This window comes from Micromonospora sp. LZ34 (genome assembly GCF_052981855.1).
The window spans coordinates 223,707-324,832 of sequence record NZ_JBRIQN010000004.1; the positions used below are offsets into that span (position 1 = coordinate 223,707).

General features: G+C 73.6%; 91 protein-coding genes, 1 tRNA gene and 2 pseudogenes (1 of these 94 only partly in view). 58 read left to right on the forward strand and 36 right to left on the reverse strand.

From position 1 onward, the window contains the following. The 7 genes from ACVCAH_RS07190 to ACVCAH_RS07220 form a co-directional block, all read left to right on the forward strand. Window positions 1-156 carry the end of a uracil-DNA glycosylase gene (locus tag ACVCAH_RS07190; RefSeq protein ID WP_447135345.1) on the forward strand. Its footprint begins 558 nt before the window's first position, so only the last 156 of its 714 coding nucleotides appear in the window; the start codon falls outside the window, past its left edge; its stop codon occupies window positions 154-156. A 74-nt stretch (window positions 157-230) separates the two neighbouring features. Next, window positions 231-974, forward strand: a complete 744-nt coding sequence (locus ACVCAH_RS07195; RefSeq protein WP_447135246.1) for a DUF4129 domain-containing protein — start codon at window positions 231-233, stop codon at window positions 972-974. Between the two features lie 55 nt (window positions 975-1,029). Continuing rightward, on the forward strand, window positions 1,030-1,614 hold the full coding sequence (locus ACVCAH_RS07200; protein WP_447135247.1) for a hypothetical protein: 585 nt from the start codon (window positions 1,030-1,032) through the stop codon (window positions 1,612-1,614). Further along, window positions 1,614-2,621, forward strand: coding sequence for an AAA family ATPase (locus ACVCAH_RS07205; RefSeq protein WP_447135248.1), 1,008 nt, complete (start codon window positions 1,614-1,616; stop codon window positions 2,619-2,621). The genes ACVCAH_RS07200 and ACVCAH_RS07205 overlap by 1 nt, the downstream gene beginning before the upstream one ends. Next, complete coding sequence (locus ACVCAH_RS07210; protein WP_447135249.1) at window positions 2,621-4,024, forward strand: DUF58 domain-containing protein; 1,404 nt, start codon at window positions 2,621-2,623, stop codon at window positions 4,022-4,024. The genes ACVCAH_RS07205 and ACVCAH_RS07210 overlap by 1 nt, the downstream gene beginning before the upstream one ends. Window positions 4,025-4,124: 100 nt before the next feature. Further along, window positions 4,125-4,688, forward strand: coding sequence for a hypothetical protein (locus ACVCAH_RS07215; protein ID WP_447135250.1), 564 nt, complete (start codon window positions 4,125-4,127; stop codon window positions 4,686-4,688). 138 nt (window positions 4,689-4,826) lie between these two features. After that, window positions 4,827-6,158: an NAD(P)/FAD-dependent oxidoreductase gene (locus ACVCAH_RS07220; RefSeq protein ID WP_447135251.1), complete on the forward strand. Its 1,332-nt coding sequence runs from the start codon at window positions 4,827-4,829 to the stop codon at window positions 6,156-6,158. Window positions 6,159-6,220: 62 nt separating this feature from the next. On the opposite strand, the gene ACVCAH_RS07225 is transcribed toward ACVCAH_RS07220, so the two are convergent. Then, window positions 6,221-8,080, reverse strand: coding sequence for a hypothetical protein (locus ACVCAH_RS07225; protein ID WP_447135252.1), 1,860 nt, complete (start codon window positions 8,078-8,080; stop codon window positions 6,221-6,223). A 101-nt stretch (window positions 8,081-8,181) separates the two neighbouring features. Here ACVCAH_RS07225 and ACVCAH_RS07230 point away from each other — a divergent pair. From ACVCAH_RS07230 to ACVCAH_RS07245, 4 genes are all read left to right on the forward strand, one after another. Continuing rightward, a tRNA-Leu gene (locus ACVCAH_RS07230) sits at window positions 8,182-8,262 on the forward strand. A gap of 111 nt (window positions 8,263-8,373) precedes the next feature. Then, window positions 8,374-9,189, forward strand: a complete 816-nt coding sequence (locus ACVCAH_RS07235) for a Bax inhibitor-1/YccA family protein (RefSeq protein WP_447135253.1) — start codon at window positions 8,374-8,376, stop codon at window positions 9,187-9,189. 145 nt (window positions 9,190-9,334) lie between these two features. Beyond that, a complete protein-coding gene (locus ACVCAH_RS07240; RefSeq protein WP_447135254.1) occupies window positions 9,335-10,093 on the forward strand; it encodes a Bax inhibitor-1/YccA family protein in 759 nt (252 codons plus the stop codon). A gap of 106 nt (window positions 10,094-10,199) precedes the next feature. Then, complete coding sequence (locus ACVCAH_RS07245) at window positions 10,200-10,520, forward strand: hypothetical protein (protein WP_447135255.1); 321 nt, start codon at window positions 10,200-10,202, stop codon at window positions 10,518-10,520. A gap of 58 nt (window positions 10,521-10,578) precedes the next feature. Here the strand turns inward: ACVCAH_RS07245 and ACVCAH_RS07250 are convergent, their stop codons facing one another. From ACVCAH_RS07250 to ACVCAH_RS07260, 3 genes are all read right to left on the reverse strand, one after another. Next, window positions 10,579-11,841, reverse strand: a complete 1,263-nt coding sequence (locus ACVCAH_RS07250) for an acetyl-CoA C-acetyltransferase (RefSeq protein WP_447135256.1) — start codon at window positions 11,839-11,841, stop codon at window positions 10,579-10,581. A gap of 101 nt (window positions 11,842-11,942) precedes the next feature. Then, entirely contained in the window at window positions 11,943-12,746 is an 804-nt protein-coding gene (locus ACVCAH_RS07255; RefSeq protein WP_447135257.1) for an SGNH/GDSL hydrolase family protein, read from the reverse strand. Further along, window positions 12,743-13,795: an SGNH/GDSL hydrolase family protein gene (locus tag ACVCAH_RS07260; RefSeq protein WP_447135258.1), complete on the reverse strand. Its 1,053-nt coding sequence runs from the start codon at window positions 13,793-13,795 to the stop codon at window positions 12,743-12,745. The genes ACVCAH_RS07255 and ACVCAH_RS07260 overlap by 4 nt, the downstream gene beginning before the upstream one ends. A gap of 168 nt (window positions 13,796-13,963) precedes the next feature. On the opposite strand from ACVCAH_RS07260, the gene ACVCAH_RS07265 reads away from it, so the two are divergent. Both ACVCAH_RS07265 and ACVCAH_RS07270 read left to right on the forward strand, forming a co-directional pair. Next, entirely contained in the window at window positions 13,964-14,320 is a 357-nt protein-coding gene (locus tag ACVCAH_RS07265; RefSeq protein ID WP_447135259.1) for a YkvA family protein, read from the forward strand. An 83-nt stretch (window positions 14,321-14,403) separates the two neighbouring features. Next, on the forward strand, window positions 14,404-15,774 hold the full coding sequence (locus ACVCAH_RS07270; protein ID WP_447135260.1) for a cystathionine beta-synthase: 1,371 nt from the start codon (window positions 14,404-14,406) through the stop codon (window positions 15,772-15,774). A gap of 106 nt (window positions 15,775-15,880) precedes the next feature. Here the strand turns inward: ACVCAH_RS07270 and ACVCAH_RS07275 are convergent, their stop codons facing one another. The 9 genes from ACVCAH_RS07275 to ACVCAH_RS07315 all read right to left on the reverse strand — a co-directional run bounded on the left by ACVCAH_RS07275 (window position 15,881) and on the right by ACVCAH_RS07315 (window position 25,953). Beyond that, a complete protein-coding gene (locus ACVCAH_RS07275) occupies window positions 15,881-16,837 on the reverse strand; it encodes a S1C family serine protease (protein WP_447135261.1) in 957 nt (318 codons plus the stop codon). A 61-nt stretch (window positions 16,838-16,898) separates the two neighbouring features. Then, window positions 16,899-17,408 carry an N-acetyltransferase family protein gene (locus ACVCAH_RS07280; RefSeq protein WP_447135262.1) on the reverse strand — a complete coding sequence of 170 codons (510 nt, stop codon included), beginning with the start codon at window positions 17,406-17,408 and terminating at the stop codon, window positions 16,899-16,901. Beyond that, complete coding sequence (locus ACVCAH_RS07285) at window positions 17,405-18,334, reverse strand: ribonuclease Z (RefSeq protein WP_447135263.1); 930 nt, start codon at window positions 18,332-18,334, stop codon at window positions 17,405-17,407. The genes ACVCAH_RS07280 and ACVCAH_RS07285 overlap by 4 nt, the downstream gene beginning before the upstream one ends. A 350-nt stretch (window positions 18,335-18,684) precedes the next feature. Then, window positions 18,685-19,869: an osmoprotectant NAGGN system M42 family peptidase gene (locus tag ACVCAH_RS07290; RefSeq protein WP_447135264.1), complete on the reverse strand. Its 1,185-nt coding sequence runs from the start codon at window positions 19,867-19,869 to the stop codon at window positions 18,685-18,687. Next, on the reverse strand, window positions 19,866-21,686 hold the full coding sequence (gene ngg, locus ACVCAH_RS07295; protein ID WP_447135265.1) for an N-acetylglutaminylglutamine synthetase: 1,821 nt from the start codon (window positions 21,684-21,686) through the stop codon (window positions 19,866-19,868). Before ngg ends, ACVCAH_RS07290 begins: the two co-directional genes overlap by 4 nt. 2 nt (window positions 21,687-21,688) lie before the next feature. Beyond that, window positions 21,689-23,473 carry an N-acetylglutaminylglutamine amidotransferase gene (locus tag ACVCAH_RS07300; RefSeq protein ID WP_447135266.1) on the reverse strand — a complete coding sequence of 595 codons (1,785 nt, stop codon included), beginning with the start codon at window positions 23,471-23,473 and terminating at the stop codon, window positions 21,689-21,691. 203 nt (window positions 23,474-23,676) lie between these two features. Then, window positions 23,677-24,339, reverse strand: a complete 663-nt coding sequence (gene msrA, locus ACVCAH_RS07305; RefSeq protein ID WP_447135267.1) for a peptide-methionine (S)-S-oxide reductase MsrA — start codon at window positions 24,337-24,339, stop codon at window positions 23,677-23,679. Between the two features lie 72 nt (window positions 24,340-24,411). Continuing rightward, window positions 24,412-25,374 carry a Fic family protein gene (locus ACVCAH_RS07310; RefSeq protein ID WP_447135268.1) on the reverse strand — a complete coding sequence of 321 codons (963 nt, stop codon included), beginning with the start codon at window positions 25,372-25,374 and terminating at the stop codon, window positions 24,412-24,414. Between the two features lie 159 nt (window positions 25,375-25,533). Beyond that, window positions 25,534-25,953, reverse strand: coding sequence for an HIT family protein (locus ACVCAH_RS07315; protein WP_447135269.1), 420 nt, complete (start codon window positions 25,951-25,953; stop codon window positions 25,534-25,536). A gap of 85 nt (window positions 25,954-26,038) precedes the next feature. On the opposite strand from ACVCAH_RS07315, the gene ACVCAH_RS07320 reads away from it, so the two are divergent. From ACVCAH_RS07320 to ilvA, 3 genes are all read left to right on the forward strand, one after another. Then, window positions 26,039-27,181 (forward strand): cystathionine gamma-synthase, encoded by a 1,143-nt coding sequence (locus ACVCAH_RS07320; protein ID WP_447135270.1) that lies wholly within the window; start codon window positions 26,039-26,041, stop codon window positions 27,179-27,181. 16 nt (window positions 27,182-27,197) lie between these two features. Continuing rightward, window positions 27,198-28,598 (forward strand): amidase, encoded by a 1,401-nt coding sequence (locus ACVCAH_RS07325; protein ID WP_447135271.1) that lies wholly within the window; start codon window positions 27,198-27,200, stop codon window positions 28,596-28,598. A gap of 139 nt (window positions 28,599-28,737) precedes the next feature. Next, window positions 28,738-29,958, forward strand: a complete 1,221-nt coding sequence (ilvA, locus tag ACVCAH_RS07330) for a threonine ammonia-lyase (protein WP_447135272.1) — start codon at window positions 28,738-28,740, stop codon at window positions 29,956-29,958. Window positions 29,959-30,021: 63 nt separating this feature from the next. Here the strand turns inward: ilvA and greA are convergent, their stop codons facing one another. Both greA and ACVCAH_RS07340 read right to left on the reverse strand, forming a co-directional pair. Beyond that, window positions 30,022-30,519, reverse strand: coding sequence for a transcription elongation factor GreA (gene greA / locus ACVCAH_RS07335; RefSeq protein WP_447135273.1), 498 nt, complete (start codon window positions 30,517-30,519; stop codon window positions 30,022-30,024). Between the two features lie 126 nt (window positions 30,520-30,645). After that, a complete protein-coding gene (locus tag ACVCAH_RS07340) occupies window positions 30,646-31,080 on the reverse strand; it encodes a DUF4307 domain-containing protein (protein WP_447135274.1) in 435 nt (144 codons plus the stop codon). Window positions 31,081-31,265: 185 nt separating this feature from the next. Here ACVCAH_RS07340 and mca point away from each other — a divergent pair, with 185 nt between their 5' ends. The 7 genes and pseudogenes from mca to purE all read left to right on the forward strand — a co-directional run bounded on the left by mca (window position 31,266) and on the right by purE (window position 38,939). Next, window positions 31,266-32,147, forward strand: a complete 882-nt coding sequence (mca, locus tag ACVCAH_RS07345) for a mycothiol conjugate amidase Mca (RefSeq protein WP_447135275.1) — start codon at window positions 31,266-31,268, stop codon at window positions 32,145-32,147. Window positions 32,148-32,195: 48 nt separating this feature from the next. Next, on the forward strand, window positions 32,196-32,489 hold the full coding sequence (locus tag ACVCAH_RS07350) for a hypothetical protein (RefSeq protein WP_447135276.1): 294 nt from the start codon (window positions 32,196-32,198) through the stop codon (window positions 32,487-32,489). Window positions 32,490-32,707: 218 nt separating this feature from the next. Beyond that, complete coding sequence (locus ACVCAH_RS07355) at window positions 32,708-35,197, forward strand: EAL domain-containing protein (protein WP_447135346.1); 2,490 nt, start codon at window positions 32,708-32,710, stop codon at window positions 35,195-35,197. Window positions 35,198-35,237: 40 nt separating this feature from the next. Then, window positions 35,238-36,468 (forward strand): annotated as a pseudogene (locus ACVCAH_RS07360) (thioredoxin domain-containing protein); the annotation flags it as partial. Window positions 36,469-36,521: 53 nt separating this feature from the next. Next, window positions 36,522-37,232, forward strand: a pseudogene (locus tag ACVCAH_RS07365) (hypothetical protein); the annotation flags it as partial. Window positions 37,233-37,269: 37 nt separating this feature from the next. Next, entirely contained in the window at window positions 37,270-38,451 is a 1,182-nt protein-coding gene (locus ACVCAH_RS07370; protein ID WP_447135277.1) for a 5-(carboxyamino)imidazole ribonucleotide synthase, read from the forward strand. Then, window positions 38,448-38,939: a 5-(carboxyamino)imidazole ribonucleotide mutase gene (purE, locus tag ACVCAH_RS07375; RefSeq protein WP_447135278.1), complete on the forward strand. Its 492-nt coding sequence runs from the start codon at window positions 38,448-38,450 to the stop codon at window positions 38,937-38,939. The genes ACVCAH_RS07370 and purE overlap by 4 nt, the downstream gene beginning before the upstream one ends. An 84-nt stretch (window positions 38,940-39,023) precedes the next feature. On the opposite strand, the gene ACVCAH_RS07380 is transcribed toward purE, so the two are convergent. From ACVCAH_RS07380 to ACVCAH_RS07395, 4 genes are all read right to left on the reverse strand, one after another. Then, a complete protein-coding gene (locus tag ACVCAH_RS07380) occupies window positions 39,024-39,368 on the reverse strand; it encodes a cupin domain-containing protein (RefSeq protein ID WP_447135279.1) in 345 nt (114 codons plus the stop codon). Window positions 39,369-39,392: 24 nt separating this feature from the next. Further along, on the reverse strand, window positions 39,393-40,775 hold the full coding sequence (locus ACVCAH_RS07385; RefSeq protein ID WP_447135280.1) for an RNA-guided endonuclease InsQ/TnpB family protein: 1,383 nt from the start codon (window positions 40,773-40,775) through the stop codon (window positions 39,393-39,395). Window positions 40,776-41,217: 442 nt separating this feature from the next. Then, window positions 41,218-46,158, reverse strand: a complete 4,941-nt coding sequence (locus tag ACVCAH_RS07390) for an SCO7613 C-terminal domain-containing membrane protein (RefSeq protein WP_447135281.1) — start codon at window positions 46,156-46,158, stop codon at window positions 41,218-41,220. Between the two features lie 158 nt (window positions 46,159-46,316). Then, window positions 46,317-47,744, reverse strand: coding sequence for a UDP-glucose dehydrogenase family protein (locus ACVCAH_RS07395; RefSeq protein ID WP_447135282.1), 1,428 nt, complete (start codon window positions 47,742-47,744; stop codon window positions 46,317-46,319). A 250-nt stretch (window positions 47,745-47,994) separates the two neighbouring features. On the opposite strand from ACVCAH_RS07395, the gene ACVCAH_RS07400 reads away from it, so the two are divergent. After that, window positions 47,995-49,164 (forward strand): acyl-CoA dehydrogenase family protein, encoded by a 1,170-nt coding sequence (locus tag ACVCAH_RS07400; RefSeq protein WP_447135283.1) that lies wholly within the window; start codon window positions 47,995-47,997, stop codon window positions 49,162-49,164. An 81-nt stretch (window positions 49,165-49,245) separates the two neighbouring features. Here ACVCAH_RS07400 and ACVCAH_RS07405 read toward each other — a convergent pair whose 3' ends face one another. After that, complete coding sequence (locus ACVCAH_RS07405) at window positions 49,246-49,893, reverse strand: hypothetical protein (protein WP_447135284.1); 648 nt, start codon at window positions 49,891-49,893, stop codon at window positions 49,246-49,248. Between the two features lie 23 nt (window positions 49,894-49,916). Here ACVCAH_RS07405 and ACVCAH_RS07410 point away from each other — a divergent pair, with 23 nt between their 5' ends. Together ACVCAH_RS07410 and ACVCAH_RS07415 are read left to right on the forward strand one after the other, a co-directional pair. Next, window positions 49,917-50,435 carry an acyl-CoA thioesterase gene (locus tag ACVCAH_RS07410; RefSeq protein ID WP_447135285.1) on the forward strand — a complete coding sequence of 173 codons (519 nt, stop codon included), beginning with the start codon at window positions 49,917-49,919 and terminating at the stop codon, window positions 50,433-50,435. 188 nt (window positions 50,436-50,623) lie between these two features. Next, window positions 50,624-52,612 carry an acetoacetate--CoA ligase gene (locus tag ACVCAH_RS07415; RefSeq protein WP_447135286.1) on the forward strand — a complete coding sequence of 663 codons (1,989 nt, stop codon included), beginning with the start codon at window positions 50,624-50,626 and terminating at the stop codon, window positions 52,610-52,612. Window positions 52,613-52,622: 10 nt separating this feature from the next. On the opposite strand, the gene ACVCAH_RS07420 is transcribed toward ACVCAH_RS07415, so the two are convergent. Beyond that, a complete protein-coding gene (locus ACVCAH_RS07420) occupies window positions 52,623-53,312 on the reverse strand; it encodes a TIGR03089 family protein (RefSeq protein ID WP_447135287.1) in 690 nt (229 codons plus the stop codon). A 151-nt stretch (window positions 53,313-53,463) separates the two neighbouring features. On the opposite strand from ACVCAH_RS07420, the gene ACVCAH_RS07425 reads away from it, so the two are divergent. Together ACVCAH_RS07425 and ACVCAH_RS07430 are read left to right on the forward strand one after the other, a co-directional pair. Then, window positions 53,464-54,609, forward strand: a complete 1,146-nt coding sequence (locus tag ACVCAH_RS07425; protein ID WP_447135288.1) for a glycosyltransferase family 4 protein — start codon at window positions 53,464-53,466, stop codon at window positions 54,607-54,609. 61 nt (window positions 54,610-54,670) lie between these two features. Beyond that, window positions 54,671-55,759 (forward strand): mannose-1-phosphate guanylyltransferase, encoded by a 1,089-nt coding sequence (locus ACVCAH_RS07430; RefSeq protein ID WP_447135289.1) that lies wholly within the window; start codon window positions 54,671-54,673, stop codon window positions 55,757-55,759. Here the strand turns inward: ACVCAH_RS07430 and ACVCAH_RS07435 are convergent. After that, complete coding sequence (locus ACVCAH_RS07435) at window positions 55,728-56,336, reverse strand: NUDIX hydrolase (protein WP_447135290.1); 609 nt, start codon at window positions 56,334-56,336, stop codon at window positions 55,728-55,730. The two genes, ACVCAH_RS07430 and ACVCAH_RS07435, sit on opposite strands and share 32 nt — an antisense overlap. Before the next feature lie 39 nt (window positions 56,337-56,375). Between ACVCAH_RS07435 and ACVCAH_RS07440 the strand changes: the two genes are divergently transcribed. Both ACVCAH_RS07440 and ACVCAH_RS07445 read left to right on the forward strand, forming a co-directional pair. Next, entirely contained in the window at window positions 56,376-57,410 is a 1,035-nt protein-coding gene (locus tag ACVCAH_RS07440; RefSeq protein WP_447135291.1) for a hypothetical protein, read from the forward strand. Between the two features lie 270 nt (window positions 57,411-57,680). Then, entirely contained in the window at window positions 57,681-58,667 is a 987-nt protein-coding gene (locus ACVCAH_RS07445; protein ID WP_447135292.1) for a winged helix-turn-helix domain-containing protein, read from the forward strand. A 12-nt stretch (window positions 58,668-58,679) separates the two neighbouring features. Here the strand turns inward: ACVCAH_RS07445 and ACVCAH_RS07450 are convergent, their stop codons facing one another. Both ACVCAH_RS07450 and cofD read right to left on the reverse strand, forming a co-directional pair. Continuing rightward, window positions 58,680-59,768, reverse strand: coding sequence for a coenzyme F420-0:L-glutamate ligase (locus ACVCAH_RS07450; RefSeq protein WP_447135293.1), 1,089 nt, complete (start codon window positions 59,766-59,768; stop codon window positions 58,680-58,682). Next, window positions 59,765-60,712, reverse strand: coding sequence for a 2-phospho-L-lactate transferase (gene cofD / locus ACVCAH_RS07455; RefSeq protein WP_447135294.1), 948 nt, complete (start codon window positions 60,710-60,712; stop codon window positions 59,765-59,767). The genes ACVCAH_RS07450 and cofD overlap by 4 nt, the downstream gene beginning before the upstream one ends. A 100-nt stretch (window positions 60,713-60,812) precedes the next feature. Between cofD and ACVCAH_RS07460 the strand changes: the two genes are divergently transcribed. The 6 genes from ACVCAH_RS07460 to ACVCAH_RS07485 all read left to right on the forward strand — a co-directional run bounded on the left by ACVCAH_RS07460 (window position 60,813) and on the right by ACVCAH_RS07485 (window position 67,602). Next, the gene (locus ACVCAH_RS07460) at window positions 60,813-61,769 is read left to right on the forward strand and encodes a hypothetical protein (protein ID WP_447135295.1); all 957 of its coding nucleotides are present in this window, start codon (window positions 60,813-60,815) and stop codon (window positions 61,767-61,769) included. 260 nt (window positions 61,770-62,029) lie between these two features. Beyond that, window positions 62,030-64,543 (forward strand): bifunctional FO biosynthesis protein CofGH, encoded by a 2,514-nt coding sequence (locus ACVCAH_RS07465; RefSeq protein WP_447135296.1) that lies wholly within the window; start codon window positions 62,030-62,032, stop codon window positions 64,541-64,543. Between the two features lie 171 nt (window positions 64,544-64,714). Beyond that, window positions 64,715-64,996, forward strand: coding sequence for a hypothetical protein (locus ACVCAH_RS07470; RefSeq protein WP_447135297.1), 282 nt, complete (start codon window positions 64,715-64,717; stop codon window positions 64,994-64,996). A 142-nt stretch (window positions 64,997-65,138) separates the two neighbouring features. Then, window positions 65,139-66,533, forward strand: a complete 1,395-nt coding sequence (locus tag ACVCAH_RS07475; RefSeq protein WP_447135298.1) for a DUF4331 domain-containing protein — start codon at window positions 65,139-65,141, stop codon at window positions 66,531-66,533. A 10-nt stretch (window positions 66,534-66,543) separates the two neighbouring features. After that, a complete protein-coding gene (locus ACVCAH_RS07480; protein WP_447135299.1) occupies window positions 66,544-66,873 on the forward strand; it encodes a phospholipase in 330 nt (109 codons plus the stop codon). A gap of 471 nt (window positions 66,874-67,344) precedes the next feature. Next, entirely contained in the window at window positions 67,345-67,602 is a 258-nt protein-coding gene (locus tag ACVCAH_RS07485; protein WP_007455784.1) for a WhiB family transcriptional regulator, read from the forward strand. 108 nt (window positions 67,603-67,710) lie between these two features. Here ACVCAH_RS07485 and ACVCAH_RS07490 read toward each other — a convergent pair whose 3' ends face one another. Further along, window positions 67,711-68,160, reverse strand: a complete 450-nt coding sequence (locus ACVCAH_RS07490) for a metallopeptidase family protein (RefSeq protein ID WP_088995923.1) — start codon at window positions 68,158-68,160, stop codon at window positions 67,711-67,713. Between the two features lie 153 nt (window positions 68,161-68,313). On the opposite strand from ACVCAH_RS07490, the gene ACVCAH_RS07495 reads away from it, so the two are divergent. Beyond that, the gene (locus ACVCAH_RS07495; protein WP_088995922.1) at window positions 68,314-68,679 is read left to right on the forward strand and encodes a DUF3499 domain-containing protein; all 366 of its coding nucleotides are present in this window, start codon (window positions 68,314-68,316) and stop codon (window positions 68,677-68,679) included. Between the two features lie 113 nt (window positions 68,680-68,792). Here ACVCAH_RS07495 and ACVCAH_RS07500 read toward each other — a convergent pair whose 3' ends face one another. The 4 genes from ACVCAH_RS07500 to ACVCAH_RS07515 all read right to left on the reverse strand — a co-directional run bounded on the left by ACVCAH_RS07500 (window position 68,793) and on the right by ACVCAH_RS07515 (window position 73,095). Then, on the reverse strand, window positions 68,793-70,169 hold the full coding sequence (locus tag ACVCAH_RS07500) for an NAD(P)/FAD-dependent oxidoreductase (RefSeq protein WP_447135300.1): 1,377 nt from the start codon (window positions 70,167-70,169) through the stop codon (window positions 68,793-68,795). Beyond that, window positions 70,169-70,858 (reverse strand): pyridoxamine 5'-phosphate oxidase family protein, encoded by a 690-nt coding sequence (locus tag ACVCAH_RS07505; protein ID WP_447135301.1) that lies wholly within the window; start codon window positions 70,856-70,858, stop codon window positions 70,169-70,171. The genes ACVCAH_RS07500 and ACVCAH_RS07505 overlap by 1 nt, the downstream gene beginning before the upstream one ends. Then, window positions 70,843-72,189 carry an aspartate aminotransferase family protein gene (locus ACVCAH_RS07510; RefSeq protein ID WP_447135302.1) on the reverse strand — a complete coding sequence of 449 codons (1,347 nt, stop codon included), beginning with the start codon at window positions 72,187-72,189 and terminating at the stop codon, window positions 70,843-70,845. Before ACVCAH_RS07510 ends, ACVCAH_RS07505 begins: the two co-directional genes overlap by 16 nt. Window positions 72,190-72,582: 393 nt before the next feature. After that, window positions 72,583-73,095, reverse strand: coding sequence for an Lrp/AsnC family transcriptional regulator (locus ACVCAH_RS07515; RefSeq protein WP_447135303.1), 513 nt, complete (start codon window positions 73,093-73,095; stop codon window positions 72,583-72,585). Between the two features lie 204 nt (window positions 73,096-73,299). On the opposite strand from ACVCAH_RS07515, the gene ACVCAH_RS07520 reads away from it, so the two are divergent. The 10 genes from ACVCAH_RS07520 to ACVCAH_RS07565 all read left to right on the forward strand — a co-directional run bounded on the left by ACVCAH_RS07520 (window position 73,300) and on the right by ACVCAH_RS07565 (window position 82,136). Further along, window positions 73,300-74,484 (forward strand): extracellular solute-binding protein, encoded by a 1,185-nt coding sequence (locus ACVCAH_RS07520; RefSeq protein ID WP_447135304.1) that lies wholly within the window; start codon window positions 73,300-73,302, stop codon window positions 74,482-74,484. Window positions 74,485-74,495: 11 nt separating this feature from the next. After that, window positions 74,496-75,656: an ABC transporter ATP-binding protein gene (locus ACVCAH_RS07525; RefSeq protein WP_447135305.1), complete on the forward strand. Its 1,161-nt coding sequence runs from the start codon at window positions 74,496-74,498 to the stop codon at window positions 75,654-75,656. Beyond that, the gene (locus ACVCAH_RS07530; protein ID WP_447135306.1) at window positions 75,653-76,567 is read left to right on the forward strand and encodes an ABC transporter permease; all 915 of its coding nucleotides are present in this window, start codon (window positions 75,653-75,655) and stop codon (window positions 76,565-76,567) included. The genes ACVCAH_RS07525 and ACVCAH_RS07530 overlap by 4 nt, the downstream gene beginning before the upstream one ends. Continuing rightward, window positions 76,564-77,418, forward strand: a complete 855-nt coding sequence (locus tag ACVCAH_RS07535) for an ABC transporter permease (RefSeq protein ID WP_447135307.1) — start codon at window positions 76,564-76,566, stop codon at window positions 77,416-77,418. Before ACVCAH_RS07530 ends, ACVCAH_RS07535 begins: the two co-directional genes overlap by 4 nt. Beyond that, window positions 77,415-78,836, forward strand: coding sequence for an NAD(P)/FAD-dependent oxidoreductase (locus tag ACVCAH_RS07540; protein WP_447135308.1), 1,422 nt, complete (start codon window positions 77,415-77,417; stop codon window positions 78,834-78,836). Before ACVCAH_RS07535 ends, ACVCAH_RS07540 begins: the two co-directional genes overlap by 4 nt. After that, window positions 78,836-80,038: a saccharopine dehydrogenase family protein gene (locus ACVCAH_RS07545; RefSeq protein ID WP_447135309.1), complete on the forward strand. Its 1,203-nt coding sequence runs from the start codon at window positions 78,836-78,838 to the stop codon at window positions 80,036-80,038. The genes ACVCAH_RS07540 and ACVCAH_RS07545 overlap by 1 nt, the downstream gene beginning before the upstream one ends. Beyond that, window positions 80,035-81,048, forward strand: coding sequence for an agmatinase (speB, locus tag ACVCAH_RS07550; protein ID WP_447135310.1), 1,014 nt, complete (start codon window positions 80,035-80,037; stop codon window positions 81,046-81,048). The genes ACVCAH_RS07545 and speB overlap by 4 nt, the downstream gene beginning before the upstream one ends. A gap of 208 nt (window positions 81,049-81,256) precedes the next feature. After that, window positions 81,257-81,493, forward strand: coding sequence for a type II toxin-antitoxin system RelE/ParE family toxin (locus ACVCAH_RS07555; protein WP_447135311.1), 237 nt, complete (start codon window positions 81,257-81,259; stop codon window positions 81,491-81,493). After that, entirely contained in the window at window positions 81,490-81,801 is a 312-nt protein-coding gene (locus ACVCAH_RS07560) for a transcriptional regulator (protein WP_393112688.1), read from the forward strand. The genes ACVCAH_RS07555 and ACVCAH_RS07560 overlap by 4 nt, the downstream gene beginning before the upstream one ends. After that, window positions 81,798-82,136, forward strand: coding sequence for a hypothetical protein (locus tag ACVCAH_RS07565; protein WP_447135312.1), 339 nt, complete (start codon window positions 81,798-81,800; stop codon window positions 82,134-82,136). Before ACVCAH_RS07560 ends, ACVCAH_RS07565 begins: the two co-directional genes overlap by 4 nt. 154 nt (window positions 82,137-82,290) lie before the next feature. Here ACVCAH_RS07565 and ACVCAH_RS07570 read toward each other — a convergent pair whose 3' ends face one another. The 3 genes from ACVCAH_RS07570 to ACVCAH_RS07580 are packed head-to-tail and all read right to left on the reverse strand — an operon-like array spanning window position 82,291 to window position 85,483. After that, window positions 82,291-82,638, reverse strand: a complete 348-nt coding sequence (locus ACVCAH_RS07570) for a DUF779 domain-containing protein (protein WP_447135313.1) — start codon at window positions 82,636-82,638, stop codon at window positions 82,291-82,293. Then, window positions 82,638-84,143, reverse strand: coding sequence for an aldehyde dehydrogenase (adh, locus tag ACVCAH_RS07575; RefSeq protein ID WP_447135314.1), 1,506 nt, complete (start codon window positions 84,141-84,143; stop codon window positions 82,638-82,640). Before adh ends, ACVCAH_RS07570 begins: the two co-directional genes overlap by 1 nt. A gap of 38 nt (window positions 84,144-84,181) precedes the next feature. Further along, window positions 84,182-85,483, reverse strand: a complete 1,302-nt coding sequence (locus tag ACVCAH_RS07580; protein ID WP_447135315.1) for a GAF domain-containing protein — start codon at window positions 85,481-85,483, stop codon at window positions 84,182-84,184. Between the two features lie 238 nt (window positions 85,484-85,721). Here ACVCAH_RS07580 and ACVCAH_RS07585 point away from each other — a divergent pair, with 238 nt between their 5' ends. The 3 genes from ACVCAH_RS07585 (at window position 85,722) to ACVCAH_RS07595 (ending at window position 88,607) form a co-directional block, all read left to right on the forward strand. After that, window positions 85,722-86,387 carry a response regulator transcription factor gene (locus ACVCAH_RS07585; protein ID WP_447135316.1) on the forward strand — a complete coding sequence of 222 codons (666 nt, stop codon included), beginning with the start codon at window positions 85,722-85,724 and terminating at the stop codon, window positions 86,385-86,387. After that, complete coding sequence (locus ACVCAH_RS07590) at window positions 86,384-87,436, forward strand: sensor histidine kinase (protein ID WP_447135317.1); 1,053 nt, start codon at window positions 86,384-86,386, stop codon at window positions 87,434-87,436. The genes ACVCAH_RS07585 and ACVCAH_RS07590 overlap by 4 nt, the downstream gene beginning before the upstream one ends. A gap of 145 nt (window positions 87,437-87,581) precedes the next feature. After that, window positions 87,582-88,607, forward strand: coding sequence for a threonine ammonia-lyase (locus tag ACVCAH_RS07595; protein WP_447135318.1), 1,026 nt, complete (start codon window positions 87,582-87,584; stop codon window positions 88,605-88,607). An 8-nt stretch (window positions 88,608-88,615) separates the two neighbouring features. Here the strand turns inward: ACVCAH_RS07595 and ACVCAH_RS07600 are convergent, their stop codons facing one another. Next, complete coding sequence (locus ACVCAH_RS07600; RefSeq protein WP_447135319.1) at window positions 88,616-89,818, reverse strand: IS110 family transposase; 1,203 nt, start codon at window positions 89,816-89,818, stop codon at window positions 88,616-88,618. Window positions 89,819-90,042: 224 nt separating this feature from the next. Here ACVCAH_RS07600 and ACVCAH_RS07605 point away from each other — a divergent pair, with 224 nt between their 5' ends. Both ACVCAH_RS07605 and ACVCAH_RS07610 read left to right on the forward strand, forming a co-directional pair. Beyond that, complete coding sequence (locus tag ACVCAH_RS07605; protein WP_447135320.1) at window positions 90,043-91,182, forward strand: D-alanine--D-alanine ligase family protein; 1,140 nt, start codon at window positions 90,043-90,045, stop codon at window positions 91,180-91,182. Next, a complete protein-coding gene (locus ACVCAH_RS07610; RefSeq protein ID WP_447135321.1) occupies window positions 91,179-91,814 on the forward strand; it encodes a M15 family metallopeptidase in 636 nt (211 codons plus the stop codon). Before ACVCAH_RS07605 ends, ACVCAH_RS07610 begins: the two co-directional genes overlap by 4 nt. 19 nt (window positions 91,815-91,833) lie before the next feature. On the opposite strand, the gene ACVCAH_RS07615 is transcribed toward ACVCAH_RS07610, so the two are convergent. Continuing rightward, window positions 91,834-92,655, reverse strand: coding sequence for an NmrA family NAD(P)-binding protein (locus ACVCAH_RS07615; protein WP_447135322.1), 822 nt, complete (start codon window positions 92,653-92,655; stop codon window positions 91,834-91,836). Between the two features lie 141 nt (window positions 92,656-92,796). Here ACVCAH_RS07615 and ACVCAH_RS07620 point away from each other — a divergent pair, with 141 nt between their 5' ends. Beyond that, window positions 92,797-93,447, forward strand: a complete 651-nt coding sequence (locus ACVCAH_RS07620) for a hypothetical protein (RefSeq protein ID WP_447135323.1) — start codon at window positions 92,797-92,799, stop codon at window positions 93,445-93,447. Window positions 93,448-93,512: 65 nt separating this feature from the next. Here the strand turns inward: ACVCAH_RS07620 and gabT are convergent, their stop codons facing one another. Further along, entirely contained in the window at window positions 93,513-94,787 is a 1,275-nt protein-coding gene (gene gabT / locus ACVCAH_RS07625; protein ID WP_447135324.1) for a 4-aminobutyrate--2-oxoglutarate transaminase, read from the reverse strand. 63 nt (window positions 94,788-94,850) lie between these two features. Beyond that, window positions 94,851-96,287 carry a gamma-aminobutyraldehyde dehydrogenase gene (locus ACVCAH_RS07630; protein WP_447135325.1) on the reverse strand — a complete coding sequence of 479 codons (1,437 nt, stop codon included), beginning with the start codon at window positions 96,285-96,287 and terminating at the stop codon, window positions 94,851-94,853. Window positions 96,288-96,432: 145 nt separating this feature from the next. Here ACVCAH_RS07630 and ACVCAH_RS07635 point away from each other — a divergent pair, with 145 nt between their 5' ends. The 5 genes from ACVCAH_RS07635 to ACVCAH_RS07655 all read left to right on the forward strand — a co-directional run bounded on the left by ACVCAH_RS07635 (window position 96,433) and on the right by ACVCAH_RS07655 (window position 101,028). Continuing rightward, entirely contained in the window at window positions 96,433-97,872 is a 1,440-nt protein-coding gene (locus tag ACVCAH_RS07635) for an aldehyde dehydrogenase family protein (protein ID WP_447135326.1), read from the forward strand. A gap of 1,237 nt (window positions 97,873-99,109) precedes the next feature. Further along, a complete protein-coding gene (locus tag ACVCAH_RS07640; protein ID WP_447135327.1) occupies window positions 99,110-99,328 on the forward strand; it encodes a hypothetical protein in 219 nt (72 codons plus the stop codon). Next, a complete protein-coding gene (locus ACVCAH_RS07645) occupies window positions 99,325-99,495 on the forward strand; it encodes a hypothetical protein (RefSeq protein WP_447135328.1) in 171 nt (56 codons plus the stop codon). Before ACVCAH_RS07640 ends, ACVCAH_RS07645 begins: the two co-directional genes overlap by 4 nt. 50 nt (window positions 99,496-99,545) lie before the next feature. After that, window positions 99,546-100,136, forward strand: coding sequence for a DinB family protein (locus ACVCAH_RS07650; protein ID WP_447135329.1), 591 nt, complete (start codon window positions 99,546-99,548; stop codon window positions 100,134-100,136). A 220-nt stretch (window positions 100,137-100,356) separates the two neighbouring features. Further along, window positions 100,357-101,028 carry an endonuclease V gene (locus ACVCAH_RS07655; RefSeq protein WP_447135330.1) on the forward strand — a complete coding sequence of 224 codons (672 nt, stop codon included), beginning with the start codon at window positions 100,357-100,359 and terminating at the stop codon, window positions 101,026-101,028. The last annotated feature ends 98 nt before the right edge of the window (window positions 101,029-101,126 follow it).

Here is a 101,126-nt window from a genome sequence, read left to right on the forward strand (position 1 = left end):
GCGTTCGCGCATGGGGCACACTGGTCCGGCGCGGCCGCACCGGAGCTGCTCGGCTGCTACCACGTCAGCCAGCAGAACACCTTCACGGGACGGCTGACACCAGGGATGCTGGACGATGTGTTCGCCCGGGCGAAGCGGTCGGCCGGGGTGGACTGAAACGGCGGGGCGGTGGCGATGACGGACGGAACGTGCCGTTGCCGTACGCGCCGGTGGTCCGGAGGTGGTCCCGGATGGATCTGAGCGTGCTGCGCAGGTGGTGGCCAGTGGCCGCGGTGGCCGTTCTGCTCGCCGTCGCCGCGACGGCGGCCGCGCACTCGTCGATCGGCGCGAGCCGGATCCCGCCCGCCGCGGACAACATTCCCTACGTTCCGGAGTATCCGACGGTGGCACCGAGCCCGTCGATCCCGATCGAGCCACGCGACGCGGGGGAGGCCACCCAGGCGCAGATCCCGCAGTGGATCGCCACCGCGGCGATGGTGCTGCTCGGGCTGGCCCTGCTGGTCGCGTTCGGCTACCTGACCTGGACGCTGATCCGGGGCGCGATCCGCCGGACCACCCGGGCGCTGCCGGCGCGGTCGGCCCGGCGTACCGCCGAGGGCACCGCCCGCGAGGTGGTCGCCGCCCTTGACGCGGGCCTGGTCGACCTGGACGACCAGGCCACCGACCCGCGGACCGCGGTGATCGCCTGCTGGGTCCGGCTGGAGGAGGCCGCCGCGGCGGCCGGCGTGCCCCGGCTGCCCGGGGACACCCCCACCGACCTGGTCACCCGCCTGCTGCGCGGGGATCCGGCCGCCGGCGTGCCGGCGATCGTCAGCGCCGACGTGCTGGCCGAGTTCGCCCACGTCTACCGGGAGGCGCGGTACGCCACCCATCCGGTCGACGAGCGCACCCGGGACCAGGCCCGGGCCGCGTTGCGCCGGCTGCGCGGTGAGCTCACCGCGGTGGTGGCCGGCGGTGCGGAGGTGGCATCGTGAGCGCGAGGAGTGAGCCGGGTTTGCGAGCCCCGCAGTCGCGAGCTGAGGTGGCGACGTGAGCAGCACCAGCATCGATGACCTGCTCAGCTTCGAGGAGGAGCGGCCCCGGCCCGACGAGCGGGAGCGCGGCAGCCGGATCGGGCAGGTGCTGCGCGCCGTGGCCGGGATGGCGGCGGTGGTGGTCGTGCTGGTCGCCGGGCTGCGCCTGGTCGGCCTGCGGGTGTCGCTGCTGATCCTGGTCGCCGGGGTGGTCGCGCTGTTCGCGGTGCGCCGGGTCGTCGCCGCGCTGGCGCCCCCGCCGCCGCCCCCGGCCGGGTCCCGGGCCGCCTACGTCGACGACGACGGCACCTGGAACTGGAACGCCCGGGATGCGCTGCGCACCGCGATCAACGGCTGGGAGTGGCCGTTGGACTGGTCGACCACCCGGCCGGAACGGTTCACCGGGGTGATCCTGCCCCGGCTCGGCGAGCTGGCCGACGAGCGGCTGCGCCAGCGGCACGGCGTGACCCGCGAGTCCGACCCGGTCCGCGCCCGCGCCCTGCTGGGTGAGCGGCTGTGGACCTTCCTGGAGACCCCGCCCCGCCGCACCCCGTCGCCGCGCGACCTCGCGGCGATCGTCGCCGAACTGGAGAAACTGTGATGAACGACGTCGACCGGACGATCCCCGCCACCGAGGTCGGCCACCTCGCCCGGGCGGTGCTGGACGCGGTCGGCCAGGTCGTCGTCGGCAAGCGGGACGCGCTGGAGCTGGTCCTCGCCGGGATCCTGGCCGGCGGCCACGTGCTGCTGGAGGACCTGCCCGGGCTGGGCAAGACGCTGACCGCCCGCTCCTTCGCCCAGGCGCTCGGGTTGGACTTCCGCCGGCTCCAGTTCACCCCCGACCTGCTGCCGGCCGACGTCACCGGCTCGTTCCTCTACGACCAGCGCAGCGGCGACTTCGCCTTCCGGGCCGGCCCGGTCTTCACCAACCTGCTGCTCGCCGACGAGATCAACCGGACCCCGCCGAAGACCCAGTCGGCCCTGCTCGAGGCGATGCAGGAGAAGCAGGTCTCGGTGGAGGGCGTGACGTACCGGCTGGACGAGCCGTTCCACGTGCTGGCCACCGCCAACCCGATCGAGTACGAGGGCACCTACCCGCTGCCCGAGGCGCAGCTCGACCGGTTCCTGCTGCGGGTGTCCTTCGGCTACCCGGACCACGACGAGGAGTGGGAGGTGCTGCGCCGCCGGATGGGCCGCCGCCGCGAGGAGGCCGACATCAAGCCGGTGGTCGACGCCGCCACGTTGCGGGCCATGCAGGCCGCGCTGGAGGACGTGGTGGTGGAGGACTCGGTCGGCCACTACATCGTCGCGCTGACCGCGGCCACCCGGGAACACCCCTCGGTGCTGGTCGGCGCCTCGCCCCGGGGGTCGCTGGCGCTGCTGCTGCTGGCCCGGGTGCGGGCGGTCCTCGCCGGCCGGGACTACGTGGTGCCGGAGGACGTCAAGGAGGTCGCGGTCCCGGCGCTGGCGCACCGGATCACGCTGCGGCCGGAGATGTGGCTGCGCCGGGTCGATCCGTCCTTCGTGGTCGGCGAGGTGCTCTCCGGCACGCCGGCCCCGGCCAGCGGCGCGCTGCCCAGCTACGCCGCCGGCCGGCCCGGGCTCTGATGGCCGGATCCACGGTGTCGCAGGTCGAGACCGGCGAGCCGGCACCGTCGCCCGGCTGGATACCCAGCTGGGCGCTCGGCCGGGCGGTGCTGCTGACCGGCCTGCTGCTGATCGCGGCGGTGCTGCTCGGCCGGGTCGACCTGGTCGTGCTGGCCGCCCCGATCGCGTTGGGCACGGCGTACGCGTTGCGCCGCCGGCCGACCGCGCTGCCCCAGGTCTGGATCGCCACCGAGGACGCGCACGTGGTCGAGGGGGGCGAGGTCGCCGGCACGGTCACGCTCGGCAACCCGGACACGGTGGACTACGACGTGGCGGTGGTCCGGACCCGGGTCTCGCCCTGGCTGCGGATCGAGCGGGCGAGCATCGCCGGCACCGCGATGGCGTCCGGCGCCGGGCCGGGTGCCGCGGCCGTGGCCGACCGGCCGTTCGTCACCTCCCTCGCCACCGCCACCGCCGTCGACCTGGAACTGGCCGGCCGGGCGCTGCGCTGGGGCCGGCACCCGGTGGGCCCGGCCGGGGCACGCGTCGTCGCCGCGCAAGGCCTGCTCGTCTCCCGCGCGGTGATCACCGAGCCGGTCCGCACCCGGGTCTACCCGAAGACCGAGCCGTTCGAGGCGGTCGAGGCGATGCCCCGGGCCGCCGGCCTGGTCGGCGCGCACCGCTCGCGCCGACCAGGCGAGGGCGGGGAGCTGGCCGGGGTACGCGTCTTCGCGCCCGGCGACCGGCTGCGCCGGATCGACTGGCGGGTCTCGCTGCGGGCCCGGCAACTGCACGTGGCGGCCACCCTGTCCGACCGGGACGCCGAGGTGGTGGTGCTGCTCGACGTGCTCGCCGAGGCGGGCCGCTCCGGTGGGGTCGGCGGTGCCGCCTCGGTGCTGGACACGACGGTCCGGGCCGCAGCCGCGATCGCCGAGCACTACCTGCACCGGGGTGACCGGGTGGCCCTGCTCGAGTACGGCCCGAGCGCCCGCCGGCTGCGCCCGGCCACCGGTCGCCGGCAGTACCTGACCGTGCTGGAGTGGCTGCTCGACGTGCACGCCGAGCACTCCCCGCACGAGCCGTACGACCAGGTGTTCGGGCCGCAGCTGCTCGCCGCGGACGCGCTGGTGGTGGTCCTCACCCCGCTGCTGGACGAGCGTTCGGCGCAGATGCTGGCCCGGCTGGCCCGCTCCGGGCGGTTCGTGGTGGCGGTGGACACCCTGCCGGCCGACCTGCCGGCACCGAAGGACCGCGGTTGGGCGGAGGTGGCGTACCGGCTGTGGCGACTCGACCGGGACACGATGATCGGGCAGCTGCGCGAGCACGGCGTGCCGGTGGTGCGCTGGGCCGGCGCGGGCAGCCTGGACCAGGTGCTGCGCGACGTGGCCCGGCTGGCCACCGCCCCCCGGGTCGGTGCCCGGTGAGCGCGAGGAGTGAGCCGCTTCTGCGAGCCCCGCAGTCGCGAACGAAAGGTGGTCCGGTGAGCGCGCGGCGGCCGGCGGTCCCGGGCGGGGGTGGGCGGGGATGATCGACGCGGTCACCGAACGGGTCCGGGCGGTCCGGCGGGCGGCCGGCCGGGTCAGCCTCACGCCGCTGCTGGTCCGCGCCGGCATCTTCCTCACCGTGCTGGTCGGCTTCGTGCTGGCGTACCCCGCGGAGGTGCTGCTCGGGCGGCCGCTCGGCGCGCTGGTCGTGGTCGCCCTGCTGCCCGCGGTTGCGCCGCGCCGGGTCTGGCCGACCTTCGCGGCGCTGGTCACCGTCGGCGGGTGGCTGCTGGCCACCGACGGGTACGGCCGGCCGATCGCGCTCTGGCGGCTGTTCGCGGTGGCAGCGATGCTGTACCTCACGCACACCCTCTGCGCGCTGGCCGCGGTGCTGCCCTACGACGCGGTGGTCGACCCCGACGTGATCGTGCGGTGGCTGCTCCGGGCCGGCGCGGTGGTGCTCGCCGCCGCGGCGCTCGGGGTGCTGCTGGTGGAGGTCGCCGGTGCCGGCGGCGACCGCGGATTCCAGGCCGTGACGGTGGCCGGTCTGCTGGTCGCGGCCGCGGTGGCCGGGTTGCTGGGCTGGCTGCTGCGACGCGGGTGACGGGTGTGGCGGTCGCGGCGCCACTGCCGCAGCTGACCCGGTCGCCTGACACGTTGCGCAGGTCACAGGGGTTGTGCTCGGTCACAGAAGGGGGGCGCGAGCGGGATTAGCCGAGCCGCGCGGGGAAAGATAGATGACGTGAACCCGAAGCGGATCCTTGTGGTGGGTGCCGGGCACGTCGGTCTCTACGCGGCCCTGCGCCTGTCGAAGAAGCTCAGCTCCCGTGAGGCTGAGGTCATCGTGGTGGACCCGCAGCCCCACATGACCTACCAGCCGTTCCTGCCCGAGGCGGCGGCCGGCAACATCTCCCCCCGGCACTCGGTGGTGCCGCTGCGGCGGGAGTTGCGCCGGTGCAAGGTGGTGGCGGGTGCGGTGACGCGGATCGACCACGACCGCAGGACCGCCGTGGTGCAGCCGATCAGCGGCCCGACCCGGGAGATCCGGTACGACCACGTGGTGGTGGCGCCCGGTTCGGTCTCCCGGACCCTGCCGATCCCCGGCCTGCACGAGCACGGCATCGGGTTCAAAACCATCGGCGAAGCAATCTACCTGCGCAACCACGTGCTGGACCGGCTCGACGTGGCCGCCGCCACGCCCGACCCGGAGGTCCGCCGCAGCGCGCTGACCTTCGTCTTCGTCGGCGGCGGGTACGCCGGCATCGAGGCGCTCGCCGAGATGGAGGACATGGCCCGCGACGCGCTGCGGTACTACCCGGAGCTGAAGCCGGCGGACATGCGCTGGGTGCTGGTCGAGGCGACCCAGCGGGTGCTGCCCGAGGTCGACCGGGACATGGGCGCCTACACCGTCCAGCAGCTGCTCAAGCGGGACATGGACATCCGGCTGGACACCCGGCTGGAGTCCTGCGTCGACGGCGTGGTGAAGCTCTCCGACGGTGACAGCTTCAAGGCGGACACCATCGTCTGGACGGCCGGCGTCAAGCCGTCGCCGCTGCTGGACGCGACCGACTTCCCGCGCGACGAGCGGCGCCGGGTCACCTGCCTGCCGACCCTGCAGGTGGTCGACGGCGACCGGGTGGTCGAGGGCGCCTGGAGCGCGGGCGACTGCGCGGCCGTGCCCGACCTGACCGGCCCGCCCGGGGCGTACTGCTCGCCGAGCGCGCAGCACGCGGTGCGCCAGGCCGCCCGGATGGCCGACAACATCGTCAACGTCGTCCGCGGCCGGGAGCCGGTGGAGTACAAGCACAAGCACGCCGGCAGCGTGGCCAGCCTGGGCCTGCACAAGGGCGTCGCCCAGGTGTACGGCATCAAGATGAAGGGCTGGCCGGCCTGGTTCATGCACCGGACGTACCACATGAGCCGGATCCCGTCGTTCAACCGCAAGGTCCGGGTCGTGGTCGACTGGTCGCTGGCGTTCTTCCTGAAGCGCGAGGTGGTCGCCCTCGGCCAGCTGCACGACCCGCGCGAGGAGTTCGCCGAGGCGTCCCAGCCGGTCGGCGCACCACGCGGCTGACCCGCTACCACGGACCGAGCCCTTCCGCCCTCGCGGAGGGGCTCGTTCCGTTCCGGGATCGGTCAGACCCGCCAGGTCCAGGCGTCGGCGATCCGGGTGGCCGGGCCGTAGAGCTGCTCCAGCGTGCCGCGCAGGCTCTCCGCGTGCGGGGTGTCGACGGCCAGCGCCACGCAGGAGGCGCCCCAGAAGTCGGCGTCCTTCGCCGCCTGCTGGCGCTGCTCGTCCCCGAGGGCGGGCTGCAGGCCACGCTTGGCGACCTCGGCCAGCAGGGCGGAGGTGGGCTGCTTGTAGGTGCCCATGGCGGCGGTGCCGCCGCGGCCGTACGGGCCGATGAAGAAGCCCTCCGGGATCGCGAACCCGGCGTCGGCGGCGGCCGCCCAGCGCATCGGCCAGGGATCCTTCGGGGTGGGCAGCGGCACCGGGACCAGCACCCCGCCGGGGCGTACGCACTGCCGCCAATGGCCGGCGGTGATGAACTCCGGCACCGGCGGGCGTTCGGCGGTCGGCAGCGGCGTCGGCACCAGGGGCAGCAGCGCCGCGCCGACCAGAATCGGGACCACCCGGCGGACCCGGCCGGTGTCGCGCAGCGCTCGGTCCACCGCCAGCACCAGCAGCGTGGCGGTCAGCGGCAGCACCGCGAGGGCGAACCGCATCGGCAGCGCGCCGTCCACCACCGGCAGTCCGGCGATCAGCGCGTACGGGCCGGGCAGGGCGGTGCGGTCGCCGTCGAGCACCAGCTGGGGGCCGAGCGAGAGCGCGCCCATGGCGAGCGCGCCGACCACACAGGCGACGACCAGCGGGCGGCGGCCCAACCAGAGCGCGCAGCCGGCGGTGACCGCCAGCAGCGGCCAGCCGAGGAAGGTGTTGTACTCGGCCGGGCCGGTGGTGAGCCGGGCTCCCTCCGCGCCGCCGGCGACGGAGAGCGGGGAGATCGTCCACCAGCTGCGCAGGTCGGCCGAGAAGTAGTTCGGGCTGAACATCCCGTCGGCGACGCCCTGCGGCCCGGCGAACTGGAACCACAGCGGCCCGGCGAGCGCGAGCAGGGCCAGCCCGGCGGCGAGCGTCATCCCGCCGGCGAAGCCGGGCAGCGCGCGGCGGGCCAGGTCCCGGTCCACCACCGCGTAGGTGATCGCCATGACCAGCAGCGTGACGGCGCAGAGGAAGAGCACCTCCTCGCCGATGAAGACCTGCGCGGTGACTGCGGCGGCGAGGCCGATCGCGGAGGTGGTCAGCCGGCGCCGGTCGAAGCCGTCGCCGCCCGCGCCGGCCCGGCCGCCGCCCGGCGCGGTAGGGCCGGGGTCGGCGGCGCGCAGCAGCCGGATGACCAGCCAGACGATCACCGGCACCAGCCACTGGGCGGTCATGTGCAGGTGGCTGTTGGTCTGCGAGACCATGCCCGGGCCGAAGCCGCAGAGCGCGGCGCCCAGTCCGGCGGCGAGCCGGCGGGCCCGCAGGGTCCGGGTGAACAGCAGGTACCAGGCGACCGCGGTGCCGGCCAGGTTCGCCGCCGCCAGCAGCGCGAAGGTCACCGGCGCGCCGAGCAGCAGGGTGACCGGGGCGAGCAGCACCCCGAGCGCGATGACCGAGGTGTTGGTCATCAGGTTCACCCCGTCCGGCGCGTTGAGCCGGTCGGTGAGCAGGCCGAAGTCGCCGAGCAGGGCCCGCGAGTCCACCGCGAGGAACCACTCGTAGAGGGTCTGGTCCTCCGGGTTGAGCGCCAGCGTCCGGCCGGACGGGTCGGGCCAGAGACCGTGGGTGAGCCAGCCGGCGAGTGCCACGAAGAGCAGGCCGACGAGCAGGTCCGTACGGTGCCGGGTGGCGGCCGCCAGCAGGCGCGCGAGCCGTGGCCGGGGTATCGCTTCGGTGGAGTGGACAGCCTGGTCAGGGACGGCGTCGGGGGCCGTTGGGACTGCGCTGCTCACGGTCTCGACCCTAGTGTGGGCCAGGCGTCGGGGTACGCCGGGTCGCCGACGACCCGCTACCGTGACACTGCACCGCGCGTGTCGACGCGCCGGTGCCCCCCGCCCGGGTGGTGGAACGGCAGACACGGCCGCCTTAAAAGCGGCTGCCGCAAGGCGTGCGGGTTCGACCCCCGCCCCGGGCACCGACACTTTCCGGTCCCCTTCTCCGTCGGCGATCTCCACGGGACTGGCCGGGCCGTTTACTCTTGACACTGCACGTTCACGTGCATCGACCCCCTGAGGGAGGCCTGACAGTGAAGACTTCGAACCCGGTGCTCGCCCGGCTCGGCCAGGCGGCCGAGCGGGAGCGCTCCGCCGGGTACGCCCCGACCGGGCCGTACGGACAGCCCGGCTACCCCCAGCAGTACCCGACGGAGGCGGGCTACCCGGCCGCTCCGCCGACCGTCACCCCCATGTCGATGGACGACGTGGTCGTCAAGACCGTCGCGCTCCTGGGCATCCTCGGCGTCTCCGCCGCGGCCGCCTGGGTGCTGGTGCCCGACGCGCTGGTCAGCGTCGCGTGGATGGGCGCCGCGATCGTCGGCCTGGTGCTCGGCCTGATCATCTCGTTCTCCCGGATGGCGAACCCGGCGCTGGTCGTCGCGTACGCCGTCTTCGAGGGCGCCTTCGTCGGCCTGGTCAGCAAGGCGTACGAGTCGCTCTACGACGGCATCGTGCTCCAGGCGGTGTCCGCCACCTTCGGGGTCTTCTTCGTGATGGCCATGCTCTACAAGGCGAAGGTCATCCGGGCGACCCCGAAGTTCGTCAAGGGCATGATCGCGGTGATGGCCGGCCTCTTCGCGGTCATGCTGATCAACCTCGTGTTCGCGCTCTTCGGCGTCAACACGGGCCTGCGCGACGGCAGCCCGCTGGCGATCGGCTTCAGCCTGGTTTGCATCGTGGTCGCGGCGCTGAGTTTCGTGCTCAGCTTCAAGGAGGTCGAGGACGGCATCCGGATGGGGCTGCCGCAGCGCTACTCCTGGGTCGCCGCGTTCGGCATCGTGGTCAGCCTGGTCTGGCTCTACCTGGAACTGCTCCGCCTGCTGAGCTACTTCCAGGGCGACGACTGACCTCGCCGCACCTGACCGGCGCCCGTCCCCGCACCGCGGGGGCGGGCGCCGTCGTTCCGGCCCGCTTCGGGCCGCCGCGTTTCCCCGCCACGGCCGGGCCGTCCGGGGCAGAGTGACAGCGGGGGTACCCGGCCAAGGAGGCGATGTGCGCAGCAGCAACCCGGTGCTGAACCGGCTGGACGAGACCAGCCGGGTGCAGCGGCGGGTGCTCGGCGTCGGCGCCGCGGAGGCGATGACCGTCGACGACGTGGTGGTCCGCACCGTCGGGCTGCTGCTGCTCACCGGGGTCACCGCCGCGGCCGCCTGGGTGGCCGTGCCGCAGGAGGTCTGGGTGCCCGGCGCGCTGGCCGGCACCGCGCTGGCCGGGGTGGTGCTCGCCGTGGTGATCTCGTGGCGGGGGATCACCAATCCGGTGCCGATCGTGGGGTACGCCCTGCTCCAGGGGCTGCTCCTGGGCGTGGCCAGCCGGGCGTTCGAACTGGTCTACCCGGGCATCGTGGTGCAGGCGGTGGCGGGCACCTTCGGCGTCTTCCTCGGCATGGCGCTGCTCTACCGGGCCCGGCTGGTCCGGGCCACGCCGCTGCTGGCCCGGCTGGTCGTCGGCACGCTGCTCGGCATCGTCGCGATCAGTCTGGTGAACCTGGTCGTCTACCTGGTCACCGGTCGGCAGGGGCTGGAGGTCTACAGCCTCACCGGCGAGGTCGGCTGGCCGGCGTACGCCTTCTCGGTGGTGGCGATCATCGCCGGCGCGCTCAGCTTCATCCTCGACTTCGACCTGGTCGAGCGGTCCGTGCGCGGCGGCCTACCCCGCCGGTACGCCTGGCTCTGCGCGTTCGGCCTGCTGGTCGGCCTGATCTTCCTCTACTGGCAGATCCTCCGCCTGCTCTCCTACCTCCGCCGCTAACCGCCAGATCGCGTTGATCATGAGGTTGACGGCGAAGTGGATCGCGATTTCCGCCGCTAACCTCATGATCAACGGCAGGTGGGGTCGGGCGTCGTAGGGTGGGCGGGTGAGTGTGGGGGAGTTGCGGCGCGCGGTGGAGCTGCTGGTGCGGCAGGTGGGGCACTGGGAGCAGCCGCGGTGGGCGGCCGTCGCGGCGGGCGGCAACGCCGCGCGTGGGGACCTGGTGCACCGGCTGGTGCAGGAGATCGCCAACCTGGCCGCCGACGCCGAGGGCCAGCCCCGGCGGACGGTGCCCCGGCTCGACAACGACCTGGCCCTGCCCGACCAGCTCCGGGTGGTCACGGCCGACCTGGTCGCCGCCGGGCCACCGCCCGAGGTGCTGGCGCGGGCCGCCGCCGAGGTGACGGCGACCCGCAGCGCGCTCTAGACCCGGCCCGTCCCGGTGCCGGGACGGCGAGGCCGGCGGGGCGTGGACGGGCGCCGGCTCAGCTGAGGCGTTCGAGGACCATGGCCATGCCCTGGCCGCCGCCGACGCACATCGTCTCCAGACCGATGGTCTTGTCGTGCCACTCCAGAGCGTTGAGCAGGGTGCCGGTGATCCGGGCGCCGGTCATGCCGAAGGGATGTCCCACGGCGATGGCGCCGCCGGCCACGTTCAACTTCTCCAGCGGGATGTCGAGCTGCCGGTAGGAGGGGATCACCTGGGCGGCGAACGCCTCGTTGATCTCCACCAGGTCGACGTCGTCGATGGTCATGCCGGCCCGCTTGAGCGCCTGCTTGGACGCCTCGACCGGGCCGAGACCCATGATCTCCGGGGAGAGCGCGGTGACGCCGGTGGAGACGATCCGGGCCAGCGGGGTGAGCCCCAGGTCACGGGCCCGCTGGGCGCTCATCACCACCACGGCGGCCGCCCCGTCGTTGAGCGGGCAGCAGTTGCCGGCGGTGATCCGGCCGTCCGGGCGGAACACCGGCTTCAGCCCGGCGACCCCCTCCAGGGTGACCCCGGGACGCGGGCCGTCGTCGGTGCTGACCACGGTGCCGTCCGGGGTGGTGACCGGGGTGATCTCCCGGGCCCAGAAGCCGTCGGCGATCGCCTTCTCGGCCAGGTTCTGGCTGCGTACGCCGAACTCGTCCATGTCGGCGCGGGTCACGTCGTACACCTGGGCCAGGTTCTCGGCGGTCTGGCCCATGGCGAGGTAGATGTCCGGCAGCTCACCGGCCTCGCGCGGGTCGGTCCAGACCGGGGCGCCGGCCTCGGCGCGGGCCTTGGACCGCCGGCGCGCCTCGGCGAAGCGCGGGTTCTCCCAGCCGCCACCGACCAGCGCCTGCGCTTCGGGCGGGAGGGCGTCGGAGTTGCCGCGGGCGTACCGGGAGACGCACTCGACGCCGGCGGAGATGAAGACGTCACCCTCGCCGGCCCGGATCGCGTGCATCGCCATCCGGGTGGTCTGCAACGAGGAGGCGCAGTAGCGGGTGACGGTGGCCCCCGGCAGGCCGTCCAGGCCCATCAGGGTGGCCACCACGCGGGCCATGTTGAAGCCCTGCTCGCCGCCGGGCAGGCCGCATCCGAGGTAGAGGTCGTCGATCTCGGTCGGGTCGAGCGCCGGGATCTTGTCGAGGGCGGCCTGGACGATGGTCGCGGCGAGGTCGTCCGGTCGGACGTCGCGCAGGGACCCCTTGTGCGCCCGGCCGATGGGGGAGCGGGCGGTGGCGACGATGACAGCGTCGCGGGACGACTCAGTCGGCATGAACCAACGTTAACCCGCGGGTAACTTGACGCGGAAGCCGCACAGCCGGCGGGAAATGTCACCTCGCGGCGCCCGCCGGCGGGGGCGGGAAACCGGGCCGGTCAGTGCCGGGAGGCGACCGCCGCCGCGGCGGCGACGGCCGGCAGCAGGGCGTGCGCCCAGACCCGGTAGCCGTCCGCGGAGGGGTGGTAGCCGTCGTGGCAGAGCGTGCCCGCGTCGGCCCGGAACACCGGCCCGGTCTCGGTGGCCAGGTCGACCACCGTGCCGCCGGCGTCGAGCACCGCGGCGGTCTGGGCGCGGGCGGTCCGCCGCCCGGACCAGCCGACGAGGTATCGCAGCGGCGGCGCGATCGCGCGTACCGCGCCGAGGTCGGGGCAGGTGCCGACGACCACCTCGACCCGGGCCTCGCGCAGCCGGTGCACGGCCGCGCCGAGATACGCGGCGGCGTCGGCCGGCCGGCGCAGGCTGGTGGCGTCGTTGGCGCCGATCAGGATCACCGCCACGTCGGGCCGCTCGCCGAGCAGCGCCCGGGCCACCTGGGTGGCCAGGTCGGTGGAGCGGGAACCGGAGACACCCACGCTGGACAGGTGGACCCGCCGCCCGGACGGGCCCTCGGCGAGCAGGTTGGCCAGCTGGCCGCCGATGGTGTCGTCGAGGCGGTCGACGCCGACCCCGAGGGCGGACGAGTCGCCGAGCAGCACCAGCCGCAGCGGCGGCGCGCCGGTGCGCCCGAGGCTGGCGCGCAGCGCCAGCCCCAGCTCGGGCTGGGCGTACTGCCGGTGCCGGGCGAGGAAGGCCTGACCGGCGAGGACAGCGGCGCCGCCCACCGTGCCGGCGAGCAGGGAGAGCGCCGCCGCCCTGCCCAGCCGGCGGGCGAGCCCCGTGGTGATCAACTGCTCGCTCATGCCAGTCCCTCCACTGTGGGTGAGTCGGTGGCGCGACCGGGTTGCGGTACCGCACCGACCCCGAAGAACGCCCGTCGGCGCAGCTGCGCCCACCGGCCGGCGGGACCTCGGTCGCGCCCCCGGACCTGGGTGCCGCTGACCTCGGTGCCGGCGTGCCGGGCCGCCTCCTGCGCCGCCTCCGGCAGCGACCGTACGCCTTCCCCGCGCACCGGCACAGGGCGGCGTTCGAGCCCGGCGCCCAGCGCCGACAGGACGGTGGGCAGCAGCGCGGCGGCGGCCACCGCGTAGCCCTCGGCGGACGGGTGGAAGCGGTCCCAGGCGAACATCCGGGTGGGTTCGGCCGCGAACCGGGGACCGAGCAGGTCGCCGAGGGAGACCGTCCAGCCGCCCGCCTCGACCACGGCCACCGTCTGCGCGGCGGCCAGCTGGCGGCTCCAGCGCCGGGCCAGCCAGCGCAGCGGCGGCTGGATCGGCCGGATCGCCCCCAGGTCGGGGCAGGTGCCGACGACCACCTCGCAGCCGGCGCCGCGCAGCGCGCGGACCGCCTCGACCAGGTAGCGCACGGCCAGCCCGAGCGGGGTGCGGTTGGTGACGTCGTTGCCGCCGATCAGGATCACCGCGATGTCGGGACGGCAGTCCAGGGCGGCCTCGACCTGGTGTCGAAGCCCGGCGGAGATGGCCCCGACCACGGCGAACCGGTGCAGCCGGACCGGCCGCTGCAACCGGCGGGACAGGCCGGTGGCGAGCAGCGCGCCGGGGGTCTCGCGGCGGCGGTGCACCCCGAATCCGGCGGCCGAGGAGTCACCGAGGATGACCATGGTGACCGGCGGGCCGGGGAGCTTCGCGCCGTAGACCCCGTCGCAGCGCGGCGGCGGCGCCTCGGCCATCGGGATGGTGCGCCGGGCCTGCCGCGCCTGGCCGAGCAGCACGCCGGTGGTCGCCGCCGCGGCCGCCACGGTGGCGCCCGTGCCGATCGCCGCCAGGCGGGCGACCCGCCGAGCGCGCTGCCAGCGCGGACCAACCGGTACGACGGAACCAGCGACCCCCATGAGCCGACATTATCGCGAAGGCACGACAGGCCGCTGTCGTCGTGCCGGCGGGGTGGGTGCCGGGAAGACGACGACTGGGTACCTGTTCCGGTGCCGGCCGGACCGGCAGGCGCGGCGGCGCGGGGTTGCGCGGGCGCGGCACCCTGGCACGCGGAGAGGGGCGAGGAGATGGCGAAGACGTTGAAGCGGAGCGCGGCGTTCACCGCGCTGGCGCGGGCACTGATGACCGGTGCGCGGGGCGGCCCGTCGATCGGGGCGCGGCTGGCCGCACTGCCCCGGATGATCCGGGCCACCGCCCGCGGCGAGTACGACGGCGGCCTCCGGCTGGCCCTGATGACCGCGGCGACGGCGTACATCGTCTCGCCGGTCGACCTGCTCCCGGAGATCCCGCTGGCGATCTTCGGCCTGGCCGACGACGCGGTCATGGTCACCTGGCTGGCCGGCAGCGTGCTCGCCGAGACCGAGCGTTTCCTGGAGTGGGAGGAGCGTCGCCGGTCGGTGATCCCCGGCCACGTGGTGCCCTGACCCGACGTACCCTGGGCGCGGGAAAACCGCGAATCACCAGCCCGGCCGCCGGCGCCGGCGCCGGAGGAGAAGGGCACAACGAGGTGCAGTACTACGACAACGTCGTCGAGATGATCGGCAACACCCCGCTGGTGCGGCTGCGCAACGTCACCGAGGGCATCCAGGCGACCGTGCTGGCGAAGGTGGAGTACCTCAACCCCGGCGGTTCGGTGAAGGACCGGATCGCGCTGCGCATGGTGGAGGACGCCGAGGCCGCGGGGATCCTCAAGCCGGGCGGCACCATCGTCGAGCCGACCAGCGGCAACACCGGCGTCGGGCTGGCCCTGGTGGCGCAGCTCAAGGGCTACAAGTGCGTCTTCGTCTGCCCGGACAAGGTCAGCCAGGACAAGCAGGACGTGCTGCGGGCGTACGGCGCCGAGGTGGTGGTCTGCCCGACGGCGGTCGCCCCGGAGGACCCGCGCTCCTACTACAACGTCTCCGACCGGCTGGCCCGGGAGATCCCCGGCGCCTGGAAGCCCAACCAGTACAGCAACCCGGCCAACCCGCGCTCGCACTACGAGACCACCGGCCCGGAGCTGTGGAAGCAGACCGACGGCGGGCTGACCCACTTCGTGGCCGGCGTGGGCACCGGCGGCACCATCTCCGGCATCGGCCGCTACCTCAAGGAGGCCTCGCAGGGGCGGGTCAAGGTCATCGGCGCGGACCCGGAGGGCTCGGTCTACTCCGGCGGCACCGGCCGGCCCTACCTGGTGGAGGGCGTCGGCGAGGACTTCTGGCCGGAGACCTACGACCGGGGGGTCGCCGACGAGATCGTCGAGGTCTCCGACAAGGCGTCGTTCGAGATGACCCGGCGGCTGGCCCGCGAGGAGGGGCTGCTGGTCGGCGGCTCCTGCGGGATGGCCGTGGTCGCCGCCCTGGAGGTGGCCCGCAAGGCCGGCCCGGACGACGTGATCGTGGTGCTGCTGCCGGACAGCGGCAAGGGCTACATGTCCAAGATCTTCAACGACCAGTGGATGGCCCGGTACGGCTTCCTGGACAACTCGGGCGCCGAGCCGACCGTGGCCGACGCGCTGACCGGCAAGCCGGGCGGCCTGCCCGAGCTGGTGCACGTGCACCCCACCGAGACGGTCCGCGACGCGATCGACTACATGCGCGAGTACGGCGTCTCCCAGCTGCCGGTGCTCAAGGCCGAGCCGCCGGTGGTCACCGGCGAGGTGGCCGGCTCGATCGCCGAGAAGGACCTGCTCGACGCGCTCTTCACCGGCCAGGCGCACCTGCACGACACGATCGAGCGGCACATGGGCGAGCCGCTGCCGATGATCGGTGGCGGCCAGCCGGTGAGCGAGGCGGTCAACCTGCTGGAGAAGTCCGACGCCGCGCTGGTGCTGGTGGACGGCAAGCCCAAGGGTGTGCTCACCCGGCAGGACCTGCTCGCGCACCTCGGCGCCCGCTGAGTCACGGCTGAACGGCGGACGGGCCGCTCCCCACCGGGGAGGGGCCCGTTCGCCCGCCCGGGCGCGGCTCGGGCACCCGTGCATGCCGCGGGCCGCCCGACCGGGGTCAGCGGGCCAGCTCGGTGGGCACCGCGACCACGTCGACGAAGGCGCCCTTGCGCAGCACGGTGACCGGCAGCCGGGTGCCGATCGCCGGGCCCAGCATCAGCCGTTGCAGGCCCTGGCCGTCGCGGACCGGTCGGCCGCCGGCGGAGACGATGACGTCGCCCAGGTAGATCCCGGCCACCCCGGCCGGGCTGCCCGGCACCACCTCCACCACCCGCAGGCCGCGCCGCTGGCCGGTACGCGCGGTGACCTCCGGGGGCAGCGGCACCGGCACCCCGGCGACACCGAGCCAGGCCCGGCGGACCCGGCCGTCGGTGGTCAGGTCGGCGATGATCTGCCGGGTGGTGCTGTTGATCGGCACGGCCAGCCCGAGCCCGTAGCCGGCGACCGCGGTGTTCACCCCGATCACCCGGCCGGCCGAGTCGGCGAGCGCGCCGCCGGAGTTGCCCGGGTTCAGCGCGGCGTCGGTCTGGATGACGTCCTCGATCAGCCGGGTCACCCGGCCGTCCCGGGCGGGCAGCGAGCGACCCAGCCCGGAGACCACGCCGGCGGTGACCGAGCCGGCCAACCCCATCGGGTTGCCGACGGCGACCACCAGCTGGCCGATCCGCAGCCCGTCGGCGTCGCCCAGGTCCACCGGCGGCACGGTGGCCTCCTCGACCCGCAGCACCGCCAGGTCCGACAGCGGGTCGGCGCCGACGACCCGGAACCGGGTCTCGGTGCCGTCGGCGAAGCTCGCCGAACCGGCCCCGGCGCCCTGCACCACGTGGGCGCTGGTCAGCAGCAGGCCGTCGGTGCCCACGGTGACCGCGGAGCCGGCGCCGGCCCCGCGCGCGGTCCGCACCGACAGCGCGGCCACGCTGGGCAGCACCCGGGCCGCCACGGTCGTGACCACCTGGGAGTACGCGTCCAGAGCGGCGACCTCGGCCGGCTCCGGCACGGTGTGATCGGTGTCCATGACCCCGGCAACGCCGCCGGATCGACGGGCATGCCCCGATCAGCTCAGAGCGAACGCCCGGTCACAGCGGCCGGGCGTAGCGCAGCTGGGTGGTGACCGCCGACCCGATCAGGTCCTCCCGTTCGGCGCCGGTGGCCGTCCAGCCGCCCCGCTCGTAGAAGCCGCGGGCGGAGGTGTTCTCCGCCAGCACCCAGAGCGCGGCCCGGGACCAGCCGCGGGACCGCATGGTGGCGAGCGCGTCGACCATCAGCGCGCGACCCGTGCCGCGCCCCCGCTCGGCGGGGTCCAGGTGGATGGCGTAGAGCAGCCCGGTCGCCGGGTCGCCCTCGTCGTCCGGGCCGACGTAGCTGAAGCCGACCAGCGTCCCGGCGCGCTCCGCGACGGTCATCAGGTGGGTGTCCCGCTCCCAGGCCCACCGCTCGACCCAGTAGCCGCCCAGCACCTCGGGCGTCGGGTCGGCCAGCGCCGTCGCCGGCAGGAAGGGCGAGTACGCGGCGACCCGGGAGCGCTGGTGCAGCGCGCCGACCGCCATCAGGTCGCCCGGCACCGCGCGGCGGAGGGTGACGGTCACCCGGCCGAGGCTACCCGGCGTGGCGGCACCTGCACGGTCATCAGGTCCTCGGCGATCACCAGATCGCCGTCGAAGTGCGCGCGCGCCTCGTCGGCGAAGCGGCTCGCGTCGGGGTAGCGCTGGGAGAAGTGGGTGAGCACGAGCCGGCGTACCCCCGACTCGGCCGCCACCCGCGCGGCCTGGGCCGCGGTCAGGTGGCCGACCTCGGCGGCGAGCGCGGCCTCCGAGTCGAGGAAGGTCGACTCGATGACCAGCAGGTCGGCGTGCTCGGCCAGGGCGTACACCCCGTCGCAGAGGCCGGTGTCCATCACGAAGGCGAACCGCTGTCCGGGTCGGGGGACGCTCACCTCGTCCCGGGTGACGCGGCGTCCGTCGAGGTCCAGGTGGCCGACCCGGATCAGCTCGCCGACCGCCGGGCCGCTGATGCCGTACGCGGCCAGCTTCTCCGGCAGCATCCGGCACCCGTCCGGCTCGACCAGCCGGTAGCCGTAGGTTTCGATCGGGTGCCGCAGCCGGCGGGCCTCCAGCGTGCCGCACCCCAGGGCGATCCGCTGCCCGTCGGTCTCGATCGGCTCGACCCGCAGCTCGGCGGTCTCGTGGAAGCTGGCGGCGTGCCGCAGCCGGGCGAAGTACTCGGCGCCGCCGGCCGGGAAGTGCATCGGCACCGGGCGCGGCACCCGGTCCAGGGAGAGCCGCTGGATGGTGCCGGGCAGGCCCAGGCAGTGGTCGCCGTGGAAGTGGGTGACGCAGACGCGGGTCAGGTCGGTGGCCGTCACGCCGGTGTGCAGCATTTGCCGCTGGCTGCCCTCGCCCGGGTCGAAGAGGATCACCTCGTCGTCCCAGCGCAGCACGTAGCCGTTGTGGTTGCGCTGCCGGGTCGGCGCCTGGCTGGCCGTCCCGAGCACCACCAGCTCGCGCATCGACACGCCGATCCTCCGGCTGCTCGGTCCGGCGCCCGCCGGGAAACATGAAGCGACCCCCGGGGTTTCCGCGCTCGCGCGCGGGCCGGCTGGACTGAGGCCGGCACCCCGGGGGTCGGGTGGCTGTCGTGGATTCGCCGCACCGCTGCCACACGGTCTCGACGATGGTGCCTGTGCCCGCCTCGCGGCGGACGGGATTACTGTCGAGGACAGCGGCTAGCGGACAGCCACCTCACGAGTCCGATTGCTATACAAGTCTGGACCACCTCCTTTCCCGTGTACCGTCACGCTATCCAGTGCCCGTGGCACCCGGCAACGGATTTCGATCACAACGCCGGCGGGAATTCCGGCCGGCCTCAGCTGGTTCCGGCGATGCCGATCGGGCCCTCGCGCGGGCCGTCCCCGGCGGCCGGCTGCACCGCCAGCGACGGGAAGTCGGCCAGGTCGCCCTCCGGTTCCGCGTCCCACTCGGGGAAGACGAGGTCGCTCTGCAGGTAGAGGCAGAGCAGTTGGGTGAGCTGGCGCAGTCCGTCGAGGTGGGTGCGTTCGTGCCCGTGGGTGGCGTCGACGCCGAAGCCGAGCAGCGCCACCCGGGCGTGCGCACCGGCCTCCACCGCCGCCGCCACGTCCGAGCGGTAGTAGTCGAAGACGTCCCGGACCAGGTGCACCCCGTGCTCGGCGGCGATCGCGGCCAGCTTGCGGGTCAGGTGGTAGTCGAACGGCCCGACCCCGTCGCCCATCGCCAGGGTGGCCGCGTCCTCGCGGGACTGCTGGCCGGGCGCGACCACCGCGGCGTCGACCGACACGATCTCCGCCACGTCCGGGTCGAGGCCGTGCGAGGCGCCGTGCCCGATCTCCTCGGTCACCGTGACCAGCAGGTGCGCGGTGACCGCCGGGCGTACGCCCGCGTCGACCAGTGCCTTGAACGCGGTCAGCACGGCGGCGACGCCGGCCTTGTCGTCGAGGTGCCGGGACTTGACGTACCCGCCGGGGGTGACCGTCGGGTTGGGCAGGAACGCCACGAAGTCGCCCGCGTCGATGCCGAGCGCCCGCAGGCCGGCGACGTCGGAGACCGGCTCGTCGACCCGTACCTCGACCTGCTCCCAGCCGATGCCCTGGGAGTCGACGCCCTCGTTGTACCGGTGCCCGCTGGCCTTGAGCGGCAGCACCTGGCCGGTGACGACCCGGTCGAGGTCGTCGGTGAAGATCCGCACGTGCGCGCCCTCGGCGAACCGGGCGCTGTGCGTGCCGATCGGCTTCAGCTCCAGCCGGCCGTTCTCCTTGAGCCGCTTCACCATCCCGCCGATGGTGTCGGTGTGCACCACGACCGCCCGGTCGGCGCCGGTCGCGCGGGGGCCGGGCAGGCAGGCGCTCAGCGCCCCGCGCCGGGTCAGCGTGGAGCCGATGCCGAGCGCGGAGAGCCGCTCGCCGACGTACTGCTGCACGTGGTCGGTACGCCCCGACGGGCTCGGGATCTCCAGCAGCTCCACCAGCACCCGGCGCAGGTAGTCCAGGTCGATCTCGAGCGGTCGCGGGCTCACGCGGCGCCTCCCGGGCGGGGTGGCGACCAGAGCCGCTGCGGGGCCCGGGTGCCGGGGAAGAGCAGGTCCACGAAGCGCTCGGCGGTCGGCTGCGGCTCGTGGTTGGCCAGGCCGGGCCGCTCGTTCGCCTCGATGAAGACGTGCTCGGGCCGGTCCGGGGCGGGCACCAGCAGGTCCAGCCCGGTGACCGGGATGTCCAGCGCCCGGCTCGCGGCCACGCACGCCTCGGCGATCACCGGGTGCAGCTCGCCGGTGACGTCGTGGATGGTGCCGCCGGTGTGCAGGTTGGCGGTACGGCGGACCACCAGCACCTGCCCCTCGGGCAGTACGTCGCGCAGGGCGTAACCGGCCTCGGCCAGCACGTCCCGGGTCAGCTCGTCGACCGGGATCCGGGACTCGCCGCCGGTGGCGGCCGCCCGGCGGCGGCTCTGCCGCTCGATCAGCTCGGCGATGTCGTGCACCCCGTCCCCGGTGATCGCGGCCGGCCGGCGCACCGCCGCGGCCACCACCTCGTGGTCGATCACGATCACCCGCAGGTCCTCGCCGGTGCGCAGCTCCTCGATCAGCACGTCCGGGCAGAACCGGGCGGCCAGCTCGACCGCGGCGGCCAGCGCCGCGGGGCTGGCCACCCCGACGGTGATGCCGTTGCCCTGCTCGCCGCGCGCCGGCTTCACCACCACCCGGCCGACCTCGGCCAGGAAGGCGGTGTCGCCGTCGTCGCCGGTGGCGGTCCGGCCGCGCGGCACGGACAGGCCGGCCTCGGCGAGGATCCGCCGGGTGACCCGCTTGTCGTCGCAGCGGCTCATCGCCACCGCCGAGGTCAGCTCCGACAGCGACTCCCGGGTGAGTACGGTCCGGCCACCGCTGGTGAGCCGCAGCTCGCCCCAGGCGGGGTCGGTCACCTCCACCCGGATGCCCCGGCGCATCGCCTCGTCGGCGACGATCTTCGCGTACGGGTTGAGCCGGTCGTAGCCCTCCGGCATGGCGGGCAGGAAGAGCCGCTCGTTGATCGGGTTCTTCCGCTTCACGCAGAGCGTGGCGGTCCGGTGGAAGCCGAGCCGCTCGTAGAGCCGGATCGCGCCGTCGTTCTCCGCCAGCACGGACAGGTCCACGTACGCCCGGCCGCGCGCGACCAACCGGGCGGCCAGTTCGGTGATCAGCACCTGCCCGGTGCCGGGCGGGGCCTGGTTGAAGTCGACGGTGAGGCACCAGAGGCTGGCGCCGCGCTCCGGGTCGTCGAAGACCGCGACGTGGTCCACGCCGGTGATCGTGCCGACGATCCCGCCCCCGGCCGCCTCGGCGACCAGGTGCAGGAAGCGGTCGGAGCGGGCGTTGTCGACCAGCACGTCGACCGGCGCGGTCACCATCCCGTTGGCCGCGTAGATCCGGTTCACCGCGTCCGCGTCGGCGGCGTCGCGCAGCGGCCGGACGCGTACCCCCGGCAGGTCGACCGGCGTGTCGGCGGCGGCCGGCCGGTCCGCGCCGAGCGGCAGCCGGTAGGTCAGCGACGGGTCGATGAAGAGCTCGTCCGGCAGCCGGGAGACCAGCACGTGCGGATCGCGCAGGTAGATGCAGATGTCCCGGGAGCCGGCCGCCTCGGAGCGCAGCACGTCGGCGACGGCGGCCTGGTCGGCGAAGGTCTGCCCGAAGACCAGCCGGCCCCAGCCGCAGTCCAACACCACGCCCGCGTCGCCGGTCGGCCGCTCGTCGGCGCCCGGCGCCACCGGGTCACCGCCGGGACCGACCCGCTCGTAGCGCCGGTTGGTGTGGCGGGCCCGGTCGGTGCGGGCCGCCCCGGTCGCGAGGGTGTCGGTCACGGTCAGTCGATTCCGTGGCTCTGGAGCCACATTTCCAGGAGTCCGAGTTGCCACAGCTTGTTTCCGTTCAGCGGGGTCAGTTCGGCGTTCGGGTCGGCGAGCAGCCCGGCGACGTAGTCGGCGCGGAACAGGTCGCGGCGGCGGGCCTCGGGAGCGGTGAGCGCGTCACGGACGCGGTCGAGGAGCTTCCCCTCCAGGTGGGTGAGGCCGGGCACCGGGAAGTACCCCTTGGGCCGGTCGATGACCTGGTGCGGGAGCACCCGGCGGCCGATCTCCTTGAGCACGCCCTTGCCGCCCTGGGCCAGCTTCAACTCTGGCGGGCAGCCGGCGGCGAGTTCGACGAACTCGTGGTCGAGGAAGGGCATCCGGGCCTCCAGCCCGTGCGCCATGGTCATGTTGTCCACCCGCTTCACCGGGTCGTCGACCAGCATCACCTGGGTGTCGATCCGCAGGCCCGCGTCGACCGCGGTCTGCGCGCCGGGCCGGGCCAGGTGCGCGGCCACGAACTCCCGCGCCGGGTCGCCGTCGGTCAGCCACGCCGGGTTCAGCACCCGGGCCAGGCCGGCCGCGTCCCGGTCGAAGAACGCCTTGGCGTACGTCTCGACGGCCCGCTCCCGGTCGACGCCGGCCAGCGGCGGGTACCAGTGGTAGCCGCCGAGGATCTCGTCCGCGCCCTGCCCGGACTGGACCACCTTCACGTGCTCCGCGACCACCTCGCTGAGCAGGTAGAACGCGACGCAGTCGTGGCTGACCATCGGTTCGGACATGGCCGCGACGGCGGCCTCCAGCGGCGGCACGAGGTCGCCGGCGGCGATCTTGATCTGGTGATGGTCGGTCTCGAAGGTCTTCGCCACCAGGTCGGAGTAGACGAACTCGTCGCCCTCCCGGCCGCCGACCGCATCGAAGCCGATGGAGAAGGTGGCGAGCCCACGCTGCCCCTGCTCGGCGAGCAAGGCGACCACCAGGCTGGAATCCAGGCCGCCGGAGAGCAGCACGCCGACCGGCACGTCGGCCACCATCCGCCGGCGTACGGCGGTGGTCAGCGACTCCAGCAGGGCGTCCTGCCAGTCCCGCTCGGACCAGCCGGCCCGCTCGGCGGAGCGGGTGAAGGCCGGGTGCCAGTAGACCCGGTCGTGACTGCGGCCGTCCGGCTCGTAGACCCGGACGGTGGCCGGGGGCAGCTTGGTCACCCCGCGCAGGATGGTGCGCGGGGGCGGCACGATGCTGTGGAAGCTCAGGTAGTGGGCGAGCGCGACCGGGTCGATGCCGGTGTCGACGCCGCCGCCGGCCAGCAGCGCGGGCAGGGTGCTGGCGAAGCGCACCACGTCCGGCGTCTCGGCCAGGTAGAGCGGCTTGATCCCGAGCCGGTCCCGGGCCAGCACCAGCCGGCCGGTGTCCCGCTCGCTGATCGCCACGGCGAACATGCCGACCAGGTGGTCGACGAAGTCGGGGCCCCACTCGGCGTACGCCTTGACCACGACCTCGCTGTCGCCGGCGGAGAAGAAGCGGTGGCCCTTGGCCGCGAGTTCCGCCCGCAGTTCGCGGTAGTTGTAGACGCAGCCGTTGAAGACGCCGGTCAGCCCGACCTCGGCGTCGACCAGCGGCTGCCCGCTCGCGGCGGAGAGGTCAATGATCTTGAGGCGTCGGTGCCCGAGGGCCGTCCGGCCCTGGGACCAGACCCCGCTGTCGTCGGGCCCTCGGTCACTCATCGTGGCCGCCATGCGCTCCACCGCCGCTACCTCGGCGCGTGAACCGTCACGGCGGAACTCACCCGCAAGTCCGCACATGCGAGCCCATGCTGCCAGAGGATGGTGCAGCTCGCCTGTTGGGACGATGACAGTCGAGTGACAGGTCCGCTAGGATGCCCGCCACTCTCGGTAACCGATGATCCCGGGCGGCGGTTCCTGTGCCGGCCGGGCCGGATGCCGGATATGTACCGGGCCTGCGGTGTGAAAAACACCGCAGGCCCGGAATCGGACTGTCAGGACGTTCAGCCGGCGGTACGCGCCACGCCGACCGGGCAGCTCAGCCCGTTCGGGCCGTGGTTGCAGTACCCGTTCGGGTTCTTCGTCGGCGCGAGGTACTGCTGGTGGTAGTCCTCCGCCAGGTAGTAGTTGCCGAGCCGGCGGATCTCCGTGGTGATCTCGCCCTTGCCGGCCCGCGCCACGATCGGCGCGAACGCGTCCCGCGACGCCTCCGCGGTGACGAGCTGCTCGTCGGTGGTCGCGTAGATCGCCGACCGGTACTGGGTGCCCACGTCGTTGCCCTGACGCATGCCCTGGGTCGGGTCGTGGTTCTCCCAGAAGACCTTGAGCAGGTCCTCGTAGCTGATCTTGCTGGGGTCGTAGACCACCTGGACCGCCTCGGTGTGCCCGGTCATCCCGGAGCAGACCTCCTCGTACGTCGGGTTCGGCGTGATGCCGCCCGCGTAGCCGGCGGAGGTGGTGAACACCCCGGGCAGGGTCCAGAACAGCCGCTCGGCGCCCCAGAAACAGCCCATCCCGAAGACGGCGACCTGCGCGCCCTCGGGGAACGGGCCCTTCAGCGGGGTGCCCAGCACCTCGTGCCGGTCGGCCACCGGCGTCGCGATCAGGCGGCCCGGCAGGGCCTGGTCCGGGGTGGGGAGTTCGGCCTTCATACGGCGCAGGAACACGTGGGACTCCTTTCGTCCTCTCCCAGCGTGCAACGCCGGCGGACCCCGCTTCCTTACCCGCCCCACCACCACTCAGCCCGGCGGGCGCCGCCTGTATCGGCTCCGCGTGTAGTCGTTCACCCATTTCCGACTGCTTCGCCAGGTACCGTCGTCGCCCTTGATCGCTCTCAGGCGCCCGCGCGCGGCCGCTACCCGGAGCGCATTCTCCGAGAGGTCGCGGGTGGCGAGCGCCGGCAGGGGAAGCAACTTCACGGGACCGGCCACGGCGGGCATGACGAATCGGTACAGGTTGGCGGTGACACTCCGGGCGATCAGTTCGCCCAGCAGGCCGGCGTCCCCGGCGTCCGCCCTTCGCATCGCGCGCAGATGCGCCTCTCGATCGCGCTTGTAGATGATCGCCGGCGGGTATCCGAGCCTGCCGAGCAAGAGACTCAACACGAGCCGTCCGGTACGACCGTTGCCGTCCAGGAAGGGATGAATGGCTTCGAACTCGTTGTGCCGGATTGCAAGACGCTCGGCCAGCGGGATCTCCGCCTCCTGGGACAGTTCGTTCGTTCTGGCCAACCAGCCATGCATTCCGGCGTCCACCTCCGGCCAGGGCGGCGGCTTCATGCCACCGGGAAAGCGGGCGATCTCGTGGCGACGGAATTGGCCGGGCCCCTCCGCGTCCGTAGCGTGTGGGTGAGGCGCGACGGTCCAGACCGGCGTCATCGCCAGGTAGTGGATGTGCCGTACCTCCTGCAGCGACAGAAGCGCTCCGGTCTGCCAGTCGCCAGGCTCGAGCGCCTGTCCATAGACCCACCTGGCCGCGTCGGCATAGCCCTTGACCTCCATGTAGTCGCGCAGCGGTTTGGCGCCGACCGCCCGGCCCTCCTCGAGGAGCTTCTCCACCTCCTGCAGGACGAGCGTGTTCCCCTCGATGGCGGTGCTGTTGTGCGCCTCCTGGTGCCAGATGTCGGACCAGATGTCCTCCGCCTCGCCGGGTGTGGGAAGACCACCCAGGCGTTCTCGCAGTTCCCGAACGGCCTCCTCCATCCGTTGGTACACCGCCGCGCGAGTGGGCCGGCCCGGTCCGGACATCGTTCAGGCTCCAAAGTTGTTCGGGAAGAGAAAATTTAACTGTACCGAACAAAAGCCCCTGTTTTGTTCGCCACGCTCGGGAGAACTGTTCCGAACAACAACCGGGCGGCAACGTCAGGCCGGGGCGAGCGCAGCCCTGATTCGCGCCGCGTACTCCATGGCCTCCTCGTCGTCGGCGTAGCGGGTGCGGGGCCAGAAGAAGCCGCGCAGTCCGTCCCCCTTGGTCCGCGGAACCACGTGGGTGTGCAGGTGCGGCACGGACTGGGACACCTTGTTGTTCATCGCCACGAACGTCCCGCCGGCCCCCAGACCGGTCTCGACGGCCCCCGCGATCCGCCGCACCAGGCCGAAGTAGCCGGCGAGCGCGTCGGCCGGCAGGTCGGCCAGGGTGACCAGGTGGGTGCGGGGCACCACGAGCACGTGCCCCTTGAAGACCGGCCGGGTGTCCAGGAACGCGACCCCGTCCGGCTCGTCGGTGACCCGGAACGCCGGGACCTCGCCCGCCACGATCCCGCAGAACACGCACCCGCTCATCCCGGCAGGGTAACCGGGTGCCCGGGTCGCCGAGGGCAGCGCGGGTTGCGGCGCCGCGCCCGGCTCCGGGGGCTAGCCTCACGGGATGAGTCACGGCTTCGAGACGCTCGCCATCCACGCCGGTCAGGACCCCGAGGCCCGCACCGGCGCGGTGATCCCACCGATCTACCAGACCAGCACCTACGCCCAGGACGCCGTCGGCGCGCCCCGGCAGGGCTACGAGTACAGCCGCTCCGGCAACCCGACCCGCGACGCGCTCCAGGAGTGCCTCGCCGCGCTGGAGGGCGGTCCGGTCGGGCTCGCCTTCGCCAGTGGCCTGGCCGCCGAGGACACCCTGCTGCGGACGGTCTGCAAGCCGGGTGACCACGTGGTGATCCCGGACGACGCGTACGGCGGCACGTACCGGCTCTTCGCCCGGGTCGCCCAGCGGTGGGGGCTGGACTTCACCCCGGCCAAGGTCTCCGACCCGGACGCCATCCGGGCCGCCGTCCAGCCCGGACGGACGAAGATCGTCTGGTTGGAGACGCCGACCAACCCGCTGCTCGGCATCGCCGACATCGCCGCGCTGGCCGCCGTCGCGCACGACGCGGGCGCCCTGCTGGTGGTCGACAACACCTTCGCGTCGCCGTACCTGCAGCAGCCCATCGCGCACGGCGCGGACGTGGTGGTGCACTCCACCACCAAGTACATCGGCGGCCACTCCGACGTGGTCGGTGGGGCGCTGGTCGCGGCCGACGCCGGGCTCGGCGAGGAACTGCGCTACCACCAGAACGCGATGGGCGCGATCAACGGGCCGTTCGACGCCTGGCTCACCCTGCGCGGGATCAAGACCCTGGGCGTACGGATGGACCGGCACTGCGACAACGCCGAGCGGATCGCCGCGTACCTGGACGGGCACGCCAAGGTGGCCCAGGTCATCTACCCGGGCCTGCCCGCGCACCCCGGCCACGAGGTGGCCGCGAAGCAGATGCGCCGGTTCGGCGGCATGATCTCGTTCCGGGCCGCCGGCGGCGAGGACCACGCGGTGGAGATCTGCAACCGGGCGAAGCTCTTCGTGCTCGCCGAGTCGCTCGGCGGGGTGGAATCCCTGATCGAGCACCCGGGCCGGATGACACACGCAAGTGCCGCCGGCTCGCCGCTTGAAGTTCCCGGCGATCTCGTGCGACTGTCTGTCGGCATCGAGACGGTCGACGACCTGCTCGCCGATCTGGAGCAGGCGCTGGGCTGACCGCTGGCTGGGGAGGGTGGCCGTGCAGGACATCATGCCGACCTGGGTGGGGGCGACCGCCAAGCAGATCGCCCGCGGCGTACGCCGGGGCGACGTCTCCGCCACCCAGGTGGTCGCCGACCACCTCGACCACATCGCCCGGGCCGACGCCGACCTCGCCGCGTTCCGCGCGGTGCGCGGCGGGGAGGCGATCACCGAGGCGGAGAAGGTCGACGAGCAGGAGGACCTCGCCAACCTGCCGCTGGCCGGGGTGCCGGTGGCGGTCAAGGAGAACACCCCGGTCGCCGGGCTGCCCACCTGGAACGGGTCGGCCGCGGTGCGTACCCCGGTGGCGGAGGCCGACCACGAGGTGGTCCGCCGGCTGCGCGGGGCCGGCGCGGTGATCCTCGGGGTGACCCGGATGCCGGAGCTCGGCCTCTGGGGCCTCACTGACGACGAAACCGCGGTGACCCGCAACCCCTGGGACACCGGCCGCACCCCCGGCGGGTCCTCGGGCGGCGCGGCCGCCGCGGTCGCCGCCGGCCTGGTGCCGATCGCGCACGCCAACGACGGCCTCGGCTCGATCCGCATCCCCGCCGCCTGCTGCGGTCTGATCGGGCTCAAGCCCGGCCGGGGCGTGGTTCCCTGCCAGCTCGGCGCGGAGGACTGGTTCGGTCTCACCGAGCACGGCATCCTGGCCACCACCGTCGCCGACGCGGCGGTCGGCTTCTCGGTGCTGGCCGGTCGCCGGCCCGAGAAGCTGGTTCCGCCGCAGCGGCTGCGGGTCGGCGTCTCGCTCCGCTCGCCGGTGCGCGGGGTCCGTCCCGACCAGCCCAACCGGGACGCGGTCGCCGCCGCCGGCCGGCTGCTCGCCGCGGCCGGCCACGACACCGTCCCCGCCGACCCGGTCTACCCGGCCGCGCTCGGCCTGCAGGGGATCGCCACCTGGTTCGCCGCGGCGGCCGCCGACGCGCGGGCCGCCGGCCTGGACCGGCGCAGCCTGCAACGCCGCAGCCGGCGGCACGTCGCCCTCGGCGAGTGGGCGCAGCGGCGCGGGTACGTGCGGGAGGCCGACCGGGTCGCCTGGCGGGAGCGGTCCATCGGTTTCTTCACCGACCACTCGGTGGACCTGCTGCTCACTCCGGCGCTGGCCGCCTCGCCGCCGGAGGCCGCGAGCTGGTCCGGCCGGTCCTGGCGGGCGAACATGGTGGCGAACATCCGCTACGCCCCCTATGCGGCGCCGTGGAACATCGCCGGCCTGCCCGCGCTGGTGGTGCCAGTCGGCCGCCGCCCGGACGGGCTGCCGGTGGCGGTGCAGCTGGTCGGCCCGCCCGGCTCGGAGCTGCTGCTGCTCGGCGTGGCCGGCCAGTTCGAGATGGAGGCCCCCTGGTCCCGCCACGCCCCCGGCTACCCCCAGGTCCCCGTCACCGCCATCTGACCTCACCGATCTTGCAGTTCCCCCTCGGCAAACCGGGGCAGACGGTGCGTTTTGTGGGCCACAAGTGCAAGATCGCGGAGACGTAGCGGCGCGGGGCGTCGGTGGTGGTGGGCGGGGTGGCGGGTGGCACGATCGGGGCATGACGGAACTGGTCGGTCTCGCCGACGTACGGGCCGCGCGGGACCTGCTCGCCGGCGTCACCCGCACCACGCCGCTGGAGCCCTCCCGCCCGCTGAGCGCGGTGCTGGGCGGCCCGGCCTGGCTCAAGTGCGAGAACCTCCAGCGGGCCGGTTCGTACAAGGTGCGCGGCGCGTACGTGCGGATCTGCCGGCTGTCGGAGGCGGAGCGGGCCAGCGGCGTGGTCGCGGCGAGCGCCGGCAACCACGCCCAGGGTGTCGCGCTCGCCGCCGGGCTGGTCGGCACGCACGCGACCGTCTTCATGCCGGTGAACGCGCCGCTGCCGAAGGTGGCGGCCACCAAGGGGTACGGCGCCCAGGTCGAACTGGTCGGCAACAACGTCGACGAGGCGCTGGTGGCGGCGCAGACCTTCGCCGAGCGCACCGGCGCGGTGCTGATCCACCCGTTCGACCACCGGGACGTGATCGCCGGCCAGGGCACCGTGGCGCTGGAGATCCTGGAACAGTGCCCGGACGTCAAGACGATCATCACCGGGGTCGGCGGCGGTGGGCTGATCTCGGGCATGGCGGTCGCGGCCAAGGCGCTGCGCCCGGACGTACGGGTGATCGGGGTACAGGCGGCCGGCGCGGCGGCCTTCCCGCCCTCGCTCGCCGCGGGTGAGCCGGTCCGACTGCCCGCGTTCGCGACCATCGCGGACGGCATCGCGGTGGGCCGGCCGGGGGAGATCACCTTCACCCACGTCCGCAAGCTGGTCGACGAGGTCGTGACCGTCTCCGAGGAGGACATCTCCCGGGCGCTGCTGATGCTGCTGGAACGGGGCAAGCAGGTGGTGGAGCCGGCCGGCGCGGTCGGGGTGGCCGCACTGCTGGCCGGCGCGGTGGAGGTCGAGGCGCCGGTGGTGGCGGTGCTCTCCGGCGGCAACATCGACCCGCTGCTGATGCTGCGGGTGATCGAGCACGGCCTGGCCGCCGCCGGCCGCTATCTGCGGTTCACCGTGCGCTGCTCGGACCGGCCCGGCCAGCTCGCCTCGCTGCTCGGCGAGATCGCCGAGCACCGGGCGAACGTGGTGGACGTCGAGCACCAGCGGGCCAACCCGCACCTGCGGCTCGGCGAGGTGGAGGTGGCGTTGTCGGTGGAGACCCGGGGGGTGGAGCACTCCGACACGCTGATCAGCGCGCTGCGGGCCAGCGGCTACCAGGTGGTCTTCGCGGCCGAGGCGTGACACCGCCGGTGCCACGCCTCGGTCCTGCGCGATGCCGCCGGGCGCGGTGCGCCCGGTCGGGGTTCAGCCGGAGAACGGCTCGAAGCTGACCACTGTCACCTTGATGTCGGCGCCGCTGGGCGCCGTGTAGGTGCAGGTCTGGCCGGCCCGTCCACCCAGGATCGCCTTGCCGAGCGCGGACTCGGGGCTGTAGACCGTCAGGTCGGTGGTCGACGCGATCTCCCGGGACCCGAGCAGGAAGGTCTCGGTGTCGTCCTTGTCGTCGTCGAAGTAGATGGTCACGACCATGCCGGGTGCCACCGCGTCGGCGGACGGCGCCTCGCCGACCTTGGCAGTGCGCAGCAGCTCCTGGAGGTAGCGGATGCGCCCTTCCGCCTTGCCCTGCTCCTCGCGGGCGGCGTGGTAGCCACCGTTCTCCCGCAGGTCGCCCTCCTCCCGCCGAGCGTTGATCTCGGCGGCGATGACCGGTCGGTTCGCGATGTGCTCGTCGAGCTCGGCCTTCAGGCGGTCGTAAGCGTCCTGGGACAGCCAGGTGGCGGGCGCCTCGTTGCCGTTGGACACAGGCGATCTCCTCAGATGTGCGTGGCTGGCTGACAGGTGAACTTCCAAGTTACCAGTGCGGTACGACACGGGGTGTCGCTGATCACCACCCGTGCCCGTTCCGGGCACCGGCGGTGCGCCGGCCGCTCAGGCGGCCGGCCGGCAGCGCAGCACCTCGCCGATGAACGGCCGTGCGCTGGTCACCAGGCGGTGCCGGGTGGTGACGTGCCGCTCGCCGGACGGCGCGGACACGGTCACCTCCTCGCGGGCCACCTCGGCGCCGGCGCGGTCCCGGGCGCGCAGCACGCAGACCGCCGATCCGCCGTCCGGCACGGTCACCCGGAAGTCGACCAGCACCTGGGTGTCCGTGATGCCCGTGTACGTGATCACCTGGGCCTTGTAGTTCGGATCGCCGTACTGCCGGTAGAGCCGGACCGTGACCAGGCCGAGCAGCGCCACCAGGACCACCGCCAGCAGCGCCGCCAGCAGCGGCCGGCGGCGGCCGGGCTCGCGGCGGCGGCCGTACCTCCCGGGCGGGAATACGGGCGTGCCCGGCGGGATTGTGGCGTGCGTCTCGGTCACCGGCGGGTATCTCCTGGCGTTGTTGTCGGCGGCATCCGCAAGAATGGGAGTTCATCCTCCCGGTCCGGCTTCGGTGTCAAGGATGACACTTCGGTGCCGACGGTCTCCGGGCCGGGCAGGATTTCGGCAGGTCAGCAGAGCGGCCCGGGTCGGGCCCGCGGCTGGGCACAGACGAGGAGCGCACGTTGGCAGAGCAACTGCGACTCATGGCCGTCCACGCGCACCCGGACGACGAGTCGAGCAAGGGCGCCGCGACCATGGCGAAGTACGTCGCCGAGGGGGTGGACGTCCTGGTCGTGACGTGCACCGGCGGTGAGCGCGGCAGCGTGCTCAACCCGAAGCTCGACCGGCCGGACGTCTGGGCCAACATCGGCGACATCCGCCGCGCCGAGATGGACGCCGCCCGGGCGATCCTCGGCGTCGAGCAGGCCTGGCTGGGCTTCGTCGACTCCGGCCTGCCCGAGGGCGACCCGCTGCCGCCGCTGCCCGAGGGCTGCTTCGCCCTGCAGGACGTCGAGGTGGCCGCCGGGCCGCTGGTGCGCCTGATGCGCGAGTTCCGTCCGCACGTCGTCACCACGTACGACGAGGAGGGCGGCTACCCGCACCCCGACCACATCATGTGCCACAAGGTCAGCGTGGCCGCCTTCGAGGCCGCCGGCGACCCGGAGCGCTACCCGGAACTGGGCGCGCCGTGGCAGCCGCTCAAGCTCTACTACGACGTCGGGTTCTCCAAGGGCAAGATCATGGCGCTGCACGAGGCGATGCTGGCCGCCGGCCTGGAGTCGCCCTACCAGGAGTGGCTCGAGCGCTGGGAGGACCGGCCCGACAAGGGCAGCCGGATCACCACCCGGGTCGAATGCGCCGAATACTTCCCGGTCCGCGACGACGCCCTGCGCGCCCATGCCACCCAGGTCGACCCGGACGGCTTCTGGTTCCACGTCCCCATGGAGCTCCAGCGGCGCGCCTGGCCCACCGAGGACTTCCAGCTCGCCCGGTCGATGGTCGACAGCCCGCTGCCCGAGTCGGACCTCTTCGCCGGGGTGCGCGAGACGGTACATGCCCGCTGACCGGGCGCGGCGCTACGCTGGGGGCCAGTCGCACATCGGAGGAACGCCATGCTGACCGCTGCCCAGGTGCTCGCGGAGAACAACTTCGGGGACACCCGCACGGGTGGCCTGGCCGGCCCGATGGGTCTCCTCCTCATCCTGCTGCTGGGCACCGCAACCGTCCTGTTGATCCGCAACATGAACGCTCGGCTGCGCCGGCTGCCGGACCGGTTCCCCGCGCAGGCGCAGTCGGCCGAGCCGGGCCGGGCGGACGCCGCAGTCGTCGATCCGACAGACGGGACCGGCTCGCAGGATTCATCCACGAACGCTCCCAACGGGCGTCAGCAGGACCGCAACGGCTAGTCCCCGCATGATTCACGCCGAACCGGGTCGTCGCCCCCTGTTGCGACCACCGGGTTTGGCTTAGCCTTCCGCCGGGGGGACCACGCGTCCCCGAGCCGTGCGCGGGAGGGGGCGCCGATGACCGACACAGTCGCGGCTGCCCGCCGTACCGTCCGGCGGCCGACGGGAGGGGGTCGGTGACCTCCGACCGGGCCGGCGAGCAGTTCGACCGGCTCGGAATCCGCGGCACGCCGCCGCGGGTCCTCCTGCTCACCGCCGCCGTCGCCCTGACCGCGCTGGTCGCCGCCACGGTGGGGCTGACCCTGCCGACCCGGCTGCCGGCCGACGATCCGCTCGGCGGCCCCGCCCGGTTCGGCGTCGCGGTCGCCGTGCTCGCCCTCGCCCAGCTGGCCCGGCTGCGGTTCCGCACCGCCGCCGGCATGGTGAGCATCACCTGGGGCGAGGCCGCGCTGATCATCTGCCTCTACCTGGTGCCGGCCGGCTGGCTTCCGGCCGCCACCCTGCTCGGCGCGGGGCTGGCCTGGTCGGCGATCTCGCTGTTCGGCGAGCGCCGCGGCGCGCTCGAGGTGGTGCGCATCGCGGTGTCGCTCACCGCCGCCACCGCGCTGGCCGTGTCGGTCACCACCGCGCTCGGCCAGCCGCTGCTGACCGCGCCCACCCCGGCGCTCGCGCTCGCCGTGGTCGCCGGCTCGGTCACCTACCTGCTCGCCACCGCCTGGCTGGGTGGGGTGACCCTGGCGCTGCGGCACGGCGTCCCGATCGGGCCGCCCCTGCTCGCCGCGCTCCGCGGCAAGCTGCTGATGTTCGTCGGCAACGTCGCCGTCGGCCTGATCGTGGTGACCCTGCTGGAGATCGACGCGCGCTGGCTGCTGTTGCTCCCGCCGCCGCTCTGGCTGCTCCAGCAGACCTACCGGCACCGGCTCCGGGCCGACCAGGAGCGGCGCACCTGGCGGGCGTTCGCCGAGGCCACCGCCGCGCTGAACCAGCTCGACGAGCGGGGGGTGGCCACCGCGGCGGTGACCGGCGCGCTGACCCTTTTCAACGCCGAGCTGATCGACGTCGACGTGGCCCGGGGCGACGGCCGGTGGCACCGCTACCGGGGCGACGCGGCCGGTCAGGTGGTCGACCGCGAGGTCGACCCGCCCGGCCGTGCCGAACCGGACGAGCACGAGCTGGTCCGCACCCTGACCGTGGGCACCGCCCGGGTCGGCGAACTACGGGTCCGGTTCCCCCGGTCGGCGCCGCCGAGCGTCCGGGAGCGCGACGCGGTGGCCGCCTTCGGCGATGCCCTGGCCGCCGCGCTGCACGACGCCGCGACCCACCGGGAGCTGCGGCTGGTCACCGCCCGATCGTCGTACGAGGCGGTGCACGACCAGCTCACCGGCCTGGTCAACCGGGCGGCCATGCTCAGCAAGGGCGACCAGGCGCTGCGGCAGCTCGCGCACGACCACCCGGTGGCGCTGCTGCTGCTGGACATCAACCAGTTCAAGGAGGTCAACGACACCCTCGGGCACGCGGCCGGCGACCAGCTGCTGCGGCTGACCGCCAACCGGCTGGGCACCCTGGCCCGCTCCGGCGACCTGCTCGGGCGGCTCGGCGGCGACGAGTTCGCGCTGCTGCTGACCTCGGTCCCGGTGGTCGGCGGCCGGACCGCGCCGATGGCGTACGCGCTGCGCCAGGCCCGCGAGATCGCCGAGCGGCTGGCCGCCCCGACCGAGGTGGCCGGGGTGCGGATGTCCGTGGAGGTCTCCGTCGGCGTGGTGGTCGCCGACGCCGGCACCGCCGACCTGACCGAGTTGCTGCGCCGGGCCGACATCGCGATGTACCAGGCCAAGGATGGCGGCGGCAGCGTCGCCGCGTACGACTCGGCCCGGGACGCGGCCAGCACCGACCAGCTGGCCCTGCTGGCCGAGCTGCGCGAGGCGCTGGCCGCCGACGACCAGCTGGTGCTGGCGTTGCAGCCGGCGGTGGACCTCACCACCGGGGCGCCGACCGGGGTGGAGGCGCTGATCCGCTGGCGCCACCCGCGCCGCGGCTGGCTCGGCCCGGTCGACTTCATCCGCCCCGTGGAGAACAGCGAGCAGCTCGGCACCTTCACCCGCTACGTGCTGGACAAGGCGCTCTCGGTGGCCGCCGAGTGGGCCCGCGAAGGGCTGGACGTGCCGATCTCGGTGAACCTCTCGGCGCGCAGCCTGCTCGACCCGCGGCTGCCCACCGAGATCGCCGAGGCGCTGCGCCGGCACCAGGTCCCGCCGCAGCGGCTGGTCCTGGAGATCACCGAGACCGTGGTGATGAGCGAACTCGAGGTGATCGACGAGGTGCTCGCCACCCTCCGGTCGATGGGTGTGCAGCTCGCCGTGGACGACTTCGGCACCGGCTTCTCCTCGCTCACCTTCCTGACCCGGATCGCGGTGGACGAGTTGAAGGTGGACCGTTCCTTCGTGATCCGGATGGTGGAATCGCCGGAGGCGGCGGCGATCGTCCGGACCACCGTCGGGCTCGCCCACGAGCTGGGGTTGCGGGTGGTCGCCGAGGGGGTGGAGACCGCCGAGCAGCGGATCGCCCTGGCCGAGCTGGGCTGCACCGCCGCCCAGGGCTACCACTTCTTCAAGCCGATGCCGGCCGACAAGATCGGCGCCGTCCTCGGCACCCTCCTCGACGAGGCCCGCCCGAACGTCTTCCCGCTCCGCGCCGACGACGCCTCCTGACCGGCGGGCGGTCCCGACGGGGGCTGGTTATGGTCGTCGGGTGAACCGACTCGCCCACGCCACGAGCCCGTACCTCCTCCAGCACGCCGACAACCCGGTCGACTGGTGGCCGTGGTGCGACGAGGCGTTCGCCGAGGCGAAGCGGCGGGACGTCCCGGTGCTCATCTCGGTCGGCTACGCCGCCTGCCACTGGTGCCACGTGATGGCCCACGAGTCGTTCGAGAACGAGCAGGTCGGCGCCCTGATGAACGACGACTTCGTGTGCGTCAAGGTGGACCGGGAGGAGCGGCCGGACGTCGACGCGGTCTACATGACCGCCACCCAGGCGATGACCGGCCAGGGCGGCTGGCCGATGACCGTCTTCGCCACCCCGGACGGCACCCCGTTCTTCTGCGGCACCTACTACCCGCGGGCCAACTTCGTCCGGCTGCTGCAGTCGGTCGCCACCGCCTGGCGGGACCAGCGGGAGGCGGTCGTGCGGCAGGGCGCCGCGGTGGTCGAGGCGATCGGCGGCGCCCAGGCCGTGGGCGGGCCCACCGCGCCGCTGGACGCCGAACTGCTCGACGCCGCGGCCGAGCAGCTCGGCCAGGAGTACGACGAGACGAACGGCGGCTTCGGCGGGGCGCCGAAGTTCCCGCCGCACATGAACCTGCTCTTCCTGCTCCGGCACCACCAGCGCACCGGCTCGGCGCGCAGCCTGGAGATCGTCCGGCACACCTGCGAGGCGATGGCCCGGGGCGGCATCTACGACCAGCTCGCCGGGGGCTTCGCCCGCTACTCCGTGGACGGGCACTGGACCGTGCCGCACTTCGAGAAGATGCTCTACGACAACGCCCTGCTGCTGCGGGCGTACACCCAGCTCTGGCGGCTCACCGGCGACCCCCTCGCGGCCCGGATCGCCGCCGAGACGGCCGCCTTCATGATCGACGACCTGGGCACCCCCGAGGGTGGGCTGGCCTCCGCGCTGGACGCGGACACCGAGGGGGTCGAGGGGCTCACCTACGCCTGGACGCCGGCGCAGCTGGTCGAGGCGCTGGGGGAGGAGGACGGCCGCTTCGCCGCCGACCTGTTCGCGGTCACCGAGGCCGGTTCGTTCGAGCACGGCACCAGCGTGCTGCGGCTGGCCCGGGACGTGGACGACGTGGACCCGGCGGTGGCCGGCCGCTGGGAGCGGGTCCGGGCCCGGCTGCGCGAGGTACGCGACACCCGGCCGCAGCCGGCCCGCGACGACAAGGTGGTCGCCGCCTGGAACGGGCTGGCGGTCACCGCGCTGGTCGAGCACACCGCGCTCACCGGTGACCCGGTGACCGCCGCCGCGGCGACCCGGATCGCCGAGGTGCTCGCCGACCGGCACCTGGTGGCCGGCCGGCTGCGCCGGGTCTCCCGGGGCGGCGTGGTCGGCGAGCCGGCCGGCGTGCTGGAGGACTACGGCTGCGTCGCCGAGGCGTTCTGCGCCGTGCACCAACTCACCGGCGAGGGGCGCTGGCTGGAGCTGGCCGGGCGGCTGCTGGACGTCGCGCTGGAGCGGTTCGCCGCGCCCGGCGGCGGCTTCTACGACACCGCCGACGACGCCGAGCGGCTGGTCACCCGGCCGGCCGACCCCACCGACAACGCCACCCCCTCGGGCCGCTCGGCGATCGTCGCCGCGCTGGTGGCGTACGCGGCGCTGACCGGGGAGACCCGCTACCGGGAGGCGGCCGAGGCGGCGCTGGGCACCGTCGCGCCGATCGTCGGCCGGCACGCCCGCTTCACCGGGTACGCGGCCACCGTCGGCGAGGCGCTGCTCTCCGGGCCGTACGAGATCGCCGTGGTCACCGAGGAGCCGGCCGGCGACCCGCTGGTCGCGGCGGCGCACCGGCACGCCCCACCCGGGGCGGTGATCGTGGCGGGCCGGGCCGACCAGCCGGGGGTGCCGTTGCTCGCCGACCGGCCGATGCTCGACGGGCGGCCCACCGCGTACGCCTGCCGGGGTTTCGTCTGCGAGCGCCCGGTCACAGACGTGGAGGACCTGATCGGGCAGCTCGCCGGCCGGTAGGGGCGGCGGCGGGCCGGCCGGATAGGCTGGCGCCGCTATGGATTCCCGTACCGGTCTGCCTGTTGTCGGCATGGTGGGTGGCGGCCAGCTGGCCCGGATGACCCACCAGTCCGCGATCGCCCTCGGCCAGTCGCTGCGCGTCCTGGCGCTGGCCCCCGACGACGGTGCCGCGCTGGTCGCCGCCGACGTCCAGTACGGCGACCACACCGACCTGGCCGCACTGCGCACCTTCGCCAAGGGCTGCGACGTGGTCACCTTCGACCACGAGCACGTGCCGAACGAGCACATCCGCACGCTGGCCGCGGAGGGCGTGACGCTGTACCCGCCCGCCGACGCGCTGCGCTACGCCCAGGACAAGCGGGCGATGCGCGAGCGGCTGACCGAGCTGGGCGCGCCCAACCCCGCGTGGCGGCCGGTCGGCGAGCCGGCCCACCTGGTCGGCTTCGGCGACGAGGTCGGCTGGCCGGTGGTGCTCAAGGCCGCCAGCGGCGGGTACGACGGCCGGGGCGTCTGGCTGGTGGACGGCCCGGCGCAGGCCGCCGAGCTGGCGGGCACCCTGCTGGCCGGCGGGACCAGGCTGATCGTCGAGGAGCGGGTGCCGCTGCGCCGCGAGCTGGCCGTGCAGGTGGCCCGCTCGCCGTTCGGGCAGGTCGCCGCGTACCCGGTGGTCGAAACGGTGCAGCGGGACGGGATCTGCGTCGAGGTGCTGGCCCCGGCACCCGACCTGCCGGAGGAACTGGCGGTCGCCGCCCAGCAGCTCGCCATCGACCTGGCCACCTCGCTCGGCGTGGTGGGCCTGCTCGCGGTCGAGCTGTTCGAGGTCGCCGACCCGGCCGGGCCGGGCGGCAGCCGGATCGTGGTGAACGAGCTGGCGATGCGGCCGCACAACTCCGGCCACTGGACCATCGAGGGCGCCCGCACCTCGCAGTTCGAGCAGCACCTGCGGGCGGTCCTCGACTACCCGATGGGCGACACCGCGCTGACCGCGCCGGTGGTGGTGATGGCGAACGTGCTCGGCGGCGAGCCCGGCGGGATGTCGATCGACGAGCGGCTGCACCACCTCTTCGCCGCCGAGCCGGGGGCGAAGGTGCACCTCTACGGCAAGCAGGTGCGCCCCGGGCGCAAGATCGGGCACGTCACGCTGCTCGGCGACGACCTGGACGAGGTAAGGACGCGGGCCACGCGGGCCGCCCGCTGGCTACGGGAGGGGCACGAGTGACCACCGTCGGGCTGATCATGGGCAGCGACTCGGACTGGCCGACCATGAAGGCCGCCGCCGAGGTGCTGGACGAGTTCGAGGTGCCCTACGAGGTCGAGGTGGTCTCGGCGCACCGCACCCCGGTGAAGATGATCGACTACGGCCGGGCCGCCGCCGACCGCGGCCTCAAGGTGATCATCGCGGGCGCCGGTGGCGCGGCGGCGCTGCCCGGCATGGTCGCCTCGGTCACCCCGCTGCCGGTGATCGGCGTACCGGTGCCGCTGAAGCACCTGGACGGGATGGACTCGCTGCTCTCCATCGTGCAGATGCCGGCCGGCATCCCGGTCGCCACGGTCTCGATCGGCAACGCCCGCAACGCCGGCCTGCTCGCCGTGCGGATCCTCGGCGCCGCCGACCGGACCCTGCTCGACCGGATGGCGGCCTACCAGGCCGACCTGGAGCAGTTGGTGGCCGAGAAGGACGCCGCCCTGCGGGCCTCCCTGGCCTGACCCGCCGGAGCGCCCGCCGCGCTGCCAGACCGGGACCTGGTGCCGTGGGTCGGTCGCCTGCTGAAGCGGCGCCGGCCGACCGAGCTAGGCGGTCGGCGGGCCCGGCGCGCGCGAGCCGTACGCCGGGCCGAACACCACCAGCAGCGCCAGGTCCTCGGTGACCTCCACGAACCGGTGCTCCTCGCCCGCGGGCACGAAGATCACCGAACCGCGGCCGACCTCGGCCGCGCCGTCCGGTGTCACGATCCTGGCCCGCCCGGCGGTGACCACGTAGATTTCGTCCTCGGTGTGCGGGCGCTGGTCGTCGAGCCCGCCGGCCGGGATGCAGTACGTCCCCACCGACAGGTCCGGCACGCGCAGGTGCTCCACCCAGTCGTTGGCCGCCCCGGCGGGCGGCGTCCACACCCCGGCGCCTTCGATGATCCGCATCGGCGGAGCCTAGTGCGGTGTCCACTAACGTTCACCGGGTGCTCGGTGGGCTTGTGGATCCTCGCCGTGCAGGGCGAGCGACTCCCCACGACATGGTGGGGCGGGCCTCCGCGGGCCAACTGATCCTCGCGCCGCCTGGTGTGGGCGGCGGGGGTCACGTCGGGATCGGCCGGCGCCGGGTAGGTGCCGGCCGGCTCGACGGTGCGTGACCACCTCCGGCAGCACAGTGACTGTGGGGGTGGTGGGTCCGCCGCCCGGGGTGCGGGTGGCGATGCTGGCGGCCGCGACAAGGTCGCGGTGCCCAGAAAAGTGGCAGTGCGGGCAGGTCAGGGTCCGCCCACGAGGTTTCGGCACCCGCCGTCGGCAGGCGGGGCAGGTTGAGGAGGTGCCGCGTTCGTCGACGAGCCGGACGGTGATGCCGGCGAGGGTGGCCTTGTCCGTCAGGATCTGGATGAGCCGGCCGATCTGCCACTGCCGTAGTCGCAGGTTGTGCCGCCGCCCGGCAGCGATGTCGAGCACACCGCGGGGGTCGCCGACGTGCAGCACTCCGACCCGCTGCTGCTGGGCCCAGGTGATGACGGTTCGGGCGGCCTCGTGCTGGGCCTGGCGGACCCGCCGCTGGTGCCGGCCCTCCACCAACCGCGCCCGGCGGCGGTACTTGCGCCACCGGCGTGACCCCCGCTGACCCGGTTTCGGGGCCCGGTGCGAGACGGCGCGGCGGCGGGCTTTGGTGTCGGCCAGGTGCATGCGGTGCTCGGCGCGGATCGCCCGCCCCGACACCAACAGCCCCTCACCGCCGGGGCCAGCCACCGCGTACGGGTGAATGATCCCCAGGTCCACCCCGGCCACCCGACCCGGATCCGGCTCCTCACCCGGCGGGTAGACGGTGATCGGGACTTCGGCGGTGACGTCGAGAAACAGGCGGCCACCCTCGCACAGCAGGGTGATCGAGCGGACCTGCTCGATCGGATACGGCAGGTCCCGTGCCAGCCGGACCCACAACGGCGCGTTGCCCGTCGCGGTCGGGATGCGCACCCGGCGCCCCTCGATGGTGAACGTGCCGTGATACCAGCGCACCGGCACCAGCCCCCGCCGCCGCCGCGGGAACCGGGCCGACACGTCACCGTCGGCGCGGCGTTTCGCGGCCGCGAACCACGCGTCGGAGAACCGGCGCAGCACCGACCGCGCGCCCACCGAGTCCAACTCGCCGAACGTACCCGGCCCCGACGCCGCCAACTCCCGACACAACTCCTGGTAACCGACCAGCAGCGCGTCGCGGCGGCGGCGTCGCCACGCGTTGACCTCCAACACGCACGCCCACACGTCACCGGCCGAGCGGAGCAGGCCGAAACACCGCCGCCGCTGCCCCGCCGTCACCCGCAACGCGACGCGGGCCGTGCGATGCACAACCCGTAGTGCGGCAGGATCCCGACGGCGAGGCACAAACCCCAGCCAACACCACCCCTACGACAATTCCCCAACCCCGACCAACCCGGCGAACGTTAATGGCCACCGCACTAGCCACCCCCGGTCAGGCCGGCGGGGCACGCGCCCGCGCCCGGCCCACCGTGTCCGGCCCCCACGCCGTGCCTGGGCCGGGTTCGGGCCGTGCCCGGCGTCCACCACGTTCGAGGGGACGCGGCCCGGCAACATCGTCCAGGCCGGCCGACACGCGGCGCTGAACCGCCGCCCGATGCTCCGGACCCCGGCCGTAGACCCGGCCTGCGGATGCGACGCGTTCGGAGCCGGCGCTCCGGTGGGAGGCGTCCGGAGCCGGCGCGCGGGTGCGACGCGTCCGCAGCCGGCACGCTCTGCCCGTCGGGTTCGATGGCCGCAGGGCCCCTCCGGTTCATCGCATGCCGCGCAGGGCGGTCTGCAACCGCTCCTGCGCGCGGCGGCGCCGCTCGTTGCTCGCGCCGAGCACCAGCAGCAGGATGCCGACCGGGATCAGGGCCAGCCACGGGCCGAAGGCGAACAGCGCGTGGATCGCGGTGATCGCGGTGACCGTCGCGCCGACGATCACCGGGGCCTGTTGCTGGCTCATCGAGCCGAAGATCAGCACGGCCACCGCGCCGAGCAGCAGCAACACCTGCCGCAGCGTGCTGGAGTCGGTGGCGAGCACGATCGCCAGGGTCGGCAGGAAGGCGGCGACCAGCGCCGGCCCGTACGCCACCCAGCTGCTCAGGTCGGCGCGGTGCCGCAGCTCCAGCACGCCGACCAGCAGGGCCAGCGCCGCGAACGGCAGCGTGTACGCCTCGGGCAGCGCCACGTCGGCGACCCGCATCAGGATCCACCAGGCGCTGATCTCGCAGACCACCACCGCCCAGAACAGGATCCGCCGCTCCACCGGGCGACGGCCGGGCCGGGTCGCCGCCACCCCGAGGACCGCGCCCCAGGCCGCGAGCAGGGCGGCGATGTGCCGCGGCGAGTCGAAGGCCAACGCCAGGGCGATCAGTGCGGCGGCGTGCCCGCTCCACTCCACGGTGGCCGCCTCGCGCTGCGCCTCGGGGCGGCGCAGTCGGGGCAGCGTGGCCGCGAACACCTGCAACGCCGCGCCGACCGCCAGCACGCCGAACGCGGACCAGACCGCGGCCAGCCCGGCGACCAGGCCGGCGGTGAGTACGAAGAGCTGGGCCATCAGCGAGGCGAACAGCCAGCCGAGAATGCGGGCCCGCTGGGTGGTGCCGAAGAGCGCGGCGACCGCGCCGACGCCGACCGCGCCGCCGAGCGTGAACAGGGTCAGCTCTCGGGTGGCCAGGCTGCCGGCCAGCCCGGCGCCGCCGGCCGCCAGCCCGATGCCGAAGACCAGCACCCGCGCCAGCCGCAGCGAGCGGGCCGGCTCGACCAGCGGCGGGGGCGGGGTCAGCGCCAGGCCGAGCATCGAGATCGTGAAGACGGAGAGCGCGGCCAGGGTGCTCGTCGGCCAGCCGGTGCCGAGCGCGGCCGGGGTGATCAGCAGGGTCACCGCCGCGCCGGGCAGCACCACCGGGACCGCCCGGGACCGGCGGCCACCGCTGAAACCGGTGGCCGCCAGCGCCGCGGTCGCGGTCAACAGCAGCGCGGTCAGCACGTGCGCCGGGTCGACCGCGTCGGGCGGTGGGCTGAGCAGCCCGGGCGGAGGCCCCTGCCACACCCGGGTGAGCGTGGCGTGCGGCTCGACCAGCGCGACGACGAGCGCCGGCGCGATCGACACCAGCGCGATCACGGTCGGCAGGGCGGCCGCGGCGAGGGCACCGGCCGCCGGGCTGACCCGCCAGCGCCGCCGGGTGCCGTCGTCCGGCAGCCGCCGCAGCGCGCCGTCGAGCAGCACCGACCAGCGCCGTACCGGCTGGGCGGAGCCGGCCGGCGGCTCGGTGGCGCCCCGGGCCAGTTCGGCCAGCACGCCGAGCAGGGCCGCGGCGGCGGCGTAGACGCCCACGGGCAGGCCGCTGGGGACGGCGGCCAGGGCGCTGATGGTGGCGCCGCCGACCACCGCCGCGCTGGTCCACGGCAGGTACTGCGGCACCTGCCGGCGTACCGCGGCCACCGCGGCGAGGCCGAGGCTGGACGCAGCCAGCGCGGCGGTCAGCACCACCTGCGGCGGACGCTCGAACTCGGCCGCCAGCGCGGCGACCGCGCCGGGCAGCGCGAGCACCGCCGCGCCGGCCGCGGCGCCTCCGATCTGCGCCAGGTACGGCGGCATCCCGTCGGCGTGGATGTCCTCCACCAGCGGCTCGGCGAGCGACCGGGCCAGCGCCGCCACCACCACGCCGATCAGCGCGATGCTGCCCAGCGCCAGCGCGGTGGTCCACGGCCGGACCAGCCCGGCGCCGGCCGCGTGCAGGGCCACCACCCCGGCCACGGTGGCCCGGGACAGCCCGGCCCGCGGGTCGACCGAGGCGACCGCGGCCATCCCGAAGACGGTGGCGACCATTCCCCCGACCAGCACCGGTGACCACCAGGCCAGGTCGAACGCGGCCGGCGCGCCGATGGTGGCGAGCACGGCGGCCGCGCCGGACACGTCGTACCGCCAGGGCGCCGGCAGGAGGATCCCGGCGGCGACCCCGAGCAGCGCCAGCGCGACCGGGGCCTGCCAGGTCGCGCCACCGGTCGGCGCGGCCGGCCAGCCGCTCAGGTCACCGGCCCAGATCGGCCCGGGGGTGGCGAGCACGCCGACCCCGCCACGCAGCGCCGTCCAACCGGCCAGCAACCCGATCAGCAAGCCGCCGATGGTGATGCCGAGCACCGGCCCGCGCCGCCACTCCGCCGGCATCGCCCGGGCGGCGACCGCGACCACCAGCACCAGCGCGGCGGCCACCGCGAGCTGCCCGCCCGGGGCGAGCACGGCGGCGATCCGGACCAGGGTGGCGATCAGGGCGCCGGTCACCGCGGCCGCCGCGAGGTCGGACCCGTCCAGGGTGAGGTCGGACCGCCGGCCCGCGTCGATCGACGGGGCCAGGAAGAGCAGCACCGCGGCGACCAGCAGCAGCGCGCCGACCCAGGCGTCGGCGACGGTCGCGCCGGGTGCCCCGAACGCGGCCGCGGTGACCACCAGCGCCCCGAGGCCGGTGCCCACCGCCAGCGGGGCCGGGATCTGCCGCTGCGAGACCTGCACGATCGCCGCGTACCCGAGGGTGACGCAGACCGCGAGGAAGCTGGCCGCGAGCACCGGGACGGTCACCTCGCGCAGGCTGGCCGGGGTGGGCGTCGGGTCGATGGGCACGGTCGCGGCGACGAAGGCGGCCACCGCCCCGGGCAGCGCGAACGCGGCGCCGCCGGCGGCCCAGGCGGAGAGGGCGTCGGTCGCCGCCGGGGCGAGCCGAACCCGGGGTGCCACCGCGACCAGGGCGCCCGCCGCGAAGAGGGTGAGCAGCGCGGCGGCGGTCAGCGACGGCCGGGTCAGCGCGGCGCCCGCGCCGAACAGGCCCACCCCGCCGGCGGTGATCCCGTGGGCCAGAGCGGCCCGTTCCGTCCGGGCGGAGAGCCCCGCCACGCCGATGCCGACCGCGGCCAGCACCATCGGCCAGGGCGCCGCCGCCCAACCGAGCCCGAAGGACGCCGGGACGGCGAGCGCGGTCAGCGCCGCGCCGACCACCGCGAACTCCCGGCGGATCTCCGGCGGCAGGGCCAGCACGGCGGCGACGGTCAGCAGGAAGGCGCTCGCGGCGAGCTGCCACGCGGCCGGGCCGACCGCGGCGGCCAGTTCGGCCGGGTACCGGTCCAGGTCGGCGGCCCAGGCCGGCAGCGCGGCGCGGACCGGGGCGACGCCGGCCCGCAGGGCACCGCCGGCCACCACCACTCCGCTGACCGTCAGCGCCACCGCGGAGGCGAACTGCGGACCGCGTCGGGCCGCCTCCGGCACCGCGCGGACGGCCAGCCCGGTCACCGTGATCACCGCCGCGATGAGCAGCAGCGACTGGCCGGGCAGCGCCACCGAGGCGATCCGCCCCAGCGCCCCGATCACGGCGAGGGTGAGGATGCCGGCGCCGACGTCCGGCAGCGGCGGCCGGCGCAGCGCGATCGTCCCGGCCAGCGCGACCGCGGCGGCCAGCAGCAGCACCGTGCCCGCGGCGACCGCGGCGGGCACGGTCTGCGCGCGCAGCAGCGCGGTGACCGCGTACGCGAGGGCGACCGCGACCGCGGCACCGTGCAGCAGCCAGGTCAGCTCGCGCAGCCACGGCACCGGGCGGGTCGCAGCCCCGTCCGGGTCCGCCGGGGCGGCGTCCGGGCCGGCCGGGGTGGTGCCGGCGAGCACCTCGCCGGCCTCCTCCGGCGCGCCCTCCGGTCGGCCCTCGGGCTGCCGCTGCCGGGGCGCGGTCGGCGCGGCGGGCGGCTCGGCCGGGGCGGGCGGCGGGAGGTCCCGGCGTACCGGACGCTCCACGGTGACCGGTGTGCGGGCCAGCAAGAGGTCGAGGACGGCCACCGCGGTCAGGGCCAGCGCCCAGCCGGCCGGGCCGGTGATCCGGTCGTACGCGAACAGCGGCACCACCGGCTGGGCGGCGAGCACGGTGGCGAACCGCGGGGCGCGCAGGCCGGTCCAGTTGGCGTACCCGAAGGAGACGCCGGCGGTGACCGCGAAGACCAGCCCGGCGAAGACGGCGCCCGAGGCGCCGCCGCCTCCGATCCGGTCGACCGCCCAGAGCGCGTACCCGGCCAGCGGCACCAGCAGTAGCCCGACCGCGGCGATGGTCTCGGCGGTGGAGGTGAGCCCCCGCCGGGCCAGCGCGGGCGGGGCGAGCAGCATCAGCACCGTGGCGAGCAGCAGGATGCCCAGCCGGGCCAGCGCGTCCATCGAACTGGTCGCCACCGCGGCGAAGACCACCGCGGCCACCCCGAGCAGCAGCGCGCCCAGGCCGAGCGGGATGTTCTGCACCTCGCGGGAGGACGCCTCCGGCGGGTGCTCCGGGTCGTCGGCGTCCAGCCAGGTGGCGGTCGGCGGGGGCGGCGTCGGGTCGTCCGGGCCGGGCGGTGGGGTGCCCTGCCGGGGCACCCGGGGCGGGGCGCCGGTGGTGGCGGTCGGCGGTCGGCGGCCGGGCCGGCGGCGCAGCACCCGGCGCGGCCGGGTGGCCTGCTTGATCCGTTCCTCACCGGCGTGCGCGAGGATGTCCCGCTGGAAGAGTGCGGCCTGCATCTTGGCGGCGATCTGCCGCTGCTCGCTGGCGATGGCGGCCTCGCGGGCCTTCATCTCCGCGATGGAACGCTCGATCTCCGCCAGGTGCTCGACCCACTGTGGCTGCTCCGCCCCGCAGTGCGGGCAGCGGACGGCCGGCTTGATCTCCCGGCCGCACGAGGAGCACTGAAACGTCGCCACGACACCCCTCCACCCGCACTGTGGACTCCCACTGTCGCAGCATGCCCAAAGCCGGCGCGGAATTCGACCGTTGTCGGCGGGTCCGGGGCAAACCAGTGACGCGGCCGGCCGCGGAGCACGCTCCGCGGCCGGCCGCCGGTGTCAGGAAGGGGGAACCGTCAGGGGCGGCCCATGCCGCGGTACTCCCAGCCGGCCTGCGTCCACAGTGTGGAGTCGAGGCAGTTGCGGCCGTCGACCACCTTGCGGCCGGCGGCCAGCTCGCCGAGGGCGACCGGGTCGGCGTTGCGGAAGTCAGCCCACTCGGTGAGCACGCAGACCAGGTCGGCCCCGGTGACCGCGTCGTTCATGCTGGTCTCGTAGGTCAGCTCGGGAGCCACCCGGCGGGCGTTCTCGGTGCCCTGCGGGTCGTAGACGTGCACGTCGCCGCCGGCCTTCTGGAGCAGCGCGGCGACGGCGAGCGCGGGCGCGTCGCGTACGTCGTCGGTGTTGGGCTTGAACGTCGCGCCCAGCACCGCGATTCGGGTGCCGGACAGGTCCGGCCCGGCCGGCCCGGAGCGGCGGCCGAGCAGCTCCGCGGCGAGCTGGAGGACCCGGGTACGGCGGCGCAGGTTGATCAGGTCGACCTCGTGCAGGAAGCGCAGCGCCTCCCCGGCACCCAGCTCCTGTGCCCGGGCCTGGAAGGCCCGGATGTCCTTGGGCAGGCAGGCGCCGCCGAAGCCGAGGCCGGCCTGGAGGAAGCGGTTGCCGATCCGGGGGTCGTAGCCGATGGCCCGGGCGAGCTGGGTCACGTCGCCGCCGGACGCCTCGCAGACCTCGGCCATCGCGTTGATGAACGAGATCTTGGTGGCCAGGAAGGCGTTCGCGGCGACCTTCACCAGCTCGGCGGTGGCGAAGTCGGTGACCACCAGGGGCACCTCGCGGTCCTCGGTGGCGGCCAGGTCGAAGACTCCCTTGTGGGCGGCGTAGAGCATGCCGTTGGCCCACTCGCTCTTGACGCCGACCACGATCCGGTTGGGGCGCAGCACGTCGTCGACGGCGAAGCCCTCCTGGAGGAACTCCGGGCTCCACGCCACTTCGACGCCGAGGTCGGCCGGGGTGTGCTTGCCGACCAGCTGCTCGACCCACTCGGCAGTGCCGACCGGGACGGTGGACTTGCCGACGATCAGCGCCTTGCGGGTCAGGTGCTGGGCCAGGCTGGTCACCGACGCCTCGACGTACGACAGGTCGGCGCCCATGCCGTCGGCGCGCTGCGGCGTGCCGACGCAGATGAAGTGCACGTCACCGAAGTCGGCGGTCTCGGCGATGTCGGTGCTGAACCGCAGCCGGCCGGCGGCCAGGTTGCGCCGGAGCAGCTCGTCGAGGCCAGGCTCGTGGATCGGCACCTCGCCGGCGTTCAGCTTGGCGATCTTGTCCGCGTCGACGTCGTAGCCGAGCACGTCGTAGCCGAGTTCGGCGTAGCAGATGGCGTACGTCGCGCCGAGGTAGCCGGTGCCCAGGAAGGTCACCCGCGGCCGGGGTGCGCCCGACGGGGGCGTCACCGCGGCGATCGCGGGTACCGGCTGGATGTTCGGGTACGGGATCGTCACGCCTGTCTTCTCCGCTCGCACTGGCGGCGCTTCGTCGCGTCGCATTCTGCTGCTGCGGCGCCTGGCCGGGCACCGAGGGGACTCTATGCCTGTCTCTTCCATCATCGCCGGGCGGCGTGGACGCTTCCTCAAGCCCAAGCCTACGCGGCGGTAACCTCACCTGAACCGGTCGCTATCCTTCAGTCTGCGCGGTCGAGGGTCAGGAGACGCTACAGACTGCGCATGATAGCGGTGAAGGGGAGGGGCCGACATGGCCGCAGAGCAGTCGTTCGACGTCTACCGGTTGCCCGAGGAGCACGAGGCGATCCGGGAGGCGGTCCGTGAGGTCTGTGCGGCCAAGGTGGCGCCGCACGCCGCCGAGGCGGACGAGACCGGCGAGTTCCCGAAGGCGTCCTACGACGCGCTGCGCGCGGCCGACTTCCACGCCCCGCACATCCCCGTCGAGTACGGCGGCGCCGGCGCGGACGCCCTGGCCACCGCGATCGTGATCGAGGAGGTGGCCCGCGCCTGCGCCTCGTCCTCGCTGATCCCCGCGGTGAACAAGCTCGGCACCATGCCGCTGCTGCTGGCCGGCTCCGCGGAGCTCAAGCGCCGCTACCTCACCCCGGTCGCCTCCGGTGACGCGATGTTCTCGTACTGCCTCTCCGAGCCGGAGGCGGGCAGCGACGCGGCCTCGATGACCACCCGCGCGGTCCGGGACGGCGACCACTGGGTGCTCAACGGCGTGAAGCGCTGGATCACCAACGCCGGGGTTTCCGAGTTCTACACCGTCTTCGCCGTGACCGATCCCACTGCCCGCTCCCGGGGCATCTCCGCCTTCGTGGTCGAGAAGTCCGACTCCGGCGTCAGCTTCGGCGCGCCGGAGAAGAAGCTCGGCATCAAGGGCTCGCCGACCCGCGAGGTCTACCTGGACAACGTGCGGATCCCGGCGGACCGGATGATCGGCGCGGAGGGCACCGGCTTCGCCACCGCCATGCAGACCCTGGACCACACCCGGGTCACCATCGCCGCCCAGGCGGTCGGCATCGCGCAGGGCGCGCTCGACTACGCCAAGGGGTACGTGCAGGAGCGCAGGCAGTTCGGCAAGCCGGTCGCCGACTTCCAGGGCATCCAGTTCATGCTCGCCGACATGGGGATGAAGTTGGAGGCGGCGCGGCAGCTGACGTACGCCGCGGCCGGCCGGTCCGAGCGCGGCGACGCCGACCTGACCTACTTCGGCGCGGCGGCCAAGTGCTTCGCCTCCGACGCGGCCATGGAGATCACGACGGACGCGGTGCAGCTGCTCGGCGGCTACGGCTACACCCGGGACTACCCGGTGGAGCGGATGATGCGGGACGCCAAGATCACCCAGATCTACGAGGGCACCAACCAGGTGCAGCGCATCGTGATGGCCCGCCAGCTGCTCAAGGGCCTGGCCTGACCGACGGCCGCCGCGGCCGGCGGGCACCGACCCGCGCCGCGGCGGATCCGGGGCGGGCCGGTCACCCGGCCCGCCCGTCCGTCACTTGATCTCGGTGGTGGTGTCCTCCGGGCGGCCGGTCGAGCGGGGCGGCGCCGACCACGGCGACTCGCCGGCGGTCCGGCGGGGCAGCGGCTCGGTCGGCGTGGGGTCGGGGTAGCCCAGGGTCAGCGGCGCGGTGTCCGGCGACCCGGACTGCGGCCAGTCGGTCAGCGTGAAGTCCTGCGTGGCCGGCCCATCGGCCGGCGTCGGCTCGGTCGCCGGTCGCGGCCACTGCCGCCACCGCTGCCCGCTGAACGCCGCCACCATCAGCAGCAGCCCGATCAGGAACAGCGTGCCGTTCTCCACCGGCAGGTGCAGCGGCAGCGGGTCACCGAGGACCTTCCAGTCGTCCGGGAGGCGATTGCGCACCTGGAACGGCGCGACGAACAGCCACACGTACGGGATGGCCAGCAGCAGCCCGGCCACCAGCGGGCCGAGCGGTGAGATGCGCAGCGTGCCGAGCAGGCCCAGCAGGACGCCGCCGACCGCGAGGTAGACGGCCGGCTCGATCAGGTTGGCCGTGTTGAAGGTGCCGATCTCCACCCAACGGTCCACGGTGCGGCCCGACCCGTCCTGCCCGAGGGTGACCAGCACCCAGGTGACGGGCGCCACCACCAACCCGGCGAGGAAGCTCCAGAGATGTCGCATCCGCGCACCGTACCGTTTCCGACATGACCGAGCACCCCTCCGCCGCACCGTCGGGCAAGCCGACGTCGTACTCCCGCGTCACGCTGAGCCGGATCATGACCGCCGTGGACGTCAACCTCTACGGCACCGTGCACGGCGGCGTGCTGATGAAGTTCGTCGACGACGTCGCCGGCGCGGCGGCCGCCCGGCACAGCGGCGGCACGGCCGTCACCGCGGCGATCGACGAGATCGTCTTCTCCGAGGCGGTCCGGGTGGGTGACCTGGTGCACGCCCACGCCCAAGTCAACTGGACCGGGCAGACCTCGATGGAGGTGGGCGTCCGGGTGGTGGCCGAGCGCTGGGACTCGGCCGAGGACGAGCCGGTCCGGGTGGCCACCGCGTACCTGGTCTTCGTCGGCGTGGACGTGGGCGGGGCGCCGCGCCCGGTGCGCCCGGTGCTGCCGGAGACCCTGGAGGACGAGCGCCGGTTCCGGGAGGCGGAGATCCGCCGCGCCCACCGGCTGGCCCGCCGCCGCGCCATCCAGGCCCACCGGGCCGGCTGAGCGGACCGGGCCGCTGCCGGGCGGCGCGCGTCGCCCGGCGGTCGATCCACACACCCGACCCGCCCGGCATGTGGGCCGGCCACGCGCCCTCGGCGGCACCCGGTGCGCAGAATGGCGATCTGAGGTAGGGCAAGATGGCGCCACGGCCCATTTCACAGCGTCGTGCGGGGCCAGGGGAGGGTGGAGCAGTGAGTGACGTGCTGTGGACGCCGCCGGCGGACGTACGCGAGCGGTCCCGGATCGGGACCTACCTGAGCTGGCTGCGCGAGCACCGGGGGCTGGACTTCGCCGACTACGACGAGTTGTGGCGCTGGTCGGTCACCGACCTGGACGCGTTCTGGCGGTCGATCTGGGACCACTTCGAGGTGGTCGCGCACACCCCGCCGACGGCGACGCTGGCCGACCGGCGGATGCCCGGCGCGCGCTGGTTCCCCGGCGCCACGCTCAACTACGCCGAGAACGTGCTGCGGATGCCGGGCCGCGCCGACGACGACCCGGTGGTCATCGCGTACGGCCAGACCCGGGGGCCGGTCACCCTCACCGTCGCCGAACTGCGCGAGCAGGTCCGCCGGGTGGCCGCCGGGCTGCGCCGGCTCGGCGTCACCGCCGGCGACCGGGTGGCGGCGTACGCGCCGAACATCCCGGAGACGTACGTGCTGCTGCTCGCCACCAGCAGCCTGGGGGCGGTCTTCTCCTCCTGCGCGCCCGAGTTCGGCACCCGCAGCGTCACCGACCGATGGCAGCAGATCGAGCCGAAGGTGCTGGTCGCGGTCGACGGCTACCGCTACGGCGACAAGCCGGTGGACCGCCGGGGCGAGGTGGCCGCGATTCGGGCGGCCCTGCCGTCGCTGGCGCACACCGTGAGCATCGCCTACCTCGACCCGGCCGCCGCCGCCCCCGAGGGCGCGATGTCCTGGGACGACCTCGCGGCCCCCACCGACGAGCCGCTCACCTTCACCCCGGTCGCCTTCGACCACCCGCTCTACGTGCTCTACTCCTCGGGCACCACCGGGCTGCCCAAGCCGATCGTGCACGGCCACGGCGGGATCCTGCTGGAGCACCTGAAGATGCTCGCCCTGCACCACGACCTCGGCCCGGCCGACCGGTTCTTCTGGTTCACCACCACCGGCTGGATGATGTGGAACTTCCTGGTCTCCGGGCCGGCGGTGGGCGCGGCGATCGTGCTCTTCGACGGCAACCCGGGCCACCCCGACCTGGGCGCGCTCTGGCGGCTGGCCGAGGAGACCGGCACCACCTACTTCGGCACCTCGGCGCCGTTCCTGCTGGCCTGCCGCAAGGCCGGGTTGCGGCCGCGGGAGATCGCCGACCTCTCCGCGCTGCGCGGCGTCGGCTCCACCGGCGCGCCGCTGCCCGCCGAGGGCTTCACCTGGGTGTACGACGCCGTCGGCGACACCCCCCAGCTCCAGTCGCTCTCCGGCGGCACCGACGTCTGCACCGGCTTCGTCGGCGGCGTGCCGCTGCTGCCGGTGCACGCCGGGCGGATCACCTGCCGGGCGCTCGGCGCCAAGGTGGAGGCCCGCTCCGGCGACGGCACCCCGGTCATCGGCGAGCTGGGCGAACTGGTGATCACCGAGCCGATGCCGAGCATGCCGGTCGGGTTCTGGAACGACCCGGACGGCACCCGCTACCGGGAGGCGTACTTCGACCTCTATCCGGGGGTCTGGCGGCACGGCGACTGGATCACCATCGACGAGCGGGGCGGCTGCGTGATCACCGGCCGCTCGGACGCCACCCTCAACCGGGGCGGCGTCCGGCTCGGCACGGCGGAGTTCTACTCCGTCGTCGAAGGGCTGGACGAGGTCGTCGACTCGGTGGTGGTGCACCTGGAGGACGACGAGGGCGGCGCCGGTGAGCTGCTGCTCTTCGTGGTGCTCGCGGAGGGCCTGGAACTCGACGAGGCGCTGCGCACCCGGATCTGCCGCGAGCTGCGGACCGCGCTGTCGCCCCGGCACGTCCCGGACGAGATCCACCAGGTCCGCGCGGTGCCGCGCACGCTGTCGGCGAAGAAGCTCGAGGTGCCGGTCAAGAAGATCCTCACCGGCACCCCGGTGGAATCCGCCGCCGCCAAGGGCGCCCTGGCCAACCCGGAGTCCCTGTCGGCGTTCGCCGCCTTCGCCCAGCGCCGCTCGACCGACGGCCACCCCACCCCGGCCTGACCGCCGGCGGTCAGGCCAGGGTGCGGGTGGTCTGCTCCGTCGCGGTGCGGGCGGGGAGCCTGGCCGGGTCGAGGTTGGCGCAGAGGACCGTGCTGGCCATGGCGGTGAGCGGGGCCAGCAGCCAGTCGAGCGGGTCGGGGTGCGCGGCCGTGTCGATCAGGACCCGGTCGCCGGGGGCGATGCCCAGCTCCGCCGCCCGGGCGACCGCGCGGGCGATCAGCTCCGTCTCGGCCGGCCCGGCCGGGGCGTACGGGGTGAACTGGTCGCCGTGCGCGCGCACCTCCAGCACGTAGTCGGCGAAGCCGGGCGGCACCTCCCGCAGCGGCAGGGCGAACGGGTGCAGGGCGAGCGCGTACCGCTCGTCGGCCGGCCAGTCGTCCGCCTCGGCGGCCCGGTCGGCGGTGGCGAAGAGGGCCCCGACCGGCCCCGGTTCCCCGGCCACCGCCAGCCCGGCCGACCAGCAGCCGAGCAGCACCGCGGCGGTCTGCCAGTGCGGCGGGAGCAGCACCCCGGCGGTGTCCCCGGGGCCGAGCGCGGCGCCGTCGACGAGCAGGTTGGCCGTCTTGGCCACCCAGTTCGCCAGCGTGGCGCCGGACAGCTCGGTCCGCTCGCCGGTGGCGTCGTCGTACCAGGTGAGCAGCGGGCGGGTGGGGTCGGGCGCGATCGCGCCGGCGAACACCCGGGCAATGTTGTCGGCCATCGACGCGAACGATACGCCCCCGCGGGCCGTACTCGATGGAGACGTCAAGTCGGCGTACCGTCGGGTCGCAGTCAGCGTCCGCCCCGGGCTCCGGCGTAGGCTTGCCCGGAGTGTTGTTCCCCACAGACCCGCCAGTTCAAGGAGTCGCCCCGTGACCGCCGGTCGCCCGCCCCGCGTGCTCATCGACGCCACGAGTGTCCCCGCCGACCGTGGCGGCGTCGGTAGATACGTCGACGGCCTGCTCGGCGCGCTCGGCAAGGTGTGCGGGTCGGGGGTGGAGCTGGCGGTGGTCAGCCTCCGCACCGACCTGGAGCGCTACACCCGGATGCTGCCCGGCGCGGAGATCATCCCCGCCCCGGCCGCCGTCGCGCACCGCCCCGCCCGGCTGGCCTGGGAGCAGACCGGCCTGCCGCTGCTCGCCCAGCAGGTGGGGGCCCAGGTGCTGCACTCGCCCTTCTACACCTGCCCGCTGCGGGCCGGCTGCCCGGTGACGGTGACCGTGCACGACGCCACCTTCTTCACCGAGCCGGAGCACTACGACAAGTCCCGCCGCACGTTCTTCCGCAGCGCGATCAAGACTTCGCTGCGCCGCGCCGACCGGGTGATCGTGCCGAGCAAGGCCACCCGGGACGAGCTGATCCGGCTGCTCGACGCCGACCCGACCCGGATCGACGTGGCCTACCACGGGGTCGACCACGCCGCCTTCCACGCCCCCAGCGAGGAGGAGAAGGCCCGGGTCCGGGCCCGGCTGGGGCTGGGCAGCAGCAGCTACATCGCGTTCCTCGGCGCCAAGGAGCCGCGCAAGAACGTCCCCAACCTGATCCGGGGCTGGGCCCGGGCGGTGGGCGACCGGGTCGACCCGCCGGCCCTGGTGATCGCCGGCGGGCAGGGGCACGACGACGACATCGACCGCGCGGTGGCCGAGGTCCCCTCGCACCTGCGCCTGCTGCGCCCGGGCTACCTGCGCTACGCCGACCTGCCCGGCTTCCTCGGCGGGGCGCTGGTCGCCGCCTACCCCTCCTACGGTGAGGGCTTCGGCCTGCCGATCCTGGAGGCCATGGCGTGCGCCGCCCCGGTGCTCACCACCCCCCGGCTCTCGCTGCCCGAGGTCGGCGGCGACGCCGTCGCCTACACCAGCGAGGACGCCGAGCAGATCGCCACCGACCTGGCCGCCCTGCTCGACGACGAGCAGCGCCGGCTGACCCTGGCCAAGGCCGGCTTCGACCGGGCCAAGGAGTTCACCTGGGAGTCGAGCGCCGAGGTGCACATCGCGGCCTGGTCCCGGGCCCGGGCCTGACCGCGGTGCCCGGGCGGCGGCCGCGACGCCCCAGGCTGGGCGAATCGGGCATGATGTGCGGGTGATTTACGCCGTCATCCCGGCGGGCGGCAGCGGCACGAGGTTGTGGCCACTGTCCCGCGCCGGCCACCCCAAGTTCCTCCACCCGCTGACCGGCACCACCGCCTCGCTGCTCCAGGCCACGGTGGAGCGGCTGGCGCCACTCGCCACCCCCGAGCGCACCCTGGTGGTCACCGGGGCCGCGCACGTGGCCGCGGTGGCCCGCCAGTTGGCCGGCCTGCCGGAGGAGAACATCCTGGTCGAGCCCTCGCCCCGCGACTCGTGCGCGGCGATCGCGCTGGCCGCGGCGGTGATCGCGCTGCGCGACCCGGAGGCCGTGATGGGCTCGTTCGCCGCCGACCACCTGATCGCCGACCCGGAACGCTGGGTGGCGACGGTCCGGGAGGCGGTGCGCGGCGCCGAGCAGGGGCGGCTGATGACGGTCGGCATCACCCCGACCCGCGCGGAGACCGGCTACGGCTACCTGCAGACCGGCGATCCGCTCGGCGACGGCCCGATGCGTCCGGTCACCGAGTTCAAGGAGAAGCCGCAGGCCGAGGTCGCCGAGGCGTACCTGCGCTCCGGGCACCACCTCTGGAACGCGAGCATGTTCGTCTGGCGGGTGGACGTGTTCCTCGCCGAGCTGGCCCGGCAGCAGCCGGCTCTGCACGCCGGGGTCACCGCGATCGCGGCGGCCTGGGGCACCGCGGAGCAGGACGACGTGCTCGGCACGGTCTGGCCGACGCTGCCGAGGATCTCCGTCGACTATGCGGTGATGGAGGGCGCGGCGGCCGCCGGCCGGGTGGCCACGGTGCCCGGTGAGTTCGGCTGGAACGACGTGGGTGACTTCCACACCCTCGGCGACGTGCTGCCGGCCGACGCCGACGGCAACGTGGTGTTGGGCGCGGCGAAGCCCGGCGTGCTGCTGCGGGACAGCAGCAACCTGGTGGTGGTGCCGCACTCCGGCCGGCTGGTGGCCACCGTCGGGGTGCACGACCTGATCGTGGTCGACACCCCGGACGCGGTGCTGGTCTGCCCGCGGGACCGGGCGCAGGACGTCAAGAAGATCGTCGACGAGCTCAAGGAGCGGGGCGAAGAGGGGCTCGTCTGAGGGCGGCCAGGGCCGGCGCGACGAGCTGTTCGGTCCCGCCGGCCAGCGGCTCGGGCAGCCGGTCCGGCGGGAACCAGCCCAGCGCCTCCGACTCGTCGCTGAGCCGTTCCACCGCGCCGGGCGGGGCGAGGACGGCGAACCGGACGTCGTAGTGCAGCGAGCCGCCCTGGCAGGCGACCGGGTGGATGTCCACGTCGATCGGCACCGGGTCGACCCGCAGGCCGGCGATCCCGGACTCCTCGGTCGCCTCGCGCAGCGCGGCGCCGGCCAGCGTCCGGTCGCCCGGCTCGCAGTGCCCGCCGAGCTGCACCCACCGCCGGAACTTCCCGTGCAGGCAGAGCAGCACCCGCTCGCCGGTGCCGTCGAGCACGAGGGCGCTCGCGGTGACGTGCCCGGGGCGGTGCTCCCGGCGCATCGCCACCGGTCCGGCGGCCAGCAGGTCGAGGGTGCGGTCCCGGGCCGCGGCGGCGGTCGGGCTGGTCGGCGTCCAGCGGCCGAGCACCGCGACCGCGTCGGCGTGCAGCGCCGGGTGTCCGGCCGGGTCGGTGGTGCGGGTGGCGATCGGTGCGTCCGGCATCCCGACACTGTACGAGCCGCCGCTTCGTACCCTGGCCGAGTGACCCTGCGACTGCTCGAGTTCGTGGTCGGCGGCAACGAGGCCAGCGACCTGCTGCCGGTCCGCTCCGCGGCGCTGCTGCGCGCCCACCGGGCCCGGCGCGGGTTCTGGACGGTGCTCGACGAGGGCCCAGTGGAACACTGCCTGGCCCTGCTGCTGGAGCTCGACGACGGCCGGTGGACGGCGCACCACGTCGGCGCCGACGCGGGTGCGGAGAACGGCCGGACCGAGGACGGCGAGGCGCTCGCCCACCACGACGGCTGGGTGTACGTCTTCGGCTCGCACTTCGGCTCCAAGGGCGGGCCACTGCGGCCCCGGCGCGCCTTCGTGGCCCGGTTCCGGGAGGACGACGCGGCGACCGGGACGCTGCCGGTGCAGGTGGTGCGCAACCGGTTCCGGGTGCACCGGGCGGTCAACGACGCGCTCACCAAGGCGGCGTTCACGCCGCTGCCGCCCGGCGAGCGGGTCCGTGCCCGGTTCGTCGAGGCGACTTTGGTTCGCGGCACCACCCGAGCGAAGGGCTGGGTGAGCCGGCTGAACCCGGACGACCTGCCGCTGAACGTCGAGGCGGCCGCGTTCACCCCGGCCGGCACGGTGCTGCTCGGGCTGCGGTTCCCGGTGACCGTCGACGGCGAGCCGATCCTGGTGGAGGTGGCCGGTGTGCCGGACATGTTCGCCGCCACGCCGGGCTGGCCGACCGCGGTGGCCGCGTACGCCCTGACCGGGGTGACGCCGCGCGGCGCGCTCACCGGCTTCCGGGCCGTCGCCCCCACCGCGGACGGCGGGTACGCGGCGGTGATCGGCTCGATCGACGCGCTCGGCAAGGGCTCGGTGCTGCTCGACGACCATCCGGCCGGTGGGGACGTCACCTCGCGGCACGTCCGGTTCCGGCTGCCCCGGCAGGGGCACCTGATCCCCGGCGAACCGGTGGCCGACCTGGCGCCGTTCCACCACGTGGAGGGGTTGGCCGAGCTCGACGGGCGGTGCTTCTACGTCACCGACGAGGACCATCGGGTCGCGCTCTGGGTCGGTTGAGCCTCGGAACGGCCGGACGGCACCTCTGCGGAGCATGGGCCGCAGACCCTCGTGGTGCCGCCCGGCCACCGGTCCTCCCCGGTCCCGGTGTCCCGGGCGCGGGGCGCGTCATCGACACGCCGGCCTCATCGGGCAGTTGGAAGCATGCCTAACGGTCCCGGGGGGCGTCGAGGTTTTTCAGCCCACGCTTAAAAGTGGAGATAAGTGCCGGCCAGGTACAGTGCGAAGGGTCGCCCGCCATCCCCTGACCCGGCGGCGCGGGAGCGCACCATGCTGAAGATCTACTTTTCGGGGGAGGACATCCTCCGGACCCGGGTCGCCCCGGGCGCGGACCCGGTCTGGGAGTTGGTCCTCAGCCTGCACCTGTTACAGGGGCGCAGCCGTGACCCGTTGATGGCGAACTGGCGGCGCTCGGTGGCCCGGGGGCTGCGCCAGGACAGCGCCTCCGAACAGCTCCGCCTGCTCTTCGCGCTGAACCCGCCGCGCGGCTACTTCCCCGACTTCCTGACCCCCTACCAGAGTGTCGCCGGCTTCGAGGCCGGCCTGGACGCGGTCCGCAGCACCCCCGTCCCGCTGCTGCAGCGCGACCTCGCCCTGCTGGCCGGCGGCAACAACCTGCCCGGCACGGCGTCGGCGCTGGCCCGGGGCGAGCCGGAGGCGCTGCACCAGCTCACCGGCGCGATGGAGCAGTACCGGTCGCTGGCCATCAGCCCGTACTGGGCGCGGATCCAGGCGGCCGTGGAGGCGGACCGGTCGCGCCGGGCCCGGGCGCTGCTCGACGGCGGGGTGGAGGGGCTGCTGGCCAGCCTGCGTCCGGCGATGCGCTGGGAGTCCGGCATGCTCGAGGTGCTCGACTACCCGGACAGCCGGGAACTGCACCTGGACGGGCGGGGGCTGCTGCTGGTCCCGTCGTTCTTCTGCGCGCGTACCCCGGTCGCGCTGCTCGACCCGGCGCTGCCGCCGGTGCTGGTCTACCCGGTGGACCGGCTGGGTGGCCTGGTGCCCGGCGCGGCCGGATCGGCCGCCGGCCGGGAGGCGCTGGCCTCCCTGCTCGGCCGGACCCGGGCCGCGGTGCTGGAGGCCAGCGACGACGGCTGCACCACCGGCGAGATGGCCCGCCGGCTGCAGATCTCACCGGCGGCCGCGAGCCAGCACGCCACCGTGCTGCGCAACGCCGGGCTGCTGGTCAGCCAGCGTGACCGCAACACCGTCCTGCACACCCTCACCCCCCTCGGCCGCGCCATGCTCGACGCCTGACCCAGGGGGAGGTCAGAGGGCCAGGGCGGCGGTGGCGGTGGTGTGGGCGGGTGGGGGGAGGAGGGTGGAGCCGATGCCCTCCGCGGCCAGGGCGGTGCGCAGGCGTTGCAGGTCGGCGCCGAAGCGGACCAGGTCGGCTGGGGCGACCGGGGTGGCCGGCGAGCCGAGCACCAGGGTGCTGGCCTCGGCCGGCCAGCCGGGCACCGCGGCGACCAGTCCGGCGCGTACCTCCTCGTCGGTGACCAGGGTGAAGGTCGTGCCGGGCGCGACCACGTCGGCGACCGCGGCGATGGCCCGGCGCACCGCCTCCGGGTCGGGTGGGGTCGTGCCGGGGCCGTCCGGCAGGGTGGCGGCGGCGGCCAGCCCGGCCGCCCGCGCCTCGGCGGTGCCGAGCGAGAAGAGATCCATCGTGGCGTCCCGGACCAGCGCGGCCGCGCCCGCGCCGTCGTCCGGCGCGACCGCGCCCAGGTAGCCGCGCACCACCGCGACCGGAACCTGGTCGCACTTGCCCTTGACCAGCTCGCCGGCGCCGGCCAGCTCGTCGACCACCGCCATCTGGGTCAGCTGGAGTTCGTTGCCGTACGGGTCGACCTCGCCCCGGTGGTCGCGGATCGCGGCCATCCCGGCCACGCCCAGCGCCACGTCGGTGAGGCCGTTGCGCCAGGGCCGCCCCATCGTGTCGCTGATGATCACCGCGACGTCGACGTGGTAGCGGTCGCGCAGCGCGGCCCGCAGCGCCCGGGCGGAGGCGTCCGGATCCTTGGGCAGCAGCACCAGCCGGGTCTTGTCGACGTTGGACGCGTCGATCCCGGCCGAGGCCATCACGAAGCCGTGGTGGGTCTGCACGATCCGGGTCGCACCCCGGGTCGCCACCACCCGCGCGGTCTCCGCGGCCAGCACCTCGTCCCGCGCGGCGAGCCGGTCCGGCCCGTCCGCCGGGACGTCCACCAGCCGCCCCTCCGCCTTGGAGACGATCTTGCTGGTCACCACCAGCACGTCGCCGTCGCGCAGCCAGGGCGCCGCGGTGGCGATCACCGCCGCCAGGTCGTCGCCCTCGGTCACGTCGCCGATGCCCAGCACCGGCAGGATCTCCAGCCTCACGTCAACTCCAGTGCGGCGCGGACCATGGCCGCCGTCGCCGCCTCGTCGGTCATCCGCAGCGGCACCGCGCGGACCGTCACCTCCGGCACCACGGTGCCCTCGTCCTCCTCGGCGACCAACCAGCCGTCGAGCAGGCCGCCCGCCCCCCGGCCGCCGTAGAGCCGCCCGACGCCGGCCGCGCTGCACTCGACGCCGAGCACGTCCAGGCAGCGGTCGGCCATCCCGCGTACCGGCGCGCCGCCGATGATCGGCGACACGCCGACCACCGGGGCCGGCCCGTCGGCCACCGCCTCGCGCAACCCGGGCACCGCCAGGATCGGCGCGACGCTCACCACCGGGTTGCTCGGCGCGATCAGCACCACGTCCGCCCCGGCGATCGCCTCCGCAACGCCGGGCGCCGGCTTGGCCGTCTCGGCACCGACGAAGACGAACCGGTGGGTGGGCAGCTGCGCCCGGTGGCGCACCCACCACTCCTGGAAGTGGATCGCCCGCTGGCCGCCGTCGAGGTCGACCACCACGTGCGTCTCCAGCCGGTCGTCGGTCGCCGGCAGCAGGCGTACGCCGGGCTGCCAGCGGGTGGCCAGCGCCTCGGTCACCGCGTGCAGCGGGTAGCCGGCGTTGAGCATGGTGGTGCGCACCAGGTGGGTGGCGACGTCCTTGTCACCCAGGCCGAACCAGGTCGGCTCGGCGCCGTACTCGGCCAGCTCCTCCTTGACCGTCCAGCTCTCCCCGACCCGTCCCCAGCCCCGCTCCGGGTCGGCCCCGCCGCCCAGGGTGTACATGACGCTGTCCAGGTCCGGGCAGACCTTCAGCCCGTGCAGCAGCAGGTCGTCGCCGACGTTGACCACGGCGGTCACCTCGGCGCCGACCTCGCGGGCGTACGCCCGGACGCCGAGCAGGAACCGGGCGCCGCCGATGCCGCCCGTCAGAACCACGATGCGCATGCCGACCATCCTCGCGCACGTGACGCCGTCGGTCCGCCGGAGGCGGGGGAGACTAGGCTCACGTCGGCAACTGTCCGCTTTCGCCCTCAGGGGGATCTTCGTGACCAGCCCCGCCGAGCCCGCGTCCACCGACGCGACGCGGGCCAGCCAGCTGACCAAGCCGTTCCGCGAACCCGCCGCACTCGTGCTTCTCGGCGCGAACGCCGTGCTGTTGTTCGTCGGGCTGATCCGGCTGCTGACCCCGACCGAGTACGGCACCTTCACCGGCCGGGCCGGGAGCGCCTTCTACGCGTTCGCCGGTTGGGAGGCGGTGGTGCTGCCCGTGCTGGCCGTGCTGCTGGCCACGCACGTGCAGCCGGCGGTGCCCAAGGCGAAACTGATCACCCAGGTGGCGCTCGTCGAGTACGCGGTCAGCGCAGTGTTCGGCGCGCTGACCTTCCTGATCTGGACGGTCGGCCGGCTGGCCGAGGGCGAGGTGCTGGACGCCCTGCTCGGCCTGCTCGCCCGGGTGGCCTGGCTGGCCGTCTTCGCGGTCGCCGCGTACGTCGTCTACACCGTCTGGCGCAAGCTCTACTACGTGCCGAAGCCCAAGCCGCAGCCCGGCGTGTACGGCCAGCCCCAGCCCGGCTGGCCCCAGCAGGGCGGCTACCCGGCGCCCGGCCAGCCCGGCGGCTACCCGGCGCCCGGCCAGCCCGGCGGCTACCCGGTCCCGGGCCAGCCCGGCGCCTACCCGGCCCCCGGCCAGCCGGCCGGCTGGCCCGCCCCCGGCCAGTACGGTGGCCAGCCCGCCGGTCCGTACGCCCCGCAGTCGGCCCCGCCGGCCCCGCAGTCCGCGCCGCCGGCCAACCCGGTCCCGGGATTCGGGCAGCCGGAGAACCCGGTCCCCGGGTTCGGGCAGCCGCAGCCCGCGCCGCCGTTCGGCCAGCCGCCCTCGGCCGACCCGACGCAGGCCATCCCGCGCCAGTCCGCCGAACCGACCCAGGCGATCCCGCGCGACGGCGACAGCGACCGCACCCAGCGGATCAACCCGGGCGACAACCCCGAGCAGCCCCGCTGACCCCGGCGCCCCGCGCCGCACCCGCGGCGCGGGCCGGTCTCCTCCCACCCCACCCCACCCCCAGCCGCACCGCCCCGAACACCAGCGGGGCGCACTTTCACTGAAGGAGTGGCCTCGCGCGCCGCTGAAGCCCCGCATTCTCTGAAAGTGCGAACCGATCCTGCGCCCGAGCCCGGGCGGGGGAGTGTGGGCGGGGTGGGGTTTTGCAGCGGGTGGCCGGGGTGGGCGGGGCGGGGCGGGTTACCGCATAGGCTGAACGGATGGTTGATCGCACCGACCCGGGCCCGAGCGACGCGAGTGTGCGCCGGGCGTTGCGCCGGGCCGAGACCGGGCGGGCGTTGGACGCCGACGAGGCGACCGCGCTGCTGAGCGCCCGGGGCGGCGCGCTGGACGAGCTGCTCCGGATCGCCGCCGCCGTACGCGACGCGGGCCTGCGCGAGGCCGGCCGGCCCGGTGTCGTCACCTTCTCCAAGAAGGTGTTCATCCCGCTCACCCGGCTCTGCCGGGACCGCTGCCACTACTGCACCTTCGCCACCGTGCCGCACCGGTTGCCGGCGGCCTTCCTGGACCGGGACGAGGTGCTGGCGATCGCCCGGGCGGGCGCGGCGCAGGGCTGCAAGGAGGCCCTGTTCACCCTCGGCGACCGGCCGGAGGAGCGCTGGCCGGCCGCCCGCAGCTGGCTGGACGAGCGCGGTTACGACTCCACCCTGGACTACCTGCGGGCGTGCGCGGTGTCGGTGCTGGAGGAGACCGGCCTGCTGCCGCACCTGAACCCCGGCGTGCTCTCCTGGTCGGAGTTGCAGCGGCTCAAGCCCGTCGCGCCGAGCATGGGGATGATGCTGGAGACCACGGCGACCCGGCTCTGGTCGGAGCCGGGCGGCCCGCACTACGGCTCACCGGACAAGGAGCCGGCGGTCCGGCTGCGGGTGCTCGACGACGCCGGCCGGGTGGGCGTGCCGTTCACCACCGGCATCCTGATCGGCATCGGGGAGACCCCGGCCGAGCGGACCGACGCGATCTTCGCGATCCGCCGCGCGCAGCGGGAGTACGGCCACCTCCAGGAGGTGATCGTGCAGAACTTCCGCGCCAAGCCGGACACCGCGATGCGCGGCATGCCCGACGCGGAGCTGCACGACCTCGCCGCCACGGTTGCGGTGGCCCGGGTGCTGCTCGGTCCGCGGGCCCGGATCCAGGCCCCGCCCAACCTCATCGAGGGCGAGTACGACCTGCTGCTGCGGGCCGGCATCGACGACTGGGGCGGGGTGTCGCCGCTGACGCCGGACCACGTCAACCCGGAGCGCCCCTGGCCGCAGCTCGACGAGCTGGCCCGGCACACCGCGCAGGCCGGGTTCACCCTGCGCGAGCGGCTGACCATCTACCCCGAGTACGTCCGCGCCGGCGACCCGTGGCTGGATCCGCGGCTGCTGCCGCACGTGACCGCGCTGGCCGACCCGGCCACCGGCCTCGCCGTCGAGGAGGCCCGGCCGGTGGGCCGCCCGTGGCAGGAGCCGGAGGAGGTGTTCGGCGGGCGGACCGACCTGCACGCCACCATCGACACCACCGGCCGTACGGGCGACCGGCGGGGTGACTTCGACAGCGTCTACGGCGACTGGTCCGAGGTGGCCACGAAGGTCAGCGCCGCGCCGGCCGGTGCCGGTGCCGGCGACGCCGACCTGCGGGCCGGGCTGCGGCTGGCGGCGGACGACCCGGCCGCGCTGCTCGATCCGCGGCACACCGACGCCGCGCTGGCGCTCTTCGCCGCCGACGGCCCGGCGTTGGACGAGCTCTGCCGGCTGGCCGACGACGTCCGCCGGGACACCGTGGGTGACGACGTCACCTACGTGGTGAACCGCAACATCAACTTCAGCAACGTCTGCTACGTCGGGTGCCGGTTCTGCGCGTTCGCGCAGCGGGAGCGGGACGCGGACGCGTACCGGCTCTCGGTGGACCAGGTCGCCGACCGGGCGGAGGAGGCGTGGGCGGCCGGCGCCACCGAGGTCTGCCTGCAGGGCGGGATCGACCCGAAGCTCCCGGTGACCGGCTACGCCGACCTGGTCCGGGCGATCAAGGCGCGGGTACCCGGGATGCACGTGCACGCGTTCTCGCCGATGGAGATCGTGACCGCCGCCGCGAAGGCCGGCGTGCCGGTGAAGGAGTGGCTCGGCCTGCTCCGCGACGCCGGCCTGGACACCATCCCGGGCACCGCGGCGGAGATCCTCGACGACGAGGTGCGCTGGGTGCTGACCAAGGGCAAGCTGCCGGCCGCCGCCTGGGTCGAGGTGGTCAGCACGGCCCACGAGCTGGGCATCCGGTCCAGCTCCACGATGATGTACGGCCACGTCGACCATCCCGGCCAGTGGCTCGCGCACTTCCGGGTTCTGGCCGGCGTGCAGGACCGCACCGGGGGGTTCACCGAGTTCGTCGCGCTGCCGTTCGTGCACACCAACGCCCCCATCTACCTGGCCGGCATCGCCCGACCCGGGCCGACCTGGCGGGAGAACCGGGTGGTGCACGCGATGGCCCGGCTGCTGCTGCACGGCCGGATCGACAACATCCAGTGCTCCTGGGTGAAGCTCGGCGACGACGGCACGGTGGCCATGCTCCAGGGCGGCTGCAACGACCTCGGCGGCACCCTGATGGAGGAGACCATCTCGCGGATGGCCGGGTCCGCCAACGGATCGGCCCGCACCGAGGAGCAGTTGCGCGCCATCGCGGCGAAGGCCGGCCGGCCGGCCCGCAAGCGCACCACCGCGTACGGTCACCCGCGCCCGTAGCGTCGAACCTTTCCCCGCCGCCGGCCGTACCACTGGATGCCGGCGGCGGTCGCGGCGAGGACCGCCGCCGGCATCCCCCGCAGGGGCCGGCGGCGCCCGTTCCGCGAGGCGGCGCCCGCCCCTGGTCCGCCACCCCGGGCGCGCCCAGCGCCGCAGCCGGAAAGGTTGCCCATGACCAGTGATCAGCGGAAGCGGCCCTGGCCGCGACTGACCCGCCGGCAGACGTTGACCGCGGCGGCCAGCGCCACGCTCGGCGCGGCCGCCCTCACCGTGCCGGGCCTGTCGGCCGCGCAGAACGCTCCCGACGCGCGGGCCGGCGTCGACGACCCGATCGTCGTGCACCTGCGCGACGCCGCCTCCGGGAGGCTGGACGTCTTCGTCGGCACCTCCCGGATCGAGGTACGCGACCGCGGCCTGGCGGACCGGCTGCGGCGCGCCGCCGGCCGGGGCTGACCGCGCCGCCGTCGCCCCGACGACCGGTCGAGCCGCCCACCTGCGGTCACCGCTCGGGGCGCCCCTGATCCGCCGGCCCGGCGCGGGCTCCCGGCGCCTGGCCGGCCCCTCATCTTTCCCCGCCCAGTGAGGTTGGTCCGTCATGTCTTCCCACCGCGAGGCACCGGAGATAGCCAAGGATCCGGTCGCCGACTCGTCCGACCTGTACGTGTTCGTCAGCCCCGACCGGCCCGACACGGTGACGCTGATCGCCAACTACGTGCCGTTGCAGTTGCCGTCCGGCGGGCCGAACTTCTTCGAGTTCGGCGACGACGTGCAGTACGACATCAATATCGACAACGACGGTGACGGCCGCGCCGACATCGTCTACCGATTCGAATTCACCACCGAGATCACCAATCCGAACAGCTTTCTTTACAACACCGGCCCGATCGACTCGTTGGACAGCGAGAACTGGAATCGGCGGCAGTTCTACAGCCTGACCCGGATCGCCGACGGCCGGCAGCAGCGGCTGGCGCACAAGCTGCCCTGCCCGCCGTGCAACGTGGGGCCCCTGTCCACGCCGAACTACGCCGAGCTGGTCCGGCAGGCCACCTACAGCCTCTCCACCGGGGAGCGGGTCTTCGCCGGGCAGCGGGCGGACGGCTTCTTCGTCGACCTGGGCGCGGTCTTCGACCTCGGTACGCTGCGGCCGTTCCAGCAGCTGCACGTGGCCGGCAAGAAGGTCTTCCGGGCCGAGGGTGAGCCGGTCAATGCGACCGACCGGATGAACGTGCACAGCATCGCGGTGCAGGTGCCGTTGAGCAAGGTGCGCCGGCGCGCCAACCGCTACGGGGTGGCCGACCAGGCGTCGGTGGTCGGCGTCTGGACCTCGGCCGCCCGGCGGCAGGTGCGGGTGATCGGCAGCGACCCGGGCCGGGACGTGGCGGCCGGGCCGTTCGCCCAGGTGTCCCGGCTGGGCAACCCGCTGTTCAACGAGGTCATCGTGCCGATGTCCAAGAAGGACCTGTGGAACTCGCTGCCGCCGTCGGAGGACAAGCGCTTCGCCCGGTTCGTCGAGCAGCCGGAACTGGCCGCGCTGCTGCCGGCGCTCTACCCGGACGTCTTCCCCAACCTGGACCGGCTGAACAAGTCGAAGAAGGCCCGGGCCGACCTGGTGGCGATCCTGCTCACCGGCGTGCCGGCGGGGCTGATCGACGGGTTCACCAACGCCACCGGCGACATCCATGCCGACATGCTGCGGCTGAACACGGCGATCCCGCCCAGCCGCCAGCCGGACCGCTTCGGCGTGCTCGGCGGCGACCTGGCCGGCTTCCCGAACGGCCGCCGACCCGTCGACGACGTGGTCACCATCGCGCTGCGGGCCATCGCCGGGCTGACCGTGCCGCTGGTCGACCGGGCGTTCCGGCCGGACGCCGCGGCGGCCGCGGTCACCCCGGGGTTGAGCGCGGCCGACGTGCCCGCCGGCGTCCTGCCGAACTTCCCCTACCTGGGCACGCCGTACGACGGGTTCAACAACCCGCCGGCGGCGAAGTGACGGGGCAGCGGTGGACGAGCACGCGTACGGGCCGTCGGAGACCGGCAGCGTCGTCCTGGACCTGGGTGGCGACACCGGGGCCCTGATCATCTACACCGGACGCGACCTGCACGGTCGGGAGATCGAGATCAGCCGGGCCGACGCCCCGCGTACCCACTCGGCGGTGCGGGAGCGGCGGGTGCGCGACGGGACGTTCCACAGTGCTGTATACCCGGACCTGCCGCTGGGTCTCTATACCGTCTGGTGGGACGACCGGACGCCCGCCGGGGCGGTCACCGTCAGCGGCGGCTCGGTCGCCGAGTTCGTCTGGCCGACCAGGGTCCCGCCGGGCAACGGTTGACCCCGGCCGGCCCATCGGCCACCGCGCCCCATCCACAATGTGGACGGGGCGCGGTCGGCGTTTTCCGGCTCGACGGGCGGTCCGGGCGAAGTCGCGTTAACCTGAGGCCCATCAAGATCACCATCTTGATGGGTGGTCTCCCGGGAGTCTCCGTCGGCGCGCCCGTGCCGGGTCGGCGCGGAACGCCACGGGAGAAAACTCGGGCAACTCGCCGGAGAGGGCGTTACTCGGCCGGGGTCTGAATCGATAGGGCAGGTTGCGAGGCCGGGTGGTCGCGGTGACCGTCCGGATGCGTGTCGGGAGGGCGACTCCATTATCAAGTTTGGCTTGACGGCGCACGCATTACACGCGTGTAATTTGAATGGGGTTGTTCGCACGGAACGCAACAAATGGGGACCGGACGGACACGCACGCCTTTCGCGTGGGGGGTTGCAGCGGCGATGACGCCGGTGCGCGACAAGGAGGCATCAGATGGACGGCCAGCTTGAGGTGGCCGACCTGCTCGGAAACGCGCCGGAGTGGCAGGAGCGGGCGCTGTGCTCGCAGACCGATCCGGAGGCGTTCTTTCCCGAGAAGGGCGGCTCGACCCGTGAAGCGAAGCGGATCTGCTCGCGTTGCGAGGTCAAGACGGAATGCCTCGAATACGCTCTCGGCCACGACGAGCGGTTCGGGATCTGGGGTGGGCTCTCCGAGCGGGAGCGGCGCAAGCTCAAGCGGCGGGCCGCCTGAGCGGTGCCGGGCCGGGGCGGTGGGGGCCGCCCGGCTCGGGCACGTCACGTCGACGCGCGGGTGGCCCGATCGCGTCCGCCGCCGGGGCTGGCCCCGGGTGGGCGGCGGTCAGGCCAGTTCGTCGGGGTCGACCCCGAGCAGGTTCGCCACCTGCTCGATGATCACGTCATGCACCAGGTCGGCGAGGTCCTCGCGGTCCATCGCGCGGAACTCCAGGGGGCGGCGGTAGAGCACGATCCGGGGCGGGACCTCCTGCCGTCCGGGGCGGCCGGGCAGCAGTCGGGCGAGCGGCACCTCGCCGTCCTCCAGCACGTCGGAGTCGTAGACGTTCAGCTCCGGCGGGACGTCCTCCACCGCGAACTCGACCCCGGCCAGCTCCTTGGCGAACCGGCGCTCCAGGGTCTCGACGGTGTCCAGGACCAGGTCGTCGAAGACCTCCGCCTTGGTCCGGGCCAACGGCACGGTCGCCGGTACCAGCCGGCCGCGCAGCCCGCGCCCGTGCCGGTCACGGTGGGCGCGCCGGCCGGCGCCGGGGCGGCGGTGTTCCGGGCTCGTCATGAGGCACAGGGTAGCCCCCGGGCCAGCCTGGCCTGCGGCAGTGCCGCCACCGTGGCGCGGCGCGGTCACGCCGGGCGAACTGTGATCACCATGACGGGCGTGTCGCAACGCGAAGCGGTGCGCCGGAGCCGGTAATGGAGATACCCTGCCGCCGTGAGGTCACCACGGCGCTGCTCCCGTAACGGCTGCCCCCGGCAAGCGGTCGCCACATTGACCTATGTCTACAACGAGTCGACCGCCGTGGTGGGCCCGCTGGCGGCTTTCGCCGAGCCGCACACGTACGACCTCTGTGAGCCGCACGCCCGCAGCCTGACCGCGCCGCGGGGCTGGGACGTGGTCCGGCACGAGGGCGAGTTCGAGCCCCCGCCGCCCACCACCGACGACCTGGTCGCGCTGGCCGAGGCGGTCCGCGAGGCCGCCCGCCCCACCCCCCGTCCCCCCGAGGACGACCATGACCTCCCCACCCCCGGTCACACCGCCCGCCGCGGCCACCTCCGGGTGATCCCCCCCAACCACTAACCCCCGCCCACCCGGCCTCCGCCCGTCCGGGTTTCGCCGTTGATCATGAGGTTAGCGGCGTTTTCGATCTCCCCTGCTGCCGCTAACTCCATGATCAACGGGGTGGAGCCCGGCTAGTGGCCGAGGAGGCGGGAGAAGGTGGCGGCGCGGCGGGAGGGGCGGCCCTTGCGCAGTTCGGCGGCGTCGGCGGAGAACATCAGGCGCAGGCCGGCGTTGACGGCGAGCCAGCGCAGCGGCTCCGGCTCCCACCTGGGAGAGCGGTGGTTGACCCAGGGCAGGGCGGTCAGGTCGGTGCGCTCGTGCCGGATCAGGTCGGCCAGCGTACGGCCGGCGAGGTTGCTGGTGCCGACGCCGTCGCCGACGTAACCGCCGGCCCAGCCGAGCCCGCCGGCCGGGTCGAAACCGACCGAGGCCGCCCAGTCGCGGGCCACCCCGAGCGGCCCGCCCCAGGTGTGGGTCACCGGCACGTCCGGGCCGAGCACCGGGAAGAGCTCGCCGAGCGTCCGGCGCAGCGCCGCGAAGACCCGTGGCTCCCGGTCGTGCCCGGGGACCACCCGGGACCCGAAGTGGTACGGGGCGCCCCGCCCGCCGAATGCCAGCCGCCCGTCGCCGGTGCGCTGGCCGTAGATGATGACGTGCCGGTGGTCGGAGAACGTCTCCCGCTCGGCCAGCCCGATCCGGTCCCAGGTATGCGCCGGCAGCGGCTCGGTGGCGACCATCAGCGAGTAGACCGGCGCCACGGTGCGCCGCTGCCCGGGCAGCATCGGCGTGTAACCCTCGGTGGCCCGGACCACCACCGGCGCCCGTACCGTGCCGGCCGGAGTGACCGCCGCGCCGGGCCGGATCGCCGTCACCCGGGTCCGCTCGTGGATGGTCACGCCGCGCCGTTCGACCGCGCGGGCCAGGCCGCGGACCAGCCGGGCCGGGTGCACCGCGGCGCAGTGCGGGGTGTACGTCCCGCCGAGCACGCCCTCGGCGGCGCACCGGGCCGACGCCTCGCCGGCGTCGAGCAGCGCCAGGTCATCCGGGCCGAGTCCGAACGCCCGGGCCTCCTCGACGGCTGCCCGGGCGCGGGCGAGCTGCGGGCCGGTACGGGCGAGCACCACCGTCCCGCCGTACGCCCAGTCGCAGTCGATGCCCTCGGCGGCGACCACCCGGCCGACCTCGCGGACCGTGGCCTGCATGGTGCGCTGCATGGCGAGCGCGGCCTCCCGCCCGTGCCGGCGGGCCAGCGCGGGCAGCGAGGTGGGGAAGAGCGCCGAGCACCAGCCACCGTTGCGCCCGGATGCGCCGTAGCCGGCGATCTCGGCCTCCAGCACGGTGATCCGCAGGGTCGGATCCGCTCCGGCCAGGTAGTACGCCGTCCACAGCCCGGTGTACCCGGCCCCGACGATGACCACGTCGGCGTCGGCGTCGCCGGGCAGCGGCGGGCGCAGGGTCAGCGGTTCGTCCACGGTGGAGAGCCAGTAGGACAGCTCCGGGTAACGCATCACCACTCCGGGGGTGGCAGGTCGAAGCGGAGGGCCGGGTCGGGCTCGGGGCGGCCGGGCGACTCCACCACCGGCAGGACGCCGGCCCAGACCGGGAGGTCCAGGTCTTCGGCCGGGTCGTCCGGCGGGCCGGCACTGATCTTCACCGAGGATTCGGCCAGCGGCAGCGCGAGCACCAGCGTGGCGGCCAGTTCCTTCGCCGACGGCGGCCGGATCACCGCCCACCGGCCGGGCAGCAGGTGCTCGGAGATCCGTTCCAGCGCGGCCAGCTTCTCCTCCCCGTCCAGGCCGACCAGGGTGCCGAGCACCATCGCGCAGCGGTAGTTCATCGACGACGCGAAGGCGCTGCGGGCCAGCACCAGCCCGTCCAGCAGGGTGACGGTCAGGCAGGCCGGGACGCCGGCGGCGAGGTGGCGGAACAGCCGGCTGCCGGTGGAGCCGTGCACCAGCACCCGGTCGCCGTCGCGGGCGTAGCCGACCGGCAGCGCGTGCGGCTGGTCGCCGTCCACGATCGCCAGGTGGGCGACCCGACCGGCGTCGAGCACCGCGTGCAGGCTCGCCCGGTCGTGCGCCGCCAGCTCTGGGAGCCGGCGTACCCGGGTGCGCGGTGTCCGCCCGACCTCGGCGTCGGCCGGTGGCCGGGCCCCGGTGGACCGGGACCCGGACCCGCCGGTCAGAGGCGTGCCCATGCCTCGGTGAGCACCGCACGCAGGATCTGCTCGATCTCGTCGAACTGCTGCTGCTCGGCGATCAGCGGCGGGGCGAGCTGCACCACCGGGTCGCCCCGGTCGTCGGCGCGGCAGTAGAGCCCGGCGGAGAAGAGCGCGGTGGAGAGGAAGCCGCGCAGCAGCCGCTCCGACTCGGCCTCGTCGAAGGTCTCCCGGGTGGTCTTGTCCTTGACCAGCTCGATGCCGTAGAAGTAGCCGTCGCCCCGGACGTCGCCGACGATCGGCAGGTCGTGCAGTTTCTCCAGGGTGGCGCGGAAGGCGGCCTCGTTGGCCCGGACGTGCCCGACCAGGTCCTCGCGGGCGAAGACCTCCAGGTTGGCCAGCGCCACCGCGCAGGAGACCGGGTGCCCGCCGAAGGTCACCCCGTGGGCGAACATGCCGGTCTCGGTGAGGAACGGCTCCATCAGCCGGTCGCTGGCGATCATCGCGCCGAGCGGAGCATAGCCGGAGGTGATGCCCTTCGCGGTGGTGATGATGTCCGGCTGGTAGCCGTAGCGGACGGCGCCGAAGTACTCGCCGAGCCGGCCCCAGGAGCAGATCACCTCGTCGGAGACGAGCAGCACGTCGTACGCGTCGCAGATCTCCCGCACCCGCTCGAAGTAGCCGGGCGGCGGCGGGAAGCAGCCGCCGGAGTTCTGCACCGGCTCCAGGAAGACCGCCGCGACCGTGTCCGGCCCCTCCCGCTCGATCGCGCGGCCGATCTCGTCGGCGGCCCAGCGGCCGAACGCCTCCGGGTCGTCGCCGTGCTCCGGCGCCCGGTAGAAGTTGGTGTTCGGCACCTTGATCCCGCCGGGCACCAGCGGCTCGAAGTCGCTCTTGATGCCGGGCAGCCCGGTGATCGACAACGCGCCCATCGAGGTGCCGTGGTAGGCGATGTAGCGGCTGACCACCTTGTACTTGTTCGGCTGGCCGGTGCGCTTGAAGTAGGCCCGGGCCAGCTTCCACGCCGCCTCGACGGCCTCGGAACCGCCGGTGGTGAAGAAGACCCGGTTCAGGTCGCCGGGGGCCAGCGCCGAGATCTTCTCGGCCAGCTCGACCGCCTTGGGGTGGGCGTACGACCAGAGCGGGAAGTAGGCGAGCTCGCCGGCCTGCTTGGCGGCGGCCTCGGCCAGCTCCGCGCGGCCGTGGCCCGCGTTGACCACGAAGAGCCCGGCGAGCCCGTCGAGGTAGCGGCGGCCCTTGGCGTCCCAGACGTACGCGCCCTCGCCGCGGACGATGGTCGGCACCTCGCCGGCGGAGTAGCTCGCCATCCGGGTGAAGTGCATCCAGAGGTGGTCGGTGGCGTTGGCCATGTCAGCCCCATCGGGTCTCGGGCCGGTCAGGGGACACCGGCCGCTCTGCCCACGGTTATCCCACAGCCCAAGCCCGGAAAGCAAGTGGGATCGGTGGTGTATGGCCGGAACGGCAACGGAATCAGCGAGCAGCTAGAGTGCAGGCGACGGAATTCGTATCGGGCCGGCTACGGCTCGGGTGCGTCTGGTGTGCAGGCCGGCCTCGCGCTCGCCGCGACCGCACCTGGTGTGCAGGCCGGCCCTTGCGCCCAGCCTCGACCGGGCGGCGTCGCTACCGTGCGCCGGAGCGTGAGCCCCAGGTGGAGGGTGGAGCCGATGGCGAACGAGGCGCTGCGGGTGGCGATGGCCGAGAAGGGCGAGACCGTCGAGTCGCGGCGTGGGGACGCCGACTGATCAGGCGGTGCCCCAGGTGTAGGTCTGCTTGCGCAGCTTGAGGTAGACGAACGCCTCGGTGGAGAGCACGCCCTCCACCGCGCGCAGCCGCTGGAGGATCTCCAGCAGGTGGTCGTCGTTGCGGCAGACCACCTCGGTGAGCAGGTCGAACGAGCCGGCCGTGATCACCACGTAGTCCACCTCCTCCAGCTCGGCGAGCCGGTCGGCCACCGCCTCCAGGTCGCCGTTCGTCCGCAGGCCGATCATGGCCTGGCGGGGGAAGCCCAGCTGGAGCGGATCGGTCACCGCGACGATCTGCATCACCCCGGCGTCGAGCAGCCGCTGCACCCGCTGCCGCACGGCGGCCTCGGACAGCCCGACCGCCTTGCCGATGGTGGCGTACGGCCGGCGGCCGTCCTCCTGGAGCTGCTCGATGATCTGCTTCGCCACGTCGTCGAGCAGAGCGTGGCTGGCACCTTCACGCACGGTCACCCGCCGCCCGCCGTTGCCGTTGTCCTGCTGCCGGTTCGTCATCGACCGCTCCCCATGTCCGTTCCCGGGCTGAGCCTAATGCCCCCGCGCAGTGTGGCGTATTTCGTCGTCCAGAGCTAATCCCGCAACGGAATCCCTTGTAAGGAAGGTCACCTCATGTCAGGATCAGTCGTCCACCGCACTGACCCTCCCGCCGGCGCGCCACCCCCGTCCCGCCGCCGACGATGACCCCTTAGGAGTCGTCACATGCGAACTCCCCTTCGGCCCCTCACCCGGCGTGGACTGCTCACCGGCACCCTCGGTTCGGCGGCGCTGCTCGCCGCCGGCGGGACGCTGGCCGGCTGCGGCACCAAGGGCGCCCAGCAGACCGAGGCCGGCTGCGTCAGCGAAGACCTCTCCGGCACCGAGAAGAAACTGGCCTTCTCCAACTGGCCGCAGTACATGGACGTCGACGAGAAGGACGAGTCGAAGCGGCCCACCCTCGACGCGTTCATCGCCAAGAGCGGCATCGCGGTCACCTACACCGAGGACGTCAACGACAACAACGAGTTCTTCGGCAAGGTGCAGAACCAGCTCGCCGCCTGCCAGGCCACCGAGCGGGACATCATGGTGCTCACCGACTGGATGGCCGCCCGGATGATCCGGCTCGGCTGGATCCAGAAGCTGGACAAGTCCAAGATGCCCAACGTCGAGGCGAACCTCCTGGCGTCGCTGCGCGGGCGCTCCTTCGACAAGGACAACCAGCTCGCCGTGCCGTGGCAGTCCGGCCTGGCCGGCCTCGCCTACAACGGCAAGGTGACCAAGGAGATCCGCACGGTCGACGAGCTGCTCACCCGCCCCGACCTCAAGGGCAAGGTGACCGCGCTGTCCGAGATGCGCGACACCATGGGGCTGCTCCTCCAGTCCAACGGCCACGATCCGGCCAACTTCACGGCGGCCCAGTTCGACGACGCGCTCAACAAGCTCAAGAAGGCCGTCGACTCCGGGCAGATCCGCAAGTTCACCGGCAACGACTACGCGCCCGATCTGGCCAAGGGGGACATCGCGGCGTGCATCGGCTGGTCCGGCGACGTCATCCAGCTCGGCTTCGAGGACGAGAAGGTCAAGTTCGTGGTGCCCGAGTCCGGCGTGATGCTCTGGTCGGACAACATGCTCGTGCCGAACAAGGCCATTCACAAGGGCAACGCCGAGCAGCTCATGAACTACTACTACGAGCCGGCGGCGGCGGCCCAGCTCGCCGCGTACGTGAACTACATCTGCCCGGTGCAGGGCGCCCAGGCCGAGATGGAGAAGATCGACCCGGAGTTGGCCGCCAACCCGCTGATCTTCCCCGACGAGGCGATGCTCGCGAAGTCCAAGGTCTTCATGGCCCTGGACGAGAAGCAGGAGCGCGAGTACGAAGGCAAGTTCCAGCAGGTCATCGGGGCGTGACGGGAGTGGGCGTGGCATCTGTGGGGCGCGAGACGCCGGCCGGCGACCTGCGGCTGGCCAACCTCACCAAGCGGTTCGGCATCTTCACCGCGGTCGACGACCTCAGCCTGACCATCCCGCAGGGCTCGTTCTTCGCCCTGCTCGGCGCGTCGGGCTGCGGCAAGACCACCACGCTGCGGATGATCGCCGGCCTGGAGGAACCGACCAGCGGGCAGGTGCTCCTCGGCGACCGGGACATCGCCCGGCTCCGTCCGTACAAGCGGCCGGTGAACACGGTGTTCCAGAGCTACGCACTCTTCCCGCACCTGGACATCTTCGAGAACGTGGCGTTCGGGCTGCGCCGGCGCGGCATCCGTAAGGTCGACGACCAGGTCGAGCGGATGCTGGCGCTGGTGCAGCTCGACGGGTACGGCCGACGCCGACCGGCGCAGCTCTCCGGCGGCCAGCAGCAGCGGGTCGCGCTAGCCCGGGCGCTGATCAACCACCCGCAGGTGCTGCTGCTGGACGAGCCGCTCGGCGCGCTCGACCTCAAGCTGCGCCGGCAGATGCAGATCGAGCTGAAGCGGATCCAGACCGAGGTCGGGATCACCTTCGTGCACGTCACCCACGACCAGGAGGAGGCCATGACGATGGCCGACACGGTCGCGGTGATGAACGCCGGGAAAATCGAGCAGCTCGGCGCCCCGGCCGAACTCTACGAGTTCCCGGCCACCGCGTTCGTGGCGAACTTCCTCGGCCAGTCCAACCTGCTCGCCGGCGAGGCCGCCGGCGCCGCCGGGGGCGAGGTGCCGGTTTCCGCGCACGGCGTCCGATTCTCCGTGCCCGCCGACCGGGCCCGGGTCGACCGGGGGCCGGTCTATCTGGGCGTACGTCCGGAGAAGCTGCACCTGGTCGGCTCCGCCGACCAGGTGCCCGCCGGGCACCAGCACGTCACCGGGGTGGTCAGCGACGCCTCCTACGTGGGGGTGAGCACCCAGTACCTGCTGCGCACCGGCTGGGGCAGCGAGCTGTCGGTCTTCGTGGCGAACAGCGGCGCGACCGGCCAGCTGGCGGTCGGCACCGAGGCGGTGGCGCACTGGGACCCCCGGCACGCCTTCCTGCTGCCCCGCGAGCCGGGCGCCGACGACCTGACCACCCCGGTGCTGGACGAACCGGTGGGGGCCTCCTCGTGAGCGTCCTGGCCCACGTACCGACCGGGTCGGGGCAGCCGGCGTCGCCGGAGCGGACCGCCCGGTCCGGGCGGTACCGGTTCCTGCCGTACCTGCTGCTGCTGCCCGGCGCGGCCTGGCTCTTCCTCTTCTTCGCCGTGCCGCTGTTCCAGCTGGCCGCGGCCAGCCTCTACGACCCCAGCGGCTCGCTCTCCACCGGGTACGCGCTGACCTGGGCGTTCGGCAACTACCCGGACGCGTTGCAGGCGTACTGGCCGCAGTTCACCCGGTCCTTCCTCTACGCCGGGATCGCGCTGGTGCTGGCGCTGCTGATGGGCTACCCGCTGGCGTACGCCATCGCGCAGAAGGCCGGCCGGTGGAAGAACCTGCTGCTGGTCTGCGTGATCGCGCCGATGTTCACCAGCTTCCTGGTGCGCACCCTGGCCTGGAAGACCATCCTGTCGGACAACGGCGCTCTGGTCGGGCTGCTGCGCGACGTACACCTGCTCGCCCCGGACGGCCGGCTGCTGGCCACCCCGGTCGCGGTGGTGCTCGGCCTGACGTACAACTTCCTGCCCTTCCTGGTGCTGCCGCTGTACGCGAGCCTGGAGCGGCTGGACTACCGGCTGCTGGAGGCGGCCAGCGACCTCTACGCCAGCCCAGCCCGGGCGTTCCGCAAGGTCACCCTGCCGCTCTCCATGCCCGGCCTGGTCGCCGGCACGCTGCTCTTCTTCATCCCGGCCAGCGGCGACTACATCAACGCGGAGCTGCTCGGCACCCCGAACGAGTACATGATCGGCAACGTCATCGACTCGGCGTTCCTGGTCCGGCTGGACTACCCGCAGGGGGCGGCGCTGTCCTTCCTGCTGATGGCGGCGATCCTCGCGGTGGTCTTCGTCTACCTGCGCCGGGCCGGCACCGAGGAGGTGGTGTGACCGTGGGACACCGCTTCGGTCGCTGGCTGGCCGACCACTGGGTGCTGGGGGTGGGGCTGCTGGTGCTCGGCTACCTCTTCCTGCCCATCGCGGTGGTCGCCGGCCTGTCCTTCAACCGCCCGTCCAGCCGGCTGTCGTACGACTTCCACGAGTTCACCCTGGACAACTGGCGCAACCCGTGCGCCACCTCGGACATGTGCGATGCGGTGGTGCGCAGCGTCCAGATCGGGTTCATCGCCACCGTGGTCGCCACGGTGCTCGGCACCCTGATGGCCTTCGCGCTGGTGCGGCACCGGTTCCGCGGCCGGTCCGGGGTCAACGTGCTGATCTTCCTGCCGATGGCCACCCCGGAGCTGGTGATGGGCACCTCGCTGCTCGCCCTCTTCGTCTCCGCCGGGGTGCCGCAGGGCTTCTGGACCATCGTGATCGCGCACGTGATGTTCTGCGTGTCGTTCGTGGTGGTCACGGTCAAGGCGCGGCTGGCCGGGATGGACTCCCGGCTGGAGGAGGCCGCGATGGACCTCTACGCCAACGAGTGGCAGACCTTCCGGCGGATCACCCTGCCGCTGGTGATGCCCGGCATCGTGGCCGCCGCGCTGCTCGCCTTCTCGCTGTCGTTCGACGACTTCATCATCACCAACTTCAACGCCGGGACCACCGTCACCTTCCCGATGTACGTCTGGGGCGCCGCCCAGCGGGGCATCCCGCCGCAGGTCAACGTCATCGGCACGGCGATGTTCGTGATCGCGCTGCTGCTGGTGCTGGCCAGCTCGCTGCGCGGCCGGCGGGGCCGCCGCGCCGACCTGCGGGTCGAACCGGTGGCCGGCGGGCCGGCTCGGCGCCCGTCATGACCGGCCCGCATCCCGGCCGGGCGCTGGCCGACGCGGCACCCGTGCCGTACTGGCTGGACCGTCCGGAACGCCCCGATCCGTTGCCGCCGCTGACCGGCCCCGACACCACCGAGCTGCTGGTGATCGGCGGCGGGTACGCCGGGCTGTGGAGCGCGCTGCTGGCCAAGCGGGACGACCCCGGCCGGGACGTGCTGCTGGTCGAGGCGGGCACCTGCGGCTGGGCGGCGTCCGGGCGCAACGGCGGGTTCTGCGCCGCCTCGCTCACCCACGGGCTGGCCAACGGCGTCGAGCGCTTCCCCGACGAGATCGACGTGCTGGAGCGGCTCGGCCGGCAGAACCTGGACGCCATCGCGGCGACCGTCGAGGCGTACGACATCGACTGCGACTTCGCGCGCACCGGCGAGCTGGCCGTCGCGGTCGAGCCGTACCAGCTCGACGGGCTCGCCGAGGAGGCGGAACTGGCCGCCCGGTATGGCCACGACGTCCGGCTGCTCGACCGGGACCAGGTACGCGCCGAGGTGAACTCGCCGACGTACCTCGGTGGGCTCTGGGACACCGACCGGGTGGCTCTGCTCGATCCGGCGAAGCTGGCCTGGGGGCTGCGCCGCGCCTGCCTGACCGAGGGGGTGCGGATCGCCGAGCACACCCGGGTGACCGGGCTGCGCCGCGACGGCGCCGGCCTGCGGGCCAGCACGGCCGGTGGCCGCGACCGGGCACCCGGCCGGATCCGGGCGCGGCAGGTGGTGCTGGCGACCAACGCGTTCCCGCCGCTGCTGCGCCGGCTGCAGGCACGGGTGGTGCCGGTCTACGACTACGCGCTGATGACCGAGCCGCTCGCGGACGACGAGCTGAAGTCGATCGGGTGGGCGAACCGCCAGGGGCTCGCGGACACCGGCAACCAGTTCCACTACTACCGGATCACTCCCGACAACCGGATCCTGTTCGGCGGGTACGACGCCGTCTACCACTACGGCAACCGGGTGGCCCCCGCCCTGGAGCAGAACTGGGACACCTTCTGCACCCTCGCCGCGCATTTCTTCACCACCTTCCCGCAGCTCGACGGCCTGCGGTTCAGCCACCGCTGGGGCGGGTTGATCGACACCTGCACCCGGTTCTGCCCGTTCTTCGGCACCGCGTACGACGGCCGGCTGGCGTACGCGGCCGGGTTCACCGGGCTCGGCGTCGGGGCGACCCGGTTCGGCGCCCGGGTGATGCTCGACCTGCTCGGCGGCGAGGACACCCCGCTGACCCGGCTCGACCTGGTGCGCCGCAAGCCACTGCCGTTCCCGCCCGAGCCGGCCCGCTCGGTCGGCATCAATCTCACCCGCTGGTCGCTGGCCCGCGCCGACGCGCGCCAGGGCCGGCGCAACCTCTGGCTCCGTACGCTCGATCGTTGTGGTTTGGGGTTCGATTCCTGATGCGCATCCTGCTCGTGGGGGCCGGCGGTGTCGGCTCCGCCGCGGTCGCCATCGCCGCCCGCCGCGCCTTCTTCGAGACCATGGTGGTCGCCGATCACGACCCCGCCCGCGCGGCCCGGGCGGTGGCCGGCCACGGTGACCGGTTCGTCGCCGCCACCGTCGACGCCTCGTCCGCGGACGCGGTGGCCGCGCTCTGCCGGGAGCACCGGATCACCCACGTGCTCAACGCGGTCGACCCGCGCTTCGTCATGCCGATCTTCGACGGGGCGTACGCGGCCGGCGCCGACTACCTCGACATGGCCATGTCGCTGTCCCGGCCGCACCCGGAGCGGCCGCACGACGAGACCGGGGTGAAGCTCGGCGACGAGCAGTTCGCGGCCGCGGAGAAGTGGTCGGCCGCCGGGCGGCTGGCGCTCTGCGGCATCGGCGTCGAGCCGGGCCTCTCCGACGTCTTCGCCCGGTACGCCGCCGACGAACTCTTCGCCGAGATCGACGAGATCGGCGTCCGGGACGGGGCCAACCTGACCGTGGACGGCTACGACTTCGCGCCGTCGTTCTCCATCTGGACCACCATCGAGGAGTGCCTGAACCCCCCGGTGGTCTGGGAAGCCGGCCGGGGCTGGTACACCACCCCGCCCTTCTCCGAGCCGGAGGTCTTCGAGTTTCCCGAGGGGATCGGCCGGGTCGAGTGCGTCAACGTGGAACACGAGGAGGTGCTGCTCATCCCGCGCTGGGTCGACGCGAAGCGGGTCACCTTCAAGTACGGCCTCGGCAACGAGTTCATCGAGGTGCTGAAGACGCTGCACAAGCTCGGCCTCGACTCGACCGCGCCGGTGCGGGTCGGCGGGGTTTCGGTGTCCCCGCGCGACGTCGTCGCGGCCTGCCTGCCCGACCCGGCCACCCTCGGCGACAGGATGCGGGGCAAGACCTGCGCCGGCGTCTGGGTGCGTGGGACGGGCGTGGACGGCAGCCCGCGTGAGGTCTACCTCTACCACGTGGTCGACAACGAGTGGTCGATGAAGGAGTACGGCCACCAGGCGGTGGTCTGGCAGACCGCGGTGAACCCGGTGGTGGCGCTGGAACTGCTGGCCGGCGGCGCCTGGGCCGGGGTCGGGGTGCTCGGCCCGGAGGCGTTGCCGCCGAAGCCCTTCCTCGACCTGCTCACCGGCTACGGCTCGCCATGGGGAGTGGAGGAGCGATGACCCGGTACGGCCCGATGTACGGCCCCGACGTCACGTTCCTCAGCGTGCCCCGCTGCTCCCTCGACGAGCCGGCGACATTCGCCGACGCCGACGTGGTGATCGTCGGCGCGCCCTTCGACGGCGGCACCTCGCACCGGCCGGGCACCCGGTTCGGGCCGTCCGCCATCCGGCAGGCCTGCTACCTGCCGCACGACGGCTCCCGCCCGTCGCTGGCGCTGCGCGTCGACGGGCTGCGCGACCTGCGGGTGTACGACGCGGGCGACGCGGAGATGTTCTCCGGCGACATCGAGCGGTCGCTGGCCGCCCTGGAGTCCGCCGTCTTCGCGGTCGCCGCGGCCGGCGCCATCCCGATCGTGCTCGGCGGCGACCACTCCATCGCGCTGCCCGACGCCACCGGGGTGGCCCGCCACCACGGGCTCGGCCGGGTGTCGCTGGTGCACTTCGACGCGCACGCCGACACCGGGGACATCGAGTTCGGCTCGCTGCACGGCCACGGCCAGCCGATGCGCCGGCTCATCGAGTCCGGCGCGGTACGCGGCGACCGGTTCCTCCAGATCGGACTGCGTGGCTACTGGCCGGGCCCCGAGGTCCTGTCCTGGATGGCGGAGCAGCGGATGCGGTCGTACGAGATGACCGAACTGGTGTCCCGCGGCTTGGACGAGTGTCTGACCGAGGCGTTCGGGATCGCGGTGGACGAGTGCGAGGGGGTCTTCCTCTCCGTCGACGTGGACGTGGTCGACCCCGGCATGGCGCCGGGCACCGGCACCCCCGAGCCCGGCGGGCTGACCTCCCGGCAGCTGCTCGACGCGGTCCGCCGGATCTGTTACGAGCTGCCCGTGGTCGGCGTCGACGTGGTCGAGGTCGCCCCGCCGTACGACCACGCCGACATCACCGCGTACCTGGGCAACCGGGTAGTGCTGGAGGCGCTGTCGGCCATCGCCCGCCGCCGTCACGACGCCGCCGGCGGTCCGGCCTGGGATCCCCGCCAGCCCCTGCTCGACGGCCGCTGACCCGAGTCCGCCCATCACACTCCGCGCAGGTTTAGCCCGAGCTATAGTCTTCCCATGAGTGCTGCTGGCGGCCGACGGTGGTGCGAGTTACGGGCGAAGTCCGGCAGTGGCTCCGAGATCTGCGGCGCACCGACCCGGACACCTACCGAAGTGTGAGCGTGGCCATCGACATGCTCCAGAGGTCGGGCCAGGGTGGGGACGCCCTCTGGTGGACACGCTGCGAGGAGCCGCGATCCGGAATCTCAAGGAATTGCGACCTCGGTCGGGACGAGACGTGGCCGTCCGGGTGCTGTTCGTCTTCGATCCCTGGTCCCAGGCTGTCCTGCTCGTGGCGGGAAACAAGGCGCACAACTGGACGCGCTGGTACCAGGACGCCATTCCACTGGCGGAGGTCGCCTACAAGGCTTGGCTCGATCATGAGAGCAAGCGAAGGGGGGAGTCGTGACGGAGTTTTACGACTGGGAAGACGTTCGTGACGAGCTTCGTGACGACGAGGCGGAGCACGACCGGGAGCGCGCGCGCACCGAAGCGTGGGTGAGTGCGTTCCACCTGGCCGAGGAGCGTAAGCGGCTGGGGCTCACCCAGCGCCAGGTGGCCGAACTGATGGGCGTCACGCCGGGGCGGGTCAGCCAGATCGAGAACGGTGACCTTGATGTCAATGAGGTCGCCACACTGAGCCGCTACGCCGCCGCGCTCGGCGCCCGGCTCCGCATCATCTTCGATTACGGCAACGACCTGCGTCAGATCGCATGACCGTCGCCTGTCGATCCGTCCCGAGGGCCGCCGTCCTGGTCACGCTCGCCTGGTACGGCGCCGTCATCGTGGCGTTCCTCGTCGGCGTCGCGCTGCTCTCCGGAGCCGTGCCGGCGGGCTGCGGGGAGGAGTGCACCTCCGACCGGGACGGCTGGCTGCTCTTCGGTCTCTACGTCGCGACACCGGCGCTGTTCGTGGCGATGCTGGTCAGCCTGCCGCTGCTCTGGCTGACGGTGACCCGATTCCGCCTGCGGTCCGGGCTGGTGGCCGGCACCCTCTCGGCCACACCGCTCCTCCTGCTCGCCGTCGCCTTCCTCGCCGTGGTCCTGCGGTAGCCATGGGCAGTGGTCTCCTGAGAGGGATCCTGTCCCGAGACCGTGATGCCTGTGAGTCATATTGATGACTCACAGGCATCACGCCTCGGGGCAATGGCGACACCCGGTCGTCTCACCCTGTGTCACCTCGCCGGTCGCCGACCGGACGGGCCGGTCAGGCGGCCAACTGGGAGCGGATGAGGAAGCGGACGCCTTCCGGGGCTTCCAGGGAGAAGCCGCTGCCTCGGCCGGGCACCACGTCGACGGTCAACGTGGTGTGTTTCCACAGGTCCCACTGTGCCGCGGACATCCAGAACTCGACCGGCTCGGGGACGCCCTCGATCTTGAGCGCGGCGAGCAGCACGTCCGAGCCGCCGGTGCGGAACTCGCCGGCCGGGTAGCACATCGGGGCGCTGCCGTCGCAGCAGCCGCCGGACTGGTGGAACATCAGCGGCCCGTGCTGCGCCCGTAGCGACCGGATCAGCTCGACCGCGGCCGGCGTCACCGACACCACGTCACCCATCAGAAGAAGCCGAGCTTCTTGGGGGAGTAGCTGACCAGCAGGTTCTTGGTCTGCTGGTAGTGCTCCAGCATCATTTTGTGGTTCTCCCGGCCGATGCCGGACTGCTTGTAGCCGCCGAACGCCGCGTGCGCCGGGTAGGCGTGGTAGCAGTTCGTCCACACCCGGCCGGCCTGGATCGACCGCCCGGCCCGGTACGCGGTGTTGATGTCCCGGGTCCAGACGCCCGCGCCGAGGCCGTAGAGCGTGTCGTTGGCGATCTTGACCGCGTCGTCGAGGTCGGCGAAGGAGGTCACCGAGACCACCGGACCGAAGATCTCCTCCTGGAAGATCCGCATCGAGTTGTCGCCCTCGAAGATGGTCGGCTCCACGTAGTACCCGCCGGAGAGTTCGCCGCCCAGGTCAGCCCGGGCACCGCCGGTCAGCACCTTCGCCCCCTCCTGCCGCCCGATGTCCAGGTAGGACAGGATCTTCTCCAGCTGGTCGTTGGACGCCTGCGCCCCGATCATCGTGTCGGTGTCCAGCGGGTGCCCCTGCTTCACCTGGCGCGTCCGGTCCACGGCGGCGGCGAGGAAGTCGGCGTAGTGGCCCTGCTGGATGAGCGCCCGGGACGGGCAGGTGCAGACCTCGCCCTGGTTGAGCGCGAACATGGTGAACCCTTCGAGCGCCTTGTCGAAGAAGTCGTCCCGGGACGCGCTGACGTCGTCGAAGAAGATGTTCGGGCTCTTGCCGCCCAGCTCCAGGGTGACCGGCTTGATGTTCTCGCTGGCGTACTGCATGATCAGCCGCCCGGTGGTGGTCTCGCCGGTGAACGCCACCTTGGCCACCCGGGGCGAGGAGGCCAGCGGCTTGCCCGCCTCGACGCCGAAGCCGTTGACGATGTTCACCACGCCGGGCGGCAGCAGGTCGGCCACCAGCGAGAGCCAGTAGTGGATCGACGCCGGGGTCTGCTCGGCCGGCTTGAGCACCACCGCGTTGCCGGCCGCGAGGGCCGGGGCGAGCTTCCAGGTCGCCATCAGGATCGGGAAGTTCCACGGGATGATCTGCCCGACCACGCCGAGCGGCTCGTGGAAGTGGTAGGCGACGGTGTCGTCGTCCAGCTCGCCGAGGGAACCCTCCTGGGCCCGGATCGCCCCGGCGAAGTACCGGAAGTGGTCGATCGCCAGCGGGATGTCGGCGGCCAGGGTTTCCCGGACCGGCTTGCCGTTCTCCCAGGTCTCCGCGATCGCCAGGGATTCCAGGTTCTCCTGCATCCGGTCGGCGATCCGGTTGAGGATCAGCGACCGTTCGGCGACGGGCGTGCGCCCCCACGCGTCGGCGGCGCCGTGCGCGGCGTCGAGCGCCTTCTCGACGTCCTCGGCGGTGCCCCGGGCCACCTCGCAGAAGGTCTGTCCGGTGACCGGCGTGGGGTTCTCGAAGTAGCGACCGCCGTGCGGCGCGACGTACTCGCCGCCGATAAAGTGGTCGTAGCGGGACTGCCAGTGGGTGGGCGCGTCGTAGCGCGTCATGGTTACCTCCGCCGTCCGATCGGGTGACGGCGGAGAAGCTAGTTTCCGGGACGTTGCAGCAACGTTGCGCGCGGCAGGTCGTACTCCCGGGACAGCTGCTCGACGCGGGCCAGCGCGAGCGGCCGGCGCGGCGCGCCCGGCGGCGACGCCGCGGCCAGCGCCTGCCAGGCGGTCAGGTCGTCGGCGCCGGCGGGCGTCGCGGTCCAGGCCGCGAGCAGCGCCGGGTCCCGGGTGGCCAGCACGGCCGCGCGGAGCTGGCCGTCGACCAGCCGGCGCAGTCGGGTCACTCCCGGCGCGTCCGAGCAGGGCAGCAGCGGCCCGGCGTACGCGTCGAGCGCACCCGCCGGATCGCCGCGTTCCAGCAGTTCGCCGACGGTACGGAAGTCGGCCCGGACGGTCCCGCGCAACCGGTACGGCCGGGAGTCGAGCAGGTCGGGGCCGAGGATGCGGCGCAGCCGGGACAGCTCGGCGCGCAGGGTGACCGGGTGCAGCCGCTCGTCGCCGTAGAGGTCGAGGCCGAGCTGCTCGCCGGTGCGTCCCTCGGGGTGGTCGAGCAGCAGCACGAGCAGTTCGCTGTGCCGGCGGCCGAGCCGGATCCGGCGCCCGTCGACCCGCAGCTCCGCCTCGTCCCGGCCGAGCGCGGCGACGGTGAGCACCCCCGGCTCGACCGGCCGGTCGGCGGCGAGCTGTGCCTCGGCGGCCCGGGCGGTGGCCCGGACCAGCGCCAAACTCTGCGGGTTGGCCAGGTGGTCGCCGCCGGTGATGTCGACCGCCCCGAGCAGCCGCCCGGTCGCCGGGTCGTGGATCGGCGCGGCGGCGCAGGTCCACCGCTGCACCGGCCGGCTGAAGTGCTCGGTGGCGAAGATCTGCACGCTGTGGTCGATCGCCAGGGCGGTGCCCGGGGCGTTGGTGCCGGCATGCGGCTCGTCCCAGCGCGCTCCGGGAACGAAGTTCATCCGCTCGGCGTGCCGGAGCACGCCCGGATGCCCCTCCACCCAGAGCAGCCGCCCGTGGGCGTCGCAGACCGCCATCAGGTGCGCGCCGTCCTGGGCGATGCCGCCGAGCAGGTCGCGGAAGAGCGGCAGCACCCGGGCGAGCGGGTGGGCGGCGCGGTAGCTCTCCAGCGCGTCGTCGGTCAGCTCGACCGGCGGGGTGGCCTCCGGGTCGAGCAGCGCGGCCGAGCGGCGCCAGGAGTGGGCGACCACCTCCCGCAGCCGCCGGTCGGTACGCCGGGCCGCCTCCGGCCCGCCGGCGAGGAACGCCTCGTGGGCGGCACCGACCTGCGCGATCCGCTCCGCCGGATCGACGCCGAATTCCAGGGCGAGCCACGGGTCGGCCATCGGCGACCTCCTCGCGCCCTATCGTGACGCAGCTCACCCCCGATCGCCAAGTGCGGTCGTGGACCGGGGACGGACGCACTCAGACGGCGTACCGGGGCGGCAAGCTCCTCCGTCCGGCTCGCGGGTGTTTGTCCCGGGATCGCCTCCGTGGAGGATGACTCCTGCGGGTGCTTACAGAACCCTTAACTCCAGCCTGAGACGGTGTCCCGGACAACGAGGAACCACGGGGAGAGCAAGCGTGCGGGTGTTGGTGGCGGACGACGAGCGGTTGCTGGCGGACACGGTCGCCGAGGGGCTGCGCCGCCTCTCGATGGCGGTCGACGTCTGCTACGACGGCAACGGCGCGCTGGAGCGGATCGGGGTGAACCGGTACGACGTCGCCGTGCTGGACCGCGACATGCCTGGGCACACCGGCGACGAGGTGTGCCGCAGCATCGCCGACTCGGACGCGGGCACCCGGGTGCTCCTGCTCACCGCGGCGGCCGGCATCCGGGACCGGGTGGAGGGCCTCGGGCTGGGCGCGGACGACTACCTGACCAAGCCCTTCGCCTTCGCCGAACTGGTCGCCCGGGTGCAGGCCCTCGGCCGGCGCTCCGCCCCGGCGGTCCCGCCCGTGCTGGCGCGGCACGGGGTGGTGCTGGACGTGGCCCGGCACGTCGCGACCCGGGACGGCCGCCCGCTGAACCTGAGCCCGAAGGAGTTCGCCGTGCTGCACGTGCTGATGCGCGCGGGCGGCCGGGTGGTCAGCGCGGAGGAGTTGCTGGAACAGGCCTGGGACGAGTTCGCCGATCCGTTCACCAACGCCGTCCGGGTCACCGTGATGACGCTGCGCAAGAAGCTCGGCCAGCCGGCCGTCATCCACACCGTGCCGAAGGCCGGCTACCGGATCGGCGGCCCGGAGTGACCCCGCGCCGCCGGGTCGCGCTGGTCGGCGTGCTCGCCCTGCTGATCGGGTACAGCCTGCCCGGCCTCGGCAAGTGGGTGCTGAGCGTGGTGTGGCTGCGTGGCCAGGAGTTCTGCAACCTGCCGGTGCCCGGTTCGGGGCTGGTGTGCCAGCCGGCGCGCGACCTCGACGCGGCCCTGTACCCGCTGACCATGCTCGGTGTGCTCGTGGCCGTGGTGGTCGCGATCTGGGCGGCCGCGGTGTGGTGCCTGCGGCCGGTGCGGGACCTCGCCGAGCCGATCGCGCACGTCGGCCCGCAGAACCTCGGGCACCGGATCCGCCGCCCGGGCCGGGACGAGCTGGCCCGGCTGACCCGGGCCATCGACGAGATGATGGAGCGGATCTCCGCCGGGTACGAGGGGCAGCGGCGGTTCGCCGCGAACGCCTCGCACGAACTGCGCACCCCGCTGGCGGTGCAGCGGACGCTGATCGAGGTCGGCATGGCGCAGTCGCTCACCGCCGAGCAGTTGGAGTTGCTGACCGCCCAGCTGCTGCAGACCAACGAGCGCAACGAGCGGCTGATCGAGGGGTTGCTCACGCTCAGCGAGAGCGACCAGGGCCTGCGTTCCCGGACGCCGCAGCGGCTCGACGAGATCGTGGCCGGGGTGCTGGCCGGGTACCAGGACCGGGCCCGGGCGGCCGGCGTGACGATCGAAGGTCACCTCATCCCACGGGTGGTGCCCGGGGAGCGCGTGCTGTTGGAGCGCCTGGTGACCAACCTGGTGGAGAACGCGATCAAGTACAACCGGCCCGGCGGCACGCTCACCGTCGCGGTCGGCGGCACCCCGGCGCTGACCGTGGTCAACACCGGCCAGGTGGTGCCCGCCGAGGCGGTGGCCGGCCTGTTCGAACCGTTCCGGCGGCTGGCCGCGGACCGGACCGGCCACGGCGGCGGCGCCGGCCTCGGCCTGGCCATCGCCCGCTCGATCACCCAGGCGCACGACGGCATCGTCGCCGCCCGGCCCGCCGAGTACGGCGGCCTGCGGGTCGAGGTCCGACTGCCGCACTGACCCGGCCGACCGGCCGGCACACATCCAGCAACGCCCCCGGCGGGGGCCGCACCGCGGCACCCCTTCATCCGGCGTGCCCGAAAACCGGTACCGCCGACGGCACGACGGCCGCGGCGCCACCGACCACGCAACGAAAGGAGACGACATGTCCCGCATCGACCTGCCGGACCAGGCCGGTCCGGTCCGGGCCGACGTCGAGGAGGCCGCCCGCCGGCTGGCCGGCCAGGTGCTGCGCACCCCGGTGCTGCACTCCCCGGCGATCGACCGGCTGGCCGGCGTCCGGGTGCTGCTGAAGGCGGAGAACCTCCAGCACGGCGGCTCGTACAAGATGCGCGGCGCGCTGCTGGCGGTCGGTCGGCTCGCCGCGGCCGGCGGGCACGGCGGCGTCGTCGCGCAGAGCACCGGCAACCACGCGGTGGCGGTGGCGCTGGCCGCCCGGCGGCACGGGATGGCCGCCACCGTGGTGCTGCCGGTGGACGCGGCGCCGACCAAGGTCGCCCGGGCGAGGGCGGCGGGCGCGCGGATCGTCGCCGCCGGCACCGCCGAGGAGCGGCTCGCGATGGCCCGCGACCTCAGCGACGCCACCGGGCATCCCGTCGTCGACGCGTACGACCACCCGGACGTCATCGCCGGCCAGGGCACCGCCAGCCTGGAGCTGATCGAGGAGGCCGAACAGGCCGGCACGCCGCTGGACGCGCTGGTGCTGCCGGTCGGCGGCGGCGGTGGGGCGGCCGGCGCCTGCCTCGCCGCCGCCGGTCGACCGATCGAGGTGTACGGCGTGGAGCCGGTCGGCTGCGACTCGCTGGCCCGGAGCCTGGCGGCCGGCCGGCCGACGCCGGTCGCGCCGGCGCCGACGATCGCCGACGGCCTGCGGCCGTCCTGCGTGGGGGAGTTGCCGTTCGCGATCCTGCGCACCGCGTTGCGCGGGGTCGTCCGGGTGGACGACGAGGAGATCGCGGAGGCGTTCCGGCTCCTGCTGCTGGAGCTGAAGGTGCTGGCCGAACCGTCCGGCGCGGCCGGCCTGGCCGGCGCGCTGCGGATCGCGGCCGACGGCCGGCACCGCACCGTCGGCGTGGTGCTGACCGGCGGAAATGTCGAGGCGGAGCTGGTGGCCCGGTTGGCGGCCCACCGGCTCGCCGATGTCACGAGGGTGGAAGAGGTGGCAGCCTAATGCGGAAGTCAAGCCGCGACGGCATGATCGATTCGGTACGGCTGTCTGGTGCGCAGCATCGCGTGCAGCACGTTGATCCGCCGGCGGGCCAGGGCGATGAGCGCCTGGTGGTGGCGTTTACCCTCGCTGCGCTTGCGGTCGTAGAAGGCGCGGCTGGTCGGGTCGCGTTGCAGGGCGCAGAACGCCGGTTGGTAGAAGATCCGTTTGAGGGTCTTGTCGCCGCTGGTGGCCCGCCGCAGGTAGTGGACCTTCCCGGACTGCTGCAGCACGGGGGCCAGGCCGGCGGCGGAGGCGAGCTGGTCGCCGGTGGTGAAGCGGGTGATGCCGCCTGCCACGGCGAGGAACTCGGCGGTCAGGGTGGCCCCCATCCCGGGCAGGGACTGGACGAGGGCCGCGTCAGGGTGGTCGTTGAGCGCCTCGGTGATGCGTTTGTCCAGGTCGGTGAGTTTGCCGCGGCAGGTCAGCGCCTCGCTGGCGAGGTCGCGGACCAGGTCCGCGGCGACGGTTTCGCCGGGCACGGTGACGTGTTGTCGTGCGGCGGTGGCCAGGGCCTGCTCGACCAGGGCATCGATGCTCGCGGTACGCAGGCCACCGACGTGGCGCAGGTACTCGTTGATGCGGCGCCGCCCGGCGCGGCGGATCTCACCGGGGGTGACGTAGCGGGCCAGCAGGGCCAGGTCGGCCTTGTTGGTGGCGTCGATAACCCGTTCCAGGCCGGGGTGGATCGAGGCGAGCAGGTCCCGCAGCCGACCGATGCGCCGGGTCTGGTCGACAACCAGCTCGCGGCGGCGTCCGACCAGCAGCCGCAGCTCAGCGTCGGTTTCGCCGGCCGGCTCCACGATGCGCAGCTCGTCACCGCGCAGCCGGATCTGATCGGCGATGACCTTCGCGTCCCGCGGGTCGGACTTGCGCTCTCCACCCCGTGTGGCCCGACGGGCCCGGTTGACCGCCAGGCCGGGGACGTGCACCAGCCGCAGCCCGGCATCGAGCAGCATGGCCTGCAGCAGCCCGGCGATGCCGCCCAACAGGTCGATCGCCACCGTCGCCGGGCCGTGCTCGGCCTCGGCGGTGCGCACGTCGTTGATGAATGCCTGGATCGCCGCCGGGTCGTTGTCGACCTTGTGGCTGGCCAGGACCTTCCCGGTCTCGGTGTGCACGAGCGCGGCCCAGTGGAACTCCTTGGCCACATCCACACCCACCGCGACAGCCATGAGACTCCTTCCCCTCGTCGTGTCCACGCGCGTGCTCTTGCCGCCGTCAACGCCCTACACAGCGATCGATCGCAGAGCCCAATCAGCAGTCAGCAAGAGCAGACGAGGCGGGCGGCCAAGCCACCTACGCCATGGACGGCAGCCAGCATGAAAGCCATACCCGCCTCGTCCGCGTCAGCCCGTACGAATACCACCGCCGGGCTTGCTATGGAAGGTAGGGCGGCATGAGCGCGCCGGTCCGGATCGGAATCCTGTTCGGTGGTCCGTCCGCGGAGCACGAGGTGTCCTGCGCCTCGGCCCTCGGCGTGGCCCGGGCCCTGGCCGGCGGCGGGTACCGCACGGTCGCCATCGGGGTGACCCGTACCGGGGGCCTCCGGCTGGTGCCGGACGCCGTGCTGGCGGAGCTGCGGGACGGCGCCGGGGCGGACCGCGCCATCGACGACCGGCTGACGGTGACCGGGCCGGCGGTCGAGCTGCGGGCCGGACCCCGCCCCGGCACGGCGGTGGTGTCCGCGGCGAACGCCTCCGGCGCGGTGCACGCCGAGCTGGACGTGGTCTTCCCGGTGCTGCACGGCCCGTTCGGTGAGGACGGCGTGGTCCAGGGGCTGCTCGAGTCGCTGGGCGTGCCGTACGTCGGGTGCGGCATCCTCGCCTCCGCGGTGGGCATGAACAAGGTGGCGATGAAGCGGGCGCTGCGCGCCGAGGGTGTGCCGATCACCCCGCACGTGGCGTTCGACGCGCCCACCTACCGGGCGGCCGACGACCCGGAGAAGCTGGTGGTGGGGCTGCGGCGGCCGCTCTTCGTCAAGCCGGCCAGCATGGGCTCGTCGATCGGGATCTCCCGGGTGGCCGAGGGCGACGACCTGGCGGCGGCGGTCGAGGAGGCGTTGCGCCACGACCACCTGGTGCTGGTCGAGCAGGGCGTGACCGGCCGGGAACTGGAGTGCGCGGTGCTCGGCGGGTGGCGGCCCGAGGCGTCGGCGGTGGGCGAGGTGCGGGTCTCCGGCGGCTGGTTCGACTACCGGCAGAAGTACTTCGGCGACGCCGACCCGATGGTCGTCCCGGCCGCGCTGCCCGAGGACGTCACGGACCGGATCCGGGAGCTGTCGCTGCGGGCGTTCGCCGCGATCGGCGGCTGGGGCCTGGCCCGGGTCGACTTCCTCTACGACGAGGCGTCCGGCGGCCTCTACGTCAACGAGCTGAACACCATGCCCGGCTTCACCGCGCACTCGATGTACCCGAAGGTGTGGGCGGCGGTCGGCGTCGGCTACCGGGAGATCGTGGACCGGCTGGTCGAGCTGGCCTTCGCCCGCCACGCGGAGCGCTCCGCCACCGCCCGCGCCGCCGCCGGGAGCCCGCGATGATCCTGCTCGCCGATCCCCGGGTGGTGGCAGTGCCCAGCGCCGACGACGGTGACCCGCTGGTGGATCTGCGCGAGCTGCCGGAGCTACGGCTGGATCCCCGGGCGGCCGACCCGGCCGGCGCGTACGCCCGACTGCGCCGTGGGGTCGCGGACCGGTTGCTGGCCGCGCAGCACGCGCTGCCGGCCGGCCTGCGCCTGCTGGTCATCGAGGGATACCGGCCGTACCGGGCCCAACTGGAGATCTTCACCGGCTACCGGGAGGAGCTGCGCCGGGCGCACCCGGACTGGTCGCCGGAACGGCTGCACCGGGAGACCACCAAGTTCGTCTCGCCGGTCGAGGTGGCGCCGCACAGCACCGGCGGGGCGGTCGATCTGACCCTGTGCACCGAGGACGGCGTCGAGCTGGACCTGGGCACCGCCGTTGACGCCACCCCGGAGGCCAGCGGCAACGCCTGCTTCACCGACGCGCCGGCCATCCCGGCGGCCGCTCGCCGGCACCGGCGGATCATGGGCGACGCGCTGCGCGGCGCGGGCCTGGTGAACTACCCGACCGAGTGGTGGCACTGGTCGTACGGCGACCGGTACTGGGCGCTGCTGACCGGCGCCCCGCACACCCGCTACGGCCCGGTGTGACGCGGCGGGTGCGGGCGGCTCAGCGGAACGCGGCGGCGTGGGCGCGGGCCCAGTCGGCGAAGGTTCGGGGCGGCCGGCCGAGCAGCCGCGCGACGGTGTCGGTGACGGTGTACGCGACCGGTGGCGGGTCGCCCTGCCAGGACGCGAGCAGGTCGACCAGTTCGTCGTCGTAGCCCGCCTGCCGCCACCGGGCGCGGGCCTGCTCCTCGGTCAGCTCCACGAAGCGGAGGTCGCGGCCGACCGCCTCGGCGACGGTGGCCAGCCGCTGGCGCGGGGTGAGCGCCTGCGGGCCGGTGAGGGTGTAGACCTGGCCGGCGTGCCCGTCGCCGGTGAGCACCTCCGCGGCGACCGCGCCGACGTCGGCCTCGTCGACCAGCGCGCTGCGGACGTCGGCGAACGGCTCGCGTACCTCGCCGGCGTCGCGGATCGACCCGGCCCAGCCGAGGGTGTTGCCCATGAAGTCCACCGGCTGGAGCATCGTCCACTCCAGAGCCCCGGCCCGGACGGCCTCCTCGACCGGGCCGGGTTGGCCGTTCCACAGCACGGCCAGTCGCCGGACACCGGCCCGCTGCGCGAGGGCGACGATCTCCCGCCCGGTACGGAGCGTGGCGTAGTCGTCACCCCCGACGGTCAGCAGGTGCACGCCGACGACGCCCTCGAACGCCGTCGTGAGGGTGGCCGGATCGGTGAGGTCGCCGGCCACCCCCTCCACCCCGGCCGGCAGCACCGCAGCCCGGGCCGGATGCCTGGTCAGGGCGCGTACCGGCACCCCGCGCGCCAGCAGTTCGGACACCACGTGCCGGCCGGCCCGGCCCGTCGCGCCGGTCACCAGATAGGTCACGGAACCCCCTCCTTCGTCCCCGGTCCGACGCTAGAACCTGAAGCCGACTTCAGGTCAACCTCGGGATCGCGGTGAACGGTGCAGCGCTCCCAGTCCGTACCAGGCGTCGAACGACACCACCGGACGACGGGAGAGACAACGGTGAGGGTGCAGCGGAAGCACGTGCTGGCGGCGGGTGTGGCGGTGGTCGCCTCGGCGGTCGTGGCGGTGGGCACCGGGCTCGGATTCGCGGACAGCGCGCCGGCGCGCGCCTCGGCGTGCCAGGGGTCGGTGACCTTCTCGGCCGAGGGCGGGGCGCCGGCGGCGACCAGCGACCGGTTTCCGGTGGGCACCCGGCTGCGGGTGACCAACCTGGACAACAACCGGTCCGCGACGGTCACCGTGACCGGCCCGTCGGGCAGCTGCGTGCTGCTCAACGCGGCCGCCATGGAGCTGGTGCGGGAGCCCGGCAAGAACGTGATCCGCCGCAACGTGGTGGAGCGCCTGGACGGCGGCGCGGCGCAGCCGGGCGGTGGGGCGGCGCAGCCGGGCGCCGGCCAGCCCGGTGGCGCGTCCGCCTGCCCGGGGTCGGTGACCTTCTCGGCCGACGGCGGGGCGCCGGCGGCGACCAGCGGCCGGTTTCCGGTGGGCACCCGGCTGCGGGTGACCAACCTGGACAACAACCGGTCGACCACGGTGACGGTGACCGGCCCGTCGGGCAGCTGCGTGCTGCTCAACGCGGCCGCGATGGACCAGGTGCGCGAGCCCGGCAAGAACGTGATCCGGCGCAACGTGGTCGAGGTGCTGCGCTGACCTGATGGACGACGGGCCCCTCGCCGTCCGGCGAGGGGCCCAGCGCCCGTGGGGCCCGCCCGGGGTCAACCGCCGAAGGCGGCATCCAGGATGTCCAACCCCCGGCGCAGGCCGGTGGCGGAGATGACCAGTGGCGGCAGGAAGCGCAGCACGTTGCCGTACGTGCCGCAGGTGAGGGTGAGCAGGCCGGCGGCGTGACAGGCCCCCGACACCGCCGCCGTGGCGACCGGGTCGGGGGTGAGCGTGCCGGGTCGGACGATCTCCACGGCGAGCATCGCGCCCCGGCCGCGTACCTCGGCGATCACGCCGGTGCGCTCGGCGATGGCCTGCAGCCGGGGCACCATGGTCGCCTCGATCCGCCGCGCGGCACCGGCCAGGTCCAGCTCGTGCATGGTCTCGATGCTGGCCAGGGCGGCGGCGCAGGCGAGCGGGTTGCCGCCGTACGTGCCGCCGAGCCCGCCGACGTGCACCGCGTCCATCAACTCGGCCCGCCCGGTCACCGCGGCCAGCGGCAGCCCGCCGGCGATGCCCTTGGCCAGCGTGACCAGGTCGGGCTCGACGCCCTCGTGCTGACAGGCGAACCAGTCGCCGGTGCGGCAGAACCCGGTCTGGATCTCGTCGGCGACGAAGACCACCCCGGCCGCCGTGGCCCACTCGCGCAGCGCCGGCAGGAAGCCCGGCGCCGGTACGACGAACCCGCCCTCGCCCTGGATCGGCTCGATCAGCAGCGCGGCGACGTTCTCCGCGCCGACCTGCTTCTCGACCATCTCGATCGCTCGCGCGGCGGCCTCCGCGCCGGGCAGCCCACCGTCGCGCAGCGGGTACGACATCGGCACCCGGTAGATCTCCCCGGCGAACGGCCCGAACCGGTGCTTGTACGGCATGTTCTTCGCGGTCAGCGCCATGGTCAGGTTGGTCCGGCCGTGGTACGCGTGGTCGAAGACCACCACCGCTGGCCGCCCGGTGGCGTGCCGGGCGATCTTCACCGCGTTCTCCACCGCCTCGGCGCCGGAGTTGAACAGCGCCGAGCGCTTGTCGAAGGCGCCCGGGGTGAGGGCGTTGAGCTGCTCGCAGACCGCTACGTACGACTCGTACGGCGCGACCATGAAGCAGGTGTGGGTGAAGCGCTCGACCTGCGCGCGGACCGCCTCCACCACCTTCGGGGCGGAGTTGCCGACGTTGGTCACCGCGATGCCGGCGGCGAAGTCGATCCACTCCCGCCCGTCAACGTCGACCATCGTGCCGCCCGCCGCCCGGTCCACGTAGGACGAGATGACGCTGCCGACGCCCCGGGCGACGGCGGCGCCGCGCCGCTTGTGCAGTTCCTCGCTCGACGCCACTGCGCCGCCTTCCGTTCGCGACTTCGGGGCTCGCAAACCCGGCTCACTCCTCGCGCTCACCGATCAGCCCTCGATGTTGTGCATGACGTGCTTGATCCGGGTGTAGTCCTCCAGGCTGTAGACCGAGAGGTCCTTGCCGTGCCCGGAGTGCTTGAAGCCGCCGTGCGGCATCTCGGAGACGAACGGGATGTGGGTGTTCACCCAGACGCAGCCGAAGTCGAGCCGGCGGGTCATCCGCATCGCCCGGCCGTGGTCCCGCGTCCAGACCGAGGCCGACAGACCGTACTCGACGCCGTTGGCCCAGCGCACCGCCTCGTCCTCGTCGGTGAACCGCTGCACGGTGATGACCGGGCCGAAGACCTCGTCCTGGATGATCTCGTCGGCCTGGCGCACCCCGGAGACGACGGTCGGCGCGTAGAAGTAGCCGCGCTCGCCGATCCGCGAGCCACCGGTGTGCAGCTCCGCGTGGTCGGGGAGCCGGTCGACGAAACCGCTGACCCGGGCCAGCTGGTTGACGTTGTTCAGCGGGCCGTAGAGCACGTCCTCGTCGTCCGGCGCGCCGGTCTTCGTGTTGCGGGCCTGCTCGGTCAGCGCCGCGACGAAGTCGTCGTGGATGCCGGGGCCGGCGAGCACCCGGGTCGCCGCGGTGCAGTCCTGCCCGGCGTTGAAGTAGCCGCCAACCGCGATCGCCTCGGCCGCCGCCGCCACGTCCGCGTCGTCGAAGAGCACCACCGGGGCCTTGCCGCCCAGCTCCAGGTGGGTCCGCTTGAGATCCGGGGCGGCCGCGGCCGCCACCTCCATGCCCGCCCGGGTCGAGCCGGTGATCGACACCAGCTGCGGGGTCGGGTGCGCGACCAGGCTACGACCGGTGTCCCGGTCGCCGCAGACCACGTTGAACACGCCCGGCGGGAAGAACTCGGCGGCGATCTCGGCCAGCAGCAGCGTGGACACCGGGGTGGTGTCCGACGGCTTGAGCACCACCGTGTTGCCGGCGGCCAGGGCCGGGGCGATCTTCCAGACCGCCATCATCAGCGGGTAGTTCCACGGGGTCACCTGGGCGCAGACGCCGATCGGCTCGCGCCGAACATACGAGGTGTGCCCGGCCAGGTACTCGCCGGCCGAGCGCCCCTCCAGCAGCCGGGCCGCGCCGGCGAAGAACCGGAACTCGTCCACCGCCGGCGGCAGTTCCTCGTCGGCGGTGAGCTGGCGCGGCTTGCCGGTGTTGCGGACCTCCGCGTCGACCAGTTCGGCCGCCCGGGCCTCCACCGCGTCGGCGAGCTTGAGCAGGGCCTTCTGCCGCTCGGCCGGGGTGACGTCCCGCCAGCTCTCGAACGCGCCGGCGGCGGCCTTCATCGCCGCGTCCACGTCGGCGGCACCGGAGACCGGGGCCTGCGCGAAGGCCTCACCGGTGCAGGGGTCGATCAGGTCGGCGTAGCCGCCGTCCACCGGCTCGACGTACTCGCCGTTGACGAAGTTGCGCAGCTTCTGCTGGTCACTCATGACTCGATCTCTCCGAAGGGGGGCCGGGGGTGCGGGTCTGCGGCGGTAATCGCAGTCTGTGTGCCATCTTCGCTACTGAATTCGCGGCAGACAAGGGTTCAGGCGACTGTTTCCGTGGACTGCTCGGTCGTCTAGGCTGCTCAGCGTGGAGCCCGTAGCCTTCTATGTCGCCGGCCGTCCCGCCCACGGCGAGGGTGAGCTGACCGTGCACCACCCGTACGACGGACGCGCTGTCGGTCGTACCACCCATGCCACGCCCGACCAGGTCGAGACGGCCGTCGCCGCGGCGGCCGAGGTGGCCCGGGCGGCCGCGGCCCTGCCCGCGCACGCCCGCGCGGCAGCCTTGGACCACGTCTCCCGGCGGCTCGCGGAGCGGGCCGACGAGGTCGCCCGGCTGATCACCGCCGAGAACGGCAAGCCGCTGAAGTGGGCCCGCGCCGAGGTCGGCCGGGCGGTCTCCACCTTCCGGTGGGCGGCCGAGGAGGCCCGCCGGTTCTCCGGCGAGCTGCAACGACTGGACACCGACCCGGCCGCCACCGGGCGGATCGCCCTGGTCCGGCGGGTGCCCAAGGGGTCGGTGCTGGGCATCGCACCGTTCAACTTCCCGCTCAACCTGGTCGCGCACAAGGTCGCGCCGGCCATCGCGGTGGGCGCTCCGATCATCGTGAAACCGGCCCCGGCCACCCCGCTCTCGGCGCTGCTGCTGGGCGAGCTGCTCGCCGAGACCGAGCTGCCGGCCGGGATGTTCTCGGTGCTGCCGCTGCCCAACGAGCGGGCCGCCGAACTGGTCGCCGACCCCCGGCTGCCGGTGGTGTCGTTCACCGGCTCCGGGCCGGTCGGCGCGGCGATCCGCCGGTCGGTGCCCGACAAGCACGTCACCCTCGAGCTGGGCGGCAACGCCGCCGCGGTGATCTGCGAGGACTGGAACACCGACGAGGACCTGACCTTCGCGGCGCACCGCATCGCCACCTTCGCCAACTACCAGGCCGGGCAGTCCTGCATCGCGGTGCAGCGGGTCTACGTGCACGAGTGGCTCTACGACGGCTTCCTGCCCCGGCTGCTCGCCGCGGTGCAGGAGCTGCGCACCGGCGACCCGGCCGACGAGCTGACCGACGTCGGGCCGCTGGTGTCGGAGGACGCCGCCCGCCGGGTCGAGGCGTGGGTGGACGAGGCGGTCACGGCCGGCGCGACCATCGAGGTCGGCGGCCGGCGGGAAGGTGCGACCTACCCGCCGACCGTGCTCTCCGGAGTGCCGGCCGACGCCAAGGTCAGCGCCGAGGAGGTGTTCGGGCCGGTGCTGGTGGTCGCCCGGGTCACCGACGACCAGGCCGCGTTCGCCGCGGTCAACGACTCGGCGTACGGGCTGCAGGCCGGGGTCTTCACGCACAGCCTCCAGACGGCCTTCCTCGCCGGGCGGGTCCTGGAGGTCGGCGGGGTGATCGTCGGGGACGTGCCGTCGTACCGCGCCGACCAGATGCCGTACGGCGGGGTGAAGGGCAGTGGCGTCGGTCGCGAGGGGCTGCGCAGCGCGATGGAGGACTACACCGAGCCGCGGGTCATGGTGCTGACCGGGTTGTCGTTGTAGTCGGTCGTCAATCTCGCATCTCTCCTAGGAGAGCGATGCAGGCAGGGCGGCCCCGGCCAGCAGGGCTTTCTGGAGACCGAATCCGGCGTACAGGTCGACTCGTCCGTCGCCCACCAGGTCGCAGCCCCAATCAAGGCTGCGAGCTTCCTGTATCTTCGGCTGTCGATGGGCATTGTTTGTCGTCGCTGGTTAATGTCTGACGCCCTGGAGACGCCCCGACGCCCTAGAGAGGCCCTGATCTTGACGAGCGGATTAAGAGTGCTCCCGCTCGGTCAGGGTCCGTCACATTAGCCACGCGCAAGCCTGCCGGATTGCTGGGTCACTCGTGCTCATCTTGCGGCCGGTTGGGGTCGCGTAGGGGTCACGGTCGCTGAACCCGAACAGTAGCCGGTTAGCAGTACAGTGCTGGTGTTCGCTGCGGTCCTTGCAAGCCAAGTATTGGAGGAGTGGTGGCCGTATGGGAGTCATTGCTGTTGACCGCACTCGGTGGGGGTATTGGTACCGTCGGGACTTGGCTGGGATCGCACATGCAGGCCAAGCAGGCCGCACAGGTACAGCGGGAGCAGCACCAGCGTGAAGATCGGTTCCGGTTGCACAGGGAGCGGATCGAGGCGTACTCGGCGTTTTACATAGCAGCCGGCCATGTGAGGCAGGTCCTTGCCGGAGATAGAACGCCGGCCGACAAACGCGAGGCTCGTTCGGAACTGTGGCAAGCCTTTACAACTGTCCTGCTAGTTGGCCATAGGGACGTACTGGATGCCGCCGGCGACCTCTTAGAGTACACAGATAGCGTCATAAACAACGAGCAACCCTTTGAGCAGGGCCAATACTCTTGGCTAATCCATCGCCTTCAATATACTGCCAGAACTGATCTTACAGGGACCAGTGATTTGATGGCTCCTCCGCAGCATCGCCCCGATCACCTAACGCCAGCACAGCGGTCGACGGGAGACTGACGCAGGTGAGGGTCACTGTGGACCGCACCTAATCGCCTGCAGCGCCACACTCCTCGACCGCGTCCCCTTAGTAGGAAGAGAGCCTCAGCCCAGAAGAGAAGCAGTCTCTCTCAGTAGCCCCGGACGGCCATCTGTGTAGGCCATCCTCTCGGTGTACGTCCGCGGCTCGACGGCATGCGCGTCGGATGTCGGACCTGGTGGTCGCAGCTATCGCCGAACCCTTGCTGGCGTCTGAAGTGGGCGACCCGGGCGAGTACGACGCGGGTCCTCGGTGGTCTCCCATGACCGCCCACGGACCGGTGCTTCCGATCTGGACCTGTGCCAGCTGCGGTGCGCCGTGGCCCTGCCCTACGCGCAAGCGCGAGCCGCGGGCGGAGTTCGGCAAGGCGCACGTTTCGTTGGCCATCTACATGGGCTCATACCTCGTCTGGGCGGCCGAGGATCTGGTCTGGGTGCCGGCCGCTGGCCTCCACCAGCGCTTCGTCGGGTGGGTGCGGTGAGCGTGCTTCGGCCGGGCGACGAGAAGTTCCACTACAGCGACGGATCGCACAAGTGGATCCCACCCGACCCCGATTACGACCAGGAGGTCTGGGATGAGCAGGTCCGCCAACACAAGCAGCGTCACTTAACGAACGAGCAGCCAAGATTCCGGCTGCGCCGGATCTGATCACGCGAAATGGCTTGCGAGCCTGTCGATAGCTGGGCAAGGGTCGCGCCATGGCTGACTCGCGTACGGATACCGACGCCGCCGACCGACCCGTTCAGAACTTCGCCTGGTCGAACATGTTCGTGCACCCCGACCACGATCCGCGTTCGGACGGGGGCTTCGACGACGAGCGCACCGTCCTGGTGGAGTACCTCCGCGACCAGCGCCTCACGTTGGAGCTCAAGTGCGCCGACCTGGACGTAGAGGCGCTGGCCCGGCGGGCCGTACCGCCGTCGGCGCTGTCGCTGCTCGGCCTGCTGCGGCACCTGGCCGAGGTGGAGCGGGGCTGGTTCCGGCGAGTGATGGCCGGCGAGGACGTGCCGAAGGTCTACCCCTCCGACACGGATCGGGATCTGGACTTCAACGGTGCGGTGGCCGACCCCGACGTGGTCGCCGAGGCGTGGCGGAACTGGCGGGCCGAGGTGGAGTTCGCCGAGCGGCTGGTCGCCGAGGCGCCCGACCTGGGAGTGAAGGGCCGGCAGCGGGACGGCAGTGAGATCTCGCTGCGCGAGCTGCTGGTCCACATGATCGAGGAGTACGCCCGGCACAACGGCCACGCCGACCTGCTCCGCGAGCTGATCGACGGCCGCGTCGGCCAGTAGCGGACCACAGTCGGTCGGAGACGAGCGAGCGCGAAGGACCGGCTCGGGCGGGCACGGACGACCGCCAGCCGGACCGGCATACGCTCAGGCGATGGCGCAGGAGGACCAGCGGTCAAGTCCCGCCGAGCGTCAGCGCGGTGATCGACACGGGTTCCCGGATATCGCGGTATCCAGGGCACGTGGACACCGCGATATCCCGCAACCGGAGTCGATCACGGCGGTGCTCGTTTCGCCGGGGAGTGTTGCGGAGGCGATCGCCGTACAGGACCGGCTGCGGCCGCTGGTGGACCTCGTCGGGCCGGGACCGGCCGCGCCCGCGACGGTGGCCGGCCTGGACGTCGCGTACGCCGAGAGCGGCGACCGGCTCGCGGCGGCCGTCACCGTGCTGGATGCCCGGACCCTCGCGGTGGTGGACAGCGCGGTCAGCGTCGGCCGGCCCGCGTTCGGGTACGTCCCGGGGCTGTTCGCGTTCCGCGAGCTGCCCGCCTTGCTCGACGCGCTGGACCGGCTGACCATCCGTCCGGAGCTGCTGGTCTGCGACGGGCACGGGCTGGCCCACCCGCGCCGGTTCGGGCTGGCCTGCCACCTGGGTGTGGTCACCGGCCTGCCGGCGATCGGGGTGGGCAAGACGCCGCTGGTCGGGGAGTGGAGGCCGCCGGCCGAGGGGCGGGGCGCGTGGTCGCCGCTGCGCGACGGCGACGAGCTCGTCGGGCGGGTGCTGCGGACCCGGGACGGGGTGAAGCCGGTCTTCGTCAGCGTCGGCCACCGGATGAGCCTCGACAACGCCACCACCCAGGTGCTGGCCCTGACCCCGCGGTTCCGGCTGCCGGAGACGACCCGGACCGCCGACCGGCTCTGCCGCCAGGCACTGGCCGCCGCCGCGTCGTCCTGAGGCGCCGGTCCGCGCCGCGCCGGTCCGCGCCGCGCCGGTCCGCGCCGTGCCGGTCCGCGCCGCGCCATGCCGGGCCGCGCCGGGCCGCGCCCGGCCTC

Bases quoted from the DNA above. Each gene is read 5' to 3' on its own strand.
- ACVCAH_RS07195 (WP_447135246.1), top strand. From the start codon at position 231: ATGGATCTGAGCGTGCTGCGCAGGTGGTGGCCAGTGGCCGCGGTGGCC.
- ACVCAH_RS07205 (WP_447135248.1), top strand. From the start codon at position 1,614: ATGAACGACGTCGACCGGACGATCCCCGCCACCGAGGTCGGCCACCTC.
- ACVCAH_RS07210 (WP_447135249.1), top strand. From the start codon at position 2,621: ATGGCCGGATCCACGGTGTCGCAGGTCGAGACCGGCGAGCCGGCACCG.
- ACVCAH_RS07215 (WP_447135250.1), top strand. From the start codon at position 4,125: ATGATCGACGCGGTCACCGAACGGGTCCGGGCGGTCCGGCGGGCGGCC.
- ACVCAH_RS07250 (WP_447135256.1), bottom strand. From the start codon at position 11,841: ATGCCGACTGAGTCGTCCCGCGACGCTGTCATCGTCGCCACCGCCCGC.
- ACVCAH_RS07255 (WP_447135257.1), bottom strand. From the start codon at position 12,746: ATGAGCGAGCAGTTGATCACCACGGGGCTCGCCCGCCGGCTGGGCAGG.
- ACVCAH_RS07260 (WP_447135258.1), bottom strand. From the start codon at position 13,795: ATGGGGGTCGCTGGTTCCGTCGTACCGGTTGGTCCGCGCTGGCAGCGC.
- ACVCAH_RS07265 (WP_447135259.1), top strand. From the start codon at position 13,964: ATGGCGAAGACGTTGAAGCGGAGCGCGGCGTTCACCGCGCTGGCGCGG.
- ACVCAH_RS07275 (WP_447135261.1), bottom strand. From the start codon at position 16,837: ATGGACACCGATCACACCGTGCCGGAGCCGGCCGAGGTCGCCGCTCTG.
- ACVCAH_RS07300 (WP_447135266.1), bottom strand. From the start codon at position 23,473: ATGTGCGGACTTGCGGGTGAGTTCCGCCGTGACGGTTCACGCGCCGAG.
- ACVCAH_RS07310 (WP_447135268.1), bottom strand. From the start codon at position 25,374: ATGGAGGAGGCCGTTCGGGAACTGCGAGAACGCCTGGGTGGTCTTCCC.
- ACVCAH_RS07315 (WP_447135269.1), bottom strand. From the start codon at position 25,953: ATGAGCGGGTGCGTGTTCTGCGGGATCGTGGCGGGCGAGGTCCCGGCG.
- ACVCAH_RS07320 (WP_447135270.1), top strand. From the start codon at position 26,039: ATGAGTCACGGCTTCGAGACGCTCGCCATCCACGCCGGTCAGGACCCC.
- ilvA (WP_447135272.1), top strand. From the start codon at position 28,738: ATGACGGAACTGGTCGGTCTCGCCGACGTACGGGCCGCGCGGGACCTG.
- ACVCAH_RS07350 (WP_447135276.1), top strand. From the start codon at position 32,196: ATGCTGACCGCTGCCCAGGTGCTCGCGGAGAACAACTTCGGGGACACC.
- ACVCAH_RS07370 (WP_447135277.1), top strand. From the start codon at position 37,270: ATGGATTCCCGTACCGGTCTGCCTGTTGTCGGCATGGTGGGTGGCGGC.
- ACVCAH_RS07380 (WP_447135279.1), bottom strand. From the start codon at position 39,368: ATGCGGATCATCGAAGGCGCCGGGGTGTGGACGCCGCCCGCCGGGGCG.
- ACVCAH_RS07400 (WP_447135283.1), top strand. From the start codon at position 47,995: ATGGCCGCAGAGCAGTCGTTCGACGTCTACCGGTTGCCCGAGGAGCAC.
- ACVCAH_RS07405 (WP_447135284.1), bottom strand. From the start codon at position 49,893: ATGCGACATCTCTGGAGCTTCCTCGCCGGGTTGGTGGTGGCGCCCGTC.
- ACVCAH_RS07410 (WP_447135285.1), top strand. From the start codon at position 49,917: ATGACCGAGCACCCCTCCGCCGCACCGTCGGGCAAGCCGACGTCGTAC.
- ACVCAH_RS07420 (WP_447135287.1), bottom strand. From the start codon at position 53,312: ATGGCCGACAACATTGCCCGGGTGTTCGCCGGCGCGATCGCGCCCGAC.
- ACVCAH_RS07435 (WP_447135290.1), bottom strand. From the start codon at position 56,336: ATGCCGGACGCACCGATCGCCACCCGCACCACCGACCCGGCCGGACAC.
- ACVCAH_RS07445 (WP_447135292.1), top strand. From the start codon at position 57,681: ATGCTGAAGATCTACTTTTCGGGGGAGGACATCCTCCGGACCCGGGTC.
- cofD (WP_447135294.1), bottom strand. From the start codon at position 60,712: ATGCGCATCGTGGTTCTGACGGGCGGCATCGGCGGCGCCCGGTTCCTG.
- ACVCAH_RS07465 (WP_447135296.1), top strand. From the start codon at position 62,030: ATGGTTGATCGCACCGACCCGGGCCCGAGCGACGCGAGTGTGCGCCGG.
- ACVCAH_RS07470 (WP_447135297.1), top strand. From the start codon at position 64,715: ATGACCAGTGATCAGCGGAAGCGGCCCTGGCCGCGACTGACCCGCCGG.
- ACVCAH_RS07475 (WP_447135298.1), top strand. From the start codon at position 65,139: ATGTCTTCCCACCGCGAGGCACCGGAGATAGCCAAGGATCCGGTCGCC.
- ACVCAH_RS07485 (WP_007455784.1), top strand. From the start codon at position 67,345: ATGGACGGCCAGCTTGAGGTGGCCGACCTGCTCGGAAACGCGCCGGAG.
- ACVCAH_RS07490 (WP_088995923.1), bottom strand. From the start codon at position 68,160: ATGACGAGCCCGGAACACCGCCGCCCCGGCGCCGGCCGGCGCGCCCAC.
- ACVCAH_RS07500 (WP_447135300.1), bottom strand. From the start codon at position 70,169: ATGCGTTACCCGGAGCTGTCCTACTGGCTCTCCACCGTGGACGAACCG.
- ACVCAH_RS07505 (WP_447135301.1), bottom strand. From the start codon at position 70,858: ATGGGCACGCCTCTGACCGGCGGGTCCGGGTCCCGGTCCACCGGGGCC.
- ACVCAH_RS07510 (WP_447135302.1), bottom strand. From the start codon at position 72,189: ATGGCCAACGCCACCGACCACCTCTGGATGCACTTCACCCGGATGGCG.
- ACVCAH_RS07515 (WP_447135303.1), bottom strand. From the start codon at position 73,095: ATGACGAACCGGCAGCAGGACAACGGCAACGGCGGGCGGCGGGTGACC.
- ACVCAH_RS07520 (WP_447135304.1), top strand. From the start codon at position 73,300: ATGCGAACTCCCCTTCGGCCCCTCACCCGGCGTGGACTGCTCACCGGC.
- ACVCAH_RS07540 (WP_447135308.1), top strand. From the start codon at position 77,415: ATGACCGGCCCGCATCCCGGCCGGGCGCTGGCCGACGCGGCACCCGTG.
- ACVCAH_RS07545 (WP_447135309.1), top strand. From the start codon at position 78,836: ATGCGCATCCTGCTCGTGGGGGCCGGCGGTGTCGGCTCCGCCGCGGTC.
- speB (WP_447135310.1), top strand. From the start codon at position 80,035: ATGACCCGGTACGGCCCGATGTACGGCCCCGACGTCACGTTCCTCAGC.
- ACVCAH_RS07565 (WP_447135312.1), top strand. From the start codon at position 81,798: ATGACCGTCGCCTGTCGATCCGTCCCGAGGGCCGCCGTCCTGGTCACG.
- ACVCAH_RS07570 (WP_447135313.1), bottom strand. From the start codon at position 82,638: ATGGGTGACGTGGTGTCGGTGACGCCGGCCGCGGTCGAGCTGATCCGG.
- adh (WP_447135314.1), bottom strand. From the start codon at position 84,143: ATGACGCGCTACGACGCGCCCACCCACTGGCAGTCCCGCTACGACCAC.
- ACVCAH_RS07580 (WP_447135315.1), bottom strand. From the start codon at position 85,483: ATGGCCGACCCGTGGCTCGCCCTGGAATTCGGCGTCGATCCGGCGGAG.
- ACVCAH_RS07595 (WP_447135318.1), top strand. From the start codon at position 87,582: ATGTCCCGCATCGACCTGCCGGACCAGGCCGGTCCGGTCCGGGCCGAC.
- ACVCAH_RS07600 (WP_447135319.1), bottom strand. From the start codon at position 89,818: ATGGCTGTCGCGGTGGGTGTGGATGTGGCCAAGGAGTTCCACTGGGCC.
- ACVCAH_RS07605 (WP_447135320.1), top strand. From the start codon at position 90,043: ATGAGCGCGCCGGTCCGGATCGGAATCCTGTTCGGTGGTCCGTCCGCG.
- ACVCAH_RS07610 (WP_447135321.1), top strand. From the start codon at position 91,179: ATGATCCTGCTCGCCGATCCCCGGGTGGTGGCAGTGCCCAGCGCCGAC.
- ACVCAH_RS07630 (WP_447135325.1), bottom strand. From the start codon at position 96,287: ATGAGTGACCAGCAGAAGCTGCGCAACTTCGTCAACGGCGAGTACGTC.
- ACVCAH_RS07640 (WP_447135327.1), top strand. From the start codon at position 99,110: ATGACCGCCCACGGACCGGTGCTTCCGATCTGGACCTGTGCCAGCTGC.
- ACVCAH_RS07650 (WP_447135329.1), top strand. From the start codon at position 99,546: ATGGCTGACTCGCGTACGGATACCGACGCCGCCGACCGACCCGTTCAG.